104 protein-coding genes and 1 pseudogene (1 of these 105 running past the window's edge) are annotated in these 110,751 nt (G+C 69.8%); 61 read left to right on the forward strand and 44 right to left on the reverse strand.

Translation table 11 applies throughout. The features are described from left to right. Positions 1–67 precede the first annotated feature (67 nt). On the forward strand, positions 68–1,291 hold the full coding sequence (locus AB6807_RS09025; protein WP_371084301.1) for a cytochrome P450: 1,224 nt from the start codon (positions 68–70) through the stop codon (positions 1,289–1,291). Here AB6807_RS09025 and AB6807_RS09030 read toward each other — a convergent pair. Further along, positions 1,249–2,238, reverse strand: a complete 990-nt coding sequence (locus AB6807_RS09030; protein WP_371084302.1) for a pyridoxamine 5'-phosphate oxidase family protein — start codon at positions 2,236–2,238, stop codon at positions 1,249–1,251. The two genes, AB6807_RS09025 and AB6807_RS09030, sit on opposite strands and share 43 nt — an antisense overlap. Next, positions 2,235–2,927, reverse strand: coding sequence for a glutathione S-transferase family protein (locus AB6807_RS09035; protein ID WP_371084303.1), 693 nt, complete (start codon positions 2,925–2,927; stop codon positions 2,235–2,237). Before AB6807_RS09035 ends, AB6807_RS09030 begins: the two co-directional genes overlap by 4 nt. A 128-nt stretch (positions 2,928–3,055) precedes the next feature. On the opposite strand from AB6807_RS09035, the gene AB6807_RS09040 reads away from it, so the two are divergent. Beyond that, positions 3,056–3,946, forward strand: coding sequence for a LysR family transcriptional regulator (locus tag AB6807_RS09040; protein WP_371084304.1), 891 nt, complete (start codon positions 3,056–3,058; stop codon positions 3,944–3,946). On the opposite strand, the gene AB6807_RS09045 is transcribed toward AB6807_RS09040, so the two are convergent. Genes AB6807_RS09045 through AB6807_RS09055 form a run of 3 tightly spaced genes read right to left on the reverse strand, consistent with a single transcriptional unit; the run spans position 3,943 to position 6,211 of the window. After that, positions 3,943–4,656, reverse strand: a complete 714-nt coding sequence (locus AB6807_RS09045; protein ID WP_371084305.1) for a hypothetical protein — start codon at positions 4,654–4,656, stop codon at positions 3,943–3,945. The two genes, AB6807_RS09040 and AB6807_RS09045, sit on opposite strands and share 4 nt — an antisense overlap. Continuing rightward, the gene (locus tag AB6807_RS09050; protein ID WP_371084306.1) at positions 4,653–5,345 is read right to left on the reverse strand and encodes a hypothetical protein; all 693 of its coding nucleotides are present in this window, start codon (positions 5,343–5,345) and stop codon (positions 4,653–4,655) included. The genes AB6807_RS09045 and AB6807_RS09050 overlap by 4 nt, the downstream gene beginning before the upstream one ends. Next, entirely contained in the window at positions 5,342–6,211 is an 870-nt protein-coding gene (locus AB6807_RS09055) for a hypothetical protein (protein WP_371084307.1), read from the reverse strand. Before AB6807_RS09055 ends, AB6807_RS09050 begins: the two co-directional genes overlap by 4 nt. 103 nt (positions 6,212–6,314) lie before the next feature. On the opposite strand from AB6807_RS09055, the gene AB6807_RS09060 reads away from it, so the two are divergent. The 10 genes from AB6807_RS09060 (at position 6,315) to AB6807_RS09105 (ending at position 16,622) form a co-directional block, all read left to right on the forward strand. Further along, a complete protein-coding gene (locus tag AB6807_RS09060; protein WP_371084308.1) occupies positions 6,315–7,343 on the forward strand; it encodes an ATP-binding cassette domain-containing protein in 1,029 nt (342 codons plus the stop codon). Positions 7,344–7,346: 3 nt separating this feature from the next. Beyond that, positions 7,347–8,198 (forward strand): ABC transporter permease, encoded by an 852-nt coding sequence (locus AB6807_RS09065; RefSeq protein WP_371084309.1) that lies wholly within the window; start codon positions 7,347–7,349, stop codon positions 8,196–8,198. A gap of 125 nt (positions 8,199–8,323) precedes the next feature. Beyond that, positions 8,324–9,145 carry a DUF3348 domain-containing protein gene (locus AB6807_RS09070; RefSeq protein WP_371084310.1) on the forward strand — a complete coding sequence of 274 codons (822 nt, stop codon included), beginning with the start codon at positions 8,324–8,326 and terminating at the stop codon, positions 9,143–9,145. Further along, positions 9,142–11,844: a DUF802 domain-containing protein gene (locus AB6807_RS09075; protein WP_371084311.1), complete on the forward strand. Its 2,703-nt coding sequence runs from the start codon at positions 9,142–9,144 to the stop codon at positions 11,842–11,844. Before AB6807_RS09070 ends, AB6807_RS09075 begins: the two co-directional genes overlap by 4 nt. Beyond that, entirely contained in the window at positions 11,844–12,524 is a 681-nt protein-coding gene (locus tag AB6807_RS09080; RefSeq protein WP_371084312.1) for an OmpA family protein, read from the forward strand. Before AB6807_RS09075 ends, AB6807_RS09080 begins: the two co-directional genes overlap by 1 nt. Before the next feature lie 2 nt (positions 12,525–12,526). Next, positions 12,527–13,219 carry a DUF2894 domain-containing protein gene (locus tag AB6807_RS09085; protein ID WP_371084313.1) on the forward strand — a complete coding sequence of 231 codons (693 nt, stop codon included), beginning with the start codon at positions 12,527–12,529 and terminating at the stop codon, positions 13,217–13,219. A gap of 105 nt (positions 13,220–13,324) precedes the next feature. Then, positions 13,325–13,780 carry a MarR family winged helix-turn-helix transcriptional regulator gene (locus tag AB6807_RS09090; protein WP_116910194.1) on the forward strand — a complete coding sequence of 152 codons (456 nt, stop codon included), beginning with the start codon at positions 13,325–13,327 and terminating at the stop codon, positions 13,778–13,780. 56 nt (positions 13,781–13,836) lie between these two features. Next, positions 13,837–14,262, forward strand: coding sequence for an organic hydroperoxide resistance protein (locus AB6807_RS09095; protein ID WP_019657755.1), 426 nt, complete (start codon positions 13,837–13,839; stop codon positions 14,260–14,262). A gap of 167 nt (positions 14,263–14,429) precedes the next feature. Continuing rightward, positions 14,430–15,554 (forward strand): DUF2855 family protein, encoded by a 1,125-nt coding sequence (locus tag AB6807_RS09100; protein WP_371084314.1) that lies wholly within the window; start codon positions 14,430–14,432, stop codon positions 15,552–15,554. Between the two features lie 33 nt (positions 15,555–15,587). After that, entirely contained in the window at positions 15,588–16,622 is a 1,035-nt protein-coding gene (locus tag AB6807_RS09105) for a serine/threonine protein kinase (protein WP_371084315.1), read from the forward strand. Between the two features lie 6 nt (positions 16,623–16,628). Here the strand turns inward: AB6807_RS09105 and AB6807_RS09110 are convergent, their stop codons facing one another. Further along, entirely contained in the window at positions 16,629–17,600 is a 972-nt protein-coding gene (locus tag AB6807_RS09110; RefSeq protein ID WP_371084316.1) for a LysR family transcriptional regulator, read from the reverse strand. Positions 17,601–17,692: 92 nt separating this feature from the next. On the opposite strand from AB6807_RS09110, the gene AB6807_RS09115 reads away from it, so the two are divergent. The 3 genes from AB6807_RS09115 (at position 17,693) to AB6807_RS09125 (ending at position 21,733) form a co-directional block, all read left to right on the forward strand. Further along, positions 17,693–19,450 carry an acyl-CoA dehydrogenase family protein gene (locus AB6807_RS09115; protein WP_371084317.1) on the forward strand — a complete coding sequence of 586 codons (1,758 nt, stop codon included), beginning with the start codon at positions 17,693–17,695 and terminating at the stop codon, positions 19,448–19,450. A gap of 39 nt (positions 19,451–19,489) precedes the next feature. Next, positions 19,490–20,482: a Bug family tripartite tricarboxylate transporter substrate binding protein gene (locus AB6807_RS09120; RefSeq protein ID WP_371084318.1), complete on the forward strand. Its 993-nt coding sequence runs from the start codon at positions 19,490–19,492 to the stop codon at positions 20,480–20,482. A gap of 105 nt (positions 20,483–20,587) precedes the next feature. Then, a complete protein-coding gene (locus AB6807_RS09125) occupies positions 20,588–21,733 on the forward strand; it encodes a CaiB/BaiF CoA-transferase family protein (RefSeq protein WP_116910199.1) in 1,146 nt (381 codons plus the stop codon). On the opposite strand, the gene AB6807_RS09130 is transcribed toward AB6807_RS09125, so the two are convergent. Then, the gene (locus AB6807_RS09130) at positions 21,719–23,068 is read right to left on the reverse strand and encodes a UDP-glucose/GDP-mannose dehydrogenase family protein (RefSeq protein ID WP_371084319.1); all 1,350 of its coding nucleotides are present in this window, start codon (positions 23,066–23,068) and stop codon (positions 21,719–21,721) included. The two genes, AB6807_RS09125 and AB6807_RS09130, sit on opposite strands and share 15 nt — an antisense overlap. A gap of 105 nt (positions 23,069–23,173) precedes the next feature. On the opposite strand from AB6807_RS09130, the gene AB6807_RS09135 reads away from it, so the two are divergent. The 4 genes from AB6807_RS09135 to AB6807_RS09150 all read left to right on the forward strand — a co-directional run bounded on the left by AB6807_RS09135 (position 23,174) and on the right by AB6807_RS09150 (position 27,231). After that, a complete protein-coding gene (locus AB6807_RS09135; RefSeq protein WP_371084320.1) occupies positions 23,174–24,199 on the forward strand; it encodes a glycosyltransferase family 2 protein in 1,026 nt (341 codons plus the stop codon). Between the two features lie 72 nt (positions 24,200–24,271). Then, positions 24,272–25,285, forward strand: a complete 1,014-nt coding sequence (locus AB6807_RS09140; protein WP_371084321.1) for a hypothetical protein — start codon at positions 24,272–24,274, stop codon at positions 25,283–25,285. Continuing rightward, entirely contained in the window at positions 25,275–26,036 is a 762-nt protein-coding gene (locus AB6807_RS09145; RefSeq protein WP_371084322.1) for a hypothetical protein, read from the forward strand. Before AB6807_RS09140 ends, AB6807_RS09145 begins: the two co-directional genes overlap by 11 nt. 49 nt (positions 26,037–26,085) lie before the next feature. Beyond that, a complete protein-coding gene (locus AB6807_RS09150) occupies positions 26,086–27,231 on the forward strand; it encodes a hypothetical protein (RefSeq protein ID WP_371084323.1) in 1,146 nt (381 codons plus the stop codon). Between the two features lie 54 nt (positions 27,232–27,285). On the opposite strand, the gene AB6807_RS09155 is transcribed toward AB6807_RS09150, so the two are convergent. From AB6807_RS09155 to htpG, 3 genes are all read right to left on the reverse strand, one after another. Next, complete coding sequence (locus AB6807_RS09155) at positions 27,286–28,281, reverse strand: Bug family tripartite tricarboxylate transporter substrate binding protein (protein WP_371084324.1); 996 nt, start codon at positions 28,279–28,281, stop codon at positions 27,286–27,288. Positions 28,282–28,398: 117 nt separating this feature from the next. Next, entirely contained in the window at positions 28,399–29,091 is a 693-nt protein-coding gene (locus AB6807_RS09160) for a hypothetical protein (RefSeq protein ID WP_371084325.1), read from the reverse strand. Then, positions 29,088–31,124, reverse strand: a complete 2,037-nt coding sequence (gene htpG, locus AB6807_RS09165) for a molecular chaperone HtpG (RefSeq protein WP_116910205.1) — start codon at positions 31,122–31,124, stop codon at positions 29,088–29,090. Before htpG ends, AB6807_RS09160 begins: the two co-directional genes overlap by 4 nt. 280 nt (positions 31,125–31,404) lie before the next feature. On the opposite strand from htpG, the gene AB6807_RS09170 reads away from it, so the two are divergent. The 7 genes from AB6807_RS09170 to AB6807_RS09200 all read left to right on the forward strand — a co-directional run bounded on the left by AB6807_RS09170 (position 31,405) and on the right by AB6807_RS09200 (position 37,756). Further along, positions 31,405–33,777 (forward strand): carboxypeptidase-like regulatory domain-containing protein, encoded by a 2,373-nt coding sequence (locus tag AB6807_RS09170; RefSeq protein ID WP_371084326.1) that lies wholly within the window; start codon positions 31,405–31,407, stop codon positions 33,775–33,777. Between the two features lie 43 nt (positions 33,778–33,820). After that, entirely contained in the window at positions 33,821–34,432 is a 612-nt protein-coding gene (locus AB6807_RS09175) for a hypothetical protein (protein WP_371084327.1), read from the forward strand. Then, positions 34,425–35,024 (forward strand): hypothetical protein, encoded by a 600-nt coding sequence (locus AB6807_RS09180; RefSeq protein ID WP_371084328.1) that lies wholly within the window; start codon positions 34,425–34,427, stop codon positions 35,022–35,024. Before AB6807_RS09175 ends, AB6807_RS09180 begins: the two co-directional genes overlap by 8 nt. Positions 35,025–35,095: 71 nt before the next feature. Further along, positions 35,096–35,566, forward strand: coding sequence for a hypothetical protein (locus AB6807_RS09185; protein WP_371084329.1), 471 nt, complete (start codon positions 35,096–35,098; stop codon positions 35,564–35,566). Beyond that, the gene (locus AB6807_RS09190; RefSeq protein WP_371084330.1) at positions 35,563–36,462 is read left to right on the forward strand and encodes a hypothetical protein; all 900 of its coding nucleotides are present in this window, start codon (positions 35,563–35,565) and stop codon (positions 36,460–36,462) included. Before AB6807_RS09185 ends, AB6807_RS09190 begins: the two co-directional genes overlap by 4 nt. Further along, positions 36,462–37,118, forward strand: a complete 657-nt coding sequence (locus AB6807_RS09195; RefSeq protein WP_371084331.1) for a hypothetical protein — start codon at positions 36,462–36,464, stop codon at positions 37,116–37,118. Before AB6807_RS09190 ends, AB6807_RS09195 begins: the two co-directional genes overlap by 1 nt. A gap of 104 nt (positions 37,119–37,222) precedes the next feature. Then, a complete protein-coding gene (locus tag AB6807_RS09200) occupies positions 37,223–37,756 on the forward strand; it encodes a hypothetical protein (RefSeq protein ID WP_371084332.1) in 534 nt (177 codons plus the stop codon). A 22-nt stretch (positions 37,757–37,778) separates the two neighbouring features. On the opposite strand, the gene AB6807_RS09205 is transcribed toward AB6807_RS09200, so the two are convergent. After that, positions 37,779–38,831 carry an ABC transporter substrate-binding protein gene (locus tag AB6807_RS09205; protein WP_371084333.1) on the reverse strand — a complete coding sequence of 351 codons (1,053 nt, stop codon included), beginning with the start codon at positions 38,829–38,831 and terminating at the stop codon, positions 37,779–37,781. 279 nt (positions 38,832–39,110) lie between these two features. Here AB6807_RS09205 and AB6807_RS09210 point away from each other — a divergent pair. After that, positions 39,111–39,465: pseudogene (locus AB6807_RS09210) on the forward strand (aquaporin); the annotation flags it as partial. Between the two features lie 4 nt (positions 39,466–39,469). Here AB6807_RS09210 and AB6807_RS09215 read toward each other — a convergent pair. The 4 genes from AB6807_RS09215 to AB6807_RS09230 all read right to left on the reverse strand — a co-directional run bounded on the left by AB6807_RS09215 (position 39,470) and on the right by AB6807_RS09230 (position 42,955). Beyond that, a complete protein-coding gene (locus tag AB6807_RS09215) occupies positions 39,470–39,808 on the reverse strand; it encodes a hypothetical protein (protein WP_116910211.1) in 339 nt (112 codons plus the stop codon). A gap of 167 nt (positions 39,809–39,975) precedes the next feature. Then, positions 39,976–41,361, reverse strand: a complete 1,386-nt coding sequence (locus AB6807_RS09220) for a sensor histidine kinase (RefSeq protein ID WP_371084334.1) — start codon at positions 41,359–41,361, stop codon at positions 39,976–39,978. Further along, the gene (locus AB6807_RS09225; RefSeq protein WP_371084335.1) at positions 41,358–42,014 is read right to left on the reverse strand and encodes a response regulator; all 657 of its coding nucleotides are present in this window, start codon (positions 42,012–42,014) and stop codon (positions 41,358–41,360) included. Before AB6807_RS09225 ends, AB6807_RS09220 begins: the two co-directional genes overlap by 4 nt. 107 nt (positions 42,015–42,121) lie before the next feature. Then, entirely contained in the window at positions 42,122–42,955 is an 834-nt protein-coding gene (locus AB6807_RS09230; RefSeq protein WP_116910214.1) for a pseudouridine synthase, read from the reverse strand. 83 nt (positions 42,956–43,038) lie between these two features. Here AB6807_RS09230 and AB6807_RS09235 point away from each other — a divergent pair, with 83 nt between their 5' ends. The 6 genes from AB6807_RS09235 to AB6807_RS09260 all read left to right on the forward strand — a co-directional run bounded on the left by AB6807_RS09235 (position 43,039) and on the right by AB6807_RS09260 (position 49,196). Continuing rightward, on the forward strand, positions 43,039–44,127 hold the full coding sequence (locus tag AB6807_RS09235; RefSeq protein WP_116910215.1) for a bifunctional nicotinamide-nucleotide adenylyltransferase/Nudix hydroxylase: 1,089 nt from the start codon (positions 43,039–43,041) through the stop codon (positions 44,125–44,127). Positions 44,128–44,194: 67 nt separating this feature from the next. After that, positions 44,195–45,640 (forward strand): nicotinate phosphoribosyltransferase, encoded by a 1,446-nt coding sequence (locus AB6807_RS09240; protein ID WP_371084336.1) that lies wholly within the window; start codon positions 44,195–44,197, stop codon positions 45,638–45,640. A gap of 108 nt (positions 45,641–45,748) precedes the next feature. Continuing rightward, positions 45,749–46,930, forward strand: a complete 1,182-nt coding sequence (locus AB6807_RS09245; protein ID WP_371084337.1) for a glycosyltransferase — start codon at positions 45,749–45,751, stop codon at positions 46,928–46,930. Next, entirely contained in the window at positions 46,927–47,418 is a 492-nt protein-coding gene (locus AB6807_RS09250) for a hypothetical protein (protein WP_116910218.1), read from the forward strand. Before AB6807_RS09245 ends, AB6807_RS09250 begins: the two co-directional genes overlap by 4 nt. Continuing rightward, positions 47,415–47,978: a dual specificity protein phosphatase family protein gene (locus tag AB6807_RS09255; protein ID WP_371084338.1), complete on the forward strand. Its 564-nt coding sequence runs from the start codon at positions 47,415–47,417 to the stop codon at positions 47,976–47,978. Before AB6807_RS09250 ends, AB6807_RS09255 begins: the two co-directional genes overlap by 4 nt. 87 nt (positions 47,979–48,065) lie before the next feature. After that, positions 48,066–49,196, forward strand: coding sequence for a zinc-binding dehydrogenase (locus AB6807_RS09260; protein WP_371084339.1), 1,131 nt, complete (start codon positions 48,066–48,068; stop codon positions 49,194–49,196). Between the two features lie 319 nt (positions 49,197–49,515). Here AB6807_RS09260 and AB6807_RS09265 read toward each other — a convergent pair whose 3' ends face one another. After that, complete coding sequence (locus AB6807_RS09265) at positions 49,516–50,037, reverse strand: hypothetical protein (protein ID WP_371084340.1); 522 nt, start codon at positions 50,035–50,037, stop codon at positions 49,516–49,518. 108 nt (positions 50,038–50,145) lie between these two features. On the opposite strand from AB6807_RS09265, the gene AB6807_RS09270 reads away from it, so the two are divergent. After that, on the forward strand, positions 50,146–51,222 hold the full coding sequence (locus tag AB6807_RS09270) for a MerR family transcriptional regulator (protein ID WP_371084341.1): 1,077 nt from the start codon (positions 50,146–50,148) through the stop codon (positions 51,220–51,222). Positions 51,223–51,277: 55 nt separating this feature from the next. After that, positions 51,278–52,738, forward strand: coding sequence for a carotenoid oxygenase family protein (locus AB6807_RS09275; RefSeq protein ID WP_371084342.1), 1,461 nt, complete (start codon positions 51,278–51,280; stop codon positions 52,736–52,738). Here the strand turns inward: AB6807_RS09275 and kdpE are convergent. Next, positions 52,735–53,433: a two-component system response regulator KdpE gene (gene kdpE / locus AB6807_RS09280; protein ID WP_371084343.1), complete on the reverse strand. Its 699-nt coding sequence runs from the start codon at positions 53,431–53,433 to the stop codon at positions 52,735–52,737. The two genes, AB6807_RS09275 and kdpE, sit on opposite strands and share 4 nt — an antisense overlap. 4 nt (positions 53,434–53,437) lie before the next feature. Then, complete coding sequence (locus AB6807_RS09285; protein WP_371084344.1) at positions 53,438–56,200, reverse strand: DUF4118 domain-containing protein; 2,763 nt, start codon at positions 56,198–56,200, stop codon at positions 53,438–53,440. A 129-nt stretch (positions 56,201–56,329) separates the two neighbouring features. Between AB6807_RS09285 and AB6807_RS09290 the strand changes: the two genes are divergently transcribed. Next, complete coding sequence (locus tag AB6807_RS09290) at positions 56,330–57,745, forward strand: MFS transporter (RefSeq protein WP_371084345.1); 1,416 nt, start codon at positions 56,330–56,332, stop codon at positions 57,743–57,745. Positions 57,746–57,796: 51 nt separating this feature from the next. Here AB6807_RS09290 and AB6807_RS09295 read toward each other — a convergent pair whose 3' ends face one another. From AB6807_RS09295 to AB6807_RS09325, 7 genes are read right to left on the reverse strand one after another with little or no spacing between them, the layout of a single operon-like run. Next, on the reverse strand, positions 57,797–57,931 hold the full coding sequence (locus tag AB6807_RS09295; protein WP_286517482.1) for a hypothetical protein: 135 nt from the start codon (positions 57,929–57,931) through the stop codon (positions 57,797–57,799). Further along, on the reverse strand, positions 57,921–58,280 hold the full coding sequence (locus tag AB6807_RS09300) for a hypothetical protein (RefSeq protein WP_116910227.1): 360 nt from the start codon (positions 58,278–58,280) through the stop codon (positions 57,921–57,923). Before AB6807_RS09300 ends, AB6807_RS09295 begins: the two co-directional genes overlap by 11 nt. Positions 58,281–58,293: 13 nt before the next feature. Beyond that, a complete protein-coding gene (gene kdpC / locus AB6807_RS09305; RefSeq protein WP_371084346.1) occupies positions 58,294–58,914 on the reverse strand; it encodes a potassium-transporting ATPase subunit KdpC in 621 nt (206 codons plus the stop codon). 12 nt (positions 58,915–58,926) lie between these two features. Then, the gene (gene kdpB / locus AB6807_RS09310) at positions 58,927–61,026 is read right to left on the reverse strand and encodes a potassium-transporting ATPase subunit KdpB (RefSeq protein WP_116910229.1); all 2,100 of its coding nucleotides are present in this window, start codon (positions 61,024–61,026) and stop codon (positions 58,927–58,929) included. A gap of 10 nt (positions 61,027–61,036) precedes the next feature. Further along, positions 61,037–62,845 (reverse strand): potassium-transporting ATPase subunit KdpA, encoded by a 1,809-nt coding sequence (kdpA, locus tag AB6807_RS09315; RefSeq protein WP_371084347.1) that lies wholly within the window; start codon positions 62,843–62,845, stop codon positions 61,037–61,039. A gap of 1 nt (position 62,846) precedes the next feature. After that, the gene (gene kdpF, locus AB6807_RS09320) at positions 62,847–62,945 is read right to left on the reverse strand and encodes a K(+)-transporting ATPase subunit F (RefSeq protein ID WP_116910231.1); all 99 of its coding nucleotides are present in this window, start codon (positions 62,943–62,945) and stop codon (positions 62,847–62,849) included. Continuing rightward, positions 62,942–63,094, reverse strand: coding sequence for a hypothetical protein (locus AB6807_RS09325; protein WP_165840357.1), 153 nt, complete (start codon positions 63,092–63,094; stop codon positions 62,942–62,944). Before AB6807_RS09325 ends, kdpF begins: the two co-directional genes overlap by 4 nt. Positions 63,095–63,339: 245 nt before the next feature. On the opposite strand from AB6807_RS09325, the gene AB6807_RS09330 reads away from it, so the two are divergent. The 7 genes from AB6807_RS09330 to AB6807_RS09360 all read left to right on the forward strand — a co-directional run bounded on the left by AB6807_RS09330 (position 63,340) and on the right by AB6807_RS09360 (position 72,125). Further along, positions 63,340–64,071: an isochorismatase family protein gene (locus AB6807_RS09330; protein ID WP_371084348.1), complete on the forward strand. Its 732-nt coding sequence runs from the start codon at positions 63,340–63,342 to the stop codon at positions 64,069–64,071. 39 nt (positions 64,072–64,110) lie between these two features. Continuing rightward, positions 64,111–65,019, forward strand: coding sequence for a LysR family transcriptional regulator (locus tag AB6807_RS09335; protein ID WP_371084349.1), 909 nt, complete (start codon positions 64,111–64,113; stop codon positions 65,017–65,019). A gap of 97 nt (positions 65,020–65,116) precedes the next feature. Then, complete coding sequence (locus tag AB6807_RS09340; RefSeq protein ID WP_371084350.1) at positions 65,117–66,223, forward strand: efflux RND transporter periplasmic adaptor subunit; 1,107 nt, start codon at positions 65,117–65,119, stop codon at positions 66,221–66,223. Continuing rightward, a complete protein-coding gene (locus AB6807_RS09345; RefSeq protein WP_371084351.1) occupies positions 66,220–69,300 on the forward strand; it encodes a MexW/MexI family multidrug efflux RND transporter permease subunit in 3,081 nt (1,026 codons plus the stop codon). Before AB6807_RS09340 ends, AB6807_RS09345 begins: the two co-directional genes overlap by 4 nt. Beyond that, positions 69,297–70,736, forward strand: a complete 1,440-nt coding sequence (locus tag AB6807_RS09350; RefSeq protein ID WP_371084352.1) for an efflux transporter outer membrane subunit — start codon at positions 69,297–69,299, stop codon at positions 70,734–70,736. The genes AB6807_RS09345 and AB6807_RS09350 overlap by 4 nt, the downstream gene beginning before the upstream one ends. A gap of 35 nt (positions 70,737–70,771) precedes the next feature. After that, on the forward strand, positions 70,772–71,470 hold the full coding sequence (locus tag AB6807_RS09355; protein WP_371084353.1) for a helix-turn-helix transcriptional regulator: 699 nt from the start codon (positions 70,772–70,774) through the stop codon (positions 71,468–71,470). A gap of 73 nt (positions 71,471–71,543) precedes the next feature. Further along, positions 71,544–72,125 carry a superoxide dismutase gene (locus AB6807_RS09360; RefSeq protein ID WP_371084354.1) on the forward strand — a complete coding sequence of 194 codons (582 nt, stop codon included), beginning with the start codon at positions 71,544–71,546 and terminating at the stop codon, positions 72,123–72,125. Positions 72,126–72,154: 29 nt separating this feature from the next. Here the strand turns inward: AB6807_RS09360 and AB6807_RS09365 are convergent, their stop codons facing one another. Continuing rightward, positions 72,155–72,532 carry a VOC family protein gene (locus tag AB6807_RS09365; protein WP_371084355.1) on the reverse strand — a complete coding sequence of 126 codons (378 nt, stop codon included), beginning with the start codon at positions 72,530–72,532 and terminating at the stop codon, positions 72,155–72,157. 247 nt (positions 72,533–72,779) lie between these two features. Here AB6807_RS09365 and AB6807_RS09370 point away from each other — a divergent pair, with 247 nt between their 5' ends. Beyond that, positions 72,780–73,775 (forward strand): tripartite tricarboxylate transporter substrate binding protein, encoded by a 996-nt coding sequence (locus AB6807_RS09370; RefSeq protein ID WP_116910237.1) that lies wholly within the window; start codon positions 72,780–72,782, stop codon positions 73,773–73,775. A 120-nt stretch (positions 73,776–73,895) separates the two neighbouring features. Beyond that, on the forward strand, positions 73,896–74,888 hold the full coding sequence (locus AB6807_RS09375; RefSeq protein WP_371084356.1) for an MBL fold metallo-hydrolase: 993 nt from the start codon (positions 73,896–73,898) through the stop codon (positions 74,886–74,888). Between the two features lie 169 nt (positions 74,889–75,057). On the opposite strand, the gene AB6807_RS09380 is transcribed toward AB6807_RS09375, so the two are convergent. From AB6807_RS09380 to AB6807_RS09395, 4 genes are all read right to left on the reverse strand, one after another. Beyond that, positions 75,058–75,315 (reverse strand): hypothetical protein, encoded by a 258-nt coding sequence (locus AB6807_RS09380; RefSeq protein WP_116910239.1) that lies wholly within the window; start codon positions 75,313–75,315, stop codon positions 75,058–75,060. Between the two features lie 33 nt (positions 75,316–75,348). Then, positions 75,349–76,122 carry an SDR family NAD(P)-dependent oxidoreductase gene (locus tag AB6807_RS09385; protein ID WP_371084357.1) on the reverse strand — a complete coding sequence of 258 codons (774 nt, stop codon included), beginning with the start codon at positions 76,120–76,122 and terminating at the stop codon, positions 75,349–75,351. A gap of 65 nt (positions 76,123–76,187) precedes the next feature. Then, positions 76,188–76,658 carry a hypothetical protein gene (locus AB6807_RS09390; RefSeq protein WP_371084358.1) on the reverse strand — a complete coding sequence of 157 codons (471 nt, stop codon included), beginning with the start codon at positions 76,656–76,658 and terminating at the stop codon, positions 76,188–76,190. Further along, positions 76,655–77,479, reverse strand: coding sequence for a Crp/Fnr family transcriptional regulator (locus tag AB6807_RS09395; protein ID WP_371084359.1), 825 nt, complete (start codon positions 77,477–77,479; stop codon positions 76,655–76,657). Before AB6807_RS09395 ends, AB6807_RS09390 begins: the two co-directional genes overlap by 4 nt. 84 nt (positions 77,480–77,563) lie before the next feature. Between AB6807_RS09395 and AB6807_RS09400 the strand changes: the two genes are divergently transcribed. The 7 genes from AB6807_RS09400 (at position 77,564) to AB6807_RS09430 (ending at position 85,952) form a co-directional block, all read left to right on the forward strand. Next, entirely contained in the window at positions 77,564–79,519 is a 1,956-nt protein-coding gene (locus AB6807_RS09400) for a long-chain fatty acid--CoA ligase (RefSeq protein WP_371084360.1), read from the forward strand. Continuing rightward, the gene (locus tag AB6807_RS09405) at positions 79,516–80,301 is read left to right on the forward strand and encodes an ABC transporter ATP-binding protein (RefSeq protein ID WP_116910243.1); all 786 of its coding nucleotides are present in this window, start codon (positions 79,516–79,518) and stop codon (positions 80,299–80,301) included. The genes AB6807_RS09400 and AB6807_RS09405 overlap by 4 nt, the downstream gene beginning before the upstream one ends. A 14-nt stretch (positions 80,302–80,315) precedes the next feature. Then, positions 80,316–81,245, forward strand: a complete 930-nt coding sequence (locus tag AB6807_RS09410) for a branched-chain amino acid ABC transporter permease (protein ID WP_371084361.1) — start codon at positions 80,316–80,318, stop codon at positions 81,243–81,245. A gap of 12 nt (positions 81,246–81,257) precedes the next feature. Beyond that, positions 81,258–82,322, forward strand: a complete 1,065-nt coding sequence (locus tag AB6807_RS09415) for a branched-chain amino acid ABC transporter permease (RefSeq protein ID WP_116910245.1) — start codon at positions 81,258–81,260, stop codon at positions 82,320–82,322. An 81-nt stretch (positions 82,323–82,403) separates the two neighbouring features. Next, positions 82,404–83,723 (forward strand): ABC transporter substrate-binding protein, encoded by a 1,320-nt coding sequence (locus tag AB6807_RS09420; protein ID WP_116910246.1) that lies wholly within the window; start codon positions 82,404–82,406, stop codon positions 83,721–83,723. 119 nt (positions 83,724–83,842) lie between these two features. After that, on the forward strand, positions 83,843–84,655 hold the full coding sequence (locus AB6807_RS09425; protein ID WP_116910247.1) for an ABC transporter ATP-binding protein: 813 nt from the start codon (positions 83,843–83,845) through the stop codon (positions 84,653–84,655). 49 nt (positions 84,656–84,704) lie between these two features. Then, complete coding sequence (locus AB6807_RS09430) at positions 84,705–85,952, forward strand: phenylacetate--CoA ligase family protein (protein ID WP_371084362.1); 1,248 nt, start codon at positions 84,705–84,707, stop codon at positions 85,950–85,952. Between the two features lie 9 nt (positions 85,953–85,961). Here the strand turns inward: AB6807_RS09430 and AB6807_RS09435 are convergent, their stop codons facing one another. After that, positions 85,962–87,035, reverse strand: coding sequence for a hypothetical protein (locus tag AB6807_RS09435; protein WP_371084363.1), 1,074 nt, complete (start codon positions 87,033–87,035; stop codon positions 85,962–85,964). An 88-nt stretch (positions 87,036–87,123) separates the two neighbouring features. Continuing rightward, entirely contained in the window at positions 87,124–88,248 is a 1,125-nt protein-coding gene (locus tag AB6807_RS09440; protein ID WP_371084364.1) for a citrate synthase/methylcitrate synthase, read from the reverse strand. A 79-nt stretch (positions 88,249–88,327) separates the two neighbouring features. On the opposite strand from AB6807_RS09440, the gene AB6807_RS09445 reads away from it, so the two are divergent. After that, positions 88,328–89,599, forward strand: a complete 1,272-nt coding sequence (locus tag AB6807_RS09445) for a citrate synthase (protein WP_371084365.1) — start codon at positions 88,328–88,330, stop codon at positions 89,597–89,599. Here the strand turns inward: AB6807_RS09445 and AB6807_RS09450 are convergent. Continuing rightward, positions 89,544–90,113, reverse strand: coding sequence for a type 1 glutamine amidotransferase domain-containing protein (locus AB6807_RS09450; RefSeq protein ID WP_371084366.1), 570 nt, complete (start codon positions 90,111–90,113; stop codon positions 89,544–89,546). The genes AB6807_RS09445 and AB6807_RS09450 overlap by 56 nt on opposite strands. A gap of 323 nt (positions 90,114–90,436) precedes the next feature. On the opposite strand from AB6807_RS09450, the gene AB6807_RS09455 reads away from it, so the two are divergent. From AB6807_RS09455 to AB6807_RS09465, 3 genes are all read left to right on the forward strand, one after another. Continuing rightward, positions 90,437–91,411, forward strand: a complete 975-nt coding sequence (locus AB6807_RS09455) for a tripartite tricarboxylate transporter substrate-binding protein (protein WP_116910251.1) — start codon at positions 90,437–90,439, stop codon at positions 91,409–91,411. A 145-nt stretch (positions 91,412–91,556) separates the two neighbouring features. Then, positions 91,557–92,366, forward strand: coding sequence for a hypothetical protein (locus AB6807_RS09460; protein ID WP_132748851.1), 810 nt, complete (start codon positions 91,557–91,559; stop codon positions 92,364–92,366). Then, the gene (locus AB6807_RS09465) at positions 92,363–94,852 is read left to right on the forward strand and encodes a hypothetical protein (RefSeq protein WP_371084367.1); all 2,490 of its coding nucleotides are present in this window, start codon (positions 92,363–92,365) and stop codon (positions 94,850–94,852) included. Before AB6807_RS09460 ends, AB6807_RS09465 begins: the two co-directional genes overlap by 4 nt. 54 nt (positions 94,853–94,906) lie before the next feature. Here the strand turns inward: AB6807_RS09465 and AB6807_RS09470 are convergent, their stop codons facing one another. After that, positions 94,907–97,030: a PQQ-dependent dehydrogenase, methanol/ethanol family gene (locus AB6807_RS09470; protein ID WP_371084368.1), complete on the reverse strand. Its 2,124-nt coding sequence runs from the start codon at positions 97,028–97,030 to the stop codon at positions 94,907–94,909. Positions 97,031–97,162: 132 nt separating this feature from the next. On the opposite strand from AB6807_RS09470, the gene AB6807_RS09475 reads away from it, so the two are divergent. Next, the gene (locus AB6807_RS09475; RefSeq protein WP_371084369.1) at positions 97,163–98,524 is read left to right on the forward strand and encodes a helix-turn-helix domain-containing protein; all 1,362 of its coding nucleotides are present in this window, start codon (positions 97,163–97,165) and stop codon (positions 98,522–98,524) included. Here AB6807_RS09475 and AB6807_RS09480 read toward each other — a convergent pair whose 3' ends face one another. The 4 genes from AB6807_RS09480 to xylF form a co-directional block, all read right to left on the reverse strand. After that, positions 98,525–99,715, reverse strand: a complete 1,191-nt coding sequence (locus AB6807_RS09480) for an ROK family protein (RefSeq protein WP_371084370.1) — start codon at positions 99,713–99,715, stop codon at positions 98,525–98,527. A 1-nt stretch (position 99,716) separates the two neighbouring features. Continuing rightward, entirely contained in the window at positions 99,717–100,550 is an 834-nt protein-coding gene (locus AB6807_RS09485; RefSeq protein ID WP_371084371.1) for an ATP-binding cassette domain-containing protein, read from the reverse strand. Between the two features lie 128 nt (positions 100,551–100,678). Then, positions 100,679–101,869 carry a sugar ABC transporter permease gene (locus AB6807_RS09490; RefSeq protein WP_116910258.1) on the reverse strand — a complete coding sequence of 397 codons (1,191 nt, stop codon included), beginning with the start codon at positions 101,867–101,869 and terminating at the stop codon, positions 100,679–100,681. Between the two features lie 134 nt (positions 101,870–102,003). Then, a complete protein-coding gene (gene xylF, locus AB6807_RS09495; RefSeq protein WP_371084372.1) occupies positions 102,004–103,026 on the reverse strand; it encodes a D-xylose ABC transporter substrate-binding protein in 1,023 nt (340 codons plus the stop codon). Positions 103,027–103,337: 311 nt separating this feature from the next. Between xylF and AB6807_RS09500 the strand changes: the two genes are divergently transcribed. Next, positions 103,338–103,616 carry a hypothetical protein gene (locus AB6807_RS09500; protein WP_371084373.1) on the forward strand — a complete coding sequence of 93 codons (279 nt, stop codon included), beginning with the start codon at positions 103,338–103,340 and terminating at the stop codon, positions 103,614–103,616. Between the two features lie 46 nt (positions 103,617–103,662). On the opposite strand, the gene AB6807_RS09505 is transcribed toward AB6807_RS09500, so the two are convergent. Continuing rightward, positions 103,663–104,163 (reverse strand): PA2169 family four-helix-bundle protein, encoded by a 501-nt coding sequence (locus AB6807_RS09505; protein ID WP_371084374.1) that lies wholly within the window; start codon positions 104,161–104,163, stop codon positions 103,663–103,665. Positions 104,164–104,383: 220 nt separating this feature from the next. Further along, positions 104,384–105,067, reverse strand: a complete 684-nt coding sequence (locus AB6807_RS09510) for an alpha/beta family hydrolase (RefSeq protein ID WP_371084375.1) — start codon at positions 105,065–105,067, stop codon at positions 104,384–104,386. A gap of 182 nt (positions 105,068–105,249) precedes the next feature. Here AB6807_RS09510 and AB6807_RS09515 point away from each other — a divergent pair, with 182 nt between their 5' ends. Then, positions 105,250–105,654 (forward strand): surface-adhesin E family protein, encoded by a 405-nt coding sequence (locus AB6807_RS09515; protein ID WP_116910262.1) that lies wholly within the window; start codon positions 105,250–105,252, stop codon positions 105,652–105,654. Here AB6807_RS09515 and AB6807_RS09520 read toward each other — a convergent pair. Both AB6807_RS09520 and AB6807_RS09525 read right to left on the reverse strand, forming a co-directional pair. Then, positions 105,651–106,931, reverse strand: coding sequence for a phosphatidylserine/phosphatidylglycerophosphate/cardiolipin synthase family protein (locus AB6807_RS09520; RefSeq protein WP_371084376.1), 1,281 nt, complete (start codon positions 106,929–106,931; stop codon positions 105,651–105,653). The genes AB6807_RS09515 and AB6807_RS09520 overlap by 4 nt on opposite strands. 37 nt (positions 106,932–106,968) lie before the next feature. Beyond that, the gene (locus AB6807_RS09525) at positions 106,969–107,601 is read right to left on the reverse strand and encodes a response regulator transcription factor (RefSeq protein ID WP_116910264.1); all 633 of its coding nucleotides are present in this window, start codon (positions 107,599–107,601) and stop codon (positions 106,969–106,971) included. 407 nt (positions 107,602–108,008) lie between these two features. Here AB6807_RS09525 and AB6807_RS09530 point away from each other — a divergent pair, with 407 nt between their 5' ends. Further along, entirely contained in the window at positions 108,009–109,043 is a 1,035-nt protein-coding gene (locus AB6807_RS09530) for a helix-turn-helix domain-containing protein (RefSeq protein ID WP_371084377.1), read from the forward strand. On the opposite strand, the gene map is transcribed toward AB6807_RS09530, so the two are convergent. Both map and AB6807_RS09540 read right to left on the reverse strand, forming a co-directional pair. Next, entirely contained in the window at positions 109,025–109,837 is an 813-nt protein-coding gene (map, locus tag AB6807_RS09535) for a type I methionyl aminopeptidase (protein ID WP_286517095.1), read from the reverse strand. The two genes, AB6807_RS09530 and map, sit on opposite strands and share 19 nt — an antisense overlap. After that, the gene (locus AB6807_RS09540; protein ID WP_371084378.1) at positions 109,834–110,148 is read right to left on the reverse strand and encodes a ParD-like family protein; all 315 of its coding nucleotides are present in this window, start codon (positions 110,146–110,148) and stop codon (positions 109,834–109,836) included. Before AB6807_RS09540 ends, map begins: the two co-directional genes overlap by 4 nt. Positions 110,149–110,671: 523 nt before the next feature. Here AB6807_RS09540 and AB6807_RS09545 point away from each other — a divergent pair. Then, positions 110,672–110,751 carry the beginning of a thiamine pyrophosphate-dependent dehydrogenase E1 component subunit alpha gene (locus tag AB6807_RS09545; RefSeq protein ID WP_371084718.1) on the forward strand. It continues 895 nt past the right edge of the window, so only the first 80 of its 975 coding nucleotides appear in the window; its start codon is at positions 110,672–110,674; the stop codon falls past the right edge of the window.

The following is a 110,751-nucleotide window of genomic DNA, read 5'->3' on the forward strand; positions in this document are numbered from 1 at the left end:
CGGCGCTGCATCCGACACTTCGCTCGCGGGCGAAGTGTGGCGGCGGCGCCGATCGCACACTGCGGCCATGAAACAAGCCACCCCCGATGCATCCGATGCATCCGATGCACCCGATGCACCCGATGCACCCGATGCACCCGACACCACGATCGACCCGGTCGCCGCCGCCACGCACGCCGACCCCTACCCGTACTACGCCGCCCTGCGCGAAGGCCCGCCGCTCGCCTGGCACGACGCCCTGCGCGTGTGGGTCGCGAGCCGCGCCGACGTCGTCGCACAGGTGCTGCAGGCGCACGGCCCGCTGCGCGTGCGGCCGGCCGCCGAGCCGGTGCCGCGCGCCATCGTGGGCAGCGCTGCCGGCGAGGTGTTCGGCCACCTGGTGCGCATGAACGACGGCGCAGCGCATGCGGCGCACCGGCCCGCGTTGCAGCGCGGGCTGGCCGGGCTCGACCTGAACGCGGTGCGCGAAGCGGCGCTGCGGGTGGCGCAGCGCGTGCCGCGCGAGCAGCCGCTGTCGGACACGCTGTTCTCGATGCCGGTGCGCGCGGTGGCGCACCTGCTGGGCCTTGCCGACGAGGCGTTGCCGCAGGTCGACCGGTGGATGCGCGACTTTGTCTCCTGCCTGTCGCCGCTGTCCACGGCGGCGCAGTTGCAAGGGGCCAGCGCCGCGGCGGGCGAACTGATGACGCGCTTCGAGGCGCTGGTTGCCGGTGCGCCACCGCGGCGCGGCTCGTTGCTCGAGGGTGTGTTGGCCGGTGTGCCGGCAGAAAGCGCGGCGCCTTCGCGCGCGCTGCTCGCGAACCTCGTCGGGCTGCTGTCGCAGACCTGCGACGCCACGGCGGGCTTGCTCGGCAACAGCCTGGTCGCGCTGATGCGCGAGCCCGCGCTGCATGCACAGACCCGCACGCGCGACGGGCTGCAGGCCATCGTGGAAGAAACCGCGCGGCACGACCCCTCGGTGCAGAACACGCGACGCTTCGCGGTGGAGCCCGTCGCCATCGCCGGCACCACGCTGGCCGCGGGCGATGCGGTGCTGGTGCTGCTGGCCTCGGCGAACCGCGACCCCGGCTTCAACCCAACCCCTGACCGCTTCGTGCTCGTGCGCGCGCAGCGGCGCATGCTCGGCTTCGGCCACGGCATGCACGCCTGCCCCGGCCAGCCACTGGCCTGCACGCTGGCGGCGGCCGGGCTCGAAGCCTTGCTGCAACGCGCGCCCGACCTCGAAGCGCAGCGCCTGCGCGGCTGGGGCTACCGGCCGTCGGCCAACGCGCGCATTCCGGTGTTCCACTGACCGGTGCCCGCGAGGTGCGGCGACAGCGCGGCATCGCCCCAGCGCAGCGGCAAGGCCGCGGGGCGGCGCAGCGCGTGCGTCACATGAAAGCGCATCAGCCGCTCCGCACCCTCGAAGGCCTCGACCTCGGGGCCGTTCCATACGATCTCGGCCGTGACCGCCAGGTGCAGCAGGTCGCCGCTGTCGAAGTCGATGAAGAGCAGCCCCGCGCGCGGGTGCACCGCCAGGTTGCCCAGCGTGTTGAAGAAGCGGTTGCCGTTGAAGTCGGGCACGGTGAGCGTGTCGTCGCCGTCGATGCGCACGAAGCCGGGACGGCCGCCGCGGTGCGACACATCGACGCCGTGCGAACTCGCGTCGGCCTCGTCGCCTTGCGCCACTTCGTTCGGATACGCGGTGGCGATGAACAGCGTGTCGGCGCTGCCGATGAGGCGGTGCGCGGCCAGGTCGAGCTTGTCGAGCCACTGCACCGGCGGCTCGCCGCCACGCACCGGGGCCAGCACGGGCTCGCGCGCCTGGATGTAGCGCGGGCAATTGCCGAAGCTCTGCTGCACCGCGACCATGAACCCGCCTGCATCGAGCGACTCGACCGTGCCGTTCATGCGGTTGCGCCGCCGCGTGTGCGGCTCGATGCCGAGCAGGCCCAGCAGCGCGCCCTGCTTCAGCTGGCCCGCCAGCGGATCGCCCGCCGCGGGCAAGGCGCCGACATGCAGGTGCGCGGCGTCGGGCGACTGCATGAAGCCGGCCGGCGCGGCCAGCGCGCTGGCCCAGGGCTGCAGCTCGGCGTCGAGGCTGCCCACCATCAGGAACGGCAGCTGCGCGAAGAACGCGCGGTGCTGCTCGGGCATGCGGTCGCGGATGATGCGCGAGCCGAATTCCTCCATCTGCTCGCGCGAACCCGCGAGGGTCTGCAGCGCGCGCTCGCCCGCATGGAAGGGCGCGGCGATCATGCGACCGCCTCCGGCCGCGCCGGTGTACCAGCCGGCGTGCGCGCTGGTGTGCCAGCCATGGGCACGAAGCCCGGCAAGGCCTCCACCCGTTCCAGCCAGCCCCGCACCTGCGCATAGGCCTCCAGCGACACGCCGCCCTCGGGCGCATGCGCCACGTACGCGTAGTTCGCGATGTCGGCCAGCGTGGCGTGCTCGCCCGCGAGGAAGGGCTGCGACTGCAGGTGCTGCTCCATCACCGACAGCAAGGCATGCGCGCGCGTGGCGATCTCGGTGGCGTCGCCGCCCTTGCCGAACAGCGCCAGGATGCGGGCCGCCGCGGGGCCGTTGGCCAGCGGACCGGCGGCCACCGAGAACCAGCGCTGCACGCGCGCCGCGCCCACCGCGTCGCGCGGCATCCAGCGCGCGGGGTCGCTCGCGTAGCGCTCGTTCAGGTACACCAGGATGGCGTTGGAATCGGCCAGCACCAGCTCGCCGTCTTCGATCACCGGCACCTGGCCGAAGGGGTTGAGCGCGAGAAACGCGGGCGTGCGGTTTTCGCCGCCGCCCAGGTCGAGCTCGATGTGTTCGAAGGGCAGGCCCAGCATGGCGAGGAACAGGCTCACGCGGTGCACGTGGCCCGACAGCGCGAAGCCGTGGAGCTTGATGGGCTGAGTGGCCTGTTCCAGGGGGCGGGTGACATCGGCGTTCATGCGGCGGCTTTCTGGCGTGGAGGTTGCAGGCGTGGAGGTTCGCAAGCCTCGATTGTTCTCTCTTGCGTCGAACGAATGAATAGCCATTGCTGTATTTGACTGCTGCGTTTTCCGGTTTAATCGCGGCCATGGACCGTTTCAAAGCCATGCAGACCTTCGTGCAGATTGCCGACCAGGGCAACCTGACCCGCGCCGCCGCGGCGCTCGGCACGTCGTTGCCCGTGGTGGTGCGTTCGCTGGCCGCGCTGGAGGCGCACCTGGGCGTGCGGCTGTTCCACCGCACCACGCGCCGCCTGTCGCTCACCGAGGAAGGCCGCCACTACCTGCCGAGCGCGCGCGATGTGCTGCACGCGGCCGACGCCGCCGACCTGGCGCTGAAGGCCGAGGCGCGCGAGCCGGCGGGGCAGCTCACCATCGCGGCGCCGGTGCTGTTCGGCCACATGTACGTGGCGCCGGCGATCGTGCGCTTCATGCAGCGCCACCAGAAGGTGCGCTGCAGCGTGCGGCTGCACGACCGCGCGGTGAACCTGCTGGAAGAAGGCGTGGACGTGGCCATTCGCATCAGCCCGCTGGAAGACTCGTCGTTGGTGGCGCAAACGCTGGGCACCATCCGCCGCGTGGTGGCCGCGAGCCCCGCCTTTCTCGCGCAGCACGGCATGCCGCGCCACCCGCGCGAACTCGAAGGCGCGCCCTGCGTGCGCGGGCGCGTCGACGCCCCCTCGCAGTGGCTGTTCCGCGAGGGCGGCAAGCCGATCGGCGTGACGCCGGACGCGCGGCTGGAGTTCAACCACATCGCGCCGGCCATCGAGGCCTGCGCGGCGGGCATGGGCTTCGGCACCTTCTTCTCGTACCAGGTGCTGCCGCATGTGGCGCAGGGCCGGCTGGCGCTGGTGCTGGAAGACTTCGAGCCGCAGCCGCGGCCGGTGAACGTGATCTACCCGAACGCGCGGCTGCTGCCGGCGCGCACCCGCGCGTTCATCGAGTGGATGAAGGCGGAGTTCAGCGGGCTCAGGCTCTAGCGTTCGGCCGGCGCGGCCGGGTCCGCCGGGTCGGCTGGCGGCAGCAGGTAGGGCGCGAGCCAGTCGATGTTCGGCAGCTCGCGGCTGTCGTGCAGGCACACCTCCGAATGCTGCTTCAACAGCGGCCAGCCGCCGTGCGCAAGCTGCTGCGCGAGCGCCTCGACGCGGGCATCGAAGCCGGCCCGCGGCTCGCGGCTGCGCAGCGTGACGAAGCAGGTGTCGCGCAAGTTGTCGCGCGACAGCTGCGCGCCGTGCACCTTGCACAGGGCCTGCAGAGCGGCCATGTCGTTCGGCTGGCGCAGCTTGCCGCGCCACTCGAAATACCGGCCCTGGTAGCCGCCGTAGCCGTGATGGCCGTGCTCGCCATGGAGGCCGCTGGGGCCGAAGCGCTCCAGGTCCTGCACCGGCGCATCGACCTTCACATCGAGCACGGCCACGCCCGCATGCGCCAGCCATTGCGCGAGCGCCATCGCTTCGGCGCGGGCTTCTTCCAGGTCGGCGCGCAGCCAGGCAGTGGCCGAGGGCTGGCGCTGCGGCGGCGGCCCACCGGGCCGGTGGCCATGCGAGTCTGGATGCGGATGTGGCTGCGGATGGTGATGGTCGATCAGCAGCGGCCGCAGGCCGACCTGCTCGCAGGTGGCGACGAACAGCGGAATCTGCGAATCGTGCAGCGCGCCGCAGGTCAGCTGCAGCTCCAGCATGCCCTTCATTGCGGCACCGCCGCTTCGGGCAACGGCTTGCCGTCGCACAGCGCGGCGGCGTCCAGCGCCATGCCGCGCACCGCCTCTTCGAGGCCCAGGTTCAGCACCGTCATGAACTCCCCGTTGCCGCTGGCGAAGTTGGTGCGCGTGCCCATGCCGTGGTACTGCCGCACCACGGTCTCGCCGCCGGGCAGGCGGTAGCCCACCTTGAGCACCACGTGCGACACCAGGTTCAGGTCGACCGACCAGGCGTGCGCGAGGCGCAGCGCGACCTCCGCCGTGACCTGCCTCGGCGCCGGATTGCCGGGCGGTGGCGCCGCCACCGGCTGAAAGCCGTAGCGGCGGGTCGACAGCAGCGCGCCGCGCGTCCACGCGGTGGCGTCACCACTGCGCAGCGACTGCACCGAGCGGGGCGTGGCATGCACGGTCGGCAGCATCACGGTGAGGTTGCCGACGTTGGCCTTGTTGCTGCGCGCGTCCTCGATGCGGGGCAGGTACAGCGTGCAGCCGCGCACCAGCCGCACCGGTGCATTGGCCGCGGACTCGGGCTGCTCGGCCCGCGCCGAGGCCTCGGGCGCGGTCTCGAAGACCATGGGCAGCGGCTCGCTCTCGGTCACGGCGCGCGAGACGCCCGGCAGTGCACTGAGCAGTGCGCCGAGCAGGCACGGCACGAAGGCGGTCGAAGGCCGTCCCCTCACGGCGCCGCGCTCCGCACCGAGTACAGGGCGCCGTCCTGGTCGCGGAACAGCACGCGCCCCGGCTGCTCGTCGAAGCTGTTGCCGGCCAGCGTGACCCACGAGCCGTTGACGTTGAAGCGCGCGGTCTTCACGCCGGCGGAGCGGGCACCCGCGATGTCCATGGCCAGCGCATGCAGCGTCTGCGCGAGCGACTCGCGCATCACGCCGCGCAGCACCTGGGCGTCGTTGGCCGTGAGCCGCCGAATGACGGCCGAGCGCGCCGTGCCGCCGATGGGCGTCTGGAAGATGACCGACGCGCGGTAGCTCGGCTCGCTGCGCCCGTCCTGCCACAGCAGGGCCGAGGTGCGCGTGGTGAAGGCGCCCAGGCCGGGCTCCAGCGCGTACTGCAGCAGCAACTGCAGGTAGGCCGGGCCGCCGCGGGTGGCGGCGATGCGCGCGTCCTGCTCGGCCTTCAGCGGCATGGCCGCGAGCAGCTGCGAGGAGCGCACCTTCAGCGGGAACGTGGTCGGCTCGGCCAGCGCGATGTCCAGGGCCTTGGCGGCTTCGACGCGGTAGTCGTAGTCGAGCAGCGGGCCGACGATGGCCTGCACCTCGGCGCTCATGGCCTTCTGGCGCGACTGCTGCACCGACGAATCGATCAGCGCGCCGACCAGGCCGCCGCCCAGGGCCGCGCTCATGCCGGGCGGCTGCGCGGAGAACATGAAGCTCTCCTGCGCGACGACCACGCGCACGTCGACCTCCTGCACCTTGCCGCGGTCGGCCGAGGCCAGGGGTTTATGAACCGGTGAAAAGGGGGCGCAGGCGCCGAGCGACAACAACGCAAGCGGCGCGAACCATGCGAACCACGCGAGCCGGAAACGCAGCATTCCTTGGGCCTCCCCCCGCCAAATGCAGATTGGCAAAAACTGTTATCGATTGTGACGCCGCCGGCTGCACCCAAGTTGCGCCGCTTGTCCATCGATTGAAGCGATGGGACGCGCTGTTGCGCGGCTGCGTCAGAATGGCCGCGTGCCGCCTTCCTCCCTCCCCACCCCACCCCCCGCGTCTTCACCTTCGCCTTCGTCGTCCCTTCCACCGTCCCCGCTCTTTCGCGCGAGCCAGCTTCGCAAGCGCTACGGCGACACCACCGTGGTCGACGACCTGTCGTTCGAGATCGCGCCCGGCGAATGCCTCGGCGTGATCGGCCCGAACGGCGCGGGCAAGACCACCACCATCCGCATGTGCCTGGGCCTGACCGCGCCCGACGGCGGCACCATCGAGGCGCTGGGCCTGCAGATGCCGCGCGACGCGCTGGCCATCAAGGCGCAGCTGGGCGTGGTCACGCAGTTCGACACGCTGGACCCCGACTTCAGCTGCGCCGAGAACCTGGTGGTGTACGGCCGCTACTTCGGTTTCGGCAAGGCGCAGGTGCGCGCGCGCGTGCCGCAGCTGCTGGAGTTCGCGGCGCTCTCGCACAAGGCCGACGCCAAGCCCGGCGAGCTCTCGGGCGGCATGCGCCGGCGGCTGTCGCTGGCGCGCGCGCTGGTCAACGACCCCAAGCTGCTGCTGCTCGACGAGCCCACCACCGGCCTCGACCCGCAGGCGCGCCACCTGATGTGGGAGCGGCTGCAGGTGCTGCTGCAGCAGGGCAAGTCGATCTTGCTGACCACGCACTTCATGGACGAGGCCGAGCGCCTGTGCTCGCGGCTGCTGGTGCTCGACCACGGCCGCAAGATCGCCGAAGGCAAGCCGCGCGACCTGATCGCCGAGCACCTGGAGCCCGACGTGGTCGAGGTGTACGGCAACGGCGCGCTGGCGCTGGCCGAATCGGCCGAGCTGAAGGCGATGGCGGCGCGCGTGGAGGTGAGCGGCGAGACGGTGTTCTTCTACACGCAGGACGCGCGCCGGCTGCTCGACGCGCTCACGCGGCACGGCGGGCTGCGCACCTTCCACCGGCCGGCGAACCTGGAAGACCTTTTCCTGAAACTCACGGGTCGCCAGATTCGCGAGGACGGCTAGACCATGAACACGACCACCACGACATCCGCCCAAACAGCGAACCCGTCCGCCATCGCGCCCACCCCTTCGGTGTGGCGCGCGCCCGAGCTCTCGATGCGCTGGTGGCCCGTGTTCCTGCGCAACCTGCTGGTGTGGCGCAAGCTGGCCATTCCGAGCCTCATCGGCAACATCGCCGAGCCGCTGATCTGGCTGGTGGCCTTCGGCTACGGCATGGGCGCGCTGGTGGGGCAGGTGGCGGTCGACGGGGTGAAGGTGCCCTACATCCTGTTCCTGGCCAGCGGCTCGATCTGCATGAGCGCGATGAACGCGGCCAGCTTCGAGGCGCTGTACTCGGCCTTCTCGCGCATGCACGTGCAAAAGACCTGGGACGGCATCATGAACGCGCCGGTGGGGCTGGAGGACATCGTGCTGGCCGAGATGCTGTGGGCGGCGTTCAAGTCGATCTTCACGGTGACGGCCATCCTGTTCGTGATGCTCGGGCTGGGCATCAGCCACAGCCCGAAGCTCGTCGTCGCGTGGCTGGTGCTGATTGGCGCGGGCATCACCTTCTCGTCGATCGCGCTGATCTTCAATGCGCTGGCCAAGGGCTACGACTTCTTCACCTACTACTTCACGCTGTTCATGACGCCGATGATGTTCCTGAGCGGCGTGTTCTTTCCGCTCGAACAGCTGCCCGCGGCCGTGAAGGCGGTGGCCGCCTGGCTGCCGCTGACCAACGCGGTGGCGCTGGTGCGCCCGCTGTTCATGGACCAGTGGCCCGCCGACTGGTGGCTGCACGCGGCGGTGCTGGCGGTGTACGCGGTGGCGGCGTTCTGGCTGGCGCTGGCGCTCACGCGCAAGCGGTTCAGGGGCTGAACGGCCGCCATCTGCAGCAGGCCGAGAGGCTGTTCCACCCGCGCGTCAGAGGCTGTAACGGGGCCGGCCACAGAGGGTCTTCGGTGTAGACTGCCGAGTTTTTCGGACTGGCGGTAACTGGCTGTATGGCGCAAGTTTCAGGGCGCACAGGATTCAACGGCTCGGCGCTCGTTCGCTTGCTTTCACGGCTCTCGCAGGTCGATGTTCGCGAGCCCCGGCAAGTCACCGCGGACCGGCTGAGCCAATGGTTCGGCTGGACCGATGCCATCTCACTTTCCGCCGCATTGAACGGCACCCCGGCGGCCTCGCCGTCCGGTGCGCGCGCGAGTACGGGCAAGGGCGCCGACGCGGAAGCGAACGAATGTAACCGCGTGCGCGCGGCGCTCACGAGCGCCATCGTGCAGGACAGCACGTTCGTGCAGGCGCCTGCGGCCGCTTCGACGGCCTCATCCAAAACGCCCAAAGCGTCCAACACGCCCAACACGCCGAAGGCCGCCATCGCCCTCACGCCCGGCCCCGAAGGCCCGAAGGACATCGCCATCGACCCCCAGGCCGCGCCGGCCGCACCGCTCCCGCTGACCGACTTCGCCCCCTACCGGCAGCGCTACCTCGCGCGCCAGCAGGCGATGGACGCGGCCGTCGGCCCGTTGCGCGGCCGGCTGCGCGCCCGGCTGGCGGGCAAGTCGCCCGCCATGGCGCGGCTCGCGGCGGTGGACGTGGTCATGGAGCAGGTGCTGGGCGCGCAGGAGCGCAGCCTGCTGGGCAGCGTGCCCACGCTGCTCGAAAAGCATTTCAAGCGCCTGCGCCAGGCCGCCCCCGAGGGCTGGCTCGACGCCTTCCACCAGGACGCACGCGACGTGCTGCTGGCGGAACTCGAACTCCGATTCCAACCTGTGGACGGGCTGCTCGAAGCCCTTCGCGCAGAACACAAAGACATTCCCCAATGAACAGAATCCTTCATCACGCGGTCATGGCCGCGGGCCTGGCCGTGGTGGCCTGGGCCGGCGCGGGCTACATCGGCTCGAACCCGCTGGCGCTCGGCGTCACCTTGCTGGTCGGTGCGTTCTACGTGATGGGGGCGCTGGAGCTGCACCGCTTCCACCAGGCCACCTCCACCTTGAGCAAGGCCGTGGCCGAACTGAACGCGCCGCCGACCAGCCTGGGCGCATGGCTGGCCCAGCTGCACCCCTCGCTGCAGAACGCGGTGCGCCTGCGCATCGAGGGCGAGCGCGTGGGCCTGCCCGGCCCGGCCCTGACGCCGTACCTCGCCGGCTTCCTGGTGCTGCTGGGCATGCTGGGCACCTTCCTGGGCATGGTCGTCACGCTGAAGGGCACGGGCATCGCGCTGGAAAGCTCGACCGACCTGCAATCCATTCGCGCCTCGCTCTCCGCGCCGGTGAAGGGCCTGGGCCTGGCCTTCGGCACCTCGGTGGCGGGCGTGGCCGCATCGGCGATGCTGGGCTTTGCCTCGGCGTTGAGCCGGCGCGAGCGCATGCAGGCCGGGCAGTTGCTCGACAGCAAGATAGCAACCACCCTGCGCCCGTACTCGCAGGTGCACCAGCGCGAAGAGTCCTTCAAGCTGCTGCAGCGCCAGGCCGAGGCCATGCCCGAACTGGTGGGCCAGCTGCAGGCCGTGATGGCCGCCATGGAGCGCCAGAGCCTGGCGCTGAACGAACGCCTTGCCGCGGGGCAGGACAACTTCCACCACCGCACCGAGGCCGCCTACGTCGGGCTGGCCGCGTCCGTCGACAAGTCGCTGCAGCACAGCCTGACCGAAAGCGCGCGCATCGCGAGCGCGGCGATCCAGCCCGTGGTCGAGGCCACCATGGCCGGCATCGCGCGCGAAACGGCCTCGCTGCACGACACGCTCGCGCAAACGGTGCAGCAGCAGCTCGACGGCCTTTCGAACCGCTTCGAGGCCACCACCGGCCGCGTGGCCGACACCTGGAAGCTGGCGCTCGCCGAGCACCAGCGCACCACCGAGGCGCTGTCCAGCGAGGTGCGCGGCGCGCACGACCGCCTGGCCCAGGCCTTCGGCGAGCGCTCGGCCGAACTGGTGGGCAGCGTGGCCGCGCGGCTCGAAGGCACCGTGGCCACCGTGTCGGACACCTGGGGCAGCGCGCTGGCGCAGCACCAGCGCGCCAGCGAGAAGCTGTCCGCCGACACGCAGCAGGCCCTCACCGCCGCGGCCGCCACCTTCGAGCAGCATTCCGCCTCGCTGCTGGGCACCGTCGGCCAGGCGCACACCGAGCTGCAGGGCGCGCTCGCTTCGCGCGACGAACAGCGCCTGGGCGCATGGAGCCAATCGCTGGCGTCGATGGCCGATGCGCTGCGCCACGAATGGCAACAGGCCGGCGCGAACACGCTGGCGCAGCAGCAGCACCTGCTGGAGACCATGGCCCAGACCGCGCGCGAAATGTCGGCCCAGACCGAAGCGCATGCGAAGAGCACCACCGCCGAAATCGCTCAGCTGCTGCAGGCCGCCGCCGAGGCGCCACGCGTCGCGGGCGAAGTGATGGTGTCGGTGCGCGAGAAGCTCGCCGACAGCATGGACAGCTGGCAGGCCACGTTGGCAGAACACCAGCGCACGACCGAGGCGCTGTCCGCCGATGTGCGCGGCGCGCACGACCAGCTGGCGCAGACCTTCGGCGAGCGCTCGGGTGCGCTGGTCGACAGCGTGGCGGCGCGGCTCGAAAGCGCCGTCGGCACCGTGTCGACCACCTGGGGCAGCGCCCTGGCGCGGCACCAGCAGGCGAGCGAGAAGCTGTCGGCCGACACGCAGCAGGCGCTCACCGCCGCCGCCGCCACCTTCGAGGCGCATTCCGCCTCGCTGCTGGGCACCGTGGGCCAGGCGCACGCCGAGCTGCAGACCGGGCTGGTGGCGCGCGACGAGCAGCGCCTGTCCGCCTGGACGCAGTCGCTCGCGTCGGTGGCCGATACGCTGCAGCACGAATGGCAGCAGGCCGGCGCGAACACGCTGGCGCAGCAGCAGCAACTGCTGGAGACCATGGCGCAGACCGCGCGCGAAATGTCCGCGCAGAACGACGCGCACGCCACGAACACCACGGCCGAGATCGCGCAGCTTCTGCAGGCCGCCTCCGACGCGCCCCGCGTCGCGGCCGAGGTGGTGGCCGAGCTGCGCCAGAAGCTCTCCGACAGCATGGCGCGCGACAACGCGATGCTCGAGGAGCGCAGCCGCATCCTCGAGACGCTGTCGACCCTGCTCGACGCCGTGAACCACGCCTCCACCGAGCAGCGCGCCGCGGTCGATTCGCTGGTGGCCGCGTCGGCCGACGTGCTGGAGCGCGTGGGCAGCCGCTTCACCGAGAAGATCGACGAGGAAACGAACCGCATGTCGGGCGTGGCCGCGCAGATCGCGGGCGGCGCCGTGGAGGTGGCCAGCATGGGCGAGGCCTTCGGCCTGGCGGTGCAGCTGTTCAGTGAGTCGAACGACAAGATGGCCGCGCAGCTGCAGCGCATCGAAGGCGCGCTGGGCAAGTCGATCTCGCGCAGCGACGAGCAGCTGGCGTACTACGTGGCGCAGGCGCGCGAGGTGATCGACCTGAGCATCATGTCGCAGAAGCAGATCGTGGAAGACCTGCAGCGCGTTGCCGACCGGCAGGCGGCCGTGGGCAGCGAGGCGTGATGCACGACCAACTCGACGGTGGGGACGGCGGCACCGAGCCGGGCGTGCCCGTATGGGCGGTGTTCGGCGACCTGATGTCGGGCCTGCTGGGCGCCTTCGTGCTCATCCTGGTGTGCGCGCTGGGCATGCAGCTGGAGCTGGCGACCAAGCTCGAGTCGGAGGTGCAGCAACGCGAGGCCGAGGCCAAGCGCCGCCAGACGCTCGAAGAGGCGCTGGCGGGCCCGCTGGCGGCGGGCCGCGTCACGCTGACCAACGGGCGCATCGGCATCAGCGGCAACGTGCTGTTCGCCTTCAACTCGGCCGACCTGCAGCCCGAAGGGCGGCAGTTGCTCAAGAGCCTGGCCGGCCCGCTGTCGGCGTACCTGCGCTCGCGCGACGAGATCCTGATGGTGAGCGGCTTCACCGACGACCGGCAGATGCGCGACAACGCGCGCCAGTTCGCGGACAACTGGGAACTGTCGGCGCAGCGCGCGCTCACGGTGACGCGCGCGCTCATCGAGTCGGGCGTGCCTTCGTCGTCGATCTTCGCGGCGGCCTTCGGCGCGGAACAGGCCGTGGCGTCGAATGCCGACGCCGACGGCCGCTCGAAGAACCGGCGCGTGGAGATGGCGCCCACGCCGCGGCCCTCGCGGTCGAACACGGGCGCGGGCACGGGCATGGGCACGAAGGCCCGCGAGTAGCCGTGAGCACCAGTGACACCGTGAACGACGCACCCGCGTTCGATGCGGGCGCCGCGCTTGCGGCATTGCGCGAGCGCGACGCGCACAACGCCGATCCGGTGCGCTTTCGCTTCATCGAGGCGATGGCGCGGCGCGCGGATGCGCACGGCGGCGACACCCGGCGCATGCTGGACGAGCGCATCGCGCAGCTGCTCGCGGCGTACACGGAAGCCAATGCAGCAAATGCAGGAAACGCAGAGGCATTGGCGCAGCGGCCCGGTGCCATCGCCGCCGCGCAAGAACCATCGCCCGAGCGCAGTGCTCGCAGTGCGCGCAGCGCGCTCGCCGAGCTTGTCGAGCACATCGCGCAGCATGCGCCGGCGCCTGCGGTGGGCTTGCCATCGGGCGGCACCACGCCCGAGCTGAAGGCCGTCACCTACTTCCGCAGCACCTGGTCGAAGCTCAGCGCCGAGCGGCGCCTCACGCAGTCGCTGGCCAAGGTGCCCGACAACGCGGGGCCGCTCAACTCGCACCATCTGGTGCACCGCGCGCTGCTGCTGATGCGCGACCTCTCGCCGGAATACCTCAACCGGTTCATGTCCTACGTCGATGCCCTGTTGTGGATCGACCAGGCCAATGGCAGCATGGCGGCCGCGGCGGCCAGCGCGCCGCGCACCGAAAACACCAGGAAGACGGGCCGCGGCAAGGCCGCGTGACGTCAGCGGCCAGGCCGCTGAAGTCGCTGAAGTCACTGAAGTCACTGAAACAGAAGCTTTCGATTTATATTGCACGCAATTCAATTGCTCGCTACACTTCAGCCCATGCGCTCCACCCCGGCCCCCCACGACGAAATGCTCAAGCTGGACAACCAGCTGTGCTTCGCGGTGTATTCCGCCTCGCTGGCCATGACGCGCCTGTACAAGCCCGCGCTCGAAAAGCTGCAGCTCACGTACCCGCAATACCTCGTCATGCTCGCCCTGTGGGAGCAGGACGGCCCCACGGTCTCCGCGCTCGGCGAGCTGCTGTCGCTCGACTCGGGCACGCTCACGCCGCTGCTCAAGCGGCTCGAGGCCAACGGCTACGTGGCGCGCGTGCGCGACGTGGCCGACGAGCGGCGCGTGCACATCACGCTCACGGCCGCGGGCCGCAAGCTGAAGACCAAGGCGGCCGACGTGCCCGCCTGCCTCATGGCCGCCACCGAATGCTCGGTGCCGGAACTCATTGCGCTCACGCAGCAGATCCAGACGCTGCGCGACCGCATCAAGAAAGCCGCGTGAACCCGCGCGGCCGTGTCCACCCCCGTCCCTTCCTCACTTCACCAAAGGAAATCACCATGACCACCAAGCTCGACAAAGTGCTCTACACCGCAGAAGCCCACACCGTCGGCGGCCGTGACGGCGCAGGCAAGTCCAGCGACGGCGCCATCGACGTCAAGCTGAGCTCGCCCGGCTCCGGCAAGCCCGGCACCAACCCCGAACAGCTGTTCGCGGTCGGCTACGCTGCCTGCTTCATCGGTGCGATGAAGGCCGTGGGCCCGAAGATCGGCGTGAAGGTGCCTGAAGACGTCGCCATCGACTCCAGCGTTTCCCTCGGCCCGACGAACGGCGGCGCCGCCTACGGCATCGCCGTGAAGCTGGCCATCACGCTGCCGGGCCTGGATGCGGAAGCCAAGCAGAAGCTGGTCGACACCGCCCACCAGGTGTGCCCGTACTCGAACGCCACGCGCGGCAACATCGACGTCGAACTGACGATCGCCTGATCGCCCCGTTCGGCACACAAGAAGGCGGCCCGGCAACGGGCCGCCTTTTTTTTGCGCGCGCCGACGTCCACTGTTGTCTCACGGGTGACGCTGAAACGCCCCGCGCGGTAGCGCCTTTCACCGAGCTTGGCTAACGTCGCGGGCACATCCACCGCCGGAGCTTCACCATGAGCACGACCAGCCTTCTCGTTCGCAAAGACCAGCTCGCCACCACGCGCCTGCACACCGCCACCGACGAAGCCCTGGCCGACGGCCAGGTGCGGGTGCGCATCGACAGCTTTGCGCTCACCTCGAACAACATCACCTACGCCGCCTTCGGCGACGCCATGAGCTACTGGCAGTTCTACCCGACGGGTGAAGAAGGCTGGGGCAGCATTCCGGTGTGGGGCTTCGCCAGCGTGGTGCAGTCGCTGCACCCGGGCGTGGCGGTGGGCGAGCGGCTGTACGGCTACTGGCCGATGGCCTCCAGCGCGGTGCTGAGCCCCGGGCGGCTGTCGCCCGAACGCTTCACCGACATGGCCGAGCACCGCGCGGCGCTGCCGGCCGTCTACAACCAGTACTTCCGCTGCGCGAGCGATCCGCTGTACACGGCCGGCACCGAAGACACGCAGTCGCTGCTGCGCCCGCTGTTCATCACCTCGTGGCTGATCGACGACTTCATGGCCGACAACGATTTCTTCGGCGCGAAGACCATGCTGCTGTCGAGCGCGTCGAGCAAGACGGCCTACGGCACGGCGTTCCAGCTCCACCAGCGGCACCAGGGCGAAGGCATCGAGGTGATCGGCCTGACCTCGCCCGCCAACGTCGGCTTCTGCGAAAGCCTGGGCTGCTACGACCGCGTGCTGACCTACGACGCCCTCTCGGCGCTCGACGCGGACACACCCTGCGTGTACATCGACTTCGCAGGCAACGGCGCGCTGCGCAACGCCATCCACGAACGCTTCACGAGCCTGAAGTACAGCAGCTCCATCGGCGGCACGCACGTCGAGCAGCTGGCGGCCAAGGGCGCGGGCAAAGACCTGGCTGGTCCGCGCGCCACGCTGTTCTTCGCACCCGCGCAGATCAAGAAGCGCACCGCCGAATGGGGCGCCGAGGAGTTCGGCCGGCGCATGGTCGCGGCCTGGCACGCGTTCATCGCCACGGTGAGCGATGCGAAGAATCCGTGGCTGCACGCCACGCATCACCATGGCGGCGACGCGGTCACCGCCGCCTACGCGCAGGTGCTCGCGGGCAAGGGCGACCCGCGCACGGGCCATGTCCTTTCTCTTTACAAACAACCCGCGAGCGCCTGAACCCGGCGGGCGCCGTGTGGCGACAATCGCCGCATGACCCTTTCCTCTGCAGCGCCCGCGAACAACCATCCTTACGAGAGCCTCACGCCCGACGTGGTGCTCGACGCGCTCGCGACGCTCGGCCTGTACGGCGACGGCCGGCTCACCGGCCTGAACTCCTATGAGAACCGCGTGTACCAGGTCTACCTGGAAGACCGCAGCGCGGTCGTCGTCAAGTTCTACCGCCCCGGCCGCTGGAGCGACGCCGAAATTCTCGAAGAGCACGGCTTCTCGCTCGAACTGGCCGCCGGCGAAGTGCCGGCCGTGCCGCCGCTGGCCTTCGAAGGCAAGACGCTGCACCACCACGCCGGCTTCGCGTTCAGCGTGAGTCCGTACCGCGGCGGCCGCGCGCCCGAGCTCGACAACTTCGAGGTGCTCGAATGGGTCGGCCGCTTCCTGGCGCGCATCCACACCGTAGGCAGCGCCAAGCCCTTCGAGGCCCGCCCCGCGCTCGACCTGCAGACCTTCGGCCTCGACTCGCGCGACTGGCTGCTGGAGAACGACAAGATCCCGCTCGACATGCAGCGCGACTGGGAAAAGATGTGCAACGAAGCGCTGGACATGGTGCGCGCCACGGCCCTCGCGCTGCAGCCGCCGGCCTCCGACTTCAAGCCGCGCAAGCTGCGCCTGCACGGCGACGTGCACCCCGGCAACATCCTGTGGACGCCCACCGACCGCCCCGGCGGCGGCCCGCACTTCGTCGACCTGGACGACGCGCGCACCGGCTTCGCCGTGCAGGACCTGTGGATGCTGCTGTCGGGCGACCGCGCGCAGCGCACCTCGCAGCTGTCGGGCCTGCTCGACGGCTACGAGCAGTTCCGCGAGTTCGACCGCCGCGAGCTGGCGCTGATCGAGCCGCTGCGCACGCTGCGGCTCATTCACTACAGCGCGTGGCTGGCGCGGCGCTGGGAAGACCCGATCTTCCCGATCAACTTTCCGTGGTTCGGCTCCAGCGACTACTGGAAGGGGCAGATCCTGGTGCTCGAAGACCAGTGCGAGCAGATGGCCGAGGAGCCTCTCTACGCTTAAAGGATGTCAGCCCCCCGGCTTTTCACCCCGCTTCGCGGCGTGTAATTCGCCACCCCCCGAGGGGGAGGCTCGGCCGCCTTGGGGCGGCCCGGCGTCGGCCGGTTTGGCATCGGCCACGCCTTGCAGCAAGCGCTCGACCAGCACGTTCGCCGGCCCGTTGCGCCAGATGCCGTAGGCCTCCGACTGCGCCACCGGCCGGTCCAGCGGCCTGAACACCGCGCCGCGCAGCGCCGAATGGCGCATCGCCTGCGGCACCAGCGCCACGCCCAGGCCCTGCGACACCAGCGACACCACGGCAAGCCAGTGGCGCACCTCGTGCCGCACCTCGGGCAGGAAGCCCGCGTCGGCGCAGATCGACAGGATGCGCTCGTGGTAGTCAGGTGAAGCCTCGCGCGAGAACAGCACGAAGGGCTGGTCGCGCAGGTCCATCGGCGCCAGCACGCGCTTGCGCGCCAGCGCATGGCCGGCCGGCACGCAGGCCACGAAGGGCTCCGACAGCAGCAGCCGGTGCTGCAGCTCCAGCGGCACGCGGCGCGTGTGGGCAAAGCCCAGGTCGAGCCGGTCGTTCAGCAGCTCGGTGATCTGCACGCCCGAATTCAGCTCGCTCAGCGTGATGCGCACCGCTGGGTGCTTCGCCTGGAACGCGCGCAGCGCCTGCGGCAGGCCGCGGTACAGCATGGCGCCGACGAAGCCGATGCGCAGCCGGCCCGCCGAGCCCAGCGCCACGTCGCGCGCTTCGATGGCCGCCTCTTCGGCCTGCAGCAGCACGCGCCGCGCCGAGATGCGCAGCGCCTCGCCGGCGGGGGTGAGCCGCACCTCCTTGCTGTTGCGCTCGAACAGGCGCGCGCCCACGGTTTCTTCGAGCTGCCGGATCGCCACCGACAGAGGCGGCTGCGAGATCGACAGGCGGCGTGCCGCGCGGCCGAAGTGCAGCTCTTCGGCGAGCACGGAGAAGTAGCGCAGGTGCCGCAGTTCCATGGATAGTCAGAACGAATAGAACAAGACCAAATCGATATTAGACACAGATCGTCGGGGCTTCAACAATGCGGCGAACCAGGAGACAAGAAGCCATGCCAGATCCCGTTGCACACGCTGCACATGCGGCGCCGCAAGCCGCATCCCTTGCGTCGCATCCCATCCCCGACCGCCACGGCCAGAACCTCTTCAGCACCGACACCGAGCTGCACGGCCTGCTCGCGCTCTACCTGCCCGACGACCTGCGCGCCCACATGCAGCCGCACTTCGAGCGCCTGGGCGGCCTCGCGGGCGGCCTGCTCGACGAGCTGGCCGGCACCGCCGACCGCAACCCGCCCACGCTGAAGCAGCGCACGCGCACCGGGCTGGACGAGCAAACGGTCGTCAAGCACCCGGCGTATGTCGAGATGGAACGCCTCGCGCTCAGCGAGTTCGGCCTGGCCGCCGTTTCGCACCGCGACGACACGCTGGGCTGGCAGGGCAAGATGCCGCCGCTCGTCAAATACGTGCTGACCTACCTGTTCGTGCAGGCCGAGTTCGGCCTGTGCTGCCCGGTGTCGATGACCGATTCGCTCACGCGCACGCTGAAGAAGTTCGGCACGCCCGAGCTGGTCGCCAAATACCTGCCGCGCCTGACCTCGCTCGACTTCGACGAACTGGCGCAGGGCGCGATGTTCATGACCGAGCAGGCCGCCGGCTCCGACATTGCCGCCACCGCCACGCTCGCGCACCAGGAGGCAGACGGCAGTTGGCGCCTCACGGGCGACAAGTGGTTCTGCTCCAACCCCGATGCCGATTTCGCGATGGTGCTGGCGCGCGCCGACGATGCGTCCGGCGGCTTGCCCGGCATGAAGGGCGTGTCGCTGTTCCTGCTGCCGCGCCGGCTCGACGACGGCAGCCTGAACCGCTACCGCATCATCCGCCTGAAGGACAAGCTGGGCACGCGCTCGATGGCCAGCGGCGAGATCCGCCTCGAAGGCGCGGTCGCGTACCTGGTGGGCGAGGCCGGCCGCGGCTTCGTGCAGATGGCCGACATGGTCAACAACTCACGCCTGTCGAACGGCGTGCGCGCCGCGGGCCTGATGCGCCGCGCGGTGGCCGAGGCCGAGTTCATCGCGTCCGAGCGCCGGGCCTTCGGCCGCACGCTGGAACAGATGCCGCTGATGCAGCGCCAGCTCGACAAGCTGCGCCTGCCGGCCGAGCAGGCGCGCACCATGGTGTGCCAGACCGCGCTGGCGCTGGCGCGTTCGGACGCCGGCGAGCCGGACGCCTACGCGCTGCTGCGCATCCTCACGCCGCTCCTCAAGTTCCGCGCCTGCCGCGACGCGCGCAAGGTGACGGGCGACGCGATGGAAGTGCGCGGCGGCTGCGGCTACATCGAGGAGTGGAGCGACGCGCGGCTGGTGCGCGACGCGCACCTGGGCTCGATCTGGGAAGGCACCAGCAACATCGTGGCGCTGGACGTGGTTCGCGCGGTGAAGCGCGAAGGCTCGCTGCCGGTGCTGCGCGCGCACTGCGAGAAGCTGCTCGACGACGCGCCGCTCGCCCCCGGCTACGCCAAGGCCCTGCGCGACGCGCTCGCACGCGCCGCCGCGCTGACCGAAACCGCCGCGCGCGAAGGCGGCGACGTGCTCGCGCGCCAGGCCGCCTCCGCGCTCTACCACTGCACCAGCGCCATCGCGATGGCCTGGGAGGCCGCGCACAGCGGCTCCGCGCCACGCCTGCGCTGGTCGCAACTGGTGCTGCTGCACCGCGTGCTGCCGCGCGACCCGCTCTCGCCCGACGCCATGCCGGCGGACTGGAACGCCGCCGCGGTCGCCACCACCGACCGCAACGACGCGGCGCTCGCCTGAACCTTTGCCCTGCCCCACACAAAGAACCGGAGACATCCCTTGAAACGCTCGACCTTCCTGCTGGCCGCCTGCGCCGCCACCGTGCTCAACGCCTTGCCCGCCGCGGTCCCCGCCGTGCAAGCAGCCGACGCCTTCCCCTCCAAGCCGCTCACGCTGGTCATTCCCTTTCCGCCCGGCGGTCCCACCGACGCCATGGCGCGCACGCTGGCCGCCGAGATGAAAGACCGCCTCGGCCAGCCCATGATCGTGGAGAACCGCGCCGGCGCGGGCGGCAACATCGGCGCCGAGTACGTCGCGCGCGCCGAGGCCGACGGCCACACGCTCATGTTCGGCACCTCGGGCCCGCTGGCCATCAACAAGAGCCTGTACCGCAAGATCAACTACGACCCGGTGAAGAGCTTCGCGCCCGTCATCCAGGTCGGCTACCTGCCCAACATCCTGGTGGTGAACCCGGCGCTGCCGGTGAAGAACGTGCCCGAGCTCGTGGCCTATGCCAAGGCCAACCCGGGCAAGCTCAGCTACGCCTCGTCGGGCAACGGCGCGTCGTCGCACCTGGCGGGCGTGCTCTTCAACTCCGTGGCCGGCACCGACCTGCAGCACATTCCCTACAAGGGCACGGGCCCCGCGCTCAACGACCTGCTGGGCAACCAGGTGAGCATGACCTTCACCGACATCCTCACCGCCCTGCCCTACGTCAAGGCCGGCAAGCTGCGCGCGCTGGGCGTGGCCACCGTCGCGCGCTCGCAGGCGCTGCCCGACGTGCCCACCATCTCCGAGCAGGGCTACAAGGGCTACGACGTGAGCGTGTTCTTCGGCATCGTCGCCCCGGCCGGCACCCCCGCCGACCGCATCGCCAAGCTCAACCATGCGTTCGCGGAGGTGCTGAACTCACCCAAGGTGAAGCAGATGTTCGCGTCCCAAGGACTGGAAGCGCCGGCCGATACCTCGCCGCAGAAGCTCGGGCAGTTCATTGGCAGCGAATCCGTGAAGTGGAAGGACGTGGTGCAGAAGTCCGGGGCGCAGCTGGACTGATTCGACCGTGGTCGTTCAGCGCGCGATCGTTGATCGGCCACGACCCGGCGGCCTGTTCAACCGCCCTGAACAAAGCAACGCAACGCAAATCACGGAACACAAGCAATGACCCACCCCCAAGGCGCCCTCGCCGGCATCCGCGTCCTCGACATCTCCCGCATCCTCGGCGGCCCCTACTGCGGCCAGATCCTCGGTGACCACGGCGCCGACGTGCTCAAGGTCGAGCCGCCGCAGGGCGACGACACGCGCACCTGGGGCCCGCCCTTCAAGGAGGGCGTGGCCTCGTACTACCACGGGCTGAACCGCAACAAGCGCGTGCAGCACCTGGACTTCTCGACCGAAGAAGGCCGCGACGCACTGCTCGCGCTGGTGGCCGAAGCCGACGTGCTCATCGAGAACTTCAAGACCGGCACCATGGAACGCTGGGGCATCGGCTACGAGACGCTGTCGCAACGCTTTCCGCGGCTCGTGTGGTGCCGCGTGTCGGGCTTTGGCGCCGACGGTCCGTTGGGGGCGCTGCCCGGCTACGACGCCGCCGTGCAGGCCATGACCGGCATCATGAGCATCAACGGCGAGGCCGACGGCGGCCCCCTGCGCGTGGGCCTACCGGTGGTCGACATGGTGACCGGGCTGAACGCCGTCATCGGCGTGCTGCTCGCCCTGCAGGAGCGCAACCGCAGCGGGCGCGGCCAGTTCGTGGAAGCCGCGCTGTACGACAGCGGCCTTTCGCTGCTGCACCCGCATGCCGCCAACTGGTTCATGGACGGCACCGCGCCGCGCCGCACCGGCAACGCGCACCCCAACATCTACCCCTACGACGCGCTCGCCACCGGCACCGACCCCGTGTTCGTCGCCGTGGGCAACGACCGCCAGTTTGCAAGCCTGTGCCGCTGCATCGGCCTGCCCGCCCTGTCGGACGACCCGCTCTACCGCAGCGCCGGTGCGCGCTCGGTGAACCGAGCCGGGCTCAAGCAGCAGCTGGAGGCCGCGATGGCCGCGTTCGACGGCCGCGCGCTGGTCGAGCAACTCATGGCCGCCGGCGTGCCCGCCGCGCCCGTGCTGCCGGTCGATGCCGCGCTGCAGCACCCGCACACGCTGCACCGCGAGATGGTGGTCGACATGCCGGGCGGCTACCGCGGCATCGGCGCGCCGGTGAAGCTCAGCCGCACGCCGGCCAGCTATCGGCATGCGCCGCTGACGCCGGGCGATGCCTTCCTGCCCACCGGCCCCGACGCTTCAACGCCGCATTGACGACCGGCCGCGGCCGATGCCGTAGTACGCGATGCCCGCGGCCTCGACCTGCGCCGCGTCGTACACGTTGCGGCCGTCGAAAAGCGCCGGCGTGCGCAGCGCCTGCGCGATGCGCGCGAAATCGGGCGCGCGAAACTCCGGCCACTCGGTGACCAGCGCCAGCGCGTCGGCGCCCTGCAGCGCCTCGTCGGCCGTGCCGCACCAGCGCACATCGCCACGTTCGGCGCGTTCGCCGACGATGTCGCGCGCCGCCGTCATCGCCGCCGGGTCGTAGACCTGCACGCGCGCGCCGGCCGCCCACAGCCGCTCCAGCAGCACCAGGCTGGGCGCGTCGCGCATGTCGTCGGTGTCGGGCTTGAAGGCCAGGCCCCACACGGCGATGGTCTTGCCCGCGATGCGGCCTTCGAAGTGGTGCGTCATCAGCTCGAAGAGGCGGCCCTTCTGCTCGTGGTTGGTCGCTTCCACCGCCGACAGGATGCGCAGCGCGTGGCCGCCGCGCTCGGCCGCGTGCTTCAGCGCGCGCACGTCCTTCGAGAGGCAGGAGCCGCCGTAGCCGGCGCCGGCCTGCAGAAAGTCGGGGCCGATGCGCCGGTCCGCGCCGATGCCGCGGCGCACGCTGTCGATGTCGGCGCCCGCCTGCTCCGCCACGCGCGCCATCTCGTTCATGAAGCTGATGCGCGTGGCCAGCATCGCGTTGGCGGCGTACTTGGTGAGCTCGGCGGAGCGGCGGTCCATCACCAGCAGCTGCTTCGGGTCTTGAACGAAGGGTTCGTAGAGCCGGGCCAGCAGCGCGATGGCCCACGGGTCTTGCGAACCGATCACGACGCGATCGGGCGCGCGGCAGTCGCGCACCGCCGAGCCTTCGCGCAGGAACTCGGGGTTCACCGCCACGGCGATGCGGTGCCGCGCGCCGCGCTGCGCGAGCTCGCCGGCGAGCACGGCCTCGACCTGGTCGGCGGTGCCCACGGGCGCGGTCGACTTGCACACCACCAGCGCCTCGCGGTCGCGGTGCCGGCCGATGCCCGCGGCCACCGCCATCACATGCCGCAGGTCGACGCGGCCCTGTGCGTCGGCGGGCGTGTTCACCACGATGAAGATCACCTCGCCATGCTCGCAGGCCGCGTGCGCGTCGGGGGTGAAGCGCAGCGTGCCGGCGGCCAGGCCGGCGGCCACCAGCGCGTCCAGCTCCGGTTCGTGCAGGGGCACCAGGCCGCGCTGCAGGCCCTCGATGCGGGCCAGGTCGGCGTCGGCGCACAGCACCTCGTGGCCGGCCTCGGCCAGGGTGGCGGCGAAGCTCAGGCCGACGTAGCCGGCGCCGAAGAGGCTGACTTTCATGACCATGCCCTCGGCGCGCTTGATGTGGCGCACTGGTCGCCGGCGCGGTTGTGCGATAAAAGCAGGATGGAAGCCTTCAAAACAATGTCCGGACAGGAAAATTCGATGATGCCCGATCAAGTTGCCGCGCGTTGCGCGCTGGTCCTGGAGACCAACAACCTGCGCGGCGGAGCCGATGCCGAGGCAAAGGCCAGCACCAGCCTGCAGCGCCTGGTCGCGTTGCTGGCGAAGCAGAAGCTGCCGCTCACCGCGCTGGCGCAGGTGATCGTCACGCACGACGGCTTCAGCCCCGCCACCTGCGAGGCCGTGAGCGCGCTCGCCGGCCGACCGGTCGAGTTCGTGCGCATCGACACCACCACCGGCTACTACGACGCGAAGAACGTCGGCTTCGAGGCCACCGACGCGCAGCGCTGCACCCACGTGGTGTTCGCCGACGCCGACTGCCTGCCCGACGACGACTGGCTGCTGCAGATGCTGCTGCCGTTCACGCGGGCCGACGCCCCCGCCGTGGTGGCCGGGCGCACCAGCTACGCGGCCAACGTGGTGGGCACGGCGCTGACCACCATCGACTTCATGTACTTCCCCAACGCCGACCATGCCGGCGCCACGAGCAACTTCTACGCGAACAACGTGGCCTTTCGCCGCGAGGTGTTCGCGCAGCACAGCTACCAGGCACTGGACGGCGTGTACCGCGCGCACTGCCAGGTACTGGGCATGCGGCTGAAGGCGGCGGGCGTGCCCATCCACTACGCCGCGGCCGCCCACACCGAGCACCGCCTGCCCGACACGCGCGCCGAGGCGCTCAAGCTGCGCTGGATGCGCGGGCAGGACACCTATTCGCTCACGCCGCACCTGCTGCGCAGCTATGTATCGCCGCGCTGGCAGTGGCTGGCCAGGAGCGGTCCGATCGGGCCGCTGGCCGTGCTGTTCACGCGGCTGGGCTTCAGCGTGAAGGCGCTGAACCACCAGGACCTGCCGCCCCTGCGCGGGCTGCGCTGGCTGGCGGGCGTGGCGCTGATCCTCGGGTTCTCGGCGGTCGACATGCTGGGCGCATTCGCGCGCGGCATCGGCTGGCACACCACGGGGCGCACCAACGCGGATGCGCAGGCGCTGTCGTACCACCGGCCCTGAGCCCGTCTCGAAATTCACAGCCTTTCGCTGCACTTGACGGCATCTCCCGCAGAAGAACAACAAGACCAGACCATGCACATTCGCTCCTCCTTCATCGGCCACCGATTGACGCTGGGCCTCGCGCTCGCCGGCGCCTGCGCCTTCGCCCATGCCGCCGACTTCGCCGGCCGCGGCGTCTTCAACTTCAGGTCCGACGCGGGCTGCCCCTTCGCCGCGCTCGCGGGCGCCGGCAACGACTGCAACCGCCTCGCGCTGGACGACGCCGACACCCGCGCCGCGCTCGACGGCGCCGCGCACACCATCCGCTTCGCCAACACGCGCAGCTATGCGGAAAAAACCATCGTCGGCGACGTGCTGCTGCAGGGCTCCGGCCAGGCGCGCAGCGGCCAGCGCGTGCCGCTCACCTTTCATGCGCTGCTGAGCCGCTCGGGCACCGAGTGGTCGGTGAGCAGCCATGCGCATTCGCCCCTCGGCGACGAGTTCAGCGACATCCGCATCGACCCCTACCAGGTGGTGGTGAACGACGCCGGCACCGACCGCGTGCTGCTCTCCGCCGACCAGGTGGTCGAGGCGCTGGCCAAGCCGTCGCTCACCGCGCGCCTGGCCAACGTGCTGGTGCAGGTGGACGACAACCGCACCGACGGCGCCAAGGACGCCGACATCACCATCGGCCTGGGGCTGAGCAAGGCTTCGAAGTCGGTGGCGCGCGCGCGTTTTCGCGCGCCCGGCGCCAAGGGCCGCGAGCTGGCCGACGCCATGCGGCAGGGCAACTGGACGCTGGAGCTGCAGGCGCTCAGCGGCAAGATCCCGCGCCAGGTGGTGCAGCGCGACCTGTTCCTGTACGGGCTCGAACAGCAGTCGCTGCTGCAACCGCTGCTGCAGCGCGGCTTCCACAAGAACGAGAAGCTGGTGCTGGGCGCTGCCAACGGCAAGGGCTATGTGCGCTACGACGGGCAGCAGCGCGAGTTCGCCGGCGCCGACGCGGCGGCGCGCGCGTTCCTGCAGGACAGCTTCATCGGGCTGGTGCTGGGCTGGCAGCAACAGCAGCAGCCCGCGAGCCCGCAGGCGAAGGCCGATGGACGCTGAACGCCCTTCCATCGCACCCGGCTTCGACTGCCTCATGCCGCCGCCCCTGCGCGGCTGGCCGGCGCTGCAGGCGCGCCTGGTGCACCACGTGAAGCGCGCTGCGCTGCGCCAGCTGCATGCGAGCAACGCGGGCGAGATGCTGCTGCTGCGCTTCTACCTGGTGGGTGAAGAGTCTTCGGAGCAGGCGCTGCAGCGCGAGCTGCGCATCGCCCCGCCCGACTGGCTGGTGCGCCAGCTCGACCAGCACCTGGCCGACGAGCAGCTGCATGCGCGCCTGTTCGCGCAGGCCATCCTCGAACGCGGCGGCAGCGCGCAGGCCGCGGCGTCGCCCGAAGAAGCGCCGCGTCCCGACTGGTTCAGCCGCCGCAAGCTCGCGCGCTGGCAGGCGCTCATTCGCCGCCATGCGCCGCACTTTGCGCAGGGCGGGCTGGTGCCGGCCTATGCCATCGGCCTGGCGGCCGAGCAGATGGCCTCGCGCATCCTGCAGCGCCACTGCGCGCTGATCGGCGAGCAGCATGCGCTGCACCCCTTGCTCACGCGCGTGCTGGCCGACGAAGACCGCCACATCCGGCTGTGCAGCCACACGCTGCAGCGCTGCGTGGCGCCGCACGAGCAGGCGCGGCTGGCGCAGCTGATGGGCGAGGTGCGCGACACCGAGCGCGGCTTCGGCGTGACCGGTGCGCTGGGCATGTGGCTCGCCGGCGTGGCCTTGCGGCTGCGCCCCGGCGCGGCGCGGCCCGTGCACGCGTGACACCTGCCAAGTGCCTGCAAGTGACGCGCGCCAGTTGACCCCCGCGCCGATGCCCCCGCGCATCCTCTACCTCGCGACCGCGGACGCGCGCGGCCACCTGATGCGCGCGCAGCTGCTCACGCATGCGCTGCGCGCGGCCGGCGCGCAGGTGCAGGTGCTCACCACGTCCGACGAGGGCGCGCGCTTTCTGGCGGGCTTCGGCATCGACGCGCCGGTGCTCTCGCGCCACTACGCGGTGCAGTTCGACGCGCAGCAGAACATGCTGCGCCGCGAGACCGACCGCAACGTGGCGCACTACATGTTCCACCCCGGGCGCATGCTGCGCGACGTGGGCACGCTGAGCGCGCATTTCCGCCATGCGGACCTGGTGGTGAACGACTCGTTCCACCCCGCGCTGCTGCTGATGGGCTGGCTGCCGTTCTGGCGGCGCAAGGTGGTGCATGTGTACGGCGCGAGCTTGCGGCGCGCGCTCGAAACCAACTTCAAGGGCCGCATGCCGGGCCCGGTCGCCAGGCTGTTCGGCGGCATCGTGGCGTGGCAGATCGACCGCAGCCGCGCGCGCATCGAGCACGACTTCGCGTACGGCGAGCCCCGGCACGACGGCCACGGTCGCCATCGGCTGGCCACGCCGGTCGCGGTGGTCGATGCGGTGGACCACAGCGATGCGGCGCGCCGCGTGGCGGCCGTGTACCTGAACCCGCACTTCAAGGACGCGGCGCTCGCGGACGGCCTGGAGCAGGGCCTGGCCGACGCGGGCGTGCCCGCGCACCTGGTCGGCGAGGGCTATGCGCAGCGCGCGCACTGGCACGCGCGGGATGAGCACTGGATCGAGGCGGCGGCGCACAGCGCGTTCATCGTCTCGGCGCCGGGCATGGCGGCGCTGTCGATCGCGTCGGTCTACCGGAAGCCGATCCTGCTGCTGCTGACGGACCAGCCCGAGCAGGCCATCAACGCGGGGCGCGCGGCGCAGCTCGGCCTGACGCACCGCGTGGTGGTGTGGCGTGGCGACACAGCGAAGTTCGCGCGGGCAGTGGCTGTTGCTGCCGGGGAACTGCTGGCCCTGCCGGCGGGTTCCGGAAATGCCGACGAAGGCCGGCAGGGCGCTGTCGATCGGCTCGGGCATTGGACTGCGCTGCTATCCCGGCTTGCGGGCGCGGAGCGTGTGACGGGCGAGCAAGTCCTTCGGGACGGGTGAGCAGGCCGCCGACTGCGGCCGTTCGAACCAGCCCCTGCGCAAGCAGAAGCCCTGCTAATCCAGCGTGAGGTTCAGGTCCCGGATCAGCGGATGCCACCGGGCCGACTCCCCCTGCAGCAGCGCCGCGAACTGGCTGGGTGCGTCGCCCACGGGCTCGACGCCGAACTCGGCCAGCTTGCGCTGCACGGCCGGGTTGTGGATGGCGTTGGCCACCGACTGCTGCAGCCGCGACACGAGTTCGCCCGGGGTGCTGGCCGGCACCACCAGGCCCATGAGCGCGGCGGCCTCCACGCGCGGCATGCCGAGCTCGGCGAAGGTGGGCACGCCGGGCAGCTCCTTCAGCCGCTGCGGGTGCGCCACGGCCAGCGCGCGCAGCTTGCCGCTCTGGATGAAGCGGCGCGAGGCGGCCAGGTCGCACATCATCACGGGCAGCTGGCCGCCGGCCACGTCGGCCAGGGCGGGGGCGGCGGCGCGGTAGGGCACGTGCACCATCTCCAGCCCGGCTTCGCGCTCCAGCAGCTCCATGGCCAGGTGCTGCGGGCTGCCGGTGCCGGCCGAGGCGAAGCTCACCTTGCCGGGGAAGGCGCGCGCGTCCTCGATGAAGGCCTTGGCGTCCTTCTGGCCGCTGGACGGGCCGACCAGCATCACCATGGGCAACCGGCCCAGCAGGGTGACGGGGGCGAAGTCGCGCGACGGGTTGTAGCTGAGGTTGCGGTACAGCGCGGGGTTGAACACCAGCATGCCGTTGTCGGCCGACAGCAAGGTGTAGCCGTCGGCGGCGGCGCGGGCGGCCTCGATGGCGCCCAGCGCCGTGTTGCCGCCGGCTCGGTTCTCGATGAGCACCGGCTGGCCCGCGTCGATGGCCAGCTGCGTGCCGATGGTGCGCGCCACGATGTCGGCGCCGGCACCGGCCGGGTACGGCACGATCCAGCGGATGGGCTTGACGGGATAGACGGAGGAGGCGAACTGCGCCTTGCCCGCGCGGGGCAGCGCCGTGGCGGCCAGGGCGGCCAGCGCCAGGAGTTGCAGCAGCAGCGGTCTGCGGGTCATGGGGGCGTCGGTCTCCGAAGGAGAAGGAGCCGCCATGTTAGGCCGACAGCAGGCCGCCCTGCTCGCGGCGCGGCCTTGTCCTTGCGAACGGGGGACGGGGGGTGGATGGCCGCCCGGTCAGGGGGCGATGGGGTTGCCCGGGGAACCGGGGCTGCCGGCATCGCGCGCGGAGGCCGCGGCAGCGGCGACAGCAGGGGTGCGGTAGCTGACGTTCACCGCGGGTGTCGCCGGCATGGGAGGCTGCGGCGGCGGGCGCGTGATCTTGACCAGCGGTGCCCTGGCCGGGGCCGTGGCACGCGCCGGCGGCGCGATAGGTGCCGCTGGCGCCGTCGTCGCTGGCGCTGCGGCGGCGATGGGTGTGAAGGGATCGGCGGGCGTCGAATAGCGCACCGGCGTGGCTGCCGGAGCCGGGGTTGCCGGAGCCACCGGCGTCGCCGCGGCCACTGCACCGCCCGCAACGGGCGCACCACCCGCAACTGCTGGTGCGGCCGGTGCGACCGGCGCCGTCTTCGGGTCGTACAGCACCGCGCCCTTGCCGACCCCGGTGCTCATCGGCCCCACGCCGACAGCGGCGCCGGCCGAGCCGGTCACCTGCCCGCCGTTGTTCACCGCCACGCCCGCGCCCAGCGGGCCGAAGCCGGTGTTCAGGCCGACGGAAAAATTGCCGTCCTTCGTGGCGCCGAGCCCCAGCGAGAGCCCGGGCACCAGCGGAATGCCCACGTGGTAGTGCGAGCAGCCGCCCGCCATCAGCAACACCAGCCCGGCCGAAGCCAGGGCCGCACCACGGACGACGCGCGGCCGCGGCGTCACACCAGCAGCGCGTTCACGCGCCTCACATAGGCCGCGGGATCGGCCGGCAGGCCGCCTTCGGCCAGCAGCGCCTGGTCGAACAGGATGTTCGCCAGGTCGTCGAAGTGCGCGGAGCCTTCGAGCTTCTTCACCAGCGGATGCTCGGCGTTCACCTCGAGCACCGGCTTGAGCTCGGGCGCGGGCTGGCCGGCCTGCTTGAGCATGCGCGCGAGCTGCGTGCTCATGCCGCCGTCCTGCACCACCAGGCAGGCGGGCGAGTCGACCAGGCGGGTGGTCACGCGCACGTCGTCGGCCTTGTCCTTGAGCGCTTCCTTGAGCTTCTCCAGCAGCGGCTTGAACGACTCGGCGGCCTGCTCGGCGGCCTTCTTCTCGTCGTCGTCCTGCAGCTTGCCCAGGTCGACCGCGCCCTTGGCCACGCTTTGCAGCGGCGTGCCGTCGAACTCGTTGAGGTAGTTCAGCGCCCACTCGTCCACGCGGTCGGTCATCAGCAGCACCTCGATGCCCTTCTTCTTGAAGACCTCGAGCTGCGGGCTGTTCTTGGCGCCGGCCAGCGTGTCGGCGGTGATGTAGTAGATGGCGTCCTGCCCGTCCTTCATGCGAGCCTTGTAGTCCGCGAAGCTCACGCTCACCGTGTCGGTGGTGGTGGAGGCGTAGCGCAGCAGCTTGGCGATGCGGTCGCGGTTGCCCATGTCCTCGCCCAGGCCTTCCTTCAGCACCGCGCCGAACTCGGCGTAGAACCTGGCGTACTTGCCGGATTCGTCGGCGTGCGCCGCGGCGGCTTCGGCGGCGGTGGGCGCGTTCTTGTCGACCACGTCCGTCACGGCCTCGGTCGGCTCGGGCGCGGGCACCGATTCGCCCGAGCCCACGTCGATCTTGCCTTCGCTGCTTTCAGGGCCGGTCTTCTGCTTCTTCGCCAGGTCTTCGAGCATGCCGAGCACGCGCTTGGTGCTGCCTTCGCGAATGGCCTTCACGTCGCGGCTTTCCTGCAGCAGCTCGCGGCTCACGTTCAGCGGCAGGTCGGCCGAATCGATCACGCCCTTCACGAAGCGCAGGTAGCTGGGCATCAGCGCCTCGGCGTCGTCCATGATGAACACGCGCTTCACGTACAGCTTCACGCCCGCGCTCTTCTCGCGGTTCCACAGGTCGAACGGCGCCTTGGCCGGAATGTAGAGCAGCTGCGTGTACTCGGTGCTGCCTTCCACGCGGTTGTGGCTCCAGGCCAGGGGCGCCTCGAAGTCGTGGCTGATGCTCTTGTAGAACTCTTCGTACTGCTCGGTGCTGATGTCCTTCTTGGGACGGCTCCACAGGGCGTTGGCCTTGTTGACGGTTTCCCACTCGCCGGTCTTCACCATGTCGCCGGGCTGGTCGTTCTCGCCTTCCTTCCACTCTTCCTTTTCCATCAGGATGGGCAGGGAGATGTGGTCGGAGTACTTGCCGACGATCTGCTTGAGCTTCCAGGCGTTGAGGTATTCGTCGGCATCGTCGCGCAGGTGCAGCGTGATGCTGGTGCCGCGCGCGGCGCGCGTGATGTCGGCCACCTCGAAGTCGCCCGCGCCGCCGCTGACCCAGCGCACGCCTTGCTCTGCGGGCAGGCCCGCGCGGCGCGACTCGACCGAGATCTTGTCGGCCACGATGAAGCCCGAGTAGAAGCCCACGCCGAACTGGCCGATGAGCTGCGCGTCGGCCTTCTGGTCGCCGCTCAGCTTGCTCATGAAGTCCTTGGTGCCGCTCTTGGCGATGGTGCCGAGGTTGTCGATGGCCTCCTGGCGCGACAGGCCGATGCCCTTGTCGGTGATGGTGAGCGTGCGCGCGGCCTTGTCGAAGCTCAGGCGAACGTCGAGCTCGGGCTGGTCTTCGTACAGCTCGGGATGGTCGAGCGCCTCGAAGCGCAGCTTGTCGCAGGCGTCCGATGCGTTCGAGATCAGCTCGCGAAGAAAGATTTCCTTGTTCGAGTACAGCGCATGCGTGACGAGGTGCAGCAGTTGCGCGACTTCGGCCTGGAACGGGAGTTTGGTATTGGAGGAGTCAGCCATGGAATAAGAAATGTCGAAGCCAAAAAATTCTAAGCCGGCAAGGCGTCCCGGAGGTTACGCCGCACCAGCGCGTCAGATGGGGAGGTCCTTCGACTTCATCAAGAAGGCGACGAATTCGAAAGCTCGCATTTTGCGCAATGCTGAAGGACAAAAACCAACGCTCTCGTCGGACGATACCCACGGTGACATCAAAAGTTACCGTAGATGACAGTTCTGAAATATCCTGATCTTCGATTCGGAACAGGGTGGCAACGCCCCGGGAAAACAGGGATGTCGTTTGATGAATCGAGTGACACTGTGGATCGCGGCAGCTCCCGCCGCGGTACCTCCGCGCGTGGCCCGGGCGCCCGTGCAGGGCCTCTCGGGGTTCCCAGGGTTACCCTGCCTGCCCTGCCTTGCCCACGCGTGGCTGGGATGCGCAACCGCCCTGGCCTCGCTGTCGTGCGCGCATGCGCAGACGACCACCGCCCCCCGCAACCCCGCGGCGCCGGCCGCCCCGCTCGTGGCTGACGCGCGCATCGAACCCATCGACCGTGCGCAGGCGGAGCAGGCGCGGCTGAAGGCGCTCATCGACGCCGCGCCCAAGGCTTATGAAGACCGCTTCATGAGCGTGGACACGGGCGGTGGCAGCGAAGCCGAACCTCAAGCCGAGCAACCTCAGGGCTTTCGCGCCTGGCTGGTGGAAAGCCGCATCGGCTTCGGCGACGCCACCACCACGGGCTACCGCCGCCAGCGCGCCACCGAGTTCGGCCAGCGCCTGGAATACCGGCGCGAGACGCTCAACTACGGCGAGTTCGTGCTGCAGGCCGACGCGCGGCACCTGAGCGGAGACAGTTTTCTGGGCGGTGGCGGCATCGGCTCGTTGGGCTATGCGCGCGATGCCACGAGCGGGCGCTTCACGCTGCGCAACCTCGGCTTTCCGCTGACCACCCAGACCTTCGCCGACAGCGCGGTGGGCGACATCTACAGCGAGCTCACCGACGGTCTGGCGCGCAACTACCGGCTTTCGCTCGGCTCGACCACGGTGCGCGGCGCGTCGACGCGCATCTTCAGCACCGACCTGGACGTGCGCGCGGGCTTCGGCGAGCGCGGCAACCTCACCGGCGGACCCTACCCGGGCTTCGAGAAGAGCCAGGGCACGCTCGGCTGGCTCGGCGTGACCCGGCGGCTGGGCGACCCGTGGTTCGCGTCGTTCCAGCTCGACCAGGCGCGCGACATTCCGGCCTACTACTTCGACCCGGTCACCGCGCAGGGCTTCGGCCGCAAGGACGTCTCCAGCTGGGCCACCTCCATCGGCTACGGCAGCGAGCTGCTGCGCGACGGCGACCTGCGGGCGCGCGCCACGCTGGTGGGCAGCCGCGTCCAATCGACCACGCCTGGCGTGGCCACGGGCAGCTCGCAAGGGCTCTTCGTGGAGGCCAGCGCGCGCACCGGCGCCTACCGCCACGAGGTGGGCGCGTACGCGGCGCGGCCGCAGCTGCACTTCGGCGACCAGCCGCTCACCACCGGCACGCGCGGCGCGTACTGGCGCATCGACCGCAGCGACAACCAGCTGAACTGGGGCGCGGCGCTGGACCTGGAGCGCGCGGCGCCGAACGACAGCTTCAACGTGTTCGGCTACCGGCGCGCGGGCGCGAGCGGCAACTTCCAGTACCTGGTGGACCGCAACACCTCCTTCGGCGGCAGCCTGAACCTGATGCAGACGCGCTACGAAGGCACCACGGTCAATGGCACCACGCTCGATCGCGGTGTGGGCGACAACGTGGCGGGCAGCGCCGGCCAGGGCAGCCGCTTTCGAAGCCTGTACGCCAACGCCTTCTATCAAACGCGCTTCTTCGACTGGCCGCGCAGCCGCTTCAATTTCTCGGTGCGGCGCAACGAGGCCATCGTGATCGGCGACGGCACGGCCACCGGCCAGGAGCTGCAGTGGGAGCAGGACTGGATCGGCGGGCGCTACGAGACCCTGCGGCCCGAGCTCACCACCACGCTCGGCTACGCGCGCGACCAGAGCAGCGGCAGCGTGCGCCACTACCCCACGGCGGGCGCGCAGTTCCGCTTCTGGCTCGCCAGCGGCTTCAGCGTGACGGGCAACCTGCGCTACACCTCGCAGCACGGCGGCCTGTACACCAGCCGCGGGCTGTCGGGCATGGTCGGCGCCGAGAAAGACCTGGCACCCGGCTGGCGCGCGGGCATCTCGGCCAACCTGAACCAGGCGCGCGCCACCACCGTGCCGGTTGCGCTGAACACGCCCTCGCTGTTTCGCACCAACGACAAGACCGTGTACGTGTACCTGCGCTGGGAAGGCTCTTCGGGCACCGGCTACCAGACCGCCGGCGCGCGCACCGGCAACGCCGGCGGCGGCAGCGTGACGGGCCGCGTGTTCTTCGACGCGAACAACGACGGCCAGCCGCAGATCGGCGAAGGCGGCGTCGCCAACGTCGAGGTGCTGCTCGACGGCCGCTACCGCGCCACGACCGACCGCGACGGCCGCTTCGAGTTTCCGCTGGTGACCACCGGGCGCCACCAGCTCACCCTCACGCCCGACACCGTGCCGCTGCCCTGGGGGCCGGCGCGCGATGCGGGCGCGAGCGTCGATGTTCCGCTGCGTGGCCAGGCCAGCCTGTCGGTCCCCGTGATCAAGGTCGGCCAATGACCACCTTTCTTGTTCGTTCCACCGCAATGCAAAGGAAACCGAGATGAGACACCACCCGAGACTGCTCACCGTGGCCGCCGGTGCCGCCCTGGCCACGGCCGCCGGCCTGGCGCTGGCCGAAAGCCAGTACGGCTACGGCACCGGCACGCCCGCCGTCACGGCCCAGGCCCACCTCAACCTGAGCGTGACGGTGCCCAAGCTGATCCTGCTGCGCGTGGGCACGCAAACGGGCACCGGCGACACGCTGAACTGGACCGCGCCCATCACCTGGGCCACCGCGCCCGCCATCACGGCCGGCAACAACCAGGCGGCCAACTGGGACGGCACCGCACCCACGCTGGGCACGGTGACCAACCCGGCGGCGGTGCCGGTGTCGGCATGGACCAACAGCTCGGGCGGCGGTTCCCTCACCTACACCGCGGCCGCCTTCGCGCCCACCGGCGGCCCCGCGCTCACCAACATCGGCGTGACCTCCGGCGCGGGCCTGGCGCACCCCGGCGGCGCCACGCTGGTGGCCACGGGCGCCGCGGCGAGCACCTTCGTGCCGTCCACGGTGGCCACGGGCACCTGGACCTTCTCGCTGACCGGCACGGCCCTCACCTGGACGCCGGGCACCTACACCACCACCATCACCTACACCGCGACCAGTGTCTGAGCCGCTGCGCGCGGCGGCGGTGGCGCTCGCGCTGCTCGCCGGCCTGGCGCCGCGCGCGGACGCGGTGTTCACCTATGCGCCCACCTCTTCCGCGGCCTACGGCATCACGCTGCAGGTGGGTTCGGTCGCGGCCATCGACGAGGTGGTGTTCAACGCCACCGGCACCAACGCGGGCCTGGCCACGGGCACCGCGCTGGCGGGCTCGCAGCAGATCACCATCCGCGTGAGCCCGGCGCGGCCGGCGCGGCTGCTGGTGGAGAACCGGCCGGTGACGCTCACGGCCACCGTGCCGGTCGGGCTCACCTGCACCACGGCGAGCAGTTGCGGCGCCAACGTCATTCCGTTCAGCGACATCAGCTGGGTTTCGACCGACCGGACCAACCCCACCCAGGGCGACATCCAGAACGGCAGCTTCGTGAGCGGCTCGACGCAGACGCTGGCCAGCTTCGACGGCGCGACCGCCACCATCCTGCTGGTCAACGGCGACACCCGCTTCATGGCGAACACGCTGAGCTTCCAGTACGCCAACACCACCGTGTACCCCGCGGGCAGCTACAGCGGCACGGTGAGCTTCACGGCCACGATGCTGTGACGACGATGCGCGCCCACCGCCACCCCGTGCCCGCCTCTTGCGCATCCAGAAGCCGCCGTCTGCTCGCGTGCATGGCAGGCATCGCACTCGTGCCGGGTGTGGCGATGGCGCTGGTCGAGCGGCTGGACGACTCCACGTCGCCGAGCGCGCAGGTGCGCGCGCAAAGCGACGACAACGCCCCCGTGACGGCGCCGGGCAACGCATCCCCCATCGTGCGCATCGCCTTCGGGCGCGTGCAGTACCGGCTGGCCACGGCGCGCTATGTGGGCCGCCAGGCGCGCATCTACTACGTGCTGCCGATGGCCGTGCCGGGCCTGCGCTCGCCCGCCGGGCTGCAGGTGAGCTGGCGCACCAACGGCCTGTTCGCCAGCGGCAGCGGCCGCCCCGGCGACCGGGTGCCGGTGTGGAGCGGCACGGTGCGCGATGCCTGGATGACCGAGGCGCTGGACCTGAGCTGGCAGGTCGATGCGCGCGAGGTGCGGCTGTCGCGCGGCATGCCGCTGGGCTTCGAGGCTTATTTCGAGATCGAGACATTGCCATGACACGACTGCTTTTCCGCACGCGCCTGCCTTTCGCGCTGGCAGCCGGGGCACCGGCGCCCCGCTTCGCCACGCCCGGCCTGATGGGGGCTCCGATCGCCGCTCTGATCGCGGCTCTGGTTGCGGGCCTTTTCGCTTCGTCCGTCGCCCAGGCCGCGCCGTTCGAAATCGCGATCATGCCGTCGCGCTTCGAGCTGTCCGCCAAGAGCGGCGCCCGGCTGGGCCAGTCGCTGGACATCCACAACGTGGGCCTCGCGCCGACCGAGGTGTCGGTGCGCACGCTCGACTGGGGCTACTCGCCGGAGGGCGAAATCTCTTACCTCGACGCGCTGCAGCCCGGCAGCTGCCGCCCCTGGGTGCTGCTGGAGCGCAAGACGGTGAAGGTGCCCGCGCGCGGCAAGACGAGCTTCCGCTTCCAGATCGAGCCGCCGGCCGACGCGCCGCGCGGCGAGTGCCGCTTCATGCTCGCCATCGAGGGCGTGGAGCCGGCCTACCGCGCGGCCATCGGCCAGGGCGGCGCCAGCCTGAGCCTGCCAGTGACGGGGCGCATCGCGGTGGCGGTGTACGTGCTGCTCAACGGCGCCGAACCCAAGCTCACGCTGAGCCAGGTCGGCACGCGCGACGTGCGCGGCCAGCGCACGCCCTACGTCACGGTGAGCAACACCGGCGACGCCCATGGCCGCCTCGACGGCAGCCTGGACGCGACCGATGCCGCGGGCGCCCGCTTCGAGATGGTGCCCGAGGGCACGCCCGTGCTGCCGGGCCAGACGCGGCTGATTCCGCTGAGCCCCAAGGCCGCAAGCGACGGCAAGGCACCCGCGCCCGTGTACCCGCTGAAGGCCGCCGGCACGCTCGACTGGGAGAAAGGCGGCTTCAAGGTGAACGCGGAGTTCCGCTGATGCGGCAGGCTCGCCTCGCTCGCGTGCTGGCGCTGTGCGCCGTGGCGGCGGGCGCGGCGAACGAAGGGCGGCTTGCGCAGGCCGAGCAGTCGACCACCACCGGCCTCGGCGTGCCGGCCACGGCGCGGCTGAAGTTCACCGTCAACATCGACAAGTTCGTGTTCTTCCGGCTCGGCACCGGCGCGTGGCCCACGCCCAGCGGCACCATCGACACCGCCGCGTTCACGCTCGCGCCCACCATCCCCGGCGGGCCGACCACGCCCGCGGTGGCGGCCAACAACACGGCCGCCAACTGGAGCGGCGGCGCGCCGACCTTCGCGGTGTCGCCGGCGGGCGGCGTGCAGCTGCCGGTGGAAGTGCGCAGCAACGGCGGCCAGGTGAGCCTGCGCGCCACCGTGAGCACGCCGCTCACCAACACCAGCAGCGCCAACACCATTCCCATGTCGGAGATCACGGTGGCGAGCAGCAGCACCGCGCTGCCGGCGCCGGTCATTCCCAACACGGGAACCGGGGCGCCGGTGAATGTGACGCCCACCGCCTTCGGCACCCTGGTGACGCTGCAGACCGCGACCTGGACCTTCTCGTACGCCAACCTCACGCCGCGCCCGGCGGGCACCTACCTCGGGCAGGTCACTTTCACGGCCAGCTCGCCCTGATCGAACGCAGATCGGGCCGAATCGCCCCCTCCAAGTCAGCTGCCGCTGGGATCGCGCCCCAAAGCTCCGGCGTGGATCTTTCCCTTCACCATCAGGAGCTTTGCATGAACAACACCCCCCGCACGCTGTGGATCGCCGCCTGCCTCGGCCTGGCCGCGCTGACCGCGCAGGTGCAGGCCCAGGCCCAGACGGCGCCGCCCGCCGGCGCCCCCGCCGGCACCACCGTGCAGTGCAAGGACGACAGCTACGCCTCGCCCGATACCAAGTCCGGCGCCTGCCGCGGGCACAAGGGCATCAAGACCTGGTACGGAAAAACGGCGGCTGGCGCGGCTGCGGCACCTGGCGCAACGGCAGCAGCCGCTCCCGCCGTGGAAACCCAGTCCGCCAGCGTCGACAAGACCGGCGTGGCCCCCAGCACCGGCACCGCCACCCGCACCCCCGGCGCGCCCGACCTCACCAAGATGGCGGCCGCTCCGGGCGGCGGCGCGGGCAAGGTGTGGGCCAACGACGAGACCAAGGTCTACCACTGCATGGGCGACCGCTACTACGGCAAGACCAAGAAGGGCGAGTACCTGAGCGAGGCCGACGCCAAGGCCAAGGGCATGCACGCCTCGCACAACAAGGCCTGCACGTCCTGAAGCGCCTAGCCTGGGGCGAGCCCTAGCGCGGTTGTGACTCGACTTCGCGCGTCCAGCGGTCGATCAGGCGCTTGCGCTCGTCGGCCTTGCCGTATTTCTCGAAGTCGTACTTGATGAGCTTCACGTCGGCCATCGACGGAATGCGCGCGTCGGGCTTGAAGGTCTTGTTGGCCGGCGACTGCAGGCTGCCGGCCTTCGCGCCGATGGACTGGCCCGCGGGGCTCATGAGCCAGTCGTAGTAGCGCCTGGCGTTGTCCTTGTTGCGCGCGCCCTTCACCAGCGCGATGCCGCCCACCTCGTAGCCCGTGCCTTCGCAGGGTGCGGCGGTCTTCACCGGAAACTTGTCGTGGCGCCATTTTTCGAAACCGAAGATGAAGCTCACGCCGATCGCCACCTCGCCCTTGGCCACATTGGGCGCCTGCGCCTGGCCGCTGCGGGTGTAGCTGGTGACGTTCCTGTGCAGCTTCTTCAGGTAGTCGAAGGCGGCGTCCTCGCCCATCTGCTGCACCAGGCCCGCGATGATGGTGTAGGCCGTGCCGCTGGTGGCGGGGTGCGAAATTTCGATCTCGCCCTTGTACTCGGGCTTGATCAGGTCGGCCCAGCACTTCGGCTCGGCCAGCTTCTTCTTGCGCAGCACGTCGGTATTGAAGCCGAAGCCCATCGCGCTGGTGTAGAAGCCGCCCACCATGTTCTGCGACATCGCGTACTGGCGCACCGACCAGTCGTACAGGTCGTTGATGTACGCCGGCCGGTAGGGCTCCAGCAGCCCCTGTTCCGCCGCTTGCAGAAAGGGGTCGCCGGTGCCGCCCCACCAGATGTCGGTCTTGGGGTTGGCGGCCTCGGCGCGCAGCTGGGCACCGATTTCTCCCGTGCCCTTGTGGGCCTGCAGCACGCGGATGCCGGTCTCGCGCGTGAAGGCCGTCGCGGCCGCTTCGCACCAGCCCGCGTCGGTGCTGCACAGCGCGTTGACCGTGCCCTGCGCGGCGGCGTTCGACGCCCCCCAAAAGGCAGAGGCAGCCACACACGTGGCGATGAGCGCGCCGGTGGCAAGGCGGCGGAAGGCGAAGCGGTGCATGCAGGGGTCTCCTTATCGTTCGGTGGCTCGGCGCTTCGGTGGACCTGAAGCGCGCGAAGCGGCAGGATAGCGCCCGCGCCAGCGCGCGGCCAGCACCTGCGTCAGGTGCGGGGACCTGGCGCGCTGCGCTTTCCGCAAGATGGGCAAGGCGGCCGTCACGCCCTGAAAAAGCGTGAAGGAAAGCACAGTCCGAAAACCCGGAGAAAGGGCGCGGATCTACAAAGCCGCAACAACCGTGAACAGGTTCCGATCGCGCGAAAGACGTGCGCTGCGGCGATCCGCTTCAAGGCCTCGCTGCTGGTGGGCTACATCGTGGCGAAGGTGCTCGGCGCCATCGCGGCGGTCGGCGTGCTCTACCTCATCGCCACGGGCTAGCCGGGCGCGGACATCGGCGGCTACGCCACCGACGGCTATGGCGAGCACTCGCCCGGCAAGTACGGCCTCGTGGCCGCCTTGCTGTGCGAAGTGGTGATGACAGCGGTGTTCCTGATCAACGCGCAGCACGGGCCCGGCGCTGTTCGGGCCGCCGGCCGCGCTGTCGGAACTGTGGTTCTTCTGGGTGGCGCCCATCGCGGGCGCGCTGCTCGGCGCGGCAATCTACCGCGCACTGCTCAGCAATAACAACGACGACTGAGGCGTCAGCTGCCGGTGCCCGACTTCACCATCGGCAGCGACGTCGATTGCCCGATCGGCTCGGTGCCGGTGGGGTGCGACGCGGCATAGGCGCCGGCCTGGATGTCGGACACGGGCAGCGTGGAGTTCATTGCCGGTGCGCTGGTCGACTGGCCGACGGGTTCGGTGCCGGTCGGGCGCGCGGCGGCCATGGCGCCGGCCTGCACGTCGGGGCGTTCGGGCGAGTTCATCTGCAGCGGATGAAAGTCCGAGCCGTCCATGGTTTCGGCCGATGCGTTGACCGCGCCCAAGGCTGCCAGCGCAGCGAAGGAACCAACGGCAAGAAGCTTGAAGGAAGTGCGCATGATGTGTCTTCTCCTGGGTTCAGGTTGTCTCCGGTCGCGTGCCATCGGGCGAACTGCCCGTAGCAGGACCTGGATGCACTCTAGGCACGCAGACTGAGGGGACGGTGAGCGAAGACTTAGCTGCGAGTGAGTGATGCCGCGGGCCGGCATGCTCGTTTCTACCCACTCTACGTGGGCAAGGATGGCAAATGCACCCGCGCCATCAGGCCCTGGCCGTCGCTTCGGTTGCACAGCTCGATGCGCAATCCGTGCCGCTCGGCGGCCGTGCGCGCAATGGCCAGGCCCAGCCCGCTGCCGCCCACGGCCGAGCCCGGCACGCGAAAGAAACGGTCGAACACGCGGCCCATCGCGGCTTGCGGAATGCCGGGTCCGTTGTCCAGCACATCGACCACCACGTGGCCGTCGACCTGGCGCAGCGCCACGTCGACCACGCCGCCCTCGGGCGCATAGCGCAGCGCGTTGTCGATGAGGTTGTCGAACACGCTGCGCAGCTCGGCGGCGGGCGCGAAGACCACGGCGGCGATGCGGCCTTCGCTCTCGAAACCGATGTCCACGCGGCGCGCATCGGCCAGCACCATCAGCTGGCTCACGCTCTCGCGCAGCAGCACCTCGATGTCCACGCGCTCGCGTGCGTTGCTGCCTTGCGGCGCGTCCTGGCGCGACAGGTGCAGCAGCTGCTCGATCAGGTGCTGCGCGCGCGTGACGCCCGCCTCGAGCTGGTTGAAGCGCTCGGTGGCTTCGCCGGCCGGCACGTGCGCGCGCAGGTTCTCGATCTGCAGGCCGATGGCGGCCATGGGCGTGCGCAGTTCGTGCGCGGCGTCCTGCACGAAGCGGCGCTGCGTGGCGAAGGCGCTGCGCACGCGCGACAGCAGGTTGTTGAAGGCGCCCACCAGCGGCGCGATCTCGTCGGGCACGCGCGCCAGCGAAAGCTCGGTGGGGCTGCGCTCGTCCTGCGAGGCCACGTCGCGCGCCACCGCGCGCAGCGAGCGCGAGGCGGCTGACACGATGACCCACAGGATCAGCAGCGCCAGCGGCAGCAGCAGCGTGATGGGCAGGCCTTCGAGCAGCGCGCGGCGCAGGGCGCGGCGGCGGCGGTAGTCCTCGTTCTGCAGCACCTGCACGCGCGGCTGGTCGGCGCGCGGGCCGGGCTCGGCGGTAAACACGCGCCAGCTGGAGCCCGCGTGCGCGCCGGTGCTCACATCGCCGAAGCCGGGGCTTTTTTGCAGCGGCACCGACAGCACCGGCCACGAGGTGGCGCGCAGCGTGGCGCCGTCGGCGCTCCAGATCTGCACGATGAAGGCGCCGCGCGAGAACGCGGCCTCGCCGTCCATCGGCTGCGGCAGCTTCAGCGGGTCGCTGCCCGCGTACGACTCGGCCACCAGGCGCATCTGGTCGTCCAGCGCGTTGTGCACCAGGTTGCCGTAGGCCACGAAAGAAAACCACGCCGTGAGCACGGCCGCTCCCAGGTGCAGCGTGATGAGCCACAGCAGCAGCTGCGTGCGCAGCGAACGCGGCCGCCACCAGCGGCCCGCGCCGCGCACCGCGCCGTTCATGCAGCCACGCGCCAGCCCAGGCCGCGGACGTTGCGGATCGCGTCCGCGCCCAGCTTGCGGCGCATGCCGTGGATGAGCACGTCGATGGCGTTGCTGGTCACTTCCTCGCCCCAGCCGTAGATGCGGTTTTCGAGCTGTTCGCGCGACAGGATGGCGCCGGGCCGCTCCAGCAGCGCATGCAGCAGCGCGAACTCGCGCGCGGTGAGCGCCTCGCGCGCGCCGTTGACCACCACCTCGCGCGTGGTCAGGTCGAGCTGCAGCGCGCCGCCGCCCACCAGCGAATGCGCGGCGCCGTCGCGCCGGCGCACCACGGCGCGCATGCGCGCGAGCAGCTCGCGGAATTCGAAGGGCTTGAGCAGGTAGTCGTCGGCGCCCAGGTCGAGGCTGTGGATGCGGTCGTCCAGGCCGTCGCGCGCGGTCAGCACCAGCACGGGGGTGGCGTCGCCGCGCTCGCGGGCCCGCCGCAGCACCTCGGTGCCGTCCTGCCGGGGCAGGCCGAGGTCGAGCAGCACGCAGGTGTAGCCGCCGTCGCCCAGTGCGCTTTGCGCCAGCTCGCCGTCGCGCACCCAGTCCGCGGACCAGCCCGCGCCTTCGAGCGCCTGCTTCAGGCTGCGCCCGATCATTTCATCGTCTTCCACCAACAGTACCCGCATGGCGGCGTCTCCTTCGGCCGCAAGGTAGCACGCGAACGGGATGATCGGAAGTGCCTGCGCCGGGCGCAGCGTAATTGCCCAGACTTAAGGCAACCTGAGCCGGCTTTTCAGAACTTCTCGTGCGGCCCCAGGTAGCGCCACTGCCCCACGGGCAGGTTGCCCAGCATGACCTTGCCAATGCGCACGCGCTTCAGGCCCACCACCTTCAGGCCGACCAGCTCGCACATGCGGCGGATCTGGCGCTTCTTGCCTTCGGTGAGCACGAAGCGCAGCTGCTCGGGGTTCTGCCATTCGACGCGCGCCGGCTTCAGCGCCTGGCCGTCCAGGCTCAGGCCGTGGCGCAGCCGGGCCAGCATGGCCGGCGGAAACACCGCCTGCACGTTGGTGGTGATGGGGTCGTCGTCGTCCATGCGCACCAGCTGGCCCGGGGGCGCGGGCTGGCCCAGGCCGTGGTAGGCCACGCGCACCAGGTATTCCTTTTCCATCACCGAGTCTTCGCCGATGAGCTGGCGCGCGATGCGCCCGTCCTGCGTCATCACCAGCAGGCCGATGGAGTCGATGTCCAGCCGCCCGCACGGCGCCAGGCCGCGCAGTTGCTGGGGGCTGAAGAAGAAGCGCGCGTTGTCGTCGGCCCAGCGGTTCTGCGGGGTGAACAGCGTCACCGCGGGCTCGTGGCCGTCCTCGGCCTGGCCGCTCACGTAGCCGATGGGCTTGTTGATGAGGATGGTGACCTGGTTGGCCTGCTGGCCCTTGGCGGCCTTGTCGACCTCCACGCGGTCGGAGGGCGTGACCTTCACGCCCATCTCGGCCGGCTTGCCGTTGACCTTCACCCAGCCGTTGGCGATCCACTCGTCGGCCTCGCGGCGCGAGCACATGCCGAGCTCGGCCATGCGCTTGTTGAGGCGCACGGGCGCGTGGGGGGAGTTGGAAGGCTCGGTCATCGGAGGGCTTGATCAATGTGCGGCACCGATGCTATCCTGAACGCAAGCGAGAGTTGATCTCGCCCTTTTTGGGGGATTCCCAAGTGACCACACCAAGCACTCAGACTGCACGCAAGTTTCAATACGCCATCGTCATCGGGCGTTTCCAACCCGTCCATTTCGGACACCAAAGACTCATCGAAGAAGGCCTGCGCGCCGCCGAGCGCGTGATCGTGGTGGTCGGCTCCGACCGCAAGCCGCGCAGCGTGAAGAACCCCTTCACCTTCGACGAGCGCGAACGCATGGTGCGCGCCTGCCTGCGCGGCAGCGAGCAGATGCGCGTGAGCGTGGTCGGCGTGGGCGATTCGCCCTACAACGACCAGCTCTGGATCGCGTCGATCCAGTCCGCCGTCGAGCGGCTCATCGTGCAGGACGGCCACGCGCCGGCCCAGGCCAGGGTGGCGCTGGTGGGCCACCTGAAGGACGCGTCGAGCTACTACCTCAAGCTCTTTCCGCACTGGGAATTCGTCGGCCAGAACAGCGTCGAAAGCCTCAACGCGACCGACGTGCGCAGCCTCTACTTCGACCCCGAGAACCGCGGCCAGCTGGCACGCGCCGACCTGCCCGACGGCACGGCCGCCTTTCTCGACCAGTTCACCCGCACCGCCGACTACGCCGAGCTCTGCGAAGAGCGCGCCTTCCTGGTCGACTACCGCGACAAGTACCGCTACGCCGGCAGCAGCTTTCCGCCCATCTACACCACGGTGGACGCCATCGTGGTCGAGGCCGGCCACATCCTGCTGGTGCAGCGCAAGTTCCATCCCGGCAAGGGCACCTGGGCGCTGCCCGGCGGCTTCGTCGGCCAGCACGAGCGGCTGCAGGACGCGGCCATTCGCGAGCTGAAGGAAGAAACCCGCCTGAAGGTGCCGGTGCCCGTGCTCAACGGCAGCATGAAGGCCAGCCATGTGTTCGACGCGCCCGACCGCTCGCAGCGCGGGCGCACCATCACGCACGGCTTTTTCTTCGAGCTGGCGCACAACCAGTGGACCGGCCTGTCGGACGTGCGCGCCGACGACGACGCGGCCGAGGTGCGCTGGGTTCCCATTGCCGAGTTCCTCGACATGCAGGACCGCATCTACGAAGACCACTTCTTCATCGCGAATCATTTTTTGGGTGGCCTGGGCAAGAACTGAACGACCGGGCTTTGTCAGCAAGAACGGCCCCGGTTGACGGGTGCCACAGTGAAAGGAGCTTTCACACATGAACCGCAATCTCACCTCCACGCCCCTGGGCAACAACCTGCTGCTTCGCACCGACTCCTACAAGGTGTCGCACTGGATGCAGTACCCGCCCGGCACGCAAACGGTGTACAGCTACATCGAGTCGCGCGGCGGCATCTTCAGCCACTCGCTGTTCTTCGGCCTGCAGGCCTACCTGCGCGAATACCTGCAGACGCCGGTGACGCTCGACGACGTGGAAGAGGCCGCGGCGCTGATGGCGGTGCACGGCGAGCCCTTCAACCGCGAAGGCTGGCTGCGCCTCATCGAGAAGCACGGCGGGCTGATGCCGGTGCGCATCCGCGCGGTGCCCGAGGGCAGCGTGACGCCGGTGCACAACGTGCTGGCCACCATCGAGAACACCGACCCCGAGTTCTTCTGGGTAACGAGCTTCCTGGAGACCGAGCTGCTGCGCGCCATCTGGTACCCGACCACGGTGGCCACGCTGTCGGCAGCTGCCCGCACCACGCTGCTGCGCTACCTGGAAGCCACCTGCGACGACCCGCAGGGGCAGATCGCGTTCAGGCTGCACGACTTCGGCGCGCGCGGCGTGTCGAGCCTGGAATCGGCGGCGCTGGGCGGCATGGCCCACCTGGTGAACTTCATGGGCACGGACACGCTGGCGGCGCTGGTGGCGGCGCGCCGTTACTACGACTGCGACGTGGCGGGCTTTTCGATTCCGGCGGCCGAGCACAGCACGATCACGGGCTGGGGGCGCGACCACGAAGCCGATGCGTACAGCAACATGATCGACCAGTTCGGCAAGCCCGGCGCCACCTTCGCGGTGGTGAGCGACAGCTACGACATCTTCAACGCCTGCGCGCGCATCTGGGGCGACGAGTTGAAGGCGAAGGTGGTGGCCTCGGGTTCGACGCTGGTGGTGCGGCCCGACTCGGGCGACCCGGCGGAAACGACGCTGAAGGTGGCGCAGATACTGGCGGAGCGTTTCGGCACGACGACGAACGCGAAGGGCTTCAGGGTGCTGAACAACGTGCGCATCATCCAGGGCGACGGCGTCAACCTCGACTCGCTGCGGCTGTGCCTGTCGAACTTCTATCACAACGGTTTCTCCACCGAGAACATCTCCTTCGGCATGGGCGGCGGGTTGCTGCAGCAGGTCAATCGCGACACGATGCAGTGGGCCATGAAGTGCTCGGCCATGCAGGTGAAAGGCGAGTGGCGCGACGTGTACAAGTCGCCGGTGGGCGACGTGAGCAAGGCATCGAAGAAGGGGCGTCTCGCGTTGGTGCGCGGTTCGGGCGGCATGGAAAACACGGTGCGCGAAGAGGCGCTGTCGCCGGGGCAGGTCGACCTTCTGCAGACGGTGTTCGAGAACGGGCGCATCGTGGAGAACACCAGTTTCGAGGCGATTCGGGCACGGGCCGCGGAAGGGGTGAATCAGTTCGTCACTTCTCGGGCGCCGCTCTGAAGGGCTTGCGTCGTCCAGAGGGCACGTGAACCAGGGCGTGCGAGAGAGGCGCGTGATCAGGGCGAGTGCCACACGCCATCGCCATAATCCGCGCAACTCCCGGAATTCATGACCAAACTCCTGATCCTCAGCGTGAGCGCCGGCAACGGCCACGTGCGTGCAGCACAGGCGCTCGCCGCCACCGCCCAGACCCTCGCCCCGCCCTGCACGGCGGTCCACATCGACGCGATGGCCCACGTGGCCGGGGGGTTTCGCAAGGTCTACACGGACTGGTACATCCAGCTCGTGAACCGCGCACCCGAGCTCTGGTCCTACCTGCACCAACGCACCGACACCACGCCGCACCATGCGCCCTCGCAACGCCTGCGCCGCGGCATCGAGCGGCTGAGCACCGGGGCGCTGGTGAAGGAAATTCGCCGCGAGCAACCCGATGCCGTCGTCTGCACGCACTTTCTGCCGGCCGAACTGCTGATGCGCGAGCGCAACCGCGGGCGCATCGAGTACCCGGTGTGGCTGCAGATCACCGACTACGACCTGCACAACATGTGGCTGGTGCCGGGCATGGCGGGCTACCTGGCAGCGACCGAGGAAGTGGCCTTCAGGCTGCGGGCGCGCGGCATTCCGGCGGACCGCATCCATGTGACGGGCATTCCGGTGATGCCCGCGTTTTCCGAGCCCGATGCGCCGGCGCTTTCGCGCGACGCCTGCGTGGCCGAGCTCGGGCTCGACCCGGCGCGGCCGGTGCTGCTGATGGCCTCGGGCGGCGCGGGCGTAGGCGATCTCGCGAGCATGGTCGAGCGTGTGCTCGGGCTGGGCGGAACGAACGGCACGCCAGGCAACTTCCAGGTGATCGCCGTGGCCGGGCGCAACGTGGAGGCGCACGGCAAGCTCGAGGCGCTGGCCAGGCGCCACCCCGGCCGCGTGGTGGCCATCGGCTTCACCAACGAAATGCACAAGCTCATGGCCGCGGCCGACCTGGTCGTGACCAAGCCCGGCGGGCTCACCGTGTCCGAATGCCTGGCGCTGGGCAAGCCGATGCTGCTGATCTCGCCCATTCCGGGGCAGGAAGAACACAACGCCGGCTTCCTGATGGAAGAAGGCGCGGGCTGGCTCGCATACGACGCCATCGGCCTGGACTACAAGGTCGCGCGGCTGATGGCCGACCCGGCCAAGCTCGCGGCCATGGCGGCGCGCAGCCGCGCGCTGGGCAAGCCGCAGGCGGCGCGCGCGGTGCTGCAGCATGTGCTGGGCGCGGCGAAAGCAACGACCGCGACGGGAATGGCGGCATGAACGCCGCCGCCGAAAAAACCGGCGTGGGCCGCACGCTCGGCTACCTCGCCTGGGTGGTCGTGATGGCGTTCTTCTTCGCCAACGCCGAGATCCAGATCGAGGGCGGCGCGGGCTGGGCCACGTCGCTGCCGACGTGGCGCATCGAGAACAGCATCTGGCTCGACCTGTTCTGGGGCGGCCGCGCGATGACGGGCTACCACGCGTGGGTGTTCACCTTCATGGCGCTGGTGTTCTTCTCGCCGCTGGCCTTCAACGGGCGGTGGACGTGGCGCAACGTGGGGCTGGCCGCGGTCGGCCTCATCGTGTTCTGGGTGTGCGAGGACTTTCTCTGGTTTCTCATCAACCCGGCCTTCGGCTGGGCACGCTTCAACCCGGTCGATGCGTTCTGGCACAAGCATTGGGCATGGGGCGCGCCGGTGGACTACTGGGGCGGGCTGGCGGTGGCGCTGCTGATCCTGGTGGTGCGCCACTGGCCGCGCAAGCCATGACGAAGGCACGCACACCCGGCGACGACAAGGGCCCTGTCGACCCGCGCCCCGGCCACTGGGCCGACGCGCTGGACGAGCTCCACGTCGAGAACCTGCACCGCATCACGCCCACGCTGTACCGCAGCGCGCAGCCGCGGCGCGCGGACATGGCGGCGCTGCAGCAGCTGGGCATTCGCACGGTGGTGAGCCTGCGTTCGTTCAACGACGACAAGAAGGTGTTCGCGGGCTCCGGCATCCGGCTGGTGCGCGTGCCGATCAACACCTGGTCCATCGACGACGCCAAGGTGCTGCGCGCGCTCACGGCCATTCGCGAGGCCGAGAAGCACGGGCCGGTGCTCATCCACTGCATGCACGGCGCCGACCGCACCGGCGTGGTGGCCGCGGTGTACCGCATGGCCGTGCAGGACTGGGACAAGGACAGCGCGCGCCACGAGATGCTGCGCGGCGGCTACGGCTATCACACGCTGTGGCGCAACATTCCGCGCTACATCGAGCGGCTCGACCCGCTGAAGATGCGCCACGCGTTGGCCCATGCCCCGGTGATTCCGGTGGTGTCCTGAAGGCGCCTGCAGGTTTCGAAACGCGCTCCTATACTGGCCGCCCCGTGGCCACAGGCCATCTACGAACCCCTTCAAAAGGCTTCCACCATGGCACTGCAGATCCGCTCCCTCGTTCGCGCGAACGGCGAACTCGAACTCTCGCTGCACGACGACCCGATTCCCGAGCCGCAGGCGCATGAAGTGGTGATCCGCGTCGAGGCTTCGCCGATGAACCCGTCGGACCTCGGCCTGCTGTTCGGCGCGGCCGACATGGGCACCGCCAAGGCGTCGGGCACGCCCGAGCGGCCAGTGGTGACCGCCACGGTGCCCGAGCGCGCAAGGCCCGCGATGGCGGGCCGCCTCGACCAGTCGATGCCGGTCGGCAACGAGGGCGCGGGCGTGGTGGTGAAGGCCGGTTCGTCGCCGCAGGCGCAGGCGCTGCTGGGCAAGACGGTGGCGGCCATCGGCGGCGCGATGTACTCGCAGTACCGGGCCGTGGCGGTTGCGCAGTGCATCGAGCTGCCGGCGGGCACCACGCCGTCCGAAGGGGCGTCGTGCTTCGTCAACCCGCTGACGTCGCTCGGCATGGTCGAGACCATGCGCATGGAGGGCCACAAGGCGCTGGTGCACACGGCGGCGGCGTCCAACCTGGGACAGATGCTCAACAAGATCTGCCAGAACGACGGCATCGCGCTGGTGAACATCGTGCGCAAGCAGGAGCAGGAAGACCTGCTGCGCGGGCTGGGTGCAAAGTACGTGTGCAACGCGAGCGCGCCCACTTTCATCGAAGACCTGACGCAGGCGCTGGTCGAGACCGGCGCCACGCTGGCCTTCGACGCGACCGGCGGCGGCAAGCTCGCGGGCCAGATCCTCGGGTGCATGGAAGCGGCGCTCAACCGCACCGCCAAGGAATACAGCCGCTACGGCTCGACCACGCACAAGCAGGTGTACATCTACGGCGGCCTGGACCGCAGCCCGACGGAATTCGTGCGCAACTTCGGCATGGCCTGGGGCATGGGCGGATGGCTGCTGTTCCCCTTCCTCGGCAAGCTCGGCGACGAAGGCACGAAGCGCCTGAAGGCACGGGTCGTCGCCGAATTGAAGACGACGTTCGCCAGCAAGTACACCCGCGAGGTGTCGCTTGTCGAGGCGCTCCAGCTGGATGCGATCGGCGTGTACGGCAAGCAGGCCACGGGCGAGAAGTTCTTGCTGAATCCGAACAAGGGCATTGCTGCTTGAAGCACTTGTTGTGATGCGCTGTTGTTCGGGGCGCTGATGTTCAGGGCGCGATCACGCCGACGGGGTATCCCTTTTCTCGAATGTCCCCCGGCCTTCGGCCTCCTCCTTTATTTCTCGAAAAGGGATACCCCGCCGTCGTGATCGTTGTTGAGGGCGGTGCTTGATCGCGGTTCACCCGCAGCGTGCCCAAGTGAACAGGGCGTCGGGTGCTTCACGCAGCGAAATAAAGGGGGAGCCCGTAGGGCGGAGGACATTCGCGGAGGGAAGTACCCGGCGGCCTGTTCACACGCTACGAACCGGCACTCTCGAACACAAGCCCCTACTGCAGCACAAGCCGCCCACCGCGCACAGTCACTTCCTTGCGCACAGAGCCGAACTTCGGATGGGCAAGCCACGTCAACCACAGGCTGCCCGGCGTACGGAAGCGCCCCAAACGCTCGCGCAGAGACGCCCCGCTGTCGTCCTCGAGCTCGATCGTTTCCAGGCAGCTCTGAACAAGCAAGCTGTCCCGCTCCACCATCCGCAACGACGGCTTCGACACCTCGACGAGCCGCAACACGTCTTCCGTTCCCGCGCCGCAGTAACCCGCGCCACGGTTGCTGCGTGAAGGCTGCTGCGTGACCAGGTAGAGGTACGTGCGGCCGTCCTGTTCGAAGGTCTTCGCACCGACGACGAAGGCGTCGTCCGATGCGGCGACGGCGCGCTTCAGCGTGGAAGTCCAGGTCGCGTCCACCGCCGGCAACGGCGCGGCATGAAGGGTGGCGTGGAGTGAGGCGCCGAACAGCGCGACGAGCGCGACTAGGTGATTCGTCTTCGGGTGCATGCCGGTGATTGTCGCCACGCGTCCGCCGTGCCCGACAAGCAAAACGCTTGACCCTCTCGTTGCGTCACACCCTAGGATGCCTTCGACTTGAAGACATACGGACAGAGAGATACAGAGAGGGAAGGCATGTTTCTGAAGATCGGCGAACTCGCCCGGCGCACCGGGCTGACGGTGCGCGCGCTGCGGCACTACGAAGACATCGGCCTGCTGGTGCCGTCGCAACGGTCCAGCGGCGGCTACCGCCTGTACGACGGCAAGGACGTGGCGCGGCTCTACCGCATCCAGGCGCTGCGGCGGCTCGACCTGTCGCTGGCAGAGATACAGCGCCTGCTCGACGACGCGGCCGGCGGGCTGTCGGACGTCGTCGCGCAGCAGGTGAAGCAACTCGACCGCGAGATCCGCCAGGCCACGGCCCTGCGCGCGCACCTGCTGGCCATGCAGCGCCAGTTGCAGGCCAGCGAAGAGCCCGGGCTCGACGACTGGCTGCTGGCGCTCGAAAGCATGGTCGCGGGGGCGAAATACTTCAGCGACGACGAACTGCGCACGCTGGGTGCGCGGCACGGCGATGCAGCCGATGCCACCCAGGCCCCCCAGGCCACCGATGCCGTCGAGACCAGGACGCGCAAGCGCGCCGCGCTGGCCGCCTCGCTGCGCGAACTGGTCGCCGCCGGCGCTTCGCCTGAAAGCCCGCAGGCGCAGGCCCTGGCGCGACGCTGGATCGACATGCTGCTCGAAGAAGCGGGCGGCGACGAAGGCTTGCTGATCAAGCTCTACACCATGCACTGGAACGAGCCATCGCTGCGCGCGCTCACCGGCGTGGACCGCGCCGGCATCCAGTACATCTCGCACGCGATGGCGTATGCGCGCCTCGCGCTCTATGCGCCGCATTGCAATGCCGACGACATGGCCACGCTGCGCCGGCACTACGTCGGGCAGACCGATGCATGGCCGCCGCTGATCACCGAAGTGCGGCAGCAGATGCTGGCCGACGCGTCCGCCGACGGCGCGCCGATGCGTGCGCTCGCGCAGCGGTGGCGTGCGCTGTCGCTGGCCAAGGCGGGCGGCGACGCGGCGCTCGACGCCCGCTTGCAGCACGCTTTTCGCAACGACCCGGCGCTGCGCGTCGGCTCGGGCATCGATGCGCCGCTGGCGGCCTATGTGCAGCAGGCCATCGCCCGGCTCGATGCGCCGTCCAACGCCTGAACGCATCCACCACGCCAACGACACCAACGACATCCACGACGCAAGCAGCAACGCAATGACCCCGCTCACACAGACGAACCCGCACTTCTTCACCGGCAACTACGCGCCGCTCACCGAGGAGCACGACCTCGCGGCGCTCGACATCGAAGGCACGCTGCCGCCGGGCCTCTCGGGCAGCCTGTATCGCGTCGGCCCCAGCCCGCAGTACGCGCCGCGCGACGACCACTACCACTGGTTCTCCGGCGACGGCATGGTGCATGCCTTTCACATCGACGCGGGCAAGGTGTCTTACCGCAACCGCTGGGCGCGCACACCGAAATGGCAGCTGGAGCACGACGCGGGACGCGCGCTGTTCGGCACCTTCGGCAACCCCGCCACCAGCGATCCGCTGGCGCAGGGCCGCAACGGCGGCACGGCCAACACCAGCATGCTGTGGCACGGCGAGCGGCTGTTCGCGCTCGAAGAATCGCACCAGCCCTTCGAGTTGGATGCGCACACGCTGGCGTCCAAAGGGCACCAGAGCTTCGGCGACCGCATCGACTCGCGCTGCACCGCGCACCCGAAGCAAGACCCCGAGAGCGGCGAACTGCATTTCTTCGCCTACTCGCCCGACGGGCCCTGCTCGCCGACGATGCTTTACGGCGCGATGGACCGGCACTGCAAGGTGACGCAGCGCCGGACCTTCACCGCGCCGTACGCCAGCATGGCGCACGACTTCATGCTGACGCGCGGGCATGTGCTGTTCCCCGTGACGCCGCTCACGCTCAGCATGGAGCGCGCGATGCGCGGCAAGCCGCTGCTGGCATGGGACGCCAGCCTGCGCACGCACGTCGGCGTGATGCAACGCGACAGCAACGCGAATGCAGCGCCCGCGCTGCGCTGGTTCGACACCGACGCCTGCCACGTGTTCCACGTGATGAACGCCTGGGACGAGGGCGACACCATCGTGGCCTATGTGATGCAGTCGGACACCGCCCCCGGCCTGCCCGACGCCGAAGGCCGCCCCGGCGAGCCCGGCGCGATGGCCGCGCGCCTGTGCCGCTGGACATTCGACACGGGCAGTGCGGACAACACCTTCCGCCGCGAGTACCTCGACGACCTGGCGGCAGAGTTTCCGCGCATCGACGAGCGCTCCACCGGGCGGCGCAACCGCTACGGCTTCTACACCTGCCACGCGACACCGCGCTTGCGCGACGACAGCGAGAGCGTGCTGTACGACAGCCTGGCGCGCTTCGACTTCGACACCGGCGAGCGCACGCTGCACACGCTGCCTGAAGGCGATGTGGTGTCCGAGCCGGTGTTCGTGCCGCGCACGCCCGACGCGGCCGAAGGCGACGGCTGGTTGCTGGCGGTGGCATGGCGCGCGCGGCAGCAGCGCAGCGACCTGCTGGTGTTCGACGCCACCGACCTCGCGGCCGGCGCGGTGGCGGTGGCCCGGCTGCCGCACCGCGTGCCCTTCGGCTTCCACGGCACCTGGAGGCCCAACGTGCGGGCCAACGCGCAGCAACGCCCCTAGACGACCAGCCGGTACCCCACGGCCGTCTCTGTCAGCAGGTGCTTCGGCTGCGCCGGGTCGGCTTCGAGCTTCTGCCGCAGGTGCCCCATGTAGATGCGCAGGTAGTGGCTCTGGTCGGTGTGCGACGGCCCCCACACCTCGCGCAGCAGCTGGCGCTGGGTGAGCACGCGGCCGGCGTTGGCGACCAGCACCGACAGCAGGCGGTACTCGGTGGGCGTCAGGTGCACCTCGGCGCCGGCGCGCCGCACCAGGCGCGCGGCGCGGTCGAGCTCGATGTCGCCGAAGCGGAACAGCGCCTCGGGCGGCTCGTCGCCGCCACCACCCGCCGCGCGCGGGCGGCGCAGGTTGGCCCGCACGCGCGCGAGCAGCTCGCCGGTGCCGAAGGGCTTGGTCAAGTAGTCGTCGGCGCCGGCGTCCAGCGCGGCGATCTTGTCGGCCTCGTCGGTGCGCGCCGACAGCACGATGATCGGCACGGCCGACCAGCCGCGCACATCGCGAATCAGCGACACGCCGTCGCCGTCGGGCAGGCCCAGGTCGAGCACCAGCAGGTCGGGCTGGCGCGTGCCGGCCGCCGCCAGGCCGTCGCGCAAGGTGCCTGCCTCATGCACCAGCCAGCCCTCGGCTTCGAGCGCGCCGCGCACGAAGCGGCGGATCTGCGGCTCGTCTTCGATCACGATGGCGGTGGGAGATGGCATGGCTTCAGAGTTGGGCTTCGGCGGGTTCCGGCGGCTCGCGGCGCGGCAAGGCGACCGTGAATTCTGCACCGCCGCCGCGCGCATTCCCCGCCGCGATTTCGCCGCCGTGCGCGCTCACCACCGCCTTGCAGATGGCCAGCCCCAGGCCCACGCCGGGCGTGGCCGACTCGGCCTCGCCGCGCGTGAACTTGTCGAACAGCTTCTGCTCGTGGCCCAGCAGCGCGGCGGGCAGGCCCGGGCCGTGGTCGCGCACGGTGAGCATCAGCGTGCCGGGCTCGGCCCGCGCACCGACCACGATGGGCGGCGCGCCGTACTTGGTGGCGTTCTCCAGCAGGTTGACCAGCACGCGCTCGATCAGCACCGCGTCGAACTCGACCAGCGGCAGGTCGGGGTCGAGCGCGGTCTGCACCACGGTGCTGCCCAGCGAGGTGCGCGCCGCGCGAATGGCCGAGCCCACCACCTCTTCCACCGACTGCCAGTCGCGCCGCAGGTTCACGGCGCCGCCGGCAATGCCGCTTTCGAGCCGCGCCATGTCGAGCAGGTTGTTCACCAGCGCATGCAGCTCGTGCGCCTGCGCGACGATGGCGCGCGCGGCGTAGGCATGTTCCTCGGGCGGCAAGGTCTGCAGCGACTCGGCCAGCGCGATGAGCGCGGTGAGCGGCGTGCGCACGTCGTGCGAGATGGCGCCGAGCAGCGCATTGCGCAAGCGCTCCGACTCCATCTCGACCACGGCCTGCTGCGCCACCTCGACGTAGTGCACGCGCTCCAGCGCAATGGCGATCTGGCGCGCCAGCGTGTCCAGCTGCTGCGCCTGTTCGGGAATGAGCAGCCAGCGCGGCTGCGCGGGCGACAGCGCCAGCACGCCGCGCACGCGCATCGGCGCCTGCAGCGGCACGTAGTGCCAGGGCTGCGCGGCCAGCGTGGCGGTCGCCAGGCCCGCGCTCTGGCCGTGGCGAAAGGCCCAGTCGGCCACCTGCGGGTCGAAGCCCCGGGGCGGCTCGGCGGGCAGCACCAGCTGGTCGGCCGCGTCGGTCACCAGCACCAATGCATCGCCGCCGAAATGGCCGCGCACCGCGGCCGCGCCGAGCGCGACCACCTGCGAGCTTTCGAGCGCGGCCGACAGCTCGCGCGTGAGCTCGAACAGCGAGCGCGCGCGCCGCTCGCGGCTGGTCGACACGCCGGCCGCGAAGCGCAGGCCCGCGGTGAGCTGGCCCACCAGCAGGCCGACGCCGAGCATGATCGCGAAGGTCAGCACGTACTGCACGTCGCTCACCGCGAAGGACATGCGCGGCGGCACGAAGAAATAGTCGAACGCCGCCACGTTCAGCAGCGCGGCCAGTGCCGAGGGCCCGCGCCCGAAGCGCATCGCCACGCCCACCACGCCGAGCAGCAGCAGCATGACGATGTTCGACAGCTCCAGCACGCTGGCCAGCGGCGTGCACAGCAGCGTGAGCGCCACGCTGGTGGCGGTGGCCCACGCGTAGGCGGGCCAGTAGGTGGGCGCCTTCTCGTGGTCGTCGCTGTCGATGCGCGCGCCCTCCAGCGGCGCGCGCGACAGGCGGCGCGAGCTGTCGGCCCGCGCGACCTCCATGATGTCCAGCGCGGGCGCCTGCGCGGCGATGGCCGCCGACAGCGGCTGCGCGGCCGCGGGCCACCAGCGGCGCCAGCCCGCGGCCGGCTCGGAGCGCCCGAGCACCAGCGTCGCGCAGTTGAGCCGGCACGCCTGCTCGGCGAGCTGCTCGGCCACGTCGGCGCCGGTGAGCACGGCCGTGGCCGCGCCCAGTTCTTCCGCCAGCTTGAGCACCGCCAGGATGCGGTCGCGCTCCGCCGCGGCCAGCCGCTGCAGCCGCGGCGTCTCGACGTAGGCCGCATGCCAGCGCACATTGAGCTGGCCGGCCAGCCGCGCCGCGGTGCGCACCGTTTGCGCCGCGCCTTCGTGCGGGCCCACGCACGCGAGGATGGCGCCCGAGGTGTTCCAGGCCTGCAGGCCGCGGCCCTTGCCGTTGCCCCAGGTGCCGCCCGCGCCGGCGCCCGACTGCTCCACGCGCCAGCCGCGCACGTCGTCTTCCACATGCTCGGCCGTGCGGCGCAGCGCAATCTCGCGCAGCGCGATCAGGTTGCCCTTGCGGAAGAAGTTCTGCGCCGCGCGCTCGGCCTGCTGCGGCAGGTAGACCTTGCCGGCGGCCAGCCGCGCGGTGAGTTCGTCGGGCGTGACGTCGACCAGCACCACCTCGTCGGCCTCGTCGAGCACGGTGTCGGGCACGGTCTCGTGCACGCGCACGCCGGTGATGGCGCCCACCGTGCCGTTCAGGCTCTCCAGGTGCTGCACGTTCAGCGCCGACCACACCTCGATGCCCGCGGCCAGCAGCTCCTGCACGTCCTGCCAGCGCTTGGCGTGGCGCGAGCCGGGCGCGTTGGTGTGGGCCAGCTCGTCGACCAGCAGCACGGCGGGCTTGCGGGCCAGCGCGGCGTCCAGGTCGAACTCGGCCAGCGTGCGGCCGCGGTAGGCCAGCTCGCGCAGCGGCAGCGCGGCCAGCCCCGCGAGCAGCGCGGCGGTTTCGCTGCGGCCGTGCGTCTCGACCACGCCGATGAGCACGTCGCGCCCCGCCGCCTGCTCGCGCTGCGCGGCGCTCAGCATGGCCCAGGTTTTTCCCACGCCGGCGCTGGCGCCGAAGTAGATGCGCAGCTTGCCGCGCTGGGCGCGCGCCTCGCTGTTGCGCAACTGCGCAATCAGGGCGTCGGGGTCGGGGCGGAGCATGTCGTTCATCGGCAACTCAGGTTATCGCATCGGGTGGCAGGGGCGCCAGTGGCGTGTCGAACGCTTCGCTCGCGGGCGAAGCGGCGAATTTCCCGCCGCCCAGAATGAATTGTCTGAAGCCTGGAAAGCAGACACACCATGAACAGCACCTCTTCTCCCACCCATCCGGCTCCTTCGCCGCCCGGCCGCGCCGCTGGCGGGCACCGCGGGCTCGCGCTGGTCACGCTGTGCCTGGCGGTCCTGGTCGCGCAGGTCGACATGGCCGTGGTCAATCTCGGCACGCGCCCCATCGGCGACTATTTCTCCGCGAGCGTCATCGCGCTGCAGTGGGTGGTGGACAGCTACAACCTGGTCTACGCCGTGCTGCTGCTCACCGGTGGCCTGCTGGCTGACCTGTACGGCCGGCGCCGCATCTTCATGACGGGTGCGGCGGTGTTCACCGGCGCCACGCTGCTGTGCGCCTTTTCGACGTCGGTCTGGATGCTGATCGCCGGCCGTGCGCTGGCGGGCCTGGGCGCGGCGCTGCTGATGCCCGCCTCCCTTGCGATCGTTCGGGTGGTGTGGCAGGACGCTGCCGAGCGCGGCCGGGCGCTGGGCATCTGGGCCGCCTGCAACGGCCTCGCCATGGCCATCGGCGCGCCGCTGGGCGGCGTGCTGATCCATCACTTCGGATGGCGCAGCATCTTTCTCGCGGTGATCCCGCTGAGCAGCACCGCGCTGCTGCTGGCATTGCGCGCGATTCCCGAGTCGTCGGACCCCACGGGCCGCAGCCTCGACATGCCGGCGCAGGTCTTCGGCGCGCTCGCGCTGGGCGGGCTGGCCTTCGCCGCCATCCAATCGCACGACGCGCCGGCACTGGCTGCCGCCGTGCTGGCGGGGGCCGTGGTCGCCTTCGTGCTGTTCCTTCGCATCGAGCGCGGCAAGGGCGCCGCAGCGCTGGTGCCGCTCGACCTCTTCAAGGTTCGCGCGTTCCGCGGCGCGATGGTCGCCACCATCGGCATGACCTTCGGCATGTACGGCACGCTGTTCCTGGTGCCGCTCACATGGTTGAGCACCGGCGCGCTCGACGCCACGCAGGCCGGCCGCGCGCTGGTCCCGATGGCGCTGGCGTTCGTGGCCGTCTCGCCGTTCAGCGGCAGGCTGACCACGCGGCTCGGCGCGCGCACCATGACCTGCGGCGGCGTGGCGGTCATCGGCTGCGGGCTGATCCTGATCGGGATCGGCGCGCCCTTCGCATCGATCGCGCTCGCGCTCGCGCAAGCGGGGCTGGTGTCGACGGGCATCGGCATGGGCCTGGCCACCGGCCCGCTGATGGGCGTGGCGGTCGGTGCGGTCGATGCCGCGCGCTCGGGCACGGCGTCGGCGTTGATCAACGTCGCGCGCATCGCGGGCGCCACGCTCGGCGTCGCGATGCTGGGCGCGCTCTTTGCGGCAGTGCACGGCGGTGCCCGGGGGCTGCAGACCGCGATGTTCGCGGGCGCCGCGGTGCAGTTGGGTTGCGCGGGGCTGGCGTGGAACATGGCGCGAGACGTGACGCGGACGGCCCCGGCCTGACCCGGTGGCTTCGAAGCGGCGATCGGCCCGCATGCGGAAACGGCACGCCTGTCAGCGCGCCGACTCGTCCTTGCCGCGGGGACGATGGTGGCGCCGGACGGTGCGCGACAGCACCCACCACGCAAAGCCCAGCGGCACGAACAGCGCCGCCATGGCCAGCAAGGCCAGCAGCAGGTCAGTGACCATGGCGCAGGCCGCAGCGCGCGAGGTGCTCGCGCCAGCTCACGAGCCGGCCGATCTCGCCGGAGGGCACGCACTCGATCAGCCTGTGCAGCACGTCGGCATAGCGCGCGAGCGGCAGCCGGATCATCAGGCGCACGCAGGGCGCGTCGCTTTCCTGCGAGCAGCAGCCGTGCAGCAGCGGCTCGCAGCGCACCACGCCCGCGTCGGGGCAGCCGGCGATGCTGCGGCGCACGCGCAGGGCGTCGGCGCAGCAAACGGTGACGTCGAGCACGTAGAACGGGCTCGGGTGGTTGTTCATGGGGGCGTGCATTCGCGGCACGCCGGGGTGTTCACGGTAGGCGGCATAGGCCATGGTTGTTTGCTCCTCAACGCGGGGTCGACGGACTGAAGGCACCGGAAGACGCGTCCAGCGCGATGTTCAGCGCCAGCACGTTGACGCGGTGCTCGCCCAGGAAGCCCCACAGCGGACCCTGCGTGTTGTTGGCGATCAGCGCGTTGACCTGCTCGATCGGCACGCCGCGCGCACGCGCCACGCGCGCCGCCTGGTACTTGGCGGCGGCGGGGCTGATGTCGGGGTCCAGCCCGCTGCCCGAGGTGGTGACCAGGTCGACCGGCACCGGCGCGGTGTTGCCGGGGTCGGCCGCGCGCAGCGCCTCGACGCGCGCCTTCACCGCGTCGGTGAGCGCCGGGTTCAGCGGCCCCTGGTTGGAGCCGCCCGAGGCGCTGGCGTTGTACGGCTGCGGCGCGGTGGCCGACGGCCGGCCCCAGAAGTGCCTCGGGTCGCTGAAGTTCTGGCCGATGAGCTTCGAGCCCACGGTGGTGCCGTCGAGCACGACCAGGCTGCCGTCCGCCTGCGCGGGGAACACCGCCTTGGCGGCGCCGGTGACGGCCAGGGGGTAGATGAGGCCGGTGAGCGCGCTCAGCAGCACGAAGAGCACGAGCGCGGGGCGAACGATGTTGCCGTGGTTGCCGTTGTTGTTGTTCATGACGAGAACTCCTCAGACCAGGTGGACTGCGACGAGCAGCCAGTCGATCAGCTTGATGCCGATGAAGGGAACCAGCAGGCCGCCCAGCCCGTAGATGGCCAGGTTGCGGCGCAGCAGCGCGGCGGCGCCCACGGGCCGGTAGCGCACGCCCTTGAGCGCCAGCGGAATCAGGAACACGATGACCAGCGCATTGAAGATCACCGCGCTCAAAATGGCCGACGACGGGCTCGCCAGGCGCATCACGTTCAGCGCGCCCAGCTGCGGGTAGGTCGACACGAAGATCGCCGGAATGATCGCGAAGTACTTCGCCACGTCGTTCGCGATCGAGAAGGTGGTGAGCGAGCCGCGCGTCATCAGCAGCGCCTTGCCGGTTTCCACCACCTCGAGCAGCTTGGTCGGGTTGGAGTCCAGGTCGACCATGTTGCCGGCCTCCTTGGCGGCCTGCGTGCCGCTGCCCATGGCCACGGCCACGTCGGCCTGCGCGAGCGCGGGGGCGTCGTTGGTGCCGTCGCCGGTCATGGCCACGAGGCGGCCTTCGGCCTGGTACTGGCGGATGAGCGCCAGCTTGTCTTCCGGCGTGGCCTCGGCCAGAAAGTCGTCCACGCCGGCTTCGGCAGCAATGGCGGCGGCGGTGAGCTTGTTGTCGCCGGTGATCATCACCGTCTTGATGCCCATGCGGCGCAGCTCGGCAAAGCGCTCCTTGATGTCGGCCTTGACGATGTCCTTCAGCTCGACCACGCCGAGCACCCGGTTGCCTTCGGCCACGGCCAGCGGCGTGCTGCCGCGGCGCGCGGTTTCTTCCGCGGCGCGCAGCACCTCGGGCGCCATGCTGCCGCCCAGCGCCTCGACGTGGCGGCGCACGGCCTCCACCGCGCCCTTGCGCAGCAGCACGTCGTCGGTGTCCAGGCTGTTGGGCGCCGCGGGCAGGTCGACGCCGCTCATGCGCGTCTGCGCGGTGAAGGGCACGAAGCGCGCGCCGTCGACGGCACTGGTGTCCAGCCCGTCGCGGCGGGCCAGCTCGACGATGCTGCGGCCTTCGGGCGTCTCGTCGGCCAGCGAGGCGAACATCGCGGCGCGGGCCAGCCGGGCCTTGGTGATGCCCGGGGCGGGCAGGAACGAGGTGGCCTGGCGGTTGCCGTGCGTGATGGTGCCGGTCTTGTCCAGCAGCAGCACGTCGACGTCGCCGGCGGCTTCCACCGCGCGGCCCGAGGTGGCGATCACGTTGGCCTGCATCATGCGGCTCATGCCGGCCACGCCCACGGCCGACAGCAGCCCGCCGATGGTGGTCGGAATCAGGCACACCAGCAGCGCGACCAGCGCAGTGAGCGACACCACGGTGCCCGCGCCGGCGGCCTCCACGCTGAACACCGAGAACGGCAGCAGCGTGACGGTGACCATCAGGAACACCAGCGTCAGCGCCACCAGCAGGATGGTGAGCGCGATCTCGTTGGGCGTCTTCTGGCGCTTGGCGGCCTCGACCATGCCGATCATGCGGTCGAGAAACGACTCGCCCGGGTTCACCGACACGCGCACCACCAGCCAGTCGGACAGCACGCGGGTGCCGCCCGTCACGGCCGAGAAGTCGCCGCCCGATTCGCGCACCACGGGTGCCGATTCGCCGGTGATGGCGCTTTCGTCGACCGAGGCCACGCCTTCGATGACTTCGCCGTCCAGCGGAATCACGTCGCCGGTTTCCACCAGCACGATGTCGCCCTTGCGCAGGTTGGGCGCCTGTTCGGGCAGCCACTGCGCGCCGTGGTGCGGCTCGGTGAGCTTCTTGGCCCAGGTGTCCTTGCGCAGCCCGCGCAGCGACGCGGCCTGTGCCTTGCTGCGGCCTTCGGCCAGCGCTTCGGCGAAGTTCGCGAACAGCACGGTGAACCACAGCCACACCGTAATGGCGAGCACGAAGGCGGGCTTCATGCCGGTGTCGCCCGGGAAGCTCAGCGCATGCACCCACAGCAGCGTCGTGAGGATGCTGCCGATGTACACGATGAACATCACCGGGTTGCGCCACTGGGTGCGCGGGTTCAGCTTGGCGAAGGCGCCCCACAGGGCGGGCTTGACCAGCGCTGCGTCGAACAGCGAGAGAGAGGTTTTTGTATTGGCGGTCATGACGGGCTCCTTACTTCCAGAGCACCAGGTGCTCGACGATCGGGCCCAGGGCCAGCGCCGGCACATAGTTGAGCAAGCCGACCAGCAGCACCGTGCCGATCAGCAACGAGACGAACAGCGGGCCGTGCGTGGGCAGCGTGCCACCGGTGACGGGCAGGCGCTTCTTGGCCGCGAGCGAGCCGGCAATGGCCAGCACCGGCACGATCATCGCGAAGCGGCCCAGCCACATGGCCAGCCCGAGCAGGCCGTTGTAGAAAGGCGTGTTGGCCGACAGGCCCGCGAAGGCGCTGCCGTTGTTGTTGGCGGCCGAGGTCAGCGCGTAGAGAATTTCGGAGAAGCCGTGCGCGCCCGGGTTCGCGATGCCGGCCTTGCCCGCGCCCGCGACCACCGCCACCGCCGTGCCCGCCAGCACCAGGATGGGCGTGACCAGGATGGCGATGGAAATCAGCTTCATCTCGCGCACCTCGATCTTCTTGCCGAGGTACTCGGGCGTGCGCCCGATCATCAGGCCGGCGATGAACACCGCGAGCATCGCGAAGATCAGCATGCCGTACAGGCCCGATCCCACGCCGCCGAACACCACTTCCCCGAGCTGCATCAGCACGATGGGCACCATGCCGCCAAGCGGCGTGAGCGAGTCGTGCATGAGGTTGACCGCGCCGCACGAGGCGGCGGTGGTCACCGCGGCGAACAGGGTCGACGCGTCGATGCCGAAGCGCAGCTCCTTGCCTTCCATGTTGCCGCCGGACTGCAGCGCGCTGGCCACCTGGTCGACGCCCAGCGACGCCAGCAGCGGGTTGCCGGCCTGCTCGGCGGGCGTGATGACCATCACGGCAATGACGAACATCACCGTCATGGCGGCCAGCACGGCCCAGCCCTGGCGCATGTCGCCCACCACATGGCCGAAGGTGAAGCACAGCGCCGCCGGGATCAGGAAGATCGCGATCATCTGCAGCAGGTTCACCAGCGCCGTCGGGTTCTCGTAAGGGTGCGCCGAGTTGGCGTTGAAGAAGCCGCCGCCGTTGGTGCCCAGCATCTTGATGGCCTCTTGCGAAGCGACCGGACCCATGGCGAGCGTCTGCGTGGCGGTGGTGGCGTCTTCCATCACCGGCTGGCCCTTGTCGTCCTTCAGCGGCTGGCCGTCGGGGCCGTTCTTCGGCTGCTGGAAGGCGGTGGTCTCCAGCGTGTTCACGGTCTTGTAGCCGTCGAAGTTCTGGATCACGCCCTGGCCCGCGAAGACCATGGCGAGCACGAACGAGATGGGCAACAGCACCCACAGCGTGATGCGCGTCACGTCGGCCCAGAAGTTGCCGACCAGGCCCTTGCCTTCGCCGCCTTCCCCGCGGCGCGCGAAGCCGCGCACCAGCGCGAACGCCACCGCGATGCCGGTGGCGGCCGACAGAAAGTTCTGCACCGTGAGCCCGAGCATCTGCGTGAGATAGCTCATGGTCGACTCGCCGGCGTAGCCCTGCCAGTTGGTGTTGGCCACGAAGCTCACGGCGGTGTTGAAGGCCGAGTCGCTGGACACCGCCGTCATGCCCGCGGGGTTCAGCGGCAGCCAGCCCTGCACGCGTTGCAGCGCATACAGAAAGACAGCGCCGATGGCGTTGAAGGCCAGCAGCGCGAACGCGTAGCGCAGCCAGTGCATCGACTGCTCGGGCCGGGTGCCCGCGAGCTTGTACAGCGGCGCCTCGACGCGCTGCATCCAGCGCGGCAGGCGCTCGTTGCACATCGCGGCAAGGAACTTGCCGACGGGCCAGGCGAGCACGCCCAGCACCGCGAAGAAAAGGGCCAGCAGGCCCCAGGCGGAGGCGGTCATGTCAGAACTCCTCCGCGCAGATCAGCGCGAACACGAGGTAGGCGAAGAGGATCACGGCAATCAGGGCGCCGAAGCCGTACAGCACTTCGAGGCCGATCACGATGCGGCTCCGTCGACGGCGCCGGGCGCCTTCAAGGCGTTCGACGCCTTCGATGGGTTCTTCGGCGCGTCGAGCTTGTCCAGCCCGACCACCATGGCCCCCACCACGGCCCACAGCGCCAGCAAGGCGCCCATCCAGACGATGTCCATTCAATTGCTCCTGGAGCGAAACACAAGGCCTCCAGTCTCGGCAGCGGTGCGTAAAAACGGGGAACAGAGTCGGCGGGGCCGTATAAAGAAAGCGTAAAAACGCCGCGCCTCGGGCACCCCCGACACCCCGTGCCGTGCGCGGCGCGCACAGCAGTTGTCGCCGCGCGGCCCTGTGCGCGGGCCGGTGCCGTTCCTAGACTTTGCTGCGTCGCTTTCGACCAACCTCCGTCTTCAAGGAACCCACCATGTTCACTCTCTCGCGCCGCGGCCTCATGGGCACGCTGGCATGGCCTCTCGCGGCCGGCGTCGCCGGGGTCGTCGGCCGCACGGCTTCGGCAACGGGTTCGGCAACGGGCTCCGCTTCCACCCCGACCCCCACGATCCGCGCCATGTCGGGCGTGCGGGCCCGCCAGCAGTTGCCGGCCAAGGGCACCGCGCTGCTCGTCATCGATTTCCAGAACGAGTACTTCACCGGCCGCATGCCCATCGCCGACGCACCGGCCGCCATGGCCCACACCCGGCGCCTGCTCGACTGGGCCGACCGGCATGCGCTGCCGGTGTTCCAGATCCAACACGTGGCGCCGGCCGGTGCCGCGACCTTCGCGCAGGGCAGCGAGGCATTCGCCTTCCACGCCGACACGCAGCCGCGCCCGCGCGACACGCTCGTGCAGAAGACCAGCGTGAGCGTCTTCGCGAGCACCGACATCGCGCAGCAGCTGCGCAAGGCCGGCGCGCAGGCGCTGGTCATCGCCGGGCTCATGACCCATGCCTGCGTGGCCGGCGCCGCGCGCGACGCGGCGGCGCAGGGCTTCGAGGTGGTGGTGGCCTCGGACGCCACGGCCACCCGCTCCATTCGCCGCGAGAACGGCGACACGGTGCCGCACGACCAGCTGCACCGCGCGGCGCTGGCCGAGGTCGAGGACACCTTCGGCGACGTGCTGAGCACCGCGCAGGTCGTCGCGCTGCCGCTTGCCTGAAAATGCCGGGCTTCTGAAATTACCGCGGGAGGGCGGCGCATGGACCAGCTCAAGGCGATGCGCGCCTTTCAACGCATCGCGCAGGCCAGCAGCCTGACGGCGGCGGCGCAGTCGCTGGGCACCACGCATTCCAGCCTGTCGCGCCAATTGCAGGCGCTGGAGACCTCGCTGGGCGCGCAGCTGGTGCGGCGCGACACGCGCGGCATCACGCTGACCGAGGCGGGGCAGCGCTACCTGACGGCCTGCGCCGACATTCTTTCGCGGCTCGACGCGGCGCATGCCGATGTGGCCTCGAACGCCACCGCGCCCACCGGCACGCTGAAGGTGAGCATGCCGCTGGCCATCGCCACGCTCGACCTGCCCGAGTGGCTGCCGGCTTTCCAGGCGCGGCACGCCGGCCTGCGGCTGGAGGTGACGAGCACTGACCGCTTCACCCGGCTGGTGGCCGAAGGCATCGACGTGGCGCTGCGCATCAGCGCCGGGCTGGAAGACACCTCGCTCATGGCGCGCACGCTCGCGGTCTCCGACATGGTGCTGGTCGCGGCGCCGCGCTACCTCGTGGCGCACGGCCTGCCGCGCACCCCGGAAGACCTGGCGCACCACCAGTGCCTGCAGCACAACGGGCCCGAGAGCCCCGCGCACTGGACGCTGCACCTGCAAGGCGGCGGACAGCAGGCGTTCAGGCCCGGCGCGCGCTTCGCCTGCGACACCGTCACCGCGTTGTACGCGGCGGCCCGGTGCGGCAGCGGCATCGCGGCCTTCACATGGCACACGGTGCGCGCCGACCTGCACTCGGGCGCGCTGGTGCGCGTGCTGCCGCAGGTCACGCTCGGGCAACGCACGTACGCGGCGCTGTACCCGCGCACGCGGCACGTGCCGCCGGCGGTGCGTGCCTTTGTCGACTTCATGGCCGAGCACTACCGCCAGGGACCCGCCCCGCACGGATAGCCCTCGGCTATGACGGCCATTGCCACGCCGTCCTCGACAGGCCACCGGGCGCCCTTTAATAATCAAAGCACTTTCTTTGATTAATAATGGACGTCGTATGAACAAGCAATCAAGGGCGTGGCTGGGTACCGGCCTTGCGACCGTGGTGGTGGGAGGCGCCGGCTATGGGCTTATCGCGAAGCCCGCGCCGGCCCATGCGCAGGGCGGCGGCATGCCGCCGGCCAAGGTGGCGGTGGCCGCCGCGAAGAAGACCGAGGTGGCGCGCTTCCTGAGCGGCATCGGCACGCTGGAGGCCAACCGCCAGGTCGAGGTGCCGGCCGAGGTGGAGGGGCGCGTGGCGAAGATCCTCTTCACGCCCGGCGGCGAAGTGCGCGCCGGCCAGTTGCTGGTGCAGCTGAACGACGCGCCCGAGCAAGGCGACCTCGAGCGCCTTGCCGCGCAGCGCGCCAATGCCCGCGCGCTGCTGGAGCGCACGCGCCGCCTGCTGCCGCAGCAGGCCGCCACGCAGGAGCAGCTCGAACAGGCGCAGGCCGCCTTCGACCAGGCCAGCGGCGAGCTGAAGCGCGCGCAGGCGATGCGCGAGCAGAAGCAGGTCAAGGCGCCGTTCGACGGCGTGCTGGGCATTCGCCGCGTCAACCTCGGGCAGTTCGTGCGCGCGGGCGATGCGCTGGTGTCGCTCACCGACGCCCGCGCGCTGTTCGCCAACCTCACGCTGCCCGAGACCGCGCTGCCCGTGCTCAAGCGCAACCAGCAGGTGGCGCTCTCGGTCGACGCGTACCCGGGGCGCGTGTTCCAGGCCCGGCTGAGCACCATCGAGCCGCAGATCGGCACCGACACGCGCACCGTGCGCCTGCAGGCCACGGTGGACAACGCCGACGGCGCGCTCACGCCCGGCATGTTCGTCAACGGCAAGGTCGCCCTGCCCGCGCGCGCCGACGCCATCACCGTGCCCGAGACCGCGCTCACCTACAGCACGCACGGCGACTCGGTGTTCGTGGTGCGCGCCGCCGAGAAGGGCGAGGGCTTCACCGCGCAGCAGGTGTTCGTGAAGGCCGGCGACCGGCAGGACGGCCACGTGGTCATCGAGAAAGGCCTCGCGCCCGGCGACAAGGTCGTCACCTCGGGCCAGCTGCGGCTGTACACCGGCGCCGCCGTGGCGCCGACCGAGAAGGACACGCTGGCGCTGCAGGAGCCCCGGTCATGAAGTTCACCGACCTCTTCGTGCGCCGGCCGGTGCTGGCGCTGGTGGTGAGCACGCTCATCCTGCTGCTGGGCGCGCGTGCGCTGGGCGACCTGCCGGTGCGGCAGTACCCGCTCACCGAAAGCACCACGCTCACCATCACCACGCAGTACCCGGGCGCCTCGCCGGAGCTGATGCAGGGCTTTGTCACGCAGCCCATCGCGCAGGCGGTGGCGACCATCGAGAACGTCGACTACCTGTCGTCGTCTTCCACGCTGGGGCGCAGCGTGATCAGCGTGCGCATGAAGCTCAACGCCGACGCCAACCAGGCGCTCACGCAGGCGATGGCGCAGGTCAGCCAGGTGAAGTACCGGCTGCCGGCCGAGGCCTTCGACCCGGTCATCCTGAAGTCGTCGGGCGAGGCCACGGCCGTGGCCTACGTGGGCTTCTCGAGCAAGACCATGCCGATGCCCGCGCTCACCGACTACCTGTCGCGCGTGGTGCAGCCGCAGTTCGCGTCCATCACGGGCGTGTCGGGCGTGGAGGTGTCGGGCGGGCAGACGCTGGCGATGCGCGTGTGGCTGGACCCCAACCGCATGGCCGCGCGCGGCATCTCGGCCGGCGAGCTGGCCGACGCGCTGCGCCAGAACAACGTGCAGGCCGCGCCGGGGCAGGTGAAGGGGCTGTACGTGGTGTCGAACATTCGCGTGAACACCGACCTGGTGAACGTGGCGGAGTTCCGCGACATGGTCGTCAAGCGCGACGGTGAAGCCCTGGTGCGCCTGGGCGACGTGGCCACGGTGGAGCTGGGTGCCGCCAGCGCCGACAGCAGCGCCACCATGGACGGCGTGCCCGCCATCTACCTGGGCCTGCAGGCCGCGCCCAACGGCAACCCGCTGGTGATCGTGAAGCGCATTCGCGACCTGCTGCCCGGCATCAGGCAGAACCTGCCGCCGGGCGTGGAAGTGCAGCTGCCCTTCGAGCTGGCGCGCTTCATCGAGGCGTCGATCGATGAGGTGCAGAAGACGCTGCTGGAGGCCATCGCCATCGTGGTGCTGGTGATCTTCCTGTGCCTGGGCTCGCTGCGCGCGGTGCTCATTCCGGTGGTGACCATTCCGCTGTCGATGCTGGGCGCCGCGGCGCTGATGCTGCTGTTCGGCTTCAGCATCAACCTGCTGACCTTGCTGGCGATGGTGCTGGCCATCGGGCTGGTGGTGGACGACGCCATCGTGGTGGTGGAGAACGTGCACCGCCACATCGAGGAGGGCAAGTCGCGCGTGCAGGCCGCGTTGATCGGCGCGCGCGAAGTGGCCGGCCCGGTGATCGCGATGACGCTCACGCTGGCCGCGGTGTACGCGCCCATCGGCCTCATGGGCGGGCTCACGGGTTCGCTCTTCAAGGAGTTCGCCTTCACGCTGGCCGGCGCGGTGGTGGTGTCGGGCGTGATCGCGCTCACGCTGTCGCCGGTGATGAGTTCGTTCCTGCTGCCGCGGGACGCGACGGGCAGCCGCATGGCGCGCGCGGCGGAGGCTTTCTTCCACCGCCTGTCGACGGGCTATGGCCGGCTGCTCGACGTGTCTCTGCGCCACCGCTGGGTGACGGGCGTGTTCGCGGCCGTGGTGCTGGCGAGCCTGCCCTTGCTGTACAACGCGGCGCAGCGCGAGCTGGCGCCGGGCGAAGACCAGGCCATGGTGCTCACGGCCATCAAGTCGCCGCAGCACGCCAACATCGACTACGTGGAGAAGTTCGGCAAGAAGTGGGACGAGGTGTTCGCCGCGCTGCCCGAGAACACGGGGCGCTGGCTCATCAACGGCTCCGACGGCGTGGCCAACAGCATCGGCGGCGTGCAGCTCTCCGACTGGAAAGACCGCCAGCGCAACGCCGACCAGATCCAGGGCGACACGCAGGGCCGCATGAACGACGTGGAAGGCAGCAGCGTGTTCGCCTTTCAGCTCCCCTCGCTGCCGGGCTCGACCGGCGGGCTTCCGGTGCAGATGGTGATCCGCAGCGCGGGCGACCACGCCAGCGTGTTCGAGGCGATGGAAACGCTGAAGAAGGCGGCGCGCGACAGCGGCAAGTTCGCCGTGGTCGACAGCGACCTGGAGTTCAACAACCCCACGGTCGAGATCCGCGTGGACCGCGCCAAGGCCAACAGCATGGGCGTGACCATGAAGGCCATCGGCGACACGCTGGCGGTGCTGGTGGGCGAGAACTACCTCAACCGCTTCGGCATGGACGGCCGCTCTTACGACGTGATTCCGCAGTCGCCGCGCGAACAGCGCCTGACGGCCGAGGCGCTGGCGCGCTACTTCGTGAAGAGCGCCAGCGGCCAGAGCGTGCCGCTGGCCAACCTGGTGCAACTGTCGACCAGCGTGGGGCCCAACAAGCTCACGCAGTTCAACCAGCTCAACGCATCGACCTTCCAGGCCATTCCGATGCCGGGCGTGACCATGGGCGACGCGGTGGCCTTCCTGAGCGACGAGGCGAAGAAGCTGCCCGCGGGCTTCAGCTACGACTGGCAGTCGGACGCGCGGCAGTTCACGCAGGAAGGCTCGGCGCTGGTGATGGCCTTCGTGTTCGCCATCGTGGTGATCTACCTGGTGCTGGCGGCGCAGTACGAGAGCCTGCGCGACCCGCTGATCATCCTGATCAGCGTGCCGATGTCGATCTGCGGCGCGCTGGTGCCGCTGGCGCTGGGCTTCGGCACCATCAACATCTACACGCAGATCGGGCTGGTGACGCTCATCGGGCTCATCAGCAAGCACGGCATCCTGATGGTGGAGTTCGCCAACGAGATCCAGATGCACGAGGGACTCGACCGGCTCGCCTCGATCGAAGAGGCCGCGCGCATCCGGCTGCGCCCCATCCTGATGACCACGGCCGCGATGGTGATGGGCCTGGTGCCGCTGCTGTTCGCCAGCGGCGCGGGCGCCAACAGCCGCTTCAGCATCGGGCTGGTGATCGTGGTCGGCATGCTGGTGGGCACGCTGTTCACGCTGTTCGTGCTGCCCACCATGTACACGCTGCTGGCGCGCGACCACCGCCCGGCCAGCCAATCGCAACGCGCGGCCGAACTCCACGCACTGACCGAAGGCGCATGACCATGAACCGGCTTTTTTCCCGTGCAACGCCTTTCGCATTGAGCGCGCTCGTGCTCGCCGGCTGCGCGGTCGGCCCGACCTACACCGCGCCGGTGGAGGCGCCGGTCGCCATCTCGGCGCCCGAGCGCTCGCTGTTCGCGAGCGACGCGGTGCAGCGCGACTGGTGGCGCCAGCTCGACGATGCGCAGCTCGATGCGCTCATCGAGCGCGCGCTGGCCGGCAACCACGACATCCGCATCGCGCAGGCCCGCCTGCTCGAGGCCCGCGCCACGCAGGCCGAGGCCGAGCTCGACCGGCTGCCGGTGGTGACCGCGGGCGCGAGCAAGACGCGCGGCATCGCGCAGGGCAACAGCGCCGCGCAGCCCGATGTGCGTTCGCTGTCGCAGAGCAGCCGCGCGGGCTTCGACGCCTCGTGGGAAATCGACCTGTTCGGGCGGCTGAAGCGGCTCGACGACGCCGCCACTGCGCGCACCGAGGCGAGCGCGGCCGACCTGGCGCAGGTGCGCCTCGTGGCCGTGGCCGAGCTGGCGCGCAACTACTACGAGATGCGCGGCGCCGAGCAGCGCATGGCCGTGACGCGCCGCACGCTCGACAGCCTGCGCGGAAGCCTGCGCGTGACCGAGGCGCAGGTGCGCACCGGCCGCGCGCTCGAAGGCGACCTGGCCAGCGCGCAGGCCAACCTGGCGACCACCGAGAGCCAGCTGCCCGCGCTGGAAACCACGCGCCGGCAGGCCGCCTACCGCGTCGCGGTGCTGGCCGGCCTCCGCCCCGCGGAGCTCGCGCCGATGCTGCAGCCGCGCGCCTTGCACGTGCTCGACAAGCGCCTGCCCATCGGCGACCTGGGCGAGCTGCTGCGCCGCCGCCCCGACGTGCTGCGCGCCGAGCGCGGGCTGGCGGCCAGCACGGCCGACGTGGGCGCGGTCACGGCCGAGCTGTACCCGCGCTTCGACATCGGCGGCTTCCTGGGCTTCGTGGCGCTGCGCGGCGCGGACCTGGGCAGCGGGTCGAGCCGGGCCTTCAGCGTGACGCCGGGCGTGAGCTGGCCGGCCCTGCGCCTGGGTTCGGTGAAGGCCCGCGTGCGTGGCGCCGAGGCCCGTGCCGAAGGCGACCGCGCGCTGTACGAGCAGACCGTGCTGCGCGCCATCGAAGACGTCGAAGGCGCGCTCACCGGCTACGGCCAGAACCAGCTGCGGCTTCAGCGGCTGGCCGAGGCATCGGCACGCAGCGCGCGCGCCGCCGAGCTGGCCGAGGTGCGCTACCGCGAAGGCGCCGCGCCCTACCTGAGCGTGCTCGACGCGCAGCGCACCCTGCTGCGCGCGCAGGACGCGGTGGCCGAGGCCGAGACCGCCTCGTACACCAGCCTGGTCGCGCTGTACAAGGCGCTGGGGGGCGGCTGGCAAGCACCCCACGATGCCAAGGGAGACGCAAGCACCTGACAATGGCCCTGTTTTCCTCCACGACCGAACTCGCCATGTCCGCACCAGATGCCAAGCCCGCCTGGATGCCGCACCAGCCGGCAGACCGCATCCTCTCCACGCTCAAGACGCGGGGCGCGCTCGGCATTCCCGACATCGCCAAGGTGCTGAACGTGACCGTGGAGGCGGTGCGCCAGCAGATGGCCAAGCTCGAGACAGAGGGCCTGGTCGACGCCGAGAGCCGCTCCAGCGGCCGCGGCCGGCCCACGCAGATCTGGCGGCTCACCGGCGAAGGCCACAAGCGCTTTCCCGACACCCACGCCGAGATGACGGTGCAGATGATCAGCGCCGTCATCAGCGTGTTCGGCGAGAAGGGCATGGACCAACTCATCGGCGCGCGCGAGGCCGTCATGCGCGCCAACTACAAGGAGGCCATGCGCGGCGCGCGCAGCCTGAAGACGCGGCTGGAGCGGCTGGCGGAGATTCGCAGCCGCGAGGGCTACATGGCCGAGTTCAGGGCCGAGGTCAAAGCAGACGGGGACGGCCAGGAAGACCCCGGCCAGAGCTTTCTCTTCATCGAGAACCACTGCCCCATCTGCACCGCGGCGCAGGCCTGCACCGGCTTTTGCCGCAGCGAACTCCAGCTCTTCGACGAGGTGCTGGGGCCCGACGTGAGCGTGAGCCGCGTCGAGCACGTGCTGGCGGGCGCGCGGCGCTGCGCCTACCGGGTCGAACCGAAGGCGAGCGCGCCCTGAGCGGCACTTGGCCCCCGCCTTTTCGCTTTACTTTTTCTCTCCCTGTTTTTCAACAACCCCAAAGGAAACCACGATGGAACACAAGCTCCCACCCCTGCCCTACGCGCTCGACGCACTGGCACCCGAGTACTCGCAGGAAACCCTCGAGTACCACTACGGCAAGCACCACAACGCCTACGTGGTGAACCTCAACAACCTGCAGAAGGGCACCGAGTTCGAATCGATGACGCTCGAGGAGATCATCAAGAAGTCGAGCGGCGGCATCTACAACAACTCGGCCCAGATCTGGAACCACACCTTCTTCTGGAACTGCATGAAGCCCCAGGGCGGCGGTGCACCGACCGGCGCGCTGGCCAAGGCCATCGATGCCAAGTGGGGCAGCTACGACGCGTTCAAGGAAGCCTTCGTGAAGTCGGCCGTGGGCAACTTCGGCTCGGGCTGGACGTGGCTGGTGAAGAAGGCCGACGGTTCGGTGGACATCGTGAACACCGGCGCCGCCGGCACGCCGCTGACGACTGCGGACACCGCGCTGCTGACCGTGGACGTCTGGGAGCACGCCTACTACATCGACTACCGCAACCTGCGCCCGAAGTTCGTCGAGACCTTCCTGGCCAAGCTGGCCAACTGGGACTTCGCGGCCAAGAACTTCGGCTGATCGACCTGCGGCAACCGGTCGACGGCCGATCAGCCGTTGATCAGGTTCAGGATGTTTCCGTCCGGGTCCTTGAACCAGGCGACCTTCATGTCTCCCATGACATGGACGTCGCCGACCAGTTGCGTGTCGGGCATGTCGTAGTGCTCGAAGCGCACGCCCTTGGCCTTCAGCGCGGCCACGATGCGCTCGAGGTCGCCGTCGACCTGCCAGGTGACGGCCGTGGCCTGGTTGGTGCCCGCGAACTGCGAGCGGTACACGTTGATGCGCGTGCCGCCGCTGCGGTAGACGATGACTTCGTCGCCCTCCGTTTTGTGCTGCACCAGGCCCAGCGTGTCTTCGTAGAAGCGGCGGGCCACGGCGAGGTCTTTCACCGCCAGGTTGGCGACCGCGTCGATGTTTGCGAGCATGAGCGTCTCCTTCGACAAGAATACTCAACCGATCGGTGAAGTATTTGCCTCGCGCGGCGCCGTGTCAAGGCACCGTGTCAGGCACCGTGTCAAAGCGCCATGCCGCCGTGTGTCGGCCCCCGCGTGTCGATACGGGCCCCATCTCGAATGAAGAAAACCCCTTGGCGCGCCTTGCGGCACACTGCACCCCCGGTGCAGTGAAGACGACCACTGCACGAGCGAACCGCCCCCTACAAAGAGACAACCCATGATCCGCAGACACCTCGGCACGCTGGCCATTGCATTGGCCCTTCCTCTCACGTTCTCGCTCGCCCTCACGGCCACCGCCCACGCCCAGGGCGCGGCCTACCCGGCCAAGCCCATCCGCATGATCGTGCCCTTCCCGCCCGGCGGCGGCACCGACATCCTGGCGCGCCTGGTGGCCCAGAAGCTCACCGAGACCGTGCACTGGACCGTGGTGCCCGACAACCGTGCCGGCGCCGGCGGCACCATCGGCATCGCCGAGGCGGCGCGCTCGGCGCCCACGGGCTACGACATCGTGATGGGCCAGAAGGACAACATGGTCGTCGCGCCCTGGCTCTACAAGAACCTGAGCTACAACCCGGTGAAGGACCTGACCGCCGTGGCCCACGTGGCCTACACGCCGGTGGTGATCGTCACGCAGGCCAACTCCAAGTTCAAGTCGCTGGACGACGTGGTGAAGGCCGCGCGCGCCGCGCCCGACACCATCACCTACGGTTCGCCCGGCAACGGCACCACCATCCACCTGGCCGGCGAGATCTTCAACAGCGCCGCCAAGATCAAGATGCGCCACGTGCCCTACAAGGGTTCCAACGCGGCCATGATGGACGTGCTGGCGGGCAACGTCGACCTGATGGTGTCGTCGGTGCCCTCGGCCATGGCGCAGATCAAGGCGGGCAAGCTGCGTCCGCTGGCCGTCACCTCGGCCAAGCGCAGCACCTCGCTGCCCGACACGCCCACCGTGGCCGAGCTCGGCTACAAGGACTTCGATGTGAGCACCTGGTACGGCGTGTTCGTGCCGGCCAAGACGCCCAAGGACGTGGTCGCCACGCTGAACGCCGAGATCAACAAGCTGCTGGCCACGCCCGAGATGCAGGCGGCCATCATCGCCCAGGGCGCGGAGCCGCAGAGCATGACGCCCGAGAAGTTCGGCGCGCTGCTGAAGACCGACTACGAGAAGTGGAAGGGCATCGTGCAAGCCTCGGGCGCGACAATCGAATAACGCCCCGCGCCGCAGAATGGTGTCTCCAGAACAAGCCGCACCGACGGCATGGAGACACCGATGGTTCTTTCGCCTTCCCGTACTTTCCATTCTTCGCACGCGCTTCTGAAGACAGCCGCGGTGGCCGCGGCGGTCGCGTTCATTCAAGGCTGCGCGCAGGCGCCGGTTGCGGGCGCTTCCGCGCCCAGCGATGCGTCGGTCGCATCGCACGTCGCCGCCGCCACGCGCTCCGCCGGCAGCGACCTCGGCGCGCTGCTCGCGCTGTGCAAGCCCGCCCCCTCCACGCGGCCGGCGCAGGCCGAGCTCGACAGGAGCCTCACCGCGCTCATCGACAAGCCCGCGCCGCCGCCCGGCAAGGCCTTCGACAACCTCTACTTCGTGGGCGCCGACTGGGTGAGCGCCTGGGCGCTGAAGACCTCGGACGGCATCATCCTCATCGATGCGCTGAACAACCAGGTGGAGGCGGCCGCGCTCATCGAGGGCGGCATGCGCAAGCTGGGCCTGGACCCGGCGCAGATCAAGTACGTGGTGGTCACGCACGGCCACGGCGACCACTACGGCGGCGTGCCCTACCTCGCGCAGAAATACGGCGCGCGCGTGGTCATGAGCGAGGCCGACTGGACGATGACCGAGACCCGGCTGGAGTTCGCCACGCCGATCTGGGGCGCGCCGCCCAAGCGCGGCCCGCGCGACCTGTCGGTGAAAGATGGCGACCGCCTCACGCTGGGCGACACCACCGTCACGCTGTACCTCACGCCGGGACACACCATGGGCACGCTCTCGCCGGTGTTCGACGTGCGCGCGGGCGGGCAGGTGCACCGCGCCATGCTGTGGGGCGGCACGTCGTTCAACTTCGGCAACAACGTGCCGCGCCTGGGCAGCTACATCGACGCCACGCGGCGCATGGGCACGCTGGCGCAGGCGCAGAAGATCGACGTGCTGGTGTCGAACCACTCGGGCTTCGATGGCTCGCAGGCCAAGCTCGCGGCGCTGCGGCAGCAGCCGGCGGCGGCAAACCCGTTCGTGCTGGGGACGCCGACGGTGGAGCGGGCGTTGAATGCGATGGGGGAATGCGCGCAGGCGCAGCGTGACCGGTTTGCGATGCAGAAGTGATCGTCCGAGAGAGCGCGCGTGCGAACCGCGGCTCTTGCTCCCTCTCCCCTCGGGGAGAGGGCTGGGGTGAGGGTGGCGGCAATGAAGACTGAGCGATGTTGTCGGGCCGCCGGCCCTCACCCTGACCCTCTCCCCAGGGGGAGAGGGGACAAGCCCACGAAGGCCGCACTCAGTCCGGCACGAACTTCGTATTGAAGATATCCACGTCCGTCTCCAGCTCGAACGTCGCCACCTGCCCCATCTTCCCGTCGCTCATCCTGCACGCCGAGAACAGGCTGAAGCGGCCCTTGAAATAGAACTCGTCCATCACGATCAGCGCGTACGGGTACGGCACGAAGACCTGGTGCTCGAAGATGACGCGGTGCACGTTCCGCGGCGACGGAAAGAGCTTGTAGTCGTTGGTGTCTATCGACTTGGCGGTGGCCATGGTGTGCTGCCGTTTCTTGCGTGAGGGTGCCGTTCAGGCCGGGTCGCGCACGTCGGCCACGGGGTTCGCGCCGAAGTCTTCGCGCGCCAAGTACTTCAGCACCTTGGCCGCGGCCGTGGCGGGGCTGTCGAGCATGCCTTCGTTCTTCATCTTCTCGAAGCGCGTGCGGTCCGGAAACTTCTCGGCCGAGGCGCCGCGCAGCTGCACCTGCATGTCGGTGTCGATCACGCCGGGCGCCAGCGAGACGATGCGCGCGCCGTTCGGCGCTTGCGCCTCCTCGAGCGCCACGGCGCGCGAGAAGTGGTCCATGCCGGCCTTGGCGCCGCAGTACGGCGCCTGGCTGCCCATGGCGTTGCGGCCCAGGCCCGACGAGATGTTCAGCACCTTGCGCGCGCCGCGCCATTCGCGCGTGGCGCCCAGGAACGCGGAGGTCAGCAGCATCGGCGCCTCCAGCCCGATGCGCAGCGCCAGCGACAGCTCGGCGGCCACCGCGCTCGACAGGGGCGCGGGGTTGCCCACGGTGCCGGCGTTGTTGATGAGCGTGACGCTGTCGAAGCGCTGGCCGTCCAGCGTCTTCAGCCAGTCCGACAGGCGCGCCGCGGCGGCCACGGGGTCGGACAGGTCCTGCTCCCATTGCGTGAGCTCGGCGCCGGCGGCCTCGGCCCTGCCGGCCAGCGCCGCGAGCTCGGGGTTCTGCTTGCGCGAAATGCCCAGCACCACGTGGCCGGCCTGCAGCAGCTGTTCGGCCATGGCCTGGCCCAGGCCCCGCGAGGCGCCGGTGATGAGGGTGAGGTGGGAAGCGGTCATCTGGAAAAGTCTTTCTGGAACGAAGGCGGCAAGGGTAAGGGCAATCGAATAACGGCGCGGCGCGCTCAGCCGGTCTTGAACTGCTTGCGCAAGAAGGCGCGGTGGCGCGCGATGTGCTGCAGCTGCGCGGGCGCGACGGTGCCGCCCAGGTCGACCTCGTCCGCGCCGTTGAGCACGGCGTTGGCGTTGTCCATGGCACGCGCCACCACCTCCTGCTCGCTCACGCCGAGCTGCGCCGCCAGGTCGAGCGCCACGCGGCGCATGGCGCGCTGCGACAGCATCCACATGGCGCCGAAGCGGTCCCAGGCGAGCGCGGCCTCGTCGGCGTTCTCGCGGTCGGCCAGGATCTCGGCGAGCGGCTTGGCCAGCACCTGGTGGAGCGCGTCGAGCTGCTCGGTGAGCTGCTCGTTGCGCTCGATGGCTTCCTCGAGCGTGGGGCCGTCGGGCTTTGGTTTGACCTTGGCGGTTTCGGGCGGCGGGATGAAAGCGGCCTGCGCATCGGCGGGCACGATCTGGATCTGGTCTTCGAGGCTCATTGGGTTTCCATTTCAGCGGTGCTGTTCGCGGCGCTGCCCGCAGCAGGGTTCGCGGAGGGGTTTGCCGCGGGGTTGTTCTTCTTGTTCGACATCGCGCTCACGCGCAGGCCCGGCAGGTCGAGCACGCGCAGGCCACCGTACTCCACGCGGATCAACCCCTGCGCCGAGAGGCCGTTCAGCGCCTCGTTCACGCGCTGGCGCGACAGGCCCACCAGGTACGCCAGCTCCTGCTGCGTGATGCGCAGCACCTCGCCCACGCCCGGGTACAGCACCGGGTTGAACAGCGACACCAGGTTGCGCGCCACGCGGGCGTCGGGGTTGTTGAGGCGGTCGATTTCCAGCGCCGCGATGAACTGGCCGAGCCGCTCGTTGAGCTGGTTCATCACGAAGCGGTTGAAGCCGATGGAGTGGTCCAGCAGCCAGTGGAAGCTCTCGATGGGCAGGCCCGCCACCACGCTGCGGCGCAGCGCCTGGATGTTGTAGCGGTAGGGCTCGCGCTTCATCACCGTGCCTTCGCCGAACCAGCCGCCGGGCGGCACGCCGGTGTAGGTGACCGAGCCGCCGTCGGCGTTGTCGTTGCTCATCTTCAGGAGCCCCTCGACCACGCCGAACCAGTAGGTGGGCGAGCGCCCGACGCGGCACACCAGGTCGCCGGGCTCGGCCTCGCCCACCACCAGCGTGGCCTCGGCGCGGCGGCGCTCGGCGGGCGTGAGCGTGTGCAGCCAGGGAATGCTGCCGAGCTCGGCGCCGTTGGGGGGACGCACGCGGTCCTTGATGGAACCGCCGAGCACGTTGTTGGAGGAAAGGTTGCCAGCAGGCATCGGGAAACTCCGGGGAGTAGTGTCCCTAGGATTGTCGTTGGAACGACAACCGGGCGTCAAAGTGAGACCTACGATCCGCCCACTGTGCAAACTACCGCCCCCACCTTCCCCCGTCTGCTGCTCGCGCATGCCGAGGCCCGACCCGAATCGCCCGCCGTGCGCGAGAAGGACCTCGGCATCTGGCAAACCTGGACCTGGAACGCCGTGGCGCAGGAAGTGCGCGAAATGGCCTGCGGCCTGGCGAGCCTCGGCTTCAAGGCCTTCGACAACCTGGCCATCGTGGGCGCCAACCGCCCGCACCTGTACATGGCGGTGGTCGCCGCGCAGAGCCTGCGCGGCGTGCCCGTGCCGCTGTACCAGGACGCGGTGGCCGGCGAGATGGTCTTCATGCTGCAGGACGCCGCCATCGAGTTCGTGGTCGTCGAAGACCAGGAGCAGGTCGACAAGCTGCTGGAGTGCCGCGAGCTGCAGAAAGAGCGCTACCCCTGCATCCGCCACATCATCTACGACGACCCCAAGGGCCTGCGCCACTACGACCAGCCCGGGCTCGTCAGCTACGAGCAGCTGCGCGCGCTGGGCCGCGAGTTCGACAAGGCCAACTTGGGCTACTACGACCGCGCGGTGGCCGCCGGCGAGGCGACCGACGTGGGCGTCATCCTCTACACCTCGGGCACCACCGGGCGGCCCAAGGGCGTGTGCCAGACGCATGCGAGCTTCATCGCGGCGGGCCGCGGCGGCGTGGAGACCGACCGGCTCGGCCCCGGCGACGACATCATGAGCTACCTGCCGATGGCGTGGGTGGGCGACCACCTGTTCTCGGTGGCGCAGTGGCTGGTGGGCGGCTTCACGCTGAACTGCCCCGAGTCGAGCGAGACGGTGATGAACGACATGCGCGAGATCGGCCCGAGCTACTACTTCGGCCCGCCGCGCACCTTCGAAGGGCTGCTCACGGCGGTGTCCATCCGCATGGAAGACGCGGCCGCGCCCAAGCGCTGGCTGTACGCGAAGTTCATGGCGCTGGCGCAGCGCGTGGGCGCCGACATCCTGAACGGCGCGCCCGTGAGCGCGGGCGACCGCCTGATGTATGCCTTGGGCAACCTGCTGGTCTATGGGCCGCTGCGCAACGTGCTGGGCATGAGCCGCATCCGCGTGGCGTACACCGCGGGCGCGGCCATCGGGCCCGACCTGTTCCGCTTCTACCGCTCCATCGGCGTGAACCTGAAGCAGTTCTACGGCCAGACCGAGACCTGCGCCTACGTGTGCCTGCAGCAGGACGGCAAGGTCAAGCTGCAGACCGTGGGCACCGCCGCGCCGGGCATCGAGCTGAAGATCTCGGACGACGGCGAGGTGCTGGTGCGCGGCGTGTCGGTGCTCAAGGAGTACTATAAGCGCCCCGACGCCACCGCCGAGGTGCTGGACGCCAATGGCTACTTCCACACCGGCGACGCGGGCGTGCTCGACAGCGAAGGGCACCTGCGCATCATCGACCGCGCCAAGGACGTGGGCAAGCTCGTGGGCGGCGCCATGTTCGCGCCCAACTACATCGAGAACAAGCTCAAGTTCTTCCCGCAGATCAAGGAAGCGGTGTGCTTCGGCAACGGGCGCGACGAGGTGTGCGCGGCCATCAACATCGACTTCGAGGCGGTGGGCAACTGGGCCGAGCGGCGCGGGCTGGCCTACGGCGGCTACGTCGACCTGGCGGGCAAGCCCGACGTGCTGGCGCTCATTGCCGAGTGCATCGGCAAGGTCAACGCCGACCTCGCGGGCGAGGACGGCATGGGCGAGACGCAGATCGCGCGCTTCCTGGTGCTGCACAAGGAACTCGACCCCGACGACGACGAGCTCACCCGCACGCGCAAGGTGCGCCGCGGCTTCATCGCCGAGAAATATGCGGTGCTGCTCGAGGCGCTGTACGGCGGCAAGACCGAGCAGTTCATCGAGACGCAGGTCAAGTTCGAGGACGGCCGCACGGGCGCGGTGAGCGCCACGCTGAAGATCGTCGAGGCGAAGACCTTTCCCATCGTGAAGGCAGCGGCATGAGCGCGCGAAAGACCGGCGACGTCATCCTCGACGTGCAGAACATCTCGCTGAGCTTCGGCGGCGTGAAGGCGCTGACGGACATCAGCTTCAACGTGCGCGAGCACGAGGTGCGGGCCATCATCGGGCCGAACGGCGCGGGCAAGAGCTCGATGCTGAACTGCATCAACGGCGTGTACTGGCCGCAGCAGGGCTCCATCACCTTCCGCGGCCAGACCTTCAAGCACATGAACTCGCGCCAGGTGGCCGAGATGGGCGTGGCGCGCACCTTCCAGAACCTGGCGCTGTTCAAGGGCATGAGCGTGCTCGACAACATCATGACGGGGCGCAACCTGAAGATGAAGAGCGGCCTGCTCGCGCAGGCATTGCGCTGGGGCCCGGCCGAACGCGAAGAGCTGCGCCACCGCGAGTTCGTCGAGCACATCATCGACTTCCTGGAGATCCAGCCGCACCGCAAGACGCCGGTGGGCCGCCTGCCCTACGGCCTGCAGAAGCGCGTGGACCTGGGCCGCGCGCTGGCCATGGAGCCGCAGGTGCTGCTGCTGGACGAGCCCATGGCCGGCATGAACGTGGAAGAAAAGCAGGACATGAGCCGCTTCATCCTCGACGTGAACGACGAGTTCGGCGCCACCATCGTTCTCATCGAGCACGACATGGGCGTGGTGATGGACATCTCCGACCGCGTGGTGGTGCTGGACTACGGCAAGAAGATCGGCGACGGCACGCCCGACGAGGTTCGGAACAACGAAGACGTGATCCGGGCTTATCTCGGCGCGGAACACTAGGAACGGCGGGCCCCATGGGTTTCTTTCTCGAAACGATTTTCGGCGGCTTGATGGCCGGCATGCTCTACGCGCTGGTGGCGCTGGGCTTCGTGCTGATCTTCAAGGCCTCGGGCGTCTTCAACTTCGCGCAGGGCGCGATGGTGCTGTTCGCCGCGCTCGCGATGGCGCGCTTCGCCGAATGGATACCGAAGTGGCTGGGCTTCCAGAGCGTGGTGCTGGGCGCCGTGCTCGGCTTCATCGCCGCGGCGGCGTGCATGGTGGTGGTGGCCTGGCTCATCGAGCGGCTCGCGCTGCGCCGGCTGGTCAACCAGGAGGGCATCACGCTGCTCATGGCCACGCTGGGCATCTCGTACGTGCTCGACGGCGCGGGGCAGCTGATTTTCGGCAGCGCCACCTACAAGATCGACATCGGCATGCCCAAGGACCCGCTGCTAGTGCTGGAGAACGTGTTCGAAGGCGGCCTGCTTCTGAGCAAGGAAGACCTCTACGCGGCCGTGATCGCCGCGGCGCTGGTGGTGGCGCTGACGCTGTTCTTCCAGAAGACGAGCACCGGCCGCGCCCTGCGCGCGGTGGCCGACGACCACCAGGCCGCGCAGTCGATCGGCATTCCGCTGGCGCGCATCTGGGTCATCGTGTGGTCCATCGGCGGCATCGTCGCGCTGGTCGCGGGAATGATCTGGGGCAGCAAGCTGGGCGTGCAGTTTTCCATCTCGCTGGTGGCGCTGAAGGCGTTTCCGGTGGTGATCCTGGGCGGCCTGACCTCGGTGCCCGGCGCCATCCTGGGCGGGCTGATCATCGGCACGGGCGAGAAGGTGTCGGAGATCTACCTGGGCCCGTTCCTGGGCGGCGGCATCGAGAACTGGTTTGCCTACGTGCTCGCGCTGGCGGTGCTGCTGGTCAGGCCGCAGGGCCTGTTCGGCGACAAGATCATCGACCGCGTCTAAAGGCACACAAAGATGTTCTACAGAGAAAACGGCCAATTCAAGAGCAGCTACCGCGCCGACCTTGCGCTGTTCCCGGTGGCGCAAGACCGCTGGGCCATGCTGGCGCTGGCGGCCATTGCCTTCGTGGCGGTGCCGCTGCTGGCCAGCGACTACAGCTTTCGCGCGGTGCTCATTCCCTTCCTCATCCTGGCGCTGGCCGCCATCGGGCTGAACGTGCTGGTGGGCTATTGCGGGCAGATCTCGCTGGGCACCGGCGCCTTCATGGCGGTGGGCGCCTATGCGGCCTACAACCTGCAGGTGCGCATCGAGGGCATGCCGCTGCTGGTGGCGCTCATCGGCGGCGGGCTGGCGGCCACGGTGGTGGGGGTGCTGTTCGGCATACCCAGCCTGCGCATCCGCGGGCTGTACCTGGCGGTGGCCACGCTGGCCGCGCAGTTCTTCATGGACTGGTTCACCAACCGCGTGAAGTGGGTCACCAACGATTCGTCCTCGGGCTCGGTGAGCGTGAACTCGCTGCAGATGCTGGGCTACGAGTTCAACACGCCCACGCAGAAGTACCTGCTGTGCCTGAGCCTGGTGGTGGTGTTCGCGCTGCTGGCCAAGAACCTGGTGCGCGGCGCCATCGGGCGCGAATGGATGGCCATGCGCGACATGGACGTGGCCGCCTCGGTGATCGGCATTCGCCCGGTGTACGCCAAGCTCACGGCCTTCGCGGTGAGCAGCTTCATCGTCGGCGTGGCCGGCGCGCTCTGGGGCTTCGTGCACCTGGGCGCGTGGGAGCCCGCGGCCTTCGGCATCGACAAGTCGCTGCAGCTGCTGTTCATGATCATCATCGGCGGGCTGGGCTCCATTGCCGGCAGCTTCTTCGGCGCGGCCTTCATCGTGCTGCTGCCGCTGCTGCTGAACTACGTGCCGCACTGGCTGGGGCTGTCGATTTCGACGGCCACCGCGTCGCACCTGGAACACATGATCTTCGGCGCGCTCATCGTGTTCTTCCTGATCGTCGAGCCGCACGGCCTGGCGCGGCTGTGGTCCACCGCGCGGCAGAAGCTGCGGCTGTGGCCCTTCCCGCACTGACCCCCGGCACCCAGCTACCGCATCCGGTTACCGCATCCCGTTTCACCACGCACTCACGTGCTCAATAAAAGGAGACAAGCCATGCAATTCAGGAAACTCGCACGCACCGCGGCACTTGCCGCTGCGGGGCTTTCGATGGCCGTCGCGGGCTCGCTCGCGCAGGCCCAGCCGGCCGAGCAGTTCGTGCCGCTGCTGGTCTACCGCACCGGCCAGTTCGCACCGCTGGGCATTCCATGGGCCGACGGCAAGCAGGACTACCTGAAGCTGGTGAACGCGCGCGACGGCGGCGTCAACGGCGTGAAGCTCACGTACGAAGAATGCGAAACCGCCTACGACGCGGCCAAGGGCGTGGAGTGCTACGAGCGCCTGAAGGCCAAGGGCTCGGGCGCCTCGGGCTTCGACACGCAGTCCACCGGCATCACCTTCGCGGTGACCGACAAGGCCTTCGTCGACAAGGTGGTCGTCGAGACCCCGGGCTACGGCCTGTCGCAGTCGGCCGACGGCACGGTGTTCGAGTGGAACTTTCCACTGCTGGGCACCTACTGGACCGCGGCCGACGTGATGATCCAGGACATCGCGAAGAAGGAGAAGGGCAACCTCAAGGGCAAGAAGATCGCGCTGGTCTACCACGACTCGCCGTACGGCAAGGAACCGATTCCGCTGCTGCAGAAGCGCGCCGCGGCCGAAGGCTTCGAGCTCTCGCTGTTCCCGGTCACGCCGCCCGGCGTGGAGCAGAAGTCGACCTGGCTGCAGATTCGCCAGCAGAAGCCCGACTACGTGCTGTTCTGGTCGGCCGGCGTGATGACGCCCGCCGGCATTCGCGAGGCGCAGGCCAGCGGCTACCCGCGCGAGAAGATCTACGCGGTGTGGTGGGCCGGCTCCGACCATGACGTGAAGGACATCGGCGCCGGCGCCAAGGGCTACAACGCCATCACGCTGCACAACAGCGCGGCCAAGGACAAGGTGCACGACGACCTGAAGAAGCTGGTGTACGACAAGGGCCAGGGCACCGGCCCGGCCGACGGCATCGGCTCCATCGCGCACACCCGCGGCATGATGATCTCGATGCTGCAGGTGGAGGCGATCCGCACCGCGCAGGAAAAGTACGGCAAGGGCAAGCCGCTGTCGCCCGAGCAGGTGCGCTGGGGCTTCGAGAACCTGAACCTCACGGCCGACAAGCTCAAGGCGCTGGGCTTCGGCGAAGTCATGCGGCCGGTGAAGACCTCGTGCAGCAACCACATGGGCGACGACTGGGCGCGCATCGTGCAGTGGGACGGCGGCAAGTGGGAGATCAAGTCGGACTGGTACCAATCGGACAAGACCCACATCGACCCGCTGGTGAAGGAATACGCGGCCAAGTACGCGAAGGACAAGAACGTCAAGCCGCGCGCCTGCTCGTAAGGCGCCGCACGGGGGCTGCGCGCGGCGCGGCCCTCCCCGTCGGCTCCGTCGCGAGCCGGCATCTGAAAGGCGGGCCTGCGCACGACCACGACCGCCTTCCACATGCTTCGGACATCACCATGAGCGAACCCAACATCCTTCTCAACGTCAACGGCATTGAGGTGATCTACAACCACGTGATCCTCGTGCTGAAGGGCGTGTCGCTCTCGGTGCCCGACGGCGGCATCGTGGCGCTGCTCGGCGGCAACGGCGCGGGCAAGACGACCACGCTGCGCGCGGTGAGCAACCTGCTGGCGGGCGAGCGCGGCGCGGTCACCAAGGGCACCATCGAGCTGCGCGGCGAGCGCATCGAGGCGCTGTCGCCGGCCGAGCTGGTGCGGCGCGGGCTGATCCAGGTGATGGAAGGCCGCCACTGCTTCGCCCACCTGACCATCGAGGAAAACCTGATGACCGGCGCCTACACGCGCACCGACGGCAAGGCCGCGGTGCAGCAGACGCTGGAGAAGGTCTACGCGTACTTTCCGCGGCTGAAGACGCGGCGCGCCTCGCAGGCCGCCTACACCTCGGGCGGCGAGCAGCAGATGTGCGCCATCGGCCGCGCGCTGATGGCCAACCCGACCATGGTGCTGCTCGACGAGCCGTCGATGGGCCTGGCGCCGCAGATCGTCGAAGAGGTGTTCGAGATCGTGAAAGACCTGAACACCAAGGAGCGCGTGACCTTCCTGCTGGCCGAGCAGAACACCAACATGGCGCTGCGCTACGCGGACTACGGCTACATCCTCGAAAACGGCCGCATCGTGATGGACGGCGAGGCCAGGAGCCTGCGCGAGAACGAGGACGTGAAGGAGTTCTACCTCGGCGTCGGCGGCGCGGACCGCAAGAGCTTTCGCGACGTGAAGAGCTACAAGCGGCGCAAGAGGTGGCTGGCTTGATGGGTGCACCCGCGTCGCAAGACCGAACTGAAAGACCAAGGGTACGGACATGACCGACCACTACGACAACCTAGAAATCCGTGACCCCGCCGAACGCGAACGCGACCTGCTCGCCGCACTGCCCCGGCAGGTCGCGCAGGCCCAGACCGCCGCACCCGCGTTCACGAAGATCCTCGACGGCGTGAAGCCCGCGGACGTGACGACGCGCGAAGCGCTCGCCAGGCTGCCGGTCACGCGCAAGTCGGAATTGCTCGAGTTGCAGAAGGCCAGGCGCGAGGACGATCCGTTCGGCGGCTTCTCTTCGATCGGGCGCGGCCCGCGCATGCCGCGCGTGTTCGCCAGCCCCGGCACCATCTACGAACCCGAGGGCGAGGCGCGCGACTACTGGCGCACCGCGCGTGCGCTGCATGCGGCGGGCTTCAGGAACGGCGAGCTCATTCACAACAGCTTCAGCTACCACATGACGCCCGCGGGCTCGATCATGGAAAGCGGCGCGCGCGCCATGGGCTGCACCGTGTTCGCGGGCGGCACCGGCCAGACCGAACAGCAGCTCGAGGCCATGGTCGACCTCAAGCCCGAGGGCTATGCCGGCACGCCAAGCTTCCTGAAGATATTGCTGGAGAAGGCCGAGGAGAAAGGGCTGAAGCTGCCCTCGCTCACCAAGGCGCTGGTGTCGGGCGAGGCCTTTCCGCCCAGCCTGCACGACTGGATTGCCGCGCACGGCGTGCAGGGCACGCAGTGCTACGCCACCGCCGACCTGGGCCTCATCGCCTACGAAACCACCGCGCGCGAAGGGCTGGTGATCGACGAAGGCGTGCTGGTCGAGATCGTCCGGCCCGGCACCGGCGACCCGGTGCCCGACGGCGAGGTCGGCGAGGTGGTGGTGACCACCTTCAACCCCGACTACCCGCTGGTGCGCTTCGGCACGGGCGACCTTTCCGCGGTGCTGGCGGGCACCTGCCCCACGGGCCGCACCAACAAGCGCATCAAGGGCTGGCTCGGCCGCGCCGACCAGACCACCAAGGTGCGCGGCATGTTCGTGCACCCCTCGCAGGTGGCCGACGTGGTGCGGCGCTTTCCGGAAGTGCAGCGCGCGCGGCTGGTGGTGTCGGGCGAAATGGGCGACGACCGCATGACGCTGAAGATCGAATGCGCGAGCGCCCCCGAAGGGCTGGACGCGCGCATTGCCGACGCGGCGCGCGAGGTGACCAAGCTGCGCGCCACCATCGAGCAGGTGGCGCCGGGCAGCCTGCCCAACGACGGCAAGGTGATCGAGGACGCGCGCAGCTACAAGTAGCAGCAGCGGCTACAGGCTGTTCTTGTACAGCCGGCGCGTGACGGAGCGCGCCAGCGTCATCACCAGCGCCATGTAGACCAGCACCAGCGCCAGCACGAAGCCGACGATGCCGCCGCCGCTGTAGAAGCTGAACGACGCCTTCGCCGCCAGGAACAGCCACGCCAGCGCGATGACGATGCAGCCCACCTGCACCAGCGCGAACGACAGCACGCCCGCGGCCACGGCCCTGAACGGGCGCACCGCGGGCAACGCGGGCAATGTTGCAGGCAAGGCGCTGGGCCGGGTGCCCAGCCACGCACCCCACCAGGCCAGCGCGAAGCCCACCACCAGCGGCAGGCCCCAGGTCAGCAGCAGCACCACCACGCTCAAGCCCGGTGCCGGAAAGGCCCAGCGCGCCGCGGCCAGGCTGCCCCAGAGCTGCAGCGCGGAGAACATGGCGGCGACCACCAGCGCGACCGCGCGGCGCGGTGGCACGCCGAGGGCCTCGGGCGCATCGACGGCGACAGCATCCCCGGCATCGAGCGCCTCCATGCGCGGCACGCTCGCGTTCGCCACGCGGCTCTTCGCCAGCGCGATCCACGCCGCCAGCCACACGCCCAGCACGAGCACCACCAGCTGCACCAGCGACTGCAGCAGCATCGCCACGCCCATGTACACGCGCGGCGAGTACGCGAAAGCATCCTCGAAGCGGCCGCCCGGCATGAACATCACCTGCAGCTCGTAGAACAGCGGCGTCAGCGCGTAGTAGTTCAGCACCATCGCCAGCACCCACACGCCGCCGAAGCGCAGCCGCGCGTCGTGCGCCAGCGCCACGCGGGCCATGCCCATGCGTTCGAGCGCGCTGCGCCCGTGGCTCCACGCCAGCGTGGAAACCAGCGTCCACGACATGACCATGCCGATGAGCAGCGTCACCCACACGTCGGGGGTGGCGTAGGCGTTGCGCAGCTGCTCGGACTCCGGCCTGGACGGCACCAGCAGCAAGGCCATGTTGATGACGAACACCGCCGCGTCCAGCCCCACCGCGATGAGCGCGAAGTCGCGGGGCAGGCGCAGTGCGCGCACGTAGGAAGGGGTCGCCGACATAGGAATACTTTCGCTTTGAATCAGGCGTGCCGCAGGGGCACGCGAACCCAGCGAGGGTATCGGATGACGGCGCGCGCGCCGTGTAGGTTCAGTGCGCGAGTGCGGCTTCGCCCTCCGTCTTTCGGGGCGCGGGGCCGACGTACACCGACTGCGGGCGAATCAGCCGCCCCTTCTTCACCTGCTCGCGCGCATGCGCCAGCCAGCCGCCGACGCGGCCCGCGGCGAACACGCAGGTGAAGCTTTCGCGGCCGAAGCCCAGCGCCTCCAGCAGCAGCGCGGTGTAGAACTCCACGTTGGTCTCCAGCGCGCGGCCGGGCTTCTTCTCGCGCAGGATGGCGAGCGCGGCCTGCTCTGCGGCCTCGGCGAGCTCGAAGCGCGCCGCGTTCACGCTGCCCTCGGCCCCGAGCTTGCGCAGCGCGCCCTTCAACGCATCGGCGCGCGGATCGCGCACGCGGTAGATGCGGTGGCCGAAGCCCATCAGCCGCTGGCCGCTGGCGACCGCCTCCTCGAGCCAGGCGCGCGCGTTGGCGGCGGTGCCGATGGCGTCGAGCGCATCGAGCACCGGGCCCGGCGCGCCGCCGTGCAGCGGGCCCTTGAGCGCGCTGATGCCGGCCAGCACGGCCGAGGCGAGCCCCGCGCCGGTCGAGGCCACCACGCGCGCGGCGAAGGTCGAGGCGTTCAGGCCGTGGTCGCACACGGTGACGAGGTAGGTGTCGAGCGCCGCGGCCTGCACCGGCGTGGGCGCGCGGCCGTGCAGCATGCGCAGCATGTCGGCCGCGTGCGGCAGCGACTCGTCGGGCGCCAGCGCCTGCACGCCCAGCCGCCAGCGCATGACCGCGGCGGTGTAGACCGCGGGCGCGGCCAGCAGGCGCAGGGCGGTGGGCAGGTCGTCGCCGTCGGGCAGGCGCGCCATCAGCGCGCGCACCGCCTCGATGGGCGGCATGCGGCGCAGCACCGCGTCGTCGCTGGGCTGCAGCCGCTCGAAGGCTTCGCGGCGCGCGCGACCGATGGCGGCGCGCAGGCTGTCTTGCGGAGGCAGTGTGTCGAAGAAGCCCTCGAACAGCAGCGCCACCACGTCTTCGTAGCGCCAGCGCTGCGCGATCTCGTCGAGCTCGTGCCCGCGAATCACCAGCCGCCCGGCCTCGCCGTCCACCTCGGACAGCACCGTGCGCGCAGCCACCACGCCTTCGAGGCTGCCATCGTCGTCGTTCATCGTTTTTGCTCCTGTGTTCACGATGAACCCGATTCTGGCCACACGGACATTGACGTCAATCTTGATCTATTCTGTCAACATGACATCGACCCACGCACCGCTGTGGCTGCCCGCCGCCGACGCCCTCGCACTGATGCAGGTGCGCCCGCAAACGCTCTATGCCAGCGTGAGCCGCGGACGCATCCGCGCCAAGCCCGACGCCGCCGACCCGCGCCGCAGCCTCTACCACCGCGACGACGTGCAGCGCGTCGCGGCGCGCACGCGGGGCCGGCGCAGCAGCGAGACGGTGGCGAGCGAAGCCATCCAGTGGGGCGAGCCGGTGCTGGCCTCGGGCGTGTCGACGGTGGCCGAGGGCCGGTTGCTGTACCGCGGGCAGGACGCGTGCGAACTGGCCGCGCACGCCACGCTGGAAGAAGCCGCGGGGGTGCTGTGGGACAGCGCGGCGCCGGGCTTCGTTTCGCGCGCGCACACCAAGGCACTGGCACCGGCAACTGCGTCGGCACCGAAAAACACGCTGCCGCTGCAGGCCGGGCTGGTCGCGCTGGCATCGCGCGCGGCCACCGACCTGCCCACGCGCGGCCGCTCGCGCGCCGTGCTGCAGGCGGAAGCCGCGGAGGTGATCGGCACGCTGGCCGATGCGCTGCTCGGCCCCGCGCCTTCGCGCACCTCGTCGCTGCCGATGCCGATGCACCTGCGCATCGCGTCGGCATGGCGCCGCCCGCGCGCCGCCGACGACCTGCGCCGCGCGCTGGTGCTGCTGGCCGACCACGAGCTCAACGCATCGACCTTCGCTGCGCGCGTGACGGCATCGACGGGCGCCTCGGTGGCGGCGTGCCTGCTCACGGGTCTTTCGACGTTGACGGGCCCGTTGCATGGCGGTGCCGCCGCCGCAGTGCAGGCCCTGATGCGCAACGCCACGGCCATCGGCACCGATGCGGCCGTGCGCGAATGGCTGGCGCACGACCGGCCGCTCGCTGCCTTCGGGCATCCGCTGTACGCCAACGGCGACGCGCGCTGCAACGCGCTGCTGGCGAACGTCGAACTGCCCGCGTCGTTCGCCGAGTTGCGCGATGTCGGCGAACGGCTGCTGGGCGAGGCCGTGAACATCGACTTCGCGCTGGCTGCCCTCGCGGCCGTGCACAAGCTGCCGGCCGGCGCGCCGCTCACGCTGTTCGCGCTCGCGCGCACGGTCGGCTGGACCGCCCATGTGCTGGAACAGCAAGCGACGGGCCAGCTGATACGGCCGCGCGCCCGCTACACGGGACCGGCGGCACCGGGCCCTGCGGCTCCTGCGGTCAGTGCAGCTCCGCCTCGTGCGCCACTTCGAAGAGCTTCGTCATCTCGCGGTTGAAGGCCGGCAGGTCGTCGGGCTTGCGGCTGGTCACCAGCGTGTGATCGACCACCACGTCGGTGTCGCTCCACTGCGCGCCCGCGTTCTGCAGGTCGGCGCGCAGCGAGGGCCACGAGGTCAGCTTGCGGCCCTTGACGCCGCCCGCGTCGATGAGCGTCCACGGCCCGTGGCAAATCGCGGCAATGGGCTTGCCCGCTTCCACGAAGGCACGCACGAAGGCGACGGCCTTCTCGTCGATGCGCAGCGTGTCGGGGTTGACCACGCCGCCGGGCAGCAGCAGTGCATCGAAGTCGTCGGGGTTGGCGCCCTTCAGCGGCACGTCGACCTCGAAGCTGTCGGCCGGGTCGTGGTGCTTCCAGCCGCGCACGCGGCCGTCGGCCGGCGAGACGATCTGCGTGTGCGCGCCGGCGCCGTCCAGCGCCTTGCGCGGCTCGGTCAGCTCGACCTGCTCGAAGCCGTCGGCCACGAGGATGGCGACCTTCATTCCGTCAAGGCAAGAGGAGGTGGTGGGCATGTGTGGGATCTCCATGGGGTTGCAGAAAAACAGGCAATGAAGATCCACCCTAAGGGCTGCGCAACCCGGCCGCATCGTCCTGCGTCGGGTCCGTTTGTCGGACAAGTCGACGGGCAGGCCGACGGGCTGAACGACGGGCAGAAGGGTGCGCAAGAAGTGCCACGGCCCGAGCGAAAAACCGCTCGGTCAGCGGTTCTTTCGCGCCCCGCGCGGGCCCGGGCCGCCGCGCGAATCCCGCCGCTCGCCTAAGGGCTATTGGGTATAGGTCAGGCTCCAGTCAGCCCTTAAGATCGCGGCCATTTTTACCCCCTCTCGGAGACGACATGAAGAAACTGTTCGCCCTCGCGGCGATTGCCGCCGCAGCCGTCGGTGCCCACGCCCAGGACTTTCCGGCGGGCAAGACCGTCACGCTGGTGGTGCCTTTCGCGGCCGGCGGCCCGACCGACCGCGTGGCGCGCGACCTGGCCGAAGCCATGCAGAAGACGCTGGGCACGACCATCGTGGTGGACAACACCGCGGGCGCGGGCAGTTCCATCGGCACGGCCAAGGTGGCGCGCGCCAACCCCGACGGCTACACGCTGCTGCTGAACCACATCGGCATGTCCACCATGCCGGCGCTGTACCGCAAGCTGCCCTTCAACGTGGAAACCGACTTCGAGTACCTGGGCATGGTCAACGAAGTGCCGATGACGCTCATCGGCAAGCCCACGCTGCCGGCCAACAACTACAAGGAACTGACCGCCTGGATCGCGGCCAACAAGGGCAAGATCAACCTGGGCAACGCCGGCCTGGGCGCCGCGTCGCACCTGTGCGGCCTGCTGTTCCAGAGCGCGCTGAAGGTCGAGATGACGCCCGTTCCCTACAAGGGCACGGCCCCGGCCATCGCCGACCTGCTGGGCGGCCAGATCGACCTGCTGTGCGACCAGACCACCAACACCACCTCGCAGATCGAGGCCAAGAAGGTGAAGGCCTATGCCGTCACCACCGCCAAGCGCCTGACCACGCCCGCGCTGAAAGACCTGCCCACGCTGGACGAGTCGGGCGTGAAGGGCTTCGAGGTCTCGATCTGGCACGGCGTGTACGCGCCCAAGGGCACGCCCGCGCCGGTGCTGAAGAAGCTCAACGACGCCATCACCGCGGCCATGAAGGACCCGGGCTTCATCAAGCGTGAAGAGGCGCTGGGCGCCGTGATTACCACCGACAGCCGCACCCAGCCGGCGGAACACAAGAAGTTCGTCTCCGCCGAGATCGCCAAGTGGGGCCCGATCATCAAGGCCGCGGGCGTGTACGCCGACTGACGCAGCCGCCTTCCGCATCCACGGCCGCGAGGCCGCGCGAAGCCGCTTGCGCCCCCCGGGGCCAGGCGGCTTTTTTGCTGGCATTTTTGCCGGCGATTTTGTTTATGCTCGCCGGGCTTTCCTGCACGCCACCCTCCCCTCTTTCATGCGTCTTCGCGGCACCCTGCCTGTGCTGGCCTTGCTGGCCGGAGCTGCGGCCATGGCGGAGCAAGCGCAGCAAGCGCTGCCGCCGCAGGCCTCGCAACCCGCTCGAACACTGCTTTGGGTGTGGGACCGCCCCCAGCTCTTCACCTCGCCGCCCGCGGGCACGGGCATCGCCTACCTGCACGCCACGGTGCGCCTGAGCGGCACGCAGAGCCGCACGGCCTGGCGCCAGTGGCCGCTGCGCATTGCCCCGGGCGTCACCTTGATTCCGGTGGTGCACGTCTCGCTCGACAACCTCGCACCCTCGCCCGTCGACGAGGCGCAGCAGCAGGCGATCGGCGCCGCGCTGGACCATGCGGCGGCGCACAGCCGCTCGGGGTGGGTGCAGCTGGACTTCGAGGCGCGCCGCAGCCAGCGCGAGGCCTACGTCGCGCTGCTGCAGCGCCTGCAGCCGATGCGCGCGCGCGTGCGGCTCTCGGCCACGGCGCTGGCCTCGTGGTGCGTGGGCGACCCTTGGTTGCCGGCCGGCCTGCTCGACGAGGTGGTGCCGATGTACTTCCGCATGGGGGCCGAATCTGCGCGCATTCGCCAGCGGCTGGCCGCCACGGGCGAGGCGCCGGTGGCGGCCTGTCGCGATGCTGCCGGGCTGCTGCTCGGCGAGCCCTGGCCCGCGTTGAAGAACGTGAAGCGGCGCTACGTGTTCCACACGGGCGCGTGGAAGAACGAAGACTTGCAGAAGCTCCGTACCGAAAACACGGACGACCCGAACAACACCACCGACACCAACAAATCCAGGGACGCAAAACAATGATTCACTCCATTCCGCGTGCGACGCGCGCCGGCTTCAGGTGGCTCGCGCTGGCGGCCTCACTGGCCGCATCGCTGATGGCCGCCACCGCGCACGCCAGCGGCGGCGGCGACCCCGTCGACCTGTTCTTCGCCACCGCCCGGCCCGACCAGCCGGTGCGCGAGTTCGTCGAACGGCCCGCCGGCTACTACACCGACTACCTCGTGCCCTACCAGGTGCTCTGGTACTGGCGCCTGCACGGCCAGGCGCTTTCGCCGGAGGCGATGCGCGTCTTTTCCGACCTGCTGGAAAAGCTGCCGCGCGAGGACAACGGCATGGACGACACCGACACCGCCTGGACCGCATGGCGCGAGGCCCGCGGCAGCGCCTACGCGAAGCTGGGCCGTCCATTGGCGGAGACGGCAAAGCCTGCCACGCCGCCGTCGCAGCAAGCCCCGCAGTGGAACGCCGACAGCCTGCAAGCCAGCCCCAACTGCTTCTACGGCGACGCCTTCCGCAACGCGACGAAGACGCTCGCCCAGCGCCTGGCGCTGGCCGCCGGCGACAAGGCCGCCGCGCCCTTCGTGCTGCACTGGCTGCAGATGCAGGACAGCGTGTTCGACACCTGCAACGAGAAGGCCGCCGCCACCCCGGCGCCCGAGCTGCCCGCCCGCGCGCCCGCGTGGCTGAAGGACGACCACGCCTACCAGCTGGCCGCGCAGCGCTTCTACGCCGATGACCTGGCCGGCGCGGACACCGCCTTCACCGAAATTGCAGACAGCGCAGCCAGCAAGGCCAGCCCCTGGCGCGACCTCGCGGCGTACATGCGCCTGCGCGTGCTGGCCCGCCAGAACCCCGGCAGCGAGCCCTCGTTCTCGGAGGGCGACGGCCCCGGCAAGGAAAGCCCCGAGGCGCTCCGCCAGCAGGCCGCGCTCACCAAGGCGGTGGACGCCATCGCGCTGCCGCTGTTGAAGAACCCGCGCGTGCAGCCGCTGCACGCGTCGGTGCACCGGCTGGCCGAGGCGCTGCGCATTCGCTACCTCACGCCGGGCACGCGGCTGCAGCGCCTGGCCGACAGCCTGAAGACGCCGGGCACACCCGAGGAAGCCGCGGCCAGGCTGCTGCTGCTGAACCACGAGTTCCGCACCTGCGCCATCGCCGGTTGCGCGTACGTGGGGCCGGAACAGAAGTCGGACCTGGTGCAGTGGCTCAGCACGGTGCGCGGCTTCGACGGGCCGTCGGGCGGGCTCGGCTCGCAAGCGACGTGGCGCGAAACCGTCAGCTGGAGCAGCTACCAGCGCACCCACGAACTCGCCTGGCTGATGGCCGCGGCGAGCCTGGTGCCGGTGAGCGCCGCGGCCGACGACCCGCGCGAGGCGCAGCTGCAGGCCGCGCTGGCGGCCGTGCCCGCGGACCACCCCGCGCGCTTCGCCGCCACGCAACTGCGGGCGCAGCGCCTGTTCGCGCAGGGCCGCTTCAAGGCGGCGCGCGAGCTCGTCGCGCCGTCGATGGATTCACCGCTGATCGCCCACAGCCTCTCGGGCCAAAACCTCGTGAAGGCGCTGCTGCTGCCCACGGCCGCGTCGGAAGAAGAATGGCGCCGGCTGGCGATCCGCCCGGTGGTGGCGCGCAGCGACCCCGAGTCGCAAGAGGCCAGGCCGAGCGCGGTGCCGCTGGCCAGTGCCTTCGACGACGACGTGGCGCGCTTCTTGAACACGCGCGCGCCGCTGGCCATGTGGCTGCGCCTGGCCGCCGACCCGGCGCTGGCGCCCCCGCTGCGCGACACGCTGCTGGAAACCGCATGGACGCGCGCCGTGCTGGCCGAGGACTACGCCGCGGCCCGCCGCGCGGCCGAGCAGCGCATCGCGTCCGCGCAGAAGCCTCCCGCGCAGGCGCCCACGGCGCTGGCGGCGGCCGGGCGTTCAGGTCCGGGCCCCGACCCCATCGCCGGCATGCGCCGCTCGCTGGCGTTGGCGACGACGGACAAGGCGGCCTGGCACCGCCTACTGCTGGAGCGCATGGCCAGCACCACCGAGACGCTGCAGCCGCCGCACTGGCCCGACGCCGGCTGGGACATCCGGCCCACGCCGCTCAAGCCCGGGCTGGTGCGCACCTACGACCGCGGCGCGACCATCGGCAGCTACGGCAAGTGGTGCAACACGCTCGGCGTGCCGACCACGGGGTCGCAAGCCGCGGGGCAGGCCGACTTCGACATGCCCGCGTTCCTGCCGCAGCAAGAACGCGCGCAGCAGGCGGCGCTGGTCGCCAGGCTGCGCACGGTGCCGCAGGACTCGGTGTACTTCACGCAGGAAAGCCTGGCGCTGATGCAGCGCGACCGCGCCGACCCGCTGGTGCCGCAGGCGCTGTCGGTGGCCGTGAAGATGGCGCGCTACACCTGCCAGGACAAGGCGGTGGGCGACTGGTCGCGCAAGGGCCTGCAGGCCCTGCACGCGAACTACCCGAAGTCGACCTGGGCGGCCAGCACGCAGTACTGGTACGGCGGGCGATAAAGCCACGGCAAGGACGTCGCCGCGAGCGCGCCATGACCGTGCGCCGCCAGCAGGCTACTTCGGCCTGATCGCGTCCGCCGTGCCCTGGATGAACGCCTTGATGCTCTCGATGTCGTCGCCCGACAGCTTGCCCGTGAAGTCGGGCATGCCGCGCGCCATGGCCGGGCCCTTCAGGATGAACTTGTCCAGGTTCTCGATGTAGGCCGCGTCCAGGTAGCCCAGGTTGGGAATGTTGCCGCCGCGGTCCACGCCCGGCACGCCGTGGCAGAACACGCAGTTGCTCACGTACAGCATGGTGCCGGCCTGCACCTTGGCGGGGTCGTACTTCACGCCCTGCACCAGCTTGTCCATGCGGTACTGCACGAACTCCGGCATCTTGGCGGTGCCGCCCACGGCGAAGGTGTAGACCGTGCCCGGGCCCTGCTTCTCGGTGGCGCGCTGCGCCAGGCCGTACACGCCGCCCCAGCCCACGGCCACCGACACGTACTGCTTGCCGTCCACCATGTAGGTCGAGGGCGCCGCCACCACGCCGGTGCCGGTGGGCGACTCCCAGAGCTTGTCGCCCGTCTTGGCGTTGTAGGCCAGCAGCCGGCCGTCGGCGGTGCCCTGGAACACCAGGTTGCCGGCGGTGGTGAGCGTGCCGCCGTTCCAGGGCGACACGTAGTCCACGCCCCAGGCTTCCTTCTGCGTCACCGGGTCCCACGCCACCAGCCGGCCCGAGGGCTTGCTCTTGGGCGGCTCCACGTTGGCGAACTTGCCCAGGTTCCAGCCCAGCCCGGCGTGCGGGCGGCCGGGCACGTCTTCGTTGAACTTCCAGTCCTTGTCGTCCATCAGGTTGATCGGCACGTGCTGCGACGGCAGGTAGGCCAGGCCGGTCTGCGGGTTGAACGACATCGGGTGCCAGTTGTGCGCGCCGAACGGGCCCGGAATGGCGTCGTTGGGCTTGGTGCCGTCGCGCGCCGAGGCCACCACGTTGGGCCGGCCGTTCTTGTCGTAACCCGTGGCCCAGTTCACCTCGGTGAAGTTCTTCGCCGAGATGAACTTGCCGTTGGTGCGGTCGATGACGAAGAAGAAGCCGTTCTTCGGCGCGTGCAGCAGCACCTTGCGCGGCTTGCCGTCGAGCTTCACGTTGGCCAGGATCATCGACTGCGTGGAGGTGTAGTCCCAGTTGTCGCCGGGCGTCTCCTGGTAGTGCCACTTGTACTTGCCGGTGTCGGGGTCCAGCGCCACCACCGAGCCCAGGTAGAGGTTGTCGCCGCCGCCGGGGCTGCGCGCCTTGTGCGACCACGGCGAGCCGTTGCCGGTGCCCACGTACATCAGGTTGAGCTCGGGGTCGAAGGCGAAGCTGTCCCACGCGGTGCCGCCGCCGCCGGCCTCCCAGTACTTGCCCGACGGGTCCCAGGTCTTGGCGGCGCGCGCCATCGAGGCGTCCTCGAAGGGCTTGGCCGGGTCGCCCGGCACCACGAACCAGCGCCACTTCTGGTCGCCGGTCTTCGCGTCGTAGGCGGTCACGAAGCCGCGCACGCCGTACTCGGCACCACCGTTGCCGATGATGACCTTGCCCTTGAACACGCGTGGCGCGCCGGTGATGGTGTAGCTGCCCTTCTGCCCTTCGAGCGTGTTCTTCTCCCACACGGTCTGGCCGGTGGCCGCGTCGAGCGCGATGAGGCGGCCGTCGTACGCCGCCACGTAGACCTTGCCTTCGTAAATTGCCACGCCGCGGTTCACCACGTCGCAGCAGCCCCTGTAGCCTTTCGATTTATCGACCTGCGGATCGAAGGTCCACAGCTTCTGCCCGGTGCGCGTGTCGATGGCGTGCACCACGCTCCACGAGGCGGTGACGTACATGATGCCGTCCACCACCAGCGGCGTGGCCTCCACGCCGCGCGTGGACTCCAGGTTGTACGACCAGACCAGCCCCAGGTCCTTCACGTTGCCCGCGTTCACCTGGTCGAGCTTGCTGAAGCGCGACTCCGAGTAGTCGAGCCCCACGCTGGGCCAGTCGGGGGTTTTCTGCGCCGCGTTGGCGCGGATGAAGCCGCCGTCGACGCGCTTCGTGGCGCTCGCGGCGCGCTCCTGCGCAGTCTGCGCCGTGGCTGGCATGGTGACCAGGGCCGTGCCGCCCAGGCACAGCAATGCGCCGGCGAGCATCCGCAGCCCGGAGTGTGTTGTTGTCATCGCAGGTCTCCTTGTGTGCCGCAAGGATGGTCCGCCGGGGCTTCGCCTTCACCCCCGGGATTTCCCCAGTCCGGCGATGTTCCATTGCGGAACACATTCAGCGCTGGCCCCGAACCGGGAGACGACGACCCCATGGCACTCGACAGAATCGGCACCGCGGATGCGCCGCGCCAGCTCTTCGCCAGCACGCCCGCGCAGCGCGTGGCGCTTGCGCGGCAGCAGTTTTTCGAAGAAGGCGTGCGCCCCTCGGGCCTGGTCGGCGAGGCGGTGATCCAGTCGTGGCTGCGCTGCACCCGCACGCATGCCGACCGCCAGCGGCTGGTGCCCTTCGACCCCGTCACGCCGAGCCGGCTGCACGCCACGCTGGCGCGCAACCGCGAGCTGCTCGAGGTGGCGCGCAAGGAGCTCGCGCAGATGGAGAACATGCTCGCGGGCACCGACTGCCGCGTGATCCTCACCGACCGCGAAGGCGTGGTGGTGCACGTCACCGACCAGCCGCCCGCCGCGCACCAGCCTGTGCTGTGCAAGACGGCGCGCGTGGGCGTGAACATTTCGGAGCGCATCGTCGGCACCACGGCGCCGGGCATCGTGGCCAGCACCGGGCAGGCCTGCACGGTCGATGGCGCGGAGCACTACTTCGACGTGCTGCGCCACATGCAGTGCGCGGCCGCGCCCATCCGCGACGTGAGCGGCGAGCTGGCCGGCGTGCTCGACCTCACGGCCGAGGCGCGGCGCTTCGGCTTCGACGCGGCGTCGATGGTGGCGCTGTATGCCACCACCATCGAGAACCGGCTGCTGCAGGCGCAGTCGCGCGACCACCTGATCCTGCGCTTCCAGGCCAGCCCCACGTTGCTGGGCACGCCGCTGGAAGCGCTGGCCGGCATTGCGCCCGACGGCACCATCGCCTGGCTCAACAACGCCGGCGCGCGGTTGCTGGGGCGGCTGCCCGAGGCGGCGGACGAGCGCGACGTCGAGTGCCTGCTCGGGCACGACATGGCGAGCCTGCTGCGGCTGGGACGGCGCGAGGCCGCGCAACCGCTGCGGCTGGCGAGCGGGCTGGGCGTGTGGGTGCAGGCGCACCTGAAGGGGCCGGATGGCGCGGACTTTCGCCACGGGGTGGCGATGCCGGGGGAGGCACCGAGCGGCATCTCGCATGGCGTACACGGTGCGCATGGTCCGAATGGGTCGCATGCTGCACATGGCGCGCAGGCGATGGCCCTCGATGCCGAATCCATCGCGCGCGTCACCGACAACGACGAACCCGCGCCGCATGCGGAAACGCTGCGCGAGCACAGCCGCAAGCTGATCGAGGACACGCTCGCCGCGCACGGCGGCAATGTGTCGCAGGCGGCACGGCAGCTCAACGTGTCGCGCGGTACGCTGTACCGCCGCATGCGTGGCTGGCGGGAAGGGGCTGTGGAAGACGCCGAGCAAGGCGCCGCGCCGCCGTCTTTGTTGCCCTCTTCGTCGCCCTCTTCGTCACCCTGCAGCTGATCAGGCCACCGCGCGCGCCAGCGCACGCGCCCGGCGCGCCTTGGCATCGGGCTGCAGCGGCCGCAGGTATTCGTGCAGCGCCAGCGCCGCAGCGCCCACCGCGGGCGCCAATGCCCCGTAGCGTGCGGTGCGCAGGTCCGGCGGCGGCATGCCGGCACCGTCGGCGTGCCGCTTCACGCTTTCGAAGGCCGCCTGCGCAAAGCCCGGATGGTCCGCGCATGCCTTGCCGCCGAGCACGATCGCGCGCGGATTGAAGGTGACCCACAGGTTCTGCAGCAGCACGCCGAAGAACGCGGCGGCGCGCTGCAGGTCGGCGCCCTGGCGCTCCAGCACGCGCGAGCCGAAGAAGGCCTCGGCGCAGCCGCGCCGCCCGCACGAGCACCGCGGCCCGTCGAGCTCGAGGATGGTGTGGCCGATTTCGCCGGCCATGCCCTGCGCGCCGGTGAAGAGCCGGTCGTTCAGCACCACGCCCGCGCCCACGCCGACGTCGCAGTTGACGAAGATGAGCGGGTCTTCGCCGTCCTGCCCCTGCATGTCCGGCTGGCCCGCGCGACGCGCTCCGGCAGCGAACTCGTACTCGCCCAGCGCCGCCGCATCCGCATCGTTCTGCAGCTGCACCGTCACGCCCGGCAGCCCGACGGCGCCGAAGGCTTTTTCCAGCGCGGGCAGCAGGCTCACGTTGCGCCAGCCGAGGTTGGGCGCGAAGCGGACCACGCCGGTGCAGTCGTCCACCGCGCCGGGCACGCACACGCCGATGCTCGACAGCTGCAGCCCGAGCCGCTGCAGCATCGCGTGGCCGATGGCCGCCATGCGCGCCACCTGCGCGCACACGCCGGCCGGCGCGCTGTCGGTCAGCGCGTGGGTGTTCGAGTACAGCACTTCGCCCTGCAGCGACACGCACACCAGGCGCACGGTTTCCACCGCGATCTCCACGCCCATCAGCGCGCGCACGCCCACGTTGATCTGCAGCGGCGTCGAAGGCCGCCCCAGGCCGTCGGCCACGGCGGTGTCGGCTTCGCTGAGCCAGCCTTCGTCGATGAGCTCGCGTGCCAGCAGGCTCACGGTCGACTTGGTGAGGCCGCTTTCGGTGGCCAGCCGCGCGCGCGACAGGCCGGGCTGCGCGCGCAGCAGCCGCAGCAGCACGCTGCGGTTCATACGCTTCAGCAGCTGCTGGTCGCCGATGGTGGTCACGTCAGGCCGCCGTGGTCCTTGCGGCGGCGGAGGCAGCTGAAGCGGGGGCAGCGGTCGCTGCATGGGGTGCTTGTTCCCTGCCTTCGGGCCGCTTGCCCGCGATGATCATGCCGAGCACTTCGTCCTCGGTCACGTCGGCGGTGCGGTAGGTGCCCACGAGCTTGCCGTTCTTCATCACGGCGAGCCGGTCGCTCAGCGAGAACACGTCGGGCATGTCGTGGGTGATGAGGAAAATGCCGACGCCGTCGTCCTTCAGCTGCTTCACCAGGCGCCCGACCATGGCGGTTTCCTCGGGGCCTAGCGCGGCGCAGGGCTCGTCCATGATGAGGATGCGCGCGTTGAAGTACAGCGCCCGCGAAATGGCCACCACCTGCCGCTGCCCGCCCGACAGGCGCCGCACGGGAATGCGGATGTTGGTGAAGTTCTTGTTCAGACGCTGGAACACCTTGCGCGCCTGTATCTCCATGAAGTGGTCGTCCAGCGTGTTCCAGGCGGTCATCTTCTCGCGGCCCAGGAACAGGTTGGCCACGGAGTCGAGGTTGTCGGCCAGCGCCAGCGTCTGGTAGATGGTCTCGATGCCTTGCGCCTGCGCCTCGGCGGGCGTGCGGATGTTGACCTTCTCGCCCGCGATCAGGGTGTCGCCCGAGTCGATCGGGTACGCGCCCGCGAGCATCTTCATGAGCGTCGACTTGCCCGCGCCGTTGTGGCCCAGCAGCGCGACCACTTCGCCGGGATACAGGTTGATGCTCACCCCATCCACAGCCTTGACGCCACCGAAGGACTTGCGGATGTCCTTGAGTTCGACCAAGGGGCTGGATTTGTCCATTGCCGTCATGTCAGTTTCCTTCTTGCAATGACTTTTGTGCTGCTTTGGCTTTGGGTCGTGCTTGCGTTCGGGGCGCGTGAACCGCGATCAACGACCGCGAACACCAGGCAACCAACAGAAGAACAATGCTGCATGCCTCAGTTCTCCCCGAACTTGCGCCGGTACAGCACGTCGAACACCACCGCCACGATCAGCACCTGGCCGATGATGACCATGCGCTTGCCGATGGGCACGTCCAGCAGCAGCATGCCGCTGTCCAGCGATTGCATGATGAGCGCGCCCAGCACCGAACCGAAGATCGAACCGCTGCCGCCGGCCAGCGCCGTGCCGCCGATGACGGCCGCCGCAATCACGTACAGCTCCATGCCCGTGCCCAGCGAGTTGGTGCCCGCGTTGAGCCGCGCGATCGACACGATGGCCGCGATGGTCACCAGCACCGCCAGCAACGCGAACAGCATCAGCGTGACGCGCTTCACCGGAATGCCCACCAGCGCCGCCGCGTCCGGGTTGCCGCCCATCGCGAACACATAGCGGCCGAAGCGCGTGCGGTGCACGATGAACGACAGCACGATGGCCACCACCGCCCAGATCAGCACCGGGATCGGAATGCCCTGCGGTGCGTCCTTCGAATCGATCTTGTAGTGGTTCATGACCGCCGCGAAGGCGATCACCACCGCCGCCGGCACGGCCGTGAGCAGCAGCTCCAGCCACAGCGGCTCGTTGGGCATTTCGTGGCGCGCGCGCGCCGCGCGCTTCTGGAACATGCGCGCGAACAGCACCAGCGTGACCAGCCCCGCGATCACCCAACTCGCGGTCACGCCGATGCCGCCGTCGTAGCCGCCGCCCAGGCGCTGGAAGAACTCGTCGTTCACCGGCTGCGTCTTGCCGTCGGCCACCAGGAAGGCCGCGCCGCGAAACGACATCAGCCCGCCCAGCGTGACCACGAACGAAGGCACGCCGAGCACCGCCGTGAGCCAGCCCTGGTAGATGGACACCAGCAGCGCCACCGCCAGCCCCGCGAGGCAGGCCGTGGGCCACGACCAGCCCGAGGTGTACTGCAGGTACGCGATGAGCACGCCCACGAAGCCCATCACCGAGCCCACCGACAGGTCGATGTGGCGCGCCACGATCACCAGCACCATCACCGTCGAGACGATGCCCACCACGGCCGTCTGCTGGGCCACGTTGTAGAGGTTCTCGGGCGAGAGAAACACGCCGCCCGACATCACGCTGAACGCCACGGCCATGGCGACCAGCAGCACGCACATCAAGATGAGCCGCAGGTCGATGCCCGTGCGGCGCCACCACCCCGGTGTTGGATCGCTCATTTGTCTAACCCCTCTGGACTACAGGTGCGCAACCGGCCACCCGCCGGGCGCCTTGCGGGCCGGCCGGATGCCGTGTTGCGGGAATGGAGGGCGCGCCGTTGCGTTGCTTGAACGAGGCGGCGCGCCGGGTTGCGTTACTTGCAGGCCGCGGGCGCGCTCGCGCCGGTCACGCCCTTGCAGAGCTCGTCCTTCTTGATCCAGCCGGCCTTGACCACCACGTCGAGGTTGTCGCGCGTGACGGGCACGGGCGTGAGCAGGCGCGATTGCAGCGAGACCTTCTTCGGGCCGCTGGCCCAGGTCGCGGCCTTGTCGACCGGCTTGCCCTGCGACATGGCGACGGCCGCGATGGCGGCTTCGCGGCCGAGCTCGCGCGAGTCCTTGAAGATGGTCGCGGTCTGCGTGCCCAGCGCGATGCGGTTGAGCGCGGCAAAGTCCGCGTCCTGCCCCGACACCGGAATGCCGCGCAGGCCCTTGGCCGTGAGCGCGGCCACCGCGCCGCCGGCCGTGCCGTCGTTGGCCGCCACCACCGCGTCGACCTTGTTGCCGTTCTTGGTGAGGATCTGCTCCATGTTCTTCTGCGCGACCTCGGGCTTCCAGCCTTCGGTGTATTCGTCGCCCACGATCTTGATGTCGCCCTTCTTCACCGCGTCGGCGAGCACCTCTTGCTGGCCCGCGCGCAGGAAGTCGGCGTTGGGGTCGCTGGGCGAGCCCTTGATGATCACGTAGTTGCCCTTGGGCTTGACCGTGAGCACCTCGCGCGCTTCCATGCGGCCGACCTCGACGTTGTCGAAGGTGATGTAGAACACGCCCGGCGCCTCGATGAGCCGGTCGTACGCCACCACGGGCACCTTCTGGCGCGTGGCCTTGGTCACGGCGGGAAGAATGGCGTCCTTGTCCATCGCCAGCACGATGAGCGCCTTGGCGCCCTTGGACATCAGGCCCTCGATGTCGCCGAGCTGCTTCTCGGGCGAGCCGCCCGCATCGGCACTGATGTACTTGGCGCCGAGCTTCTCCAGCTGGGCCTTGATGGCGGCCTCGTCGGTCTTCCAGCGCTCTTCCTGAAAGTTGGACCAGCTCACGCCGACCACGGTCTGCGCCATCGCGCCCACGGCGGTGAGGCCGAAGGCCATGGCGGCCAGGGTGTGTTTCAGTTGCATCGATGTCTCTCCAATGTTGGTGCGCCCCGCAACGGTCAACGGTGTAAGAAATTAGTTAGTTTGAAGGGCGAACTAACTATCCCATCGCGGCGCGGCGCTGGGCATCGGGGAATTCCCGCAAGCGCGCTTGCTTGCGGTGCGCGCTCGCCGTGCGGCGCGCGCTCGGCCTGCGCGCGGATGCGCAAGGTCCTACGCGCAGGCCGAAGTGGCGCCGGTATGTTTCATGTCGCCCCCCCTCGGCAGACACTGCGGCCCGCACCTGTCCATGCGCCCCGCGCTGCTGCCCCCCAACACAAAAGAAGGAAGCCACCATGTCCACCGAAATGCTCCAGCAGATTGCCGCCTCGCGGCTGCCCCTGGTGATGTCCTCGTCGAAGGACGTCGATGCGGTGTTGAAGCTGCGCGCCGCGGGCCTGGTGCTCGCGCTGGTGCCGTCGGCCGCCGACATCGCGAAGATGCCCGGCCTGCGCGTGGTGCAGGTGCTCGCGGTGACGCAGAAGGGCTTCGAGGAACTGCAGCGCGTGCGCTACCCCGGCGAACGCGCGGCGCTCGCACGAAAAAAAGGCTGGGGGGTCCCGGCCTTCTCCTGAACGCTGCGACCGCCAGGCCCTCGGGCCTGGCGATCTTCGCCTTCACTTAATCGCGTGCACGCGCAGCATTGCGCAGGTCGCGGATCTGGTCGTGGTTGCGTTGCGCGCCTTCGGCCTGCAGCGAGATCACGCTGCGCACGTCGGCCGGCAGGCTCTGCTTCAGGGCCTTGCGATAACGGGCCACCGCAGTGTCTTCGCCGCGTTCGCACGATTCGAGGATCGACAGTTCGCTGTTCGCGCCCAGCGAGCCCTTCACATGCACCCAGCCGCGGTGCAGCGCGCCGCTGGCGGTGCCACCGTCGGCCGGCGTGCCGCCGTAGGCAGTGATGAGCGCGATGAGTTCGGCCTCGGCCTTCTTACATTGCTCGGCGCGGCTGGCGAAGAGCTGCTTGGCGGCAGGGCTCTTCACTTCGTCGGCGCAGGCGCGAAAGCCGTATTCGCCGTCGCGGGAGTTTTCCAGCAGGTCGTTCAGCACGTCGACCACTTCGCCGTTGGCGAGCACGGGACCGGTGGCGAGGGTGTCGTTGGTGATGTCGTTGTAAGCCATGGAAGGTGTCCTTTCATTGCCTGTCTGTGCGACAGGACCGGGTTGGAGGCGTCAGCCGCGCTGTGACGCCGTGTTGTGTTGCATTGGCGCTTTGCGGCTGACCGAAGACCCATGGTCCGAAGCTTCGCGGCGCCGCAGCGTCGTCCCATCGGGCAACCGGGCGTAGGCGAAGGACGACCTCGAGGACGACCTCGTTCCGCCACCCTCCAGGGCATTCGCCTCAGCCGATGGCCCAGGCCTGCGTCCACACGGCGATGCCGTCGAGCAGTTCGTCCAGCGCTTCCTCGTCGCTGCGCCCGGAGCGCTTGAGCACGTGGAACGAGTGGTCCGCGCCGTCGATGTCCAGCACGGTCGCCAGCTCGCCCAGCGCCTGCGTGGTGACATCGAATTCGGCGGGTTCGGCCAGCGCGTCGCGCGGGCCGTGCACGAAGAGCATCGGCACCTCGACCTCCTGCAGGTGCGCGGCGCGCGTGGCGGCTGCCGCGGGCGCGCCCGCCGGGTGGAGCGGAAAACCCAGGAACACCAGCCCTTGCACGCCGGGCAAGGGCGCCAGCGCCTGGGCCTGCGACGTCATGCGGCCGCCGAAGGACTTGCCGCCTGCAAAGAGCCGCACGCCATCGAAGCGCGCCGCCGCGCAAGCCACCGCCGCGCGCACCGTGGCATGCGCCAGCGCGGGCGCGTCCGTGCGCTTCTTGCCCTGTTCCATGTAGGGGAACTGGTAGCGCAGCGTGGCGATGCGCCGCTGCGCGAGGCCCTCGGCCACGGCCTGCATGAAGGGGTGGGTCATGCCCGCGCCGGCGCCGTGCGCGAGCACCAGGCAGGCATCGGGGGCGGACGGCGACACGGCGAGCGCGGACACGGCGATGCCGGGCGCTACGGAAATAGAAAGAGAGGAGTTGGTCATCACGCCCGTAGTTTGCCGATCACTTGCGTTTCAAACCACCTGTTCGACACGGGGCCTTGGGTGCAGTCCGACAGGCGCCGCGCCACGTTGGCTGTAAATTCGTGTTTCAGCGACCGGCCCGGATTTTTCCCGCCGGCCTTTTTTTGGCTTTTCGGGGAGTCACGGTTGTGAGGCACTGGTTGATGGCGATCGGCATGGTCGGCTGCGTGGCGCACGCGCAGCCCGGCTGGTTCACGGTGGTGGGCGATCCCCTGGACAAGGGTGCGGACACCGTGCAGGTCGACCCCGACAAGGTGGTGCTCGCGGAAAGCTCGAAGGAAATGAACCTGCGCGTGAACCGCTCGGGCCCGCGCTTCAACTGGGACGGCATTGCCTACCGCTCCTACGAATCGCGCGTGGTGTTCGACTGCCAGTCGCGCCGCGCCAGCTACGTGGCCGCGCGCTTCTATATCGAGCCGCTATGGCAGGGCGAGCCGCACCACATCGCAGACTACGCCGACGCACCCAAGCCCGTGGCGTTCCGCGACATGAAGCCCAACCCGACCGCGCGCATCGTGCGAGCGGCCTGCCGGCCGCGGAGCAGCTAGAGCTGCGACGACAGCAGCGCCGCCAGGTGCTCCATCGCCTTCTCGTGCAGGGGGCGGTCCTTCCAGGCCTCGTACGTGAGGCGCTTCGACTGGCGCAGGTCGGCTTCGAACTGCACCGTCTGCTCGGCGGCGAAGGCCTCGTCGTAGATGTTCAGGTTGGCCTCGTCGTTCAGGCGGAACGAGCGGTTGTCGAAGTTGGTGGAGCCCACCGACACCAGCAGCCCGTCGACCGTGAAGACCTTGCAATGGAACATGGTCGGCTGGTATTCGCTGATCTCGGCGCCGGCTTCCAGCAGCGGCCCCCAGGCCGCGCGCGAGGCGCCGCGCACGGTCTGCGAATCGATGATCGGGCCCGGCGTGATGATGCGCAGCCGCACGCCGCGCTTCATGGCCGCCACCAGCGCGCCCACGGTGAGGTCGTCGGGCACGAAGTAGGCGCTCGACAGGTCGATGGTCTTGCTGGCCGCCGCGATCGACAGCAGGTACATCAGGTGCATGCTCTCGCTGCCGCCCGAGGGCGAACTGCTGAACACCTGGGCGCGGCCGTCACCCATGGAAGGAATCGGCGGAAAGTAGCGCTCGCCGTGCAGCACGTCGCCCGACACCTTCACCCAGTTGTCCATGAACACGGCCTGCATCTGCGCCACCACCGGGCCTTCGACCTTGTAGTGCGAGTCGCGCCAGTGGTCCGCGTCCTGCGCGTGGCCGGTCCATTCGGGCGCGATGCCCACGCCGCCGGTGAAGCCGGTGCGCCCGTCGACCACCAGCAGCTTGCGGTGGGTGCGGTTGTTCATGCGGGCGATGTCGTACCAGCTGGGCTTGTGGAACTTGCGGATCTCCACCCCGGCGGCTTCCATCTCGCGGATGAAGTCGCCGTCGACCTTGGCGCTGCCCACCCAGTCGAGCAGCACGTGCACCTTCACGCCCGCGCGCGCCCGCTCGGAGAGCGCGTCGGCAAAGGTGCGGCCGATGTCGCCCGACCAGTAGATGTAGGTCTCGAAGGTGATGCTCTGCTTCGCGCCGCGAATGGCCGCGAGCATGGGCGGAAAGATGCGGTCGCCGTTCTGCAGCGCCTCGAAGCGGTTGCCGCCGGTGATGGGCGGCCCGAGCATCACGCCCAGCGCGCGCTGGTACTGGGCGTCGTGCAGCGCGTACTCGCGCTTGACCTGCTCGTCGAGCTTCTTCTCGCCGCTGGTGAAGTTCAGCACCAGCAGCGTGGCGGCCAGCGTCAGGACGAAGGTCCAGACGACTGCCTTGAGCGTCCCTCGGTGGCGCACGTCAGGACGCGAAGCGCATGGGTGTGCGGGCCGCCGGTCAGTCGATCAGCTGCGTCTTGATCGCGTAGTACGTCAGGTCGCTGTTGGTGGACAGGTTCATCTTTTCCATCAGGCGCGTGCGGTAGGTGCTGATGGTCTTCACCGACAGCGACAGCGCCTCGCCGATGGCGCCCACCGACTCGCCCTTGGCCAGCTTCAGGAACACCTGGAACTCGCGCTCCGACAGGTGCTTGTGCGGCGGCGCGTTGTCCTTGCGCTCCAGCTGGCCGGCCAGCAGCTCGGCCACCGAGGGCGAGATGTAGCGGCGGCCCAGCGCCACGGTGCGGATGGCCTTGGCGATCTCTTCGGGCTCGCACTCCTTGTTCAGGTAGCCCGACGCGCCCTGGCGAATCAGGTTCACCGCGTAGTGCTCCTCGGGGTAGCCGCTCAGGATGAGCACGCCCAGGTCGGGCGCCTTGGCGCGCACCATGGCCAGCGCGTCTATGCCGCTCTGCCCGGGCATCGAGAGGTCCATGACGAGCACGTCGATGTCGGCGGTGCGCACCAGGTCGATGGCCTCGCGACCGGTGGCGGCTTCGCCGACCACGCGGAAATCGACGAAGGTGGAGAAGAACGCCTTGAGGCCTGTGCGGACGACGGCGTGGTCGTCGACGATGCCGATCTTGATCATGGTGTGCTCCTGCTGCTGAACTGTGCGGTGTCGGTGCGCGCCAGCGATTTGGCGCGATAGGGGAGCGACGATGCCACAGGCATTTGCCCGCCGGAGGGCTCAAACGCGGGACGCGGCGTTGTCCTGCACGGGTATGCAGGTTTGGCTGTCGCTGGCGTCGGACGCGGGCGACGCGCAGGCGTTCGGGGACGCGATAGGTCCCGACGCCGACCGACGCACTGACCGCTGCATCAATCGCCGCGTCGGCAACTCAGGCGAAGGGAATTCCCTGTCGACAGCGCCCGCCCGCAAGGCTCCAATCGAGCCGCCGTGGCCCCTGCCATTGGTACATTTTTTGCTGCTGCAACAGGTCGCACCCGCAGCAGCCAGCGTCCGGCTCAGGGCCCATGTTTTCTCGTGAGGCACCCATGCACTTCAACTATTCGACAGCGGATGTTTCCGGGCCCCGCCGGCTCGACTACTGGGCGGAATCGGTCTGCAAGCGCCTGATTCCGGCGGCCGGCAAGTTCAGCCATGCGGGCGACTTCCAGGGCTCGCTCACGGGCCACACGCTGGGCAACCTCACGCTGTGCCGCATGAGCTCGCAGCCGCACACCTTCGACCGCACGCCCCACCACGTGCGCGTGGCGCCCGAGGAAGACCTGGTCGCGGTGCTGATGCAGGAGGGCTCGGCCCTGCTGCAGCAAGGCGGGCGCGAGGTGCAGGTGCGCCCCGGGGACATCGTGCTGTACGACGCGGCGCGCCCCTTCGTGCACCACCTGGCACCGGCCTCGGCGCTGCTGGTGCGCATGCCGCGCCAGCAGCTGCTGTCGCGCTTCGCGCGGGCCGAATCGATGGCCACGGTGCGCATTGCCGAAGGCCGCTCGATGGCCACGCTGCTGATGCGCATGGCGGAGGAAGCCTTCGACTATTCCGCCAGCGGCATCCCGGGCGCCGCCGGCGCGCGGCTGGCGGGCGCCTTTCTCGACACGCTGAGCGCGGCCATGGAAATGCAGGACGGCCAGGGCACCGACGGCGCCCAGGGCTCGCGCTACGGCTCGGCCTACCAGCGCGCCAGCCAGTACATCGACGCGCACCTCGACGACAGCGAACTCGACAGCGACGGCATCGCGGCGGCGGTGCACCTGTCGCCGCGCACGCTGGCGCGGGTGTTCGCCACGCACGGCACCACCGTCATGCACCACGTGTGGAAGCGGCGGCTCGATGCCGCCTTTCGCGTGCTCGAGGAAGGCCGCGTGCACCAGGTGTCGCAGGCGGCGCTGCAGTGCGGCTTCAACGACCTGTCGCACTTCTCGCGGGCGTTCCGGAACGCGTTCGGGGTGACGCCCAGCAGCCTGCTGCCGGGAGCGCCGACCGCAGTCGGCACGGCGCCCGGCGTGCCAGGCGTGTTAGGCGCTCCAGGGGATTCAGGCGGCCAGCGCGCTCAGACGATGGCCGGGTAGTGCCCCGTGCCTTCGGGCCAGGGCGTCAGCAGCTCGAAGCCCGTGGGCGTCACCGCGACCATGTGCTCCCACTGCGCCGACAGCGAGCGGTCGCGCGTGACCACGGTCCAGCCGTCGGCCATTTCCTTGGTCTCGCGCCGCCCGGCGTTGACCATCGGCTCGATGGTGAAGACCATGCCCGCCTCCAGCCGCAGGCCCTGGCCGGGCTGGCCGTAGTGCAGCACCTGCGGCTCGTCGTGGTAGACCTGCCCGATGCCGTGGCCGCAGTACTCGCGCACGACGGTGAAGTTCTCGCGGTGCGCCACCTTCTGGATGGCGTAGCCCACATCGCCCAGCGTGGCGCCCGGGCGCACCTGCCGGATGCCGGCGCGCATGGCCTCGTAGGTGGTGTCGACCAGCCGGCGCGCCAGCGCGCTCGGTTCGCCCACGAAGTACATGCGGCTGCAGTCGCCGAACCAGCCGTCCTTGATGACGGCCACGTCGATGTTGACGATGTCGCCGGCCTTCAGCGTTTCCTTGGCCGACGGAATGCCGTGGCAGATCACGTGGTTGACCGAGGTGCACACCGTCTTGGGAAAGCCGTGATAGCCGATGTTGGCCGGAATGGCGCCCTGCACCTTCACGATGTGGTCGTGGCAGATGCGGTCGAGCGCCTCGGTGGTGACGCCCGGCTTGACGTGTTCGCCGATCATGGCGAGCACCTCGGCAGCAAGGCCGCCGGCCGTGCGCGCCATGGCGATTTCGGCGGGCGACCTGAGCTTGACGCCGCCGCTGCCCGTGGTGCCCGCGCTCACGCGGGGGCTCCGGCCTTGCGGGCGGTGCGCGGCGAAGGCGCGGACGTTGCGGAGGCTGCGGATGGCGTTGAAAGCGCTGGCGCGGCCAGCGACGACAGCGATGCCGAGATGGTCGCCAGGTCGAAGCCGCCGGCCTGCTCGGCGCGGATCAGCACCTGGCAGATCTCGCGGTGGTCGAGCGCGGGGTGCAGCTCGGCCAGCATGCCGATGCGCATCCAGTGCTCGGCCTGCGCGTTGATGGAACGGCTCAGCGCGTTGCCTGCGACACGCAGGTTCTCGTGCATGAGGTCTGAAATCTTGACGATGCCCATGGAGATTTTTTGTATATGAAACGTATATGCATCATATCTTCCATCGCAAGGCCCTCGCACGCTCGGGAAAACTCTGGGGACAGTTCCGGCACAAGGGCACGGTTATCCACAGCGGCAGCGGCCGCCCTGAAGTTGTTCCTTTTTCGAGACAACCCTGAAAGCAGAGGTACGCACAGTGGTACAGGTGCCGCAAGTCATTGTCACGCAACGAGAAAAGCACGCTGTCCACAGCAGGGGTTTACCCTTATCTACTACTACTAACTTAAATAAGAAGAATAAATAAGAAAGAAGGCGGCAAGCCAGGGCGCCGGAAAGGCGGGTCAAACGGCCCGTGGCGCGGCACAGTCAGGCCGTGCCGATGCGAAGGGTTAGCCCGGTACGTCGATTCCGTCTCGCTTGATACGATTTTTTCCAGAGCGCCCATTCCAAGGGCCCTGGAGACAAGATGGACCCGACCCCTCGCCCCACCCCACCCGCCCCGCCGAGCGCCCATGGCAAAGCCGCAGAAGCGCTCTACCGCGTCATGGTGCGCATCCGCGCGTTCGAGAACGCCGCGGAGGCGGCCAGCCAGGGCGGCGTGAGCGCCTATGGCCAGCAGGCGGC

Origin of the sequence: Variovorax sp. RCC_210 (genome assembly GCF_041355175.1) — a bacterium.
Classification (GTDB): Bacteria; Pseudomonadota; Gammaproteobacteria; order Burkholderiales; family Burkholderiaceae_C; genus Variovorax.

What these genes read in the sequence shown, in the direction of transcription:
- AB6807_RS09455 (WP_116910251.1), top strand. Translation starts at nt 90,437, where the DNA reads ATGAAGAAACTGTTCGCCCTCGCGGCGATTGCCGCCGCAGCCGTCGGT.
- AB6807_RS09275 (WP_371084342.1), top strand. Translation starts at nt 51,278, where the DNA reads ATGACCCCGCTCACACAGACGAACCCGCACTTCTTCACCGGCAACTAC.
- AB6807_RS09540 (WP_371084378.1), bottom strand. Translation starts at nt 110,148, where the DNA reads ATGGGCATCGTCAAGATTTCAGACCTCATGCACGAGAACCTGCGTGTC.
- AB6807_RS09285 (WP_371084344.1), bottom strand. Translation starts at nt 56,200, where the DNA reads ATGAACGACATGCTCCGCCCCGACCCCGACGCCCTGATTGCGCAGTTG.
- AB6807_RS09475 (WP_371084369.1), top strand. Translation starts at nt 97,163, where the DNA reads ATGGCACTCGACAGAATCGGCACCGCGGATGCGCCGCGCCAGCTCTTC.
- kdpB (WP_116910229.1), bottom strand. Translation starts at nt 61,026, where the DNA reads ATGACCGCCAATACAAAAACCTCTCTCTCGCTGTTCGACGCAGCGCTG.
- AB6807_RS09255 (WP_371084338.1), top strand. Translation starts at nt 47,415, where the DNA reads ATGACGAAGGCACGCACACCCGGCGACGACAAGGGCCCTGTCGACCCG.
- AB6807_RS09415 (WP_116910245.1), top strand. Translation starts at nt 81,258, where the DNA reads ATGTTCTACAGAGAAAACGGCCAATTCAAGAGCAGCTACCGCGCCGAC.
- AB6807_RS09505 (WP_371084374.1), bottom strand. Translation starts at nt 104,163, where the DNA reads ATGGCTTACAACGACATCACCAACGACACCCTCGCCACCGGTCCCGTG.
- htpG (WP_116910205.1), bottom strand. Translation starts at nt 31,124, where the DNA reads ATGGCTGACTCCTCCAATACCAAACTCCCGTTCCAGGCCGAAGTCGCG.
- AB6807_RS09370 (WP_116910237.1), top strand. Translation starts at nt 72,780, where the DNA reads ATGATCCGCAGACACCTCGGCACGCTGGCCATTGCATTGGCCCTTCCT.
- AB6807_RS09200 (WP_371084332.1), top strand. Translation starts at nt 37,223, where the DNA reads ATGAACAACACCCCCCGCACGCTGTGGATCGCCGCCTGCCTCGGCCTG.
- AB6807_RS09030 (WP_371084302.1), bottom strand. Translation starts at nt 2,238, where the DNA reads ATGATCGCCGCGCCCTTCCATGCGGGCGAGCGCGCGCTGCAGACCCTC.
- AB6807_RS09380 (WP_116910239.1), bottom strand. Translation starts at nt 75,315, where the DNA reads ATGGCCACCGCCAAGTCGATAGACACCAACGACTACAAGCTCTTTCCG.
- AB6807_RS09340 (WP_371084350.1), top strand. Translation starts at nt 65,117, where the DNA reads ATGAACAAGCAATCAAGGGCGTGGCTGGGTACCGGCCTTGCGACCGTG.
- AB6807_RS09500 (WP_371084373.1), top strand. Translation starts at nt 103,338, where the DNA reads ATGTCCACCGAAATGCTCCAGCAGATTGCCGCCTCGCGGCTGCCCCTG.
- AB6807_RS09405 (WP_116910243.1), top strand. Translation starts at nt 79,516, where the DNA reads ATGAGCGCGCGAAAGACCGGCGACGTCATCCTCGACGTGCAGAACATC.
- AB6807_RS09190 (WP_371084330.1), top strand. Translation starts at nt 35,563, where the DNA reads ATGACACGACTGCTTTTCCGCACGCGCCTGCCTTTCGCGCTGGCAGCC.
- AB6807_RS09205 (WP_371084333.1), bottom strand. Translation starts at nt 38,831, where the DNA reads ATGCACCGCTTCGCCTTCCGCCGCCTTGCCACCGGCGCGCTCATCGCC.
- kdpC (WP_371084346.1), bottom strand. Translation starts at nt 58,914, where the DNA reads ATGAACAACAACAACGGCAACCACGGCAACATCGTTCGCCCCGCGCTC.
- AB6807_RS09115 (WP_371084317.1), top strand. Translation starts at nt 17,693, where the DNA reads ATGCCAGATCCCGTTGCACACGCTGCACATGCGGCGCCGCAAGCCGCA.
- AB6807_RS09155 (WP_371084324.1), bottom strand. Translation starts at nt 28,281, where the DNA reads ATGACCCGCAGACCGCTGCTGCTGCAACTCCTGGCGCTGGCCGCCCTG.
- AB6807_RS09530 (WP_371084377.1), top strand. Translation starts at nt 108,009, where the DNA reads ATGCACTTCAACTATTCGACAGCGGATGTTTCCGGGCCCCGCCGGCTC.
- AB6807_RS09350 (WP_371084352.1), top strand. Translation starts at nt 69,297, where the DNA reads ATGACCATGAACCGGCTTTTTTCCCGTGCAACGCCTTTCGCATTGAGC.
- AB6807_RS09140 (WP_371084321.1), top strand. Translation starts at nt 24,272, where the DNA reads ATGCACATTCGCTCCTCCTTCATCGGCCACCGATTGACGCTGGGCCTC.
- kdpA (WP_371084347.1), bottom strand. Translation starts at nt 62,845, where the DNA reads ATGACCGCCTCCGCCTGGGGCCTGCTGGCCCTTTTCTTCGCGGTGCTG.
- AB6807_RS09070 (WP_371084310.1), top strand. Translation starts at nt 8,324, where the DNA reads ATGGCGCAAGTTTCAGGGCGCACAGGATTCAACGGCTCGGCGCTCGTT.
- AB6807_RS09485 (WP_371084371.1), bottom strand. Translation starts at nt 100,550, where the DNA reads ATGACGGCAATGGACAAATCCAGCCCCTTGGTCGAACTCAAGGACATC.
- AB6807_RS09195 (WP_371084331.1), top strand. Translation starts at nt 36,462, where the DNA reads ATGCGGCAGGCTCGCCTCGCTCGCGTGCTGGCGCTGTGCGCCGTGGCG.
- AB6807_RS09035 (WP_371084303.1), bottom strand. Translation starts at nt 2,927, where the DNA reads ATGAACGCCGATGTCACCCGCCCCCTGGAACAGGCCACTCAGCCCATC.
- AB6807_RS09230 (WP_116910214.1), bottom strand. Translation starts at nt 42,955, where the DNA reads ATGACCGAGCCTTCCAACTCCCCCCACGCGCCCGTGCGCCTCAACAAG.
- AB6807_RS09100 (WP_371084314.1), top strand. Translation starts at nt 14,430, where the DNA reads ATGAGCACGACCAGCCTTCTCGTTCGCAAAGACCAGCTCGCCACCACG.
- AB6807_RS09425 (WP_116910247.1), top strand. Translation starts at nt 83,843, where the DNA reads ATGAGCGAACCCAACATCCTTCTCAACGTCAACGGCATTGAGGTGATC.
- AB6807_RS09040 (WP_371084304.1), top strand. Translation starts at nt 3,056, where the DNA reads ATGGACCGTTTCAAAGCCATGCAGACCTTCGTGCAGATTGCCGACCAG.
- AB6807_RS09345 (WP_371084351.1), top strand. Translation starts at nt 66,220, where the DNA reads ATGAAGTTCACCGACCTCTTCGTGCGCCGGCCGGTGCTGGCGCTGGTG.
- AB6807_RS09145 (WP_371084322.1), top strand. Translation starts at nt 25,275, where the DNA reads ATGGACGCTGAACGCCCTTCCATCGCACCCGGCTTCGACTGCCTCATG.
- AB6807_RS09175 (WP_371084327.1), top strand. Translation starts at nt 33,821, where the DNA reads ATGAGACACCACCCGAGACTGCTCACCGTGGCCGCCGGTGCCGCCCTG.
- AB6807_RS09300 (WP_116910227.1), bottom strand. Translation starts at nt 58,280, where the DNA reads ATGGCCTATGCCGCCTACCGTGAACACCCCGGCGTGCCGCGAATGCAC.
- AB6807_RS09490 (WP_116910258.1), bottom strand. Translation starts at nt 101,869, where the DNA reads ATGAGCGATCCAACACCGGGGTGGTGGCGCCGCACGGGCATCGACCTG.
- AB6807_RS09060 (WP_371084308.1), top strand. Translation starts at nt 6,315, where the DNA reads ATGGGACGCGCTGTTGCGCGGCTGCGTCAGAATGGCCGCGTGCCGCCT.
- AB6807_RS09470 (WP_371084368.1), bottom strand. Translation starts at nt 97,030, where the DNA reads ATGACAACAACACACTCCGGGCTGCGGATGCTCGCCGGCGCATTGCTG.
- AB6807_RS09365 (WP_371084355.1), bottom strand. Translation starts at nt 72,532, where the DNA reads ATGCTCGCAAACATCGACGCGGTCGCCAACCTGGCGGTGAAAGACCTC.
- AB6807_RS09450 (WP_371084366.1), bottom strand. Translation starts at nt 90,113, where the DNA reads ATGCCCACCACCTCCTCTTGCCTTGACGGAATGAAGGTCGCCATCCTC.
- AB6807_RS09125 (WP_116910199.1), top strand. Translation starts at nt 20,588, where the DNA reads ATGACCCACCCCCAAGGCGCCCTCGCCGGCATCCGCGTCCTCGACATC.
- AB6807_RS09395 (WP_371084359.1), bottom strand. Translation starts at nt 77,479, where the DNA reads ATGCCTGCTGGCAACCTTTCCTCCAACAACGTGCTCGGCGGTTCCATC.
- AB6807_RS09440 (WP_371084364.1), bottom strand. Translation starts at nt 88,248, where the DNA reads ATGAACGACGACGATGGCAGCCTCGAAGGCGTGGTGGCTGCGCGCACG.
- AB6807_RS09335 (WP_371084349.1), top strand. Translation starts at nt 64,111, where the DNA reads ATGGACCAGCTCAAGGCGATGCGCGCCTTTCAACGCATCGCGCAGGCC.
- AB6807_RS09290 (WP_371084345.1), top strand. Translation starts at nt 56,330, where the DNA reads ATGAACAGCACCTCTTCTCCCACCCATCCGGCTCCTTCGCCGCCCGGC.
- AB6807_RS09525 (WP_116910264.1), bottom strand. Translation starts at nt 107,601, where the DNA reads ATGATCAAGATCGGCATCGTCGACGACCACGCCGTCGTCCGCACAGGC.
- AB6807_RS09360 (WP_371084354.1), top strand. Translation starts at nt 71,544, where the DNA reads ATGGAACACAAGCTCCCACCCCTGCCCTACGCGCTCGACGCACTGGCA.
- AB6807_RS09095 (WP_019657755.1), top strand. Translation starts at nt 13,837, where the DNA reads ATGACCACCAAGCTCGACAAAGTGCTCTACACCGCAGAAGCCCACACC.
- AB6807_RS09170 (WP_371084326.1), top strand. Translation starts at nt 31,405, where the DNA reads ATGAATCGAGTGACACTGTGGATCGCGGCAGCTCCCGCCGCGGTACCT.
- AB6807_RS09295 (WP_286517482.1), bottom strand. Translation starts at nt 57,931, where the DNA reads ATGGTCACTGACCTGCTGCTGGCCTTGCTGGCCATGGCGGCGCTGTTC.
- AB6807_RS09055 (WP_371084307.1), bottom strand. Translation starts at nt 6,211, where the DNA reads ATGCTGCGTTTCCGGCTCGCGTGGTTCGCATGGTTCGCGCCGCTTGCG.
- AB6807_RS09080 (WP_371084312.1), top strand. Translation starts at nt 11,844, where the DNA reads ATGCACGACCAACTCGACGGTGGGGACGGCGGCACCGAGCCGGGCGTG.
- AB6807_RS09150 (WP_371084323.1), top strand. Translation starts at nt 26,086, where the DNA reads ATGCCCCCGCGCATCCTCTACCTCGCGACCGCGGACGCGCGCGGCCAC.
- AB6807_RS09420 (WP_116910246.1), top strand. Translation starts at nt 82,404, where the DNA reads ATGCAATTCAGGAAACTCGCACGCACCGCGGCACTTGCCGCTGCGGGG.
- AB6807_RS09465 (WP_371084367.1), top strand. Translation starts at nt 92,363, where the DNA reads ATGATTCACTCCATTCCGCGTGCGACGCGCGCCGGCTTCAGGTGGCTC.
- AB6807_RS09065 (WP_371084309.1), top strand. Translation starts at nt 7,347, where the DNA reads ATGAACACGACCACCACGACATCCGCCCAAACAGCGAACCCGTCCGCC.
- AB6807_RS09135 (WP_371084320.1), top strand. Translation starts at nt 23,174, where the DNA reads ATGATGCCCGATCAAGTTGCCGCGCGTTGCGCGCTGGTCCTGGAGACC.
- AB6807_RS09105 (WP_371084315.1), top strand. Translation starts at nt 15,588, where the DNA reads ATGACCCTTTCCTCTGCAGCGCCCGCGAACAACCATCCTTACGAGAGC.
- AB6807_RS09245 (WP_371084337.1), top strand. Translation starts at nt 45,749, where the DNA reads ATGACCAAACTCCTGATCCTCAGCGTGAGCGCCGGCAACGGCCACGTG.
- AB6807_RS09110 (WP_371084316.1), bottom strand. Translation starts at nt 17,600, where the DNA reads ATGGAACTGCGGCACCTGCGCTACTTCTCCGTGCTCGCCGAAGAGCTG.
- AB6807_RS09410 (WP_371084361.1), top strand. Translation starts at nt 80,316, where the DNA reads ATGGGTTTCTTTCTCGAAACGATTTTCGGCGGCTTGATGGCCGGCATG.
- AB6807_RS09240 (WP_371084336.1), top strand. Translation starts at nt 44,195, where the DNA reads ATGAACCGCAATCTCACCTCCACGCCCCTGGGCAACAACCTGCTGCTT.
- AB6807_RS09075 (WP_371084311.1), top strand. Translation starts at nt 9,142, where the DNA reads ATGAACAGAATCCTTCATCACGCGGTCATGGCCGCGGGCCTGGCCGTG.
- kdpE (WP_371084343.1), bottom strand. Translation starts at nt 53,433, where the DNA reads ATGCCATCTCCCACCGCCATCGTGATCGAAGACGAGCCGCAGATCCGC.
- AB6807_RS09430 (WP_371084362.1), top strand. Translation starts at nt 84,705, where the DNA reads ATGACCGACCACTACGACAACCTAGAAATCCGTGACCCCGCCGAACGC.
- AB6807_RS09330 (WP_371084348.1), top strand. Translation starts at nt 63,340, where the DNA reads ATGTTCACTCTCTCGCGCCGCGGCCTCATGGGCACGCTGGCATGGCCT.
- AB6807_RS09270 (WP_371084341.1), top strand. Translation starts at nt 50,146, where the DNA reads ATGTTTCTGAAGATCGGCGAACTCGCCCGGCGCACCGGGCTGACGGTG.
- AB6807_RS09325 (WP_165840357.1), bottom strand. Translation starts at nt 63,094, where the DNA reads ATGGACATCGTCTGGATGGGCGCCTTGCTGGCGCTGTGGGCCGTGGTG.
- AB6807_RS09355 (WP_371084353.1), top strand. Translation starts at nt 70,772, where the DNA reads ATGTCCGCACCAGATGCCAAGCCCGCCTGGATGCCGCACCAGCCGGCA.
- AB6807_RS09215 (WP_116910211.1), bottom strand. Translation starts at nt 39,808, where the DNA reads ATGCGCACTTCCTTCAAGCTTCTTGCCGTTGGTTCCTTCGCTGCGCTG.
- AB6807_RS09515 (WP_116910262.1), top strand. Translation starts at nt 105,250, where the DNA reads ATGGCGATCGGCATGGTCGGCTGCGTGGCGCACGCGCAGCCCGGCTGG.
- AB6807_RS09510 (WP_371084375.1), bottom strand. Translation starts at nt 105,067, where the DNA reads ATGACCAACTCCTCTCTTTCTATTTCCGTAGCGCCCGGCATCGCCGTG.
- AB6807_RS09045 (WP_371084305.1), bottom strand. Translation starts at nt 4,656, where the DNA reads ATGAAGGGCATGCTGGAGCTGCAGCTGACCTGCGGCGCGCTGCACGAT.
- AB6807_RS09090 (WP_116910194.1), top strand. Translation starts at nt 13,325, where the DNA reads ATGCGCTCCACCCCGGCCCCCCACGACGAAATGCTCAAGCTGGACAAC.
- AB6807_RS09225 (WP_371084335.1), bottom strand. Translation starts at nt 42,014, where the DNA reads ATGCGGGTACTGTTGGTGGAAGACGATGAAATGATCGGGCGCAGCCTG.
- AB6807_RS09185 (WP_371084329.1), top strand. Translation starts at nt 35,096, where the DNA reads ATGGCAGGCATCGCACTCGTGCCGGGTGTGGCGATGGCGCTGGTCGAG.
- AB6807_RS09250 (WP_116910218.1), top strand. Translation starts at nt 46,927, where the DNA reads ATGAACGCCGCCGCCGAAAAAACCGGCGTGGGCCGCACGCTCGGCTAC.
- AB6807_RS09390 (WP_371084358.1), bottom strand. Translation starts at nt 76,658, where the DNA reads ATGAGCCTCGAAGACCAGATCCAGATCGTGCCCGCCGATGCGCAGGCC.
- AB6807_RS09130 (WP_371084319.1), bottom strand. Translation starts at nt 23,068, where the DNA reads ATGAAAGTCAGCCTCTTCGGCGCCGGCTACGTCGGCCTGAGCTTCGCC.
- AB6807_RS09460 (WP_132748851.1), top strand. Translation starts at nt 91,557, where the DNA reads ATGCGTCTTCGCGGCACCCTGCCTGTGCTGGCCTTGCTGGCCGGAGCT.
- AB6807_RS09435 (WP_371084363.1), bottom strand. Translation starts at nt 87,035, where the DNA reads ATGTCGGCGACCCCTTCCTACGTGCGCGCACTGCGCCTGCCCCGCGAC.
- AB6807_RS09025 (WP_371084301.1), top strand. Translation starts at nt 68, where the DNA reads ATGAAACAAGCCACCCCCGATGCATCCGATGCATCCGATGCACCCGAT.
- AB6807_RS09445 (WP_371084365.1), top strand. Translation starts at nt 88,328, where the DNA reads ATGACATCGACCCACGCACCGCTGTGGCTGCCCGCCGCCGACGCCCTC.
- AB6807_RS09220 (WP_371084334.1), bottom strand. Translation starts at nt 41,361, where the DNA reads ATGAACGGCGCGGTGCGCGGCGCGGGCCGCTGGTGGCGGCCGCGTTCG.
- AB6807_RS09385 (WP_371084357.1), bottom strand. Translation starts at nt 76,122, where the DNA reads ATGACCGCTTCCCACCTCACCCTCATCACCGGCGCCTCGCGGGGCCTG.
- xylF (WP_371084372.1), bottom strand. Translation starts at nt 103,026, where the DNA reads ATGCAACTGAAACACACCCTGGCCGCCATGGCCTTCGGCCTCACCGCC.
- AB6807_RS09260 (WP_371084339.1), top strand. Translation starts at nt 48,066, where the DNA reads ATGGCACTGCAGATCCGCTCCCTCGTTCGCGCGAACGGCGAACTCGAA.